This is a genomic window from Streptomyces sp. 11x1, from assembly GCF_032598905.1.
Taxonomy (GTDB): domain Bacteria; phylum Actinomycetota; class Actinomycetes; order Streptomycetales; family Streptomycetaceae; genus Streptomyces.
The window spans coordinates 678,264-793,606 of record NZ_CP122458.1 but is presented as its reverse complement, the minus strand read 5'-3'; the positions used below and the strand labels follow the sequence as shown (position 1 = coordinate 793,606).

At 71.6% G+C, this 115,343-nt stretch carries 91 protein-coding genes and 3 pseudogenes (2 of these 94 cut by a window edge); 61 read left to right on the top strand and 33 right to left on the bottom strand.

Annotated elements, in window-relative coordinates; translation table 11 throughout:
• Positions 1 to 1,755, bottom strand: the 5' portion of a protein-coding gene (locus P8T65_RS03870) for a M4 family metallopeptidase (protein WP_316723995.1). 525 nt of this gene lie to the left of the window's left edge; 1,755 of the gene's 2,280 nt are visible here — the first part of the coding sequence; it begins with the start codon at positions 1,753 to 1,755; its stop codon lies off the left edge, out of view.
• Positions 1,756 to 2,075: 320 nt separating this feature from the next.
• On the opposite strand from P8T65_RS03870, the gene P8T65_RS03865 reads away from it, so the two are divergent.
• The 4 genes from P8T65_RS03865 to P8T65_RS03850 all read left to right on the top strand — a co-directional run bounded on the left by P8T65_RS03865 (position 2,076) and on the right by P8T65_RS03850 (position 5,110).
• Entirely contained in the window at positions 2,076 to 2,294 is a 219-nt protein-coding gene (locus P8T65_RS03865; protein WP_316723994.1) for a hypothetical protein, read from the top strand.
• A 107-nt stretch (positions 2,295 to 2,401) separates the two neighbouring features.
• Positions 2,402 to 3,241 (top strand): class I SAM-dependent methyltransferase, encoded by an 840-nt coding sequence (locus P8T65_RS03860; RefSeq protein ID WP_316723993.1) that lies wholly within the window; start codon positions 2,402 to 2,404, stop codon positions 3,239 to 3,241.
• 126 nt (positions 3,242 to 3,367) lie between these two features.
• Entirely contained in the window at positions 3,368 to 4,441 is a 1,074-nt protein-coding gene (locus tag P8T65_RS03855; protein ID WP_316723992.1) for an enoyl-CoA hydratase/isomerase family protein, read from the top strand.
• A gap of 207 nt (positions 4,442 to 4,648) precedes the next feature.
• The gene (locus P8T65_RS03850; RefSeq protein WP_316731467.1) at positions 4,649 to 5,110 is read left to right on the top strand and encodes a GNAT family N-acetyltransferase; all 462 of its coding nucleotides are present in this window, start codon (positions 4,649 to 4,651) and stop codon (positions 5,108 to 5,110) included.
• A 25-nt stretch (positions 5,111 to 5,135) separates the two neighbouring features.
• On the opposite strand, the gene hemC is transcribed toward P8T65_RS03850, so the two are convergent.
• From hemC to P8T65_RS03830, 4 genes are all read right to left on the bottom strand, one after another.
• Positions 5,136 to 6,068, bottom strand: coding sequence for a hydroxymethylbilane synthase (gene hemC / locus P8T65_RS03845; protein ID WP_316723991.1), 933 nt, complete (start codon positions 6,066 to 6,068; stop codon positions 5,136 to 5,138).
• A gap of 84 nt (positions 6,069 to 6,152) precedes the next feature.
• A complete protein-coding gene (locus P8T65_RS03840; protein WP_316723990.1) occupies positions 6,153 to 8,435 on the bottom strand; it encodes a bifunctional serine/threonine-protein kinase/ABC transporter substrate-binding protein in 2,283 nt (760 codons plus the stop codon).
• Positions 8,435 to 10,810 carry a bifunctional serine/threonine-protein kinase/ABC transporter substrate-binding protein gene (locus tag P8T65_RS03835; protein ID WP_316723989.1) on the bottom strand — a complete coding sequence of 792 codons (2,376 nt, stop codon included), beginning with the start codon at positions 10,808 to 10,810 and terminating at the stop codon, positions 8,435 to 8,437. Before P8T65_RS03835 ends, P8T65_RS03840 begins: the two co-directional genes overlap by 1 nt.
• Positions 10,810 to 11,688: a hypothetical protein gene (locus P8T65_RS03830; RefSeq protein WP_316723988.1), complete on the bottom strand. Its 879-nt coding sequence runs from the start codon at positions 11,686 to 11,688 to the stop codon at positions 10,810 to 10,812. The genes P8T65_RS03835 and P8T65_RS03830 overlap by 1 nt, the downstream gene beginning before the upstream one ends.
• 140 nt (positions 11,689 to 11,828) lie before the next feature.
• On the opposite strand from P8T65_RS03830, the gene P8T65_RS03825 reads away from it, so the two are divergent.
• The 3 genes from P8T65_RS03825 to P8T65_RS03815 are packed head-to-tail and all read left to right on the top strand — an operon-like array spanning position 11,829 to position 14,927.
• A complete protein-coding gene (locus tag P8T65_RS03825) occupies positions 11,829 to 13,385 on the top strand; it encodes an NAD(P)/FAD-dependent oxidoreductase (protein WP_316723987.1) in 1,557 nt (518 codons plus the stop codon).
• A complete protein-coding gene (locus P8T65_RS03820) occupies positions 13,382 to 14,293 on the top strand; it encodes a fatty acid desaturase (RefSeq protein WP_316723986.1) in 912 nt (303 codons plus the stop codon). The genes P8T65_RS03825 and P8T65_RS03820 overlap by 4 nt, the downstream gene beginning before the upstream one ends.
• Positions 14,286 to 14,927, top strand: coding sequence for a TetR/AcrR family transcriptional regulator (locus P8T65_RS03815; protein ID WP_316723985.1), 642 nt, complete (start codon positions 14,286 to 14,288; stop codon positions 14,925 to 14,927). Before P8T65_RS03820 ends, P8T65_RS03815 begins: the two co-directional genes overlap by 8 nt.
• A gap of 89 nt (positions 14,928 to 15,016) precedes the next feature.
• On the opposite strand, the gene P8T65_RS03810 is transcribed toward P8T65_RS03815, so the two are convergent.
• Positions 15,017 to 17,236, bottom strand: coding sequence for a SpoIIE family protein phosphatase (locus P8T65_RS03810; RefSeq protein WP_399098280.1), 2,220 nt, complete (start codon positions 17,234 to 17,236; stop codon positions 15,017 to 15,019).
• A 610-nt stretch (positions 17,237 to 17,846) separates the two neighbouring features.
• Positions 17,847 to 19,046: a PucR family transcriptional regulator gene (locus P8T65_RS03805; protein WP_399098278.1), complete on the bottom strand. Its 1,200-nt coding sequence runs from the start codon at positions 19,044 to 19,046 to the stop codon at positions 17,847 to 17,849.
• Between the two features lie 150 nt (positions 19,047 to 19,196).
• On the opposite strand from P8T65_RS03805, the gene P8T65_RS03800 reads away from it, so the two are divergent.
• Positions 19,197 to 20,684 carry a long-chain fatty acid--CoA ligase gene (locus tag P8T65_RS03800; protein WP_316723983.1) on the top strand — a complete coding sequence of 496 codons (1,488 nt, stop codon included), beginning with the start codon at positions 19,197 to 19,199 and terminating at the stop codon, positions 20,682 to 20,684.
• Positions 20,685 to 20,693: 9 nt separating this feature from the next.
• On the opposite strand, the gene P8T65_RS03795 is transcribed toward P8T65_RS03800, so the two are convergent.
• The 3 genes from P8T65_RS03795 to P8T65_RS03785 all read right to left on the bottom strand — a co-directional run bounded on the left by P8T65_RS03795 (position 20,694) and on the right by P8T65_RS03785 (position 22,257).
• Positions 20,694 to 21,044: a VOC family protein gene (locus P8T65_RS03795; RefSeq protein ID WP_316723982.1), complete on the bottom strand. Its 351-nt coding sequence runs from the start codon at positions 21,042 to 21,044 to the stop codon at positions 20,694 to 20,696.
• Between the two features lie 169 nt (positions 21,045 to 21,213).
• Positions 21,214 to 21,690: a DUF1801 domain-containing protein gene (locus P8T65_RS03790; RefSeq protein ID WP_316723981.1), complete on the bottom strand. Its 477-nt coding sequence runs from the start codon at positions 21,688 to 21,690 to the stop codon at positions 21,214 to 21,216.
• 93 nt (positions 21,691 to 21,783) lie between these two features.
• Positions 21,784 to 22,257: a pyridoxamine 5'-phosphate oxidase family protein gene (locus P8T65_RS03785; protein WP_316723980.1), complete on the bottom strand. Its 474-nt coding sequence runs from the start codon at positions 22,255 to 22,257 to the stop codon at positions 21,784 to 21,786.
• A 182-nt stretch (positions 22,258 to 22,439) separates the two neighbouring features.
• Here P8T65_RS03785 and P8T65_RS03780 point away from each other — a divergent pair, with 182 nt between their 5' ends.
• On the top strand, positions 22,440 to 25,913 hold the full coding sequence (locus P8T65_RS03780) for a LuxR C-terminal-related transcriptional regulator (RefSeq protein ID WP_316723979.1): 3,474 nt from the start codon (positions 22,440 to 22,442) through the stop codon (positions 25,911 to 25,913).
• Positions 25,914 to 25,965: 52 nt separating this feature from the next.
• On the opposite strand, the gene P8T65_RS03775 is transcribed toward P8T65_RS03780, so the two are convergent.
• The 5 genes from P8T65_RS03775 to P8T65_RS03755 all read right to left on the bottom strand — a co-directional run bounded on the left by P8T65_RS03775 (position 25,966) and on the right by P8T65_RS03755 (position 31,381).
• Entirely contained in the window at positions 25,966 to 27,480 is a 1,515-nt protein-coding gene (locus P8T65_RS03775) for a DEAD/DEAH box helicase (RefSeq protein ID WP_316723978.1), read from the bottom strand.
• 66 nt (positions 27,481 to 27,546) lie between these two features.
• Positions 27,547 to 28,467, bottom strand: a complete 921-nt coding sequence (locus tag P8T65_RS03770; protein WP_316723977.1) for an AAA family ATPase — start codon at positions 28,465 to 28,467, stop codon at positions 27,547 to 27,549.
• A gap of 2 nt (positions 28,468 to 28,469) precedes the next feature.
• Positions 28,470 to 29,678 carry an RNA ligase gene (locus P8T65_RS03765; protein WP_316723976.1) on the bottom strand — a complete coding sequence of 403 codons (1,209 nt, stop codon included), beginning with the start codon at positions 29,676 to 29,678 and terminating at the stop codon, positions 28,470 to 28,472.
• A 79-nt stretch (positions 29,679 to 29,757) separates the two neighbouring features.
• Positions 29,758 to 30,342, bottom strand: a complete 585-nt coding sequence (locus P8T65_RS03760; protein ID WP_316723975.1) for a hypothetical protein — start codon at positions 30,340 to 30,342, stop codon at positions 29,758 to 29,760.
• A gap of 376 nt (positions 30,343 to 30,718) precedes the next feature.
• Positions 30,719 to 31,381, bottom strand: a complete 663-nt coding sequence (locus P8T65_RS03755) for a lysophospholipid acyltransferase family protein (RefSeq protein WP_316723974.1) — start codon at positions 31,379 to 31,381, stop codon at positions 30,719 to 30,721.
• Between the two features lie 205 nt (positions 31,382 to 31,586).
• Between P8T65_RS03755 and P8T65_RS03750 the strand changes: the two genes are divergently transcribed.
• Positions 31,587 to 32,456 carry an MBL fold metallo-hydrolase gene (locus P8T65_RS03750; RefSeq protein ID WP_316723973.1) on the top strand — a complete coding sequence of 290 codons (870 nt, stop codon included), beginning with the start codon at positions 31,587 to 31,589 and terminating at the stop codon, positions 32,454 to 32,456.
• A gap of 185 nt (positions 32,457 to 32,641) precedes the next feature.
• Positions 32,642 to 33,115, top strand: a complete 474-nt coding sequence (locus P8T65_RS03745) for a hypothetical protein (RefSeq protein ID WP_316723972.1) — start codon at positions 32,642 to 32,644, stop codon at positions 33,113 to 33,115.
• A gap of 29 nt (positions 33,116 to 33,144) precedes the next feature.
• On the opposite strand, the gene P8T65_RS03740 is transcribed toward P8T65_RS03745, so the two are convergent.
• Positions 33,145 to 33,387 carry a hypothetical protein gene (locus P8T65_RS03740; RefSeq protein WP_316723971.1) on the bottom strand — a complete coding sequence of 81 codons (243 nt, stop codon included), beginning with the start codon at positions 33,385 to 33,387 and terminating at the stop codon, positions 33,145 to 33,147.
• Between the two features lie 412 nt (positions 33,388 to 33,799).
• A pseudogene (locus P8T65_RS03735) lies at positions 33,800 to 34,162 on the bottom strand (transposase); the annotation flags it as partial.
• A 159-nt stretch (positions 34,163 to 34,321) separates the two neighbouring features.
• Here P8T65_RS03735 and P8T65_RS03730 point away from each other — a divergent pair.
• From P8T65_RS03730 to P8T65_RS03715, 4 genes are all read left to right on the top strand, one after another.
• Positions 34,322 to 34,636, top strand: coding sequence for a hypothetical protein (locus P8T65_RS03730; RefSeq protein ID WP_316723970.1), 315 nt, complete (start codon positions 34,322 to 34,324; stop codon positions 34,634 to 34,636).
• Positions 34,633 to 34,929 (top strand): hypothetical protein, encoded by a 297-nt coding sequence (locus P8T65_RS03725; RefSeq protein ID WP_316723969.1) that lies wholly within the window; start codon positions 34,633 to 34,635, stop codon positions 34,927 to 34,929. Before P8T65_RS03730 ends, P8T65_RS03725 begins: the two co-directional genes overlap by 4 nt.
• A gap of 342 nt (positions 34,930 to 35,271) precedes the next feature.
• On the top strand, positions 35,272 to 35,760 hold the full coding sequence (locus P8T65_RS03720; protein ID WP_230223966.1) for a hypothetical protein: 489 nt from the start codon (positions 35,272 to 35,274) through the stop codon (positions 35,758 to 35,760).
• A gap of 73 nt (positions 35,761 to 35,833) precedes the next feature.
• The gene (locus P8T65_RS03715; protein ID WP_316723968.1) at positions 35,834 to 36,238 is read left to right on the top strand and encodes a hypothetical protein; all 405 of its coding nucleotides are present in this window, start codon (positions 35,834 to 35,836) and stop codon (positions 36,236 to 36,238) included.
• 109 nt (positions 36,239 to 36,347) lie between these two features.
• Here P8T65_RS03715 and ltrA read toward each other — a convergent pair whose 3' ends face one another.
• A complete protein-coding gene (gene ltrA, locus P8T65_RS03710; RefSeq protein WP_316723494.1) occupies positions 36,348 to 37,811 on the bottom strand; it encodes a group II intron reverse transcriptase/maturase in 1,464 nt (487 codons plus the stop codon).
• Between the two features lie 461 nt (positions 37,812 to 38,272).
• On the opposite strand from ltrA, the gene P8T65_RS03705 reads away from it, so the two are divergent.
• The 4 genes from P8T65_RS03705 to P8T65_RS03690 all read left to right on the top strand — a co-directional run bounded on the left by P8T65_RS03705 (position 38,273) and on the right by P8T65_RS03690 (position 40,324).
• Complete coding sequence (locus P8T65_RS03705; protein WP_316723967.1) at positions 38,273 to 38,839, top strand: transposase family protein; 567 nt, start codon at positions 38,273 to 38,275, stop codon at positions 38,837 to 38,839.
• Between the two features lie 185 nt (positions 38,840 to 39,024).
• On the top strand, positions 39,025 to 39,522 hold the full coding sequence (locus P8T65_RS03700; RefSeq protein WP_316723966.1) for a DUF2975 domain-containing protein: 498 nt from the start codon (positions 39,025 to 39,027) through the stop codon (positions 39,520 to 39,522).
• Complete coding sequence (locus P8T65_RS03695; protein WP_316723965.1) at positions 39,522 to 39,824, top strand: helix-turn-helix transcriptional regulator; 303 nt, start codon at positions 39,522 to 39,524, stop codon at positions 39,822 to 39,824. The genes P8T65_RS03700 and P8T65_RS03695 overlap by 1 nt, the downstream gene beginning before the upstream one ends.
• Positions 39,821 to 40,324 (top strand): hypothetical protein, encoded by a 504-nt coding sequence (locus tag P8T65_RS03690; protein WP_316723964.1) that lies wholly within the window; start codon positions 39,821 to 39,823, stop codon positions 40,322 to 40,324. The genes P8T65_RS03695 and P8T65_RS03690 overlap by 4 nt, the downstream gene beginning before the upstream one ends.
• A gap of 298 nt (positions 40,325 to 40,622) precedes the next feature.
• On the opposite strand, the gene P8T65_RS03685 is transcribed toward P8T65_RS03690, so the two are convergent.
• Positions 40,623 to 41,195, bottom strand: coding sequence for a substrate-binding domain-containing protein (locus P8T65_RS03685; protein WP_316723963.1), 573 nt, complete (start codon positions 41,193 to 41,195; stop codon positions 40,623 to 40,625).
• Positions 41,196 to 41,310: 115 nt separating this feature from the next.
• On the opposite strand from P8T65_RS03685, the gene P8T65_RS03680 reads away from it, so the two are divergent.
• From P8T65_RS03680 to P8T65_RS03650, 7 genes are all read left to right on the top strand, one after another.
• The gene (locus P8T65_RS03680; protein ID WP_316723962.1) at positions 41,311 to 41,862 is read left to right on the top strand and encodes an RNA polymerase sigma factor; all 552 of its coding nucleotides are present in this window, start codon (positions 41,311 to 41,313) and stop codon (positions 41,860 to 41,862) included.
• Positions 41,859 to 42,707, top strand: a complete 849-nt coding sequence (locus P8T65_RS03675) for a zf-HC2 domain-containing protein (RefSeq protein ID WP_316723961.1) — start codon at positions 41,859 to 41,861, stop codon at positions 42,705 to 42,707. Before P8T65_RS03680 ends, P8T65_RS03675 begins: the two co-directional genes overlap by 4 nt.
• A gap of 20 nt (positions 42,708 to 42,727) precedes the next feature.
• On the top strand, positions 42,728 to 43,594 hold the full coding sequence (locus P8T65_RS03670) for an ABC transporter ATP-binding protein (protein WP_316723960.1): 867 nt from the start codon (positions 42,728 to 42,730) through the stop codon (positions 43,592 to 43,594).
• A complete protein-coding gene (locus P8T65_RS03665) occupies positions 43,591 to 45,141 on the top strand; it encodes an ABC transporter permease (protein ID WP_316723959.1) in 1,551 nt (516 codons plus the stop codon). The genes P8T65_RS03670 and P8T65_RS03665 overlap by 4 nt, the downstream gene beginning before the upstream one ends.
• A gap of 17 nt (positions 45,142 to 45,158) precedes the next feature.
• The gene (locus P8T65_RS03660; protein ID WP_316723958.1) at positions 45,159 to 45,887 is read left to right on the top strand and encodes an ABC transporter; all 729 of its coding nucleotides are present in this window, start codon (positions 45,159 to 45,161) and stop codon (positions 45,885 to 45,887) included.
• A 510-nt stretch (positions 45,888 to 46,397) separates the two neighbouring features.
• Positions 46,398 to 46,694: a VOC family protein gene (locus P8T65_RS03655; protein WP_316723957.1), complete on the top strand. Its 297-nt coding sequence runs from the start codon at positions 46,398 to 46,400 to the stop codon at positions 46,692 to 46,694.
• Positions 46,695 to 46,809: 115 nt separating this feature from the next.
• Positions 46,810 to 47,793, top strand: coding sequence for an alpha/beta hydrolase (locus tag P8T65_RS03650; RefSeq protein WP_316723956.1), 984 nt, complete (start codon positions 46,810 to 46,812; stop codon positions 47,791 to 47,793).
• Between the two features lie 162 nt (positions 47,794 to 47,955).
• Here P8T65_RS03650 and P8T65_RS03645 read toward each other — a convergent pair whose 3' ends face one another.
• Positions 47,956 to 48,882 carry a PfkB family carbohydrate kinase gene (locus P8T65_RS03645; RefSeq protein WP_316723955.1) on the bottom strand — a complete coding sequence of 309 codons (927 nt, stop codon included), beginning with the start codon at positions 48,880 to 48,882 and terminating at the stop codon, positions 47,956 to 47,958.
• A 643-nt stretch (positions 48,883 to 49,525) separates the two neighbouring features.
• Here P8T65_RS03645 and P8T65_RS03640 point away from each other — a divergent pair.
• The 7 genes from P8T65_RS03640 (at position 49,526) to P8T65_RS03610 (ending at position 60,635) form a co-directional block, all read left to right on the top strand.
• Complete coding sequence (locus P8T65_RS03640; protein ID WP_316723954.1) at positions 49,526 to 51,922, top strand: SpoIIE family protein phosphatase; 2,397 nt, start codon at positions 49,526 to 49,528, stop codon at positions 51,920 to 51,922.
• Between the two features lie 135 nt (positions 51,923 to 52,057).
• On the top strand, positions 52,058 to 53,143 hold the full coding sequence (locus tag P8T65_RS03635) for an S-(hydroxymethyl)mycothiol dehydrogenase (RefSeq protein WP_316723953.1): 1,086 nt from the start codon (positions 52,058 to 52,060) through the stop codon (positions 53,141 to 53,143).
• A 338-nt stretch (positions 53,144 to 53,481) separates the two neighbouring features.
• The gene (locus P8T65_RS03630; protein ID WP_316723952.1) at positions 53,482 to 55,791 is read left to right on the top strand and encodes an FdhF/YdeP family oxidoreductase; all 2,310 of its coding nucleotides are present in this window, start codon (positions 53,482 to 53,484) and stop codon (positions 55,789 to 55,791) included.
• An 88-nt stretch (positions 55,792 to 55,879) separates the two neighbouring features.
• Positions 55,880 to 57,634 carry a BCCT family transporter gene (locus tag P8T65_RS03625; RefSeq protein WP_316723951.1) on the top strand — a complete coding sequence of 585 codons (1,755 nt, stop codon included), beginning with the start codon at positions 55,880 to 55,882 and terminating at the stop codon, positions 57,632 to 57,634.
• A 217-nt stretch (positions 57,635 to 57,851) separates the two neighbouring features.
• Positions 57,852 to 58,214, top strand: a complete 363-nt coding sequence (locus P8T65_RS03620) for a bifunctional 3-phenylpropionate/cinnamic acid dioxygenase ferredoxin subunit (RefSeq protein ID WP_316723950.1) — start codon at positions 57,852 to 57,854, stop codon at positions 58,212 to 58,214.
• Positions 58,211 to 59,374: an FAD-dependent oxidoreductase gene (locus P8T65_RS03615; RefSeq protein WP_316723949.1), complete on the top strand. Its 1,164-nt coding sequence runs from the start codon at positions 58,211 to 58,213 to the stop codon at positions 59,372 to 59,374. Before P8T65_RS03620 ends, P8T65_RS03615 begins: the two co-directional genes overlap by 4 nt.
• Positions 59,375 to 59,504: 130 nt before the next feature.
• Positions 59,505 to 60,635, top strand: a complete 1,131-nt coding sequence (locus P8T65_RS03610) for an aromatic ring-hydroxylating dioxygenase subunit alpha (RefSeq protein ID WP_316723948.1) — start codon at positions 59,505 to 59,507, stop codon at positions 60,633 to 60,635.
• Between the two features lies 1 nt (position 60,636).
• On the opposite strand, the gene P8T65_RS03605 is transcribed toward P8T65_RS03610, so the two are convergent.
• The gene (locus tag P8T65_RS03605) at positions 60,637 to 61,383 is read right to left on the bottom strand and encodes an IclR family transcriptional regulator (RefSeq protein WP_316731465.1); all 747 of its coding nucleotides are present in this window, start codon (positions 61,381 to 61,383) and stop codon (positions 60,637 to 60,639) included.
• A gap of 206 nt (positions 61,384 to 61,589) precedes the next feature.
• Here P8T65_RS03605 and betA point away from each other — a divergent pair, with 206 nt between their 5' ends.
• Positions 61,590 to 63,260, top strand: a complete 1,671-nt coding sequence (gene betA / locus P8T65_RS03600) for a choline dehydrogenase (RefSeq protein ID WP_316723947.1) — start codon at positions 61,590 to 61,592, stop codon at positions 63,258 to 63,260.
• Between the two features lie 3 nt (positions 63,261 to 63,263).
• Entirely contained in the window at positions 63,264 to 64,100 is an 837-nt protein-coding gene (locus tag P8T65_RS03595) for a 5,10-methylenetetrahydrofolate reductase (protein ID WP_316723946.1), read from the top strand.
• A gap of 80 nt (positions 64,101 to 64,180) precedes the next feature.
• On the opposite strand, the gene purU is transcribed toward P8T65_RS03595, so the two are convergent.
• Positions 64,181 to 65,056, bottom strand: coding sequence for a formyltetrahydrofolate deformylase (purU, locus tag P8T65_RS03590; protein WP_184902962.1), 876 nt, complete (start codon positions 65,054 to 65,056; stop codon positions 64,181 to 64,183).
• 223 nt (positions 65,057 to 65,279) lie between these two features.
• Between purU and P8T65_RS03585 the strand changes: the two genes are divergently transcribed.
• The 10 genes from P8T65_RS03585 to folP all read left to right on the top strand — a co-directional run bounded on the left by P8T65_RS03585 (position 65,280) and on the right by folP (position 80,645).
• Positions 65,280 to 66,749 (top strand): aldehyde dehydrogenase family protein, encoded by a 1,470-nt coding sequence (locus P8T65_RS03585; protein WP_316723945.1) that lies wholly within the window; start codon positions 65,280 to 65,282, stop codon positions 66,747 to 66,749.
• 20 nt (positions 66,750 to 66,769) lie between these two features.
• Complete coding sequence (locus P8T65_RS03580) at positions 66,770 to 67,858, top strand: glycine betaine/L-proline ABC transporter ATP-binding protein (protein ID WP_316723944.1); 1,089 nt, start codon at positions 66,770 to 66,772, stop codon at positions 67,856 to 67,858.
• Complete coding sequence (locus P8T65_RS03575) at positions 67,855 to 69,873, top strand: ABC transporter permease subunit (RefSeq protein ID WP_316723943.1); 2,019 nt, start codon at positions 67,855 to 67,857, stop codon at positions 69,871 to 69,873. The genes P8T65_RS03580 and P8T65_RS03575 overlap by 4 nt, the downstream gene beginning before the upstream one ends.
• Positions 69,874 to 69,885: 12 nt before the next feature.
• The gene (locus P8T65_RS03570; RefSeq protein ID WP_316723942.1) at positions 69,886 to 70,863 is read left to right on the top strand and encodes an ABC transporter substrate-binding protein; all 978 of its coding nucleotides are present in this window, start codon (positions 69,886 to 69,888) and stop codon (positions 70,861 to 70,863) included.
• A gap of 237 nt (positions 70,864 to 71,100) precedes the next feature.
• Positions 71,101 to 73,539: an FAD-dependent oxidoreductase gene (locus tag P8T65_RS03565; RefSeq protein WP_316723941.1), complete on the top strand. Its 2,439-nt coding sequence runs from the start codon at positions 71,101 to 71,103 to the stop codon at positions 73,537 to 73,539.
• A gap of 37 nt (positions 73,540 to 73,576) precedes the next feature.
• Positions 73,577 to 74,437, top strand: a complete 861-nt coding sequence (locus tag P8T65_RS03560) for a bifunctional methylenetetrahydrofolate dehydrogenase/methenyltetrahydrofolate cyclohydrolase (protein ID WP_316723940.1) — start codon at positions 73,577 to 73,579, stop codon at positions 74,435 to 74,437.
• 58 nt (positions 74,438 to 74,495) lie between these two features.
• Positions 74,496 to 75,728, top strand: a complete 1,233-nt coding sequence (locus tag P8T65_RS03555) for a sarcosine oxidase subunit beta family protein (RefSeq protein WP_316723939.1) — start codon at positions 74,496 to 74,498, stop codon at positions 75,726 to 75,728.
• Positions 75,729 to 75,740: 12 nt separating this feature from the next.
• The gene (locus tag P8T65_RS03550; RefSeq protein ID WP_316723938.1) at positions 75,741 to 79,034 is read left to right on the top strand and encodes a sarcosine oxidase subunit delta family protein; all 3,294 of its coding nucleotides are present in this window, start codon (positions 75,741 to 75,743) and stop codon (positions 79,032 to 79,034) included.
• Positions 79,027 to 79,629, top strand: a complete 603-nt coding sequence (locus P8T65_RS03545; protein ID WP_316723937.1) for a sarcosine oxidase subunit gamma family protein — start codon at positions 79,027 to 79,029, stop codon at positions 79,627 to 79,629. The genes P8T65_RS03550 and P8T65_RS03545 overlap by 8 nt, the downstream gene beginning before the upstream one ends.
• A gap of 167 nt (positions 79,630 to 79,796) precedes the next feature.
• Positions 79,797 to 80,645: a dihydropteroate synthase gene (folP, locus tag P8T65_RS03540; RefSeq protein WP_316731464.1), complete on the top strand. Its 849-nt coding sequence runs from the start codon at positions 79,797 to 79,799 to the stop codon at positions 80,643 to 80,645.
• Here the strand turns inward: folP and P8T65_RS03535 are convergent.
• A complete protein-coding gene (locus P8T65_RS03535; protein WP_316723936.1) occupies positions 80,633 to 81,430 on the bottom strand; it encodes an IclR family transcriptional regulator in 798 nt (265 codons plus the stop codon). The two genes, folP and P8T65_RS03535, sit on opposite strands and share 13 nt — an antisense overlap.
• A 328-nt stretch (positions 81,431 to 81,758) precedes the next feature.
• On the opposite strand from P8T65_RS03535, the gene P8T65_RS03530 reads away from it, so the two are divergent.
• From P8T65_RS03530 to fdhD, 7 genes are all read left to right on the top strand, one after another.
• The gene (locus tag P8T65_RS03530; protein ID WP_316723935.1) at positions 81,759 to 82,844 is read left to right on the top strand and encodes an S-(hydroxymethyl)mycothiol dehydrogenase; all 1,086 of its coding nucleotides are present in this window, start codon (positions 81,759 to 81,761) and stop codon (positions 82,842 to 82,844) included.
• Complete coding sequence (locus tag P8T65_RS03525; protein WP_316723934.1) at positions 82,841 to 83,473, top strand: MBL fold metallo-hydrolase; 633 nt, start codon at positions 82,841 to 82,843, stop codon at positions 83,471 to 83,473. The genes P8T65_RS03530 and P8T65_RS03525 overlap by 4 nt, the downstream gene beginning before the upstream one ends.
• A gap of 39 nt (positions 83,474 to 83,512) precedes the next feature.
• Positions 83,513 to 84,646: an aromatic ring-hydroxylating dioxygenase subunit alpha gene (locus P8T65_RS03520; protein ID WP_316723933.1), complete on the top strand. Its 1,134-nt coding sequence runs from the start codon at positions 83,513 to 83,515 to the stop codon at positions 84,644 to 84,646.
• A 101-nt stretch (positions 84,647 to 84,747) separates the two neighbouring features.
• Positions 84,748 to 85,929 carry an FAD-dependent oxidoreductase gene (locus P8T65_RS03515; protein ID WP_316723932.1) on the top strand — a complete coding sequence of 394 codons (1,182 nt, stop codon included), beginning with the start codon at positions 84,748 to 84,750 and terminating at the stop codon, positions 85,927 to 85,929.
• Positions 85,930 to 85,993: 64 nt separating this feature from the next.
• Positions 85,994 to 87,253, top strand: coding sequence for a serine hydroxymethyltransferase (gene glyA, locus P8T65_RS03510; protein ID WP_316723931.1), 1,260 nt, complete (start codon positions 85,994 to 85,996; stop codon positions 87,251 to 87,253).
• 68 nt (positions 87,254 to 87,321) lie between these two features.
• Complete coding sequence (locus P8T65_RS03505) at positions 87,322 to 88,704, top strand: L-serine ammonia-lyase (protein ID WP_316723930.1); 1,383 nt, start codon at positions 87,322 to 87,324, stop codon at positions 88,702 to 88,704.
• 50 nt (positions 88,705 to 88,754) lie between these two features.
• The gene (gene fdhD, locus P8T65_RS03500; RefSeq protein WP_316723929.1) at positions 88,755 to 89,612 is read left to right on the top strand and encodes a formate dehydrogenase accessory sulfurtransferase FdhD; all 858 of its coding nucleotides are present in this window, start codon (positions 88,755 to 88,757) and stop codon (positions 89,610 to 89,612) included.
• 86 nt (positions 89,613 to 89,698) lie between these two features.
• On the opposite strand, the gene P8T65_RS03495 is transcribed toward fdhD, so the two are convergent.
• Complete coding sequence (locus P8T65_RS03495) at positions 89,699 to 90,550, bottom strand: SAM-dependent methyltransferase (protein ID WP_316723928.1); 852 nt, start codon at positions 90,548 to 90,550, stop codon at positions 89,699 to 89,701.
• Positions 90,551 to 90,770: 220 nt separating this feature from the next.
• Between P8T65_RS03495 and P8T65_RS03490 the strand changes: the two genes are divergently transcribed.
• Positions 90,771 to 93,983, top strand: coding sequence for a glycosyl hydrolase family 95 catalytic domain-containing protein (locus P8T65_RS03490; RefSeq protein ID WP_316723927.1), 3,213 nt, complete (start codon positions 90,771 to 90,773; stop codon positions 93,981 to 93,983).
• A 13-nt stretch (positions 93,984 to 93,996) separates the two neighbouring features.
• Here the strand turns inward: P8T65_RS03490 and P8T65_RS03485 are convergent, their stop codons facing one another.
• Together P8T65_RS03485 and fxsT are read right to left on the bottom strand one after the other, a co-directional pair.
• Complete coding sequence (locus P8T65_RS03485) at positions 93,997 to 94,284, bottom strand: hypothetical protein (RefSeq protein ID WP_230223369.1); 288 nt, start codon at positions 94,282 to 94,284, stop codon at positions 93,997 to 93,999.
• 414 nt (positions 94,285 to 94,698) lie between these two features.
• Positions 94,699 to 96,834: an FxSxx-COOH system tetratricopeptide repeat protein gene (fxsT, locus tag P8T65_RS03475; RefSeq protein WP_316723926.1), complete on the bottom strand. Its 2,136-nt coding sequence runs from the start codon at positions 96,832 to 96,834 to the stop codon at positions 94,699 to 94,701.
• Between the two features lie 402 nt (positions 96,835 to 97,236).
• Here fxsT and P8T65_RS03470 point away from each other — a divergent pair, with 402 nt between their 5' ends.
• Positions 97,237 to 97,515: a hypothetical protein gene (locus tag P8T65_RS03470; protein WP_316723925.1), complete on the top strand. Its 279-nt coding sequence runs from the start codon at positions 97,237 to 97,239 to the stop codon at positions 97,513 to 97,515.
• Here the strand turns inward: P8T65_RS03470 and P8T65_RS03465 are convergent.
• Positions 97,507 to 97,887: pseudogene (locus tag P8T65_RS03465) on the bottom strand (transposase); the annotation flags it as partial. The gene P8T65_RS03470 and the pseudogene P8T65_RS03465 sit on opposite strands and share 9 nt — an antisense overlap.
• Before the next feature lie 885 nt (positions 97,888 to 98,772).
• Between P8T65_RS03465 and P8T65_RS03460 the strand changes: the two are divergent.
• The 3 genes from P8T65_RS03460 (at position 98,773) to P8T65_RS03450 (ending at position 104,705) form a co-directional block, all read left to right on the top strand.
• The gene (locus P8T65_RS03460) at positions 98,773 to 99,834 is read left to right on the top strand and encodes a zinc-binding dehydrogenase (protein ID WP_316723924.1); all 1,062 of its coding nucleotides are present in this window, start codon (positions 98,773 to 98,775) and stop codon (positions 99,832 to 99,834) included.
• A gap of 298 nt (positions 99,835 to 100,132) precedes the next feature.
• A complete protein-coding gene (locus P8T65_RS03455; protein WP_316723923.1) occupies positions 100,133 to 103,354 on the top strand; it encodes a cytochrome P450 in 3,222 nt (1,073 codons plus the stop codon).
• Between the two features lie 157 nt (positions 103,355 to 103,511).
• The gene (locus tag P8T65_RS03450; protein WP_316723922.1) at positions 103,512 to 104,705 is read left to right on the top strand and encodes an MFS transporter; all 1,194 of its coding nucleotides are present in this window, start codon (positions 103,512 to 103,514) and stop codon (positions 104,703 to 104,705) included.
• A gap of 368 nt (positions 104,706 to 105,073) precedes the next feature.
• Here the strand turns inward: P8T65_RS03450 and P8T65_RS03445 are convergent, their stop codons facing one another.
• The 4 genes and pseudogenes from P8T65_RS03445 to P8T65_RS03430 form a co-directional block, all read right to left on the bottom strand.
• Positions 105,074 to 105,724, bottom strand: a complete 651-nt coding sequence (locus tag P8T65_RS03445) for a TetR/AcrR family transcriptional regulator (protein ID WP_316723921.1) — start codon at positions 105,722 to 105,724, stop codon at positions 105,074 to 105,076.
• A gap of 616 nt (positions 105,725 to 106,340) precedes the next feature.
• Positions 106,341 to 107,841 (bottom strand): annotated as a pseudogene (locus P8T65_RS03440) (ISL3 family transposase).
• Between the two features lie 129 nt (positions 107,842 to 107,970).
• Positions 107,971 to 109,065 carry a protein kinase family protein gene (locus tag P8T65_RS03435; RefSeq protein WP_316723920.1) on the bottom strand — a complete coding sequence of 365 codons (1,095 nt, stop codon included), beginning with the start codon at positions 109,063 to 109,065 and terminating at the stop codon, positions 107,971 to 107,973.
• A 2-nt stretch (positions 109,066 to 109,067) separates the two neighbouring features.
• Complete coding sequence (locus P8T65_RS03430; RefSeq protein WP_316723919.1) at positions 109,068 to 109,751, bottom strand: hypothetical protein; 684 nt, start codon at positions 109,749 to 109,751, stop codon at positions 109,068 to 109,070.
• Positions 109,752 to 109,937: 186 nt separating this feature from the next.
• Between P8T65_RS03430 and P8T65_RS03425 the strand changes: the two genes are divergently transcribed.
• Together P8T65_RS03425 and P8T65_RS03420 are read left to right on the top strand one after the other, a co-directional pair.
• On the top strand, positions 109,938 to 110,501 hold the full coding sequence (locus P8T65_RS03425) for a snapalysin family zinc-dependent metalloprotease (protein WP_316723918.1): 564 nt from the start codon (positions 109,938 to 109,940) through the stop codon (positions 110,499 to 110,501).
• A 275-nt stretch (positions 110,502 to 110,776) separates the two neighbouring features.
• A complete protein-coding gene (locus P8T65_RS03420) occupies positions 110,777 to 111,211 on the top strand; it encodes a cupin domain-containing protein (protein ID WP_316723917.1) in 435 nt (144 codons plus the stop codon).
• A 5-nt stretch (positions 111,212 to 111,216) separates the two neighbouring features.
• Here the strand turns inward: P8T65_RS03420 and P8T65_RS03415 are convergent, their stop codons facing one another.
• Positions 111,217 to 112,011, bottom strand: coding sequence for a methyltransferase domain-containing protein (locus P8T65_RS03415; protein WP_316723915.1), 795 nt, complete (start codon positions 112,009 to 112,011; stop codon positions 111,217 to 111,219).
• A 188-nt stretch (positions 112,012 to 112,199) separates the two neighbouring features.
• On the opposite strand from P8T65_RS03415, the gene P8T65_RS03410 reads away from it, so the two are divergent.
• Both P8T65_RS03410 and P8T65_RS03405 read left to right on the top strand, forming a co-directional pair.
• Positions 112,200 to 113,084 (top strand): LLM class flavin-dependent oxidoreductase, encoded by an 885-nt coding sequence (locus tag P8T65_RS03410; protein ID WP_316723914.1) that lies wholly within the window; start codon positions 112,200 to 112,202, stop codon positions 113,082 to 113,084.
• 49 nt (positions 113,085 to 113,133) lie between these two features.
• Complete coding sequence (locus tag P8T65_RS03405) at positions 113,134 to 114,105, top strand: LLM class F420-dependent oxidoreductase (RefSeq protein WP_316723913.1); 972 nt, start codon at positions 113,134 to 113,136, stop codon at positions 114,103 to 114,105.
• 64 nt (positions 114,106 to 114,169) lie between these two features.
• On the opposite strand, the gene P8T65_RS03400 is transcribed toward P8T65_RS03405, so the two are convergent.
• Positions 114,170 to 115,343 carry the 3' portion of a hypothetical protein gene (locus tag P8T65_RS03400; RefSeq protein WP_316723912.1) on the bottom strand. Its footprint extends 20 nt past the window's final position, so only the last 1,174 of its 1,194 coding nucleotides appear in the window; the start codon falls outside the window, past its right edge; its stop codon occupies positions 114,170 to 114,172.

The following is a 115,343-nucleotide window of genomic DNA, read 5'->3' as shown; positions in this document are numbered from 1 at the left end:
GTTGGTGGAGGACGCCTGGACGTCCAGCGTGACCGCCTGACCGACCAGGGAGTACTGGGCGGCCGGCGGGACGACCGTCACACCGTCGAGGATCCGGGAACCGACGTTGATCGCGGCCCAGGCGTTGGCGGTGTTGTTGTAGGTCACCGAGCCGAGCCCGTACAGGTCGGCGGCGGCCTGGAGGGTGGCGGTGCGGGCGGCCGCGTAGTTGGTCGTGGACGTCATGTACGTGGTGAGCGCCCGGAACCAGATCTTCTCGGCCGCGTCCCGGCCTATCGGGGTCACCGGCAGCCCGTCGAAGGTCGGCGAGTCGTAGGAGACGCCGTTGACGACCTTCGCGCCGCTGCCCTCGGAGGCCAGGTAGTACCAGTGGTTGGCCGGGCCCGAGGAGTAGTGGACGTCGATGTTGCCGAGCGTGGAGGACCAGTAGTCGCGCGAGGAGCCGTCCTTGCTGGGCCGGTCCATGTAACGCAGCGGCGTGCCGTCGCCGTTGATGTCGATCTTCTCGCCGACCAGGTAGTCCCCGACATCGTTGGTGTTGCCCGCGGCGAACTCCACGGCGGCGGCGAAGATGTCGGAGGTCGCCTCGTTCAACCCGCCCGACTCACCGCTGTAGACGAGGTTCGCGGTGACCGAGGTCAGACCGTGGGTCATCTCGTGAGCGGCCACGTCGATCGAGGTGAGCGGGTTGGCGTTGCCGGAGCCGTCGCCGTACGTCATGCAGAAGCAGGAGTCCTGCCAGAACGCGTTGACGTAGTTGTTGCCGTAGTGCACCCGGCTGTAGGGCGCGACACCGTCGTTGCGCAGCCCGTTCCTGCCGTGCACGTTCTTGTAGTAGTCCCAGGTCAGCGCGGCGCCGTAGTGGGCGTCCGCGCCCGCCGTCTCCAGGTTGCCGGTGGTCCCGTCGCCCCAGATGTCGTCGGGGCCGCTGAACAGCGTCCCGGTGCCGGAGGAGCCCCTGTTCAGGTTGTACGTGCGGTGGTTGCCCCGGTCCGCGTCGGTCAGCGTGTACGACGAGCCGGACTGGCTGGTGCCGAGCGTGACCGTGCCGCTGTAGCGGGTGTTGCCCGTGCCGGTGTGCACGGCCTCGTACTCGAACAGCTTCTTCCCGGTCTGCGCGTCGGTGATGACGTGCAGTTCGCTGGGCGTGTCGTCGTGCTGGAAGCCGCTGACGACGGTCTCGTATGCGAGGGTCGGCTTGCCCTTCGCGGCCCAGACGACCTTGCGGCTGCTGTCCGGAGCGGTCTTGGTGGACCCCTCCTCCTTCGCCGCCGCGAGCGCCTGCTTCTCCGCGGTGGCCCTGCTGACCTCGGGGCTGAGGTCCGACACCTTCAACTCGGGCTTGTAGGCCCGGGTGACGCTCTCGACCGCGCCGGACTTGGCGGCGTGGACGACCAGGTCGCCGCCGAGCACGGGCAGCCCGGCGTAGGTGCGCTCGTAGCGGGTGTGCGTGGTGCCGTCGGCGTCCTTGACGACGTCGCGGACCCGCAACTCCTCCTGGCTGCCGAGGTCCAGGCGGTCGGCGGTCCGGTCCGTGGCCTTCTCGGCCTGTCGGACGAGGGTCGCGCGCTGTGCGGGGGTGAGCTGCGCGGGCAGTGACCCGCGGTCCGCCTTGGCCGCCGCGGGACGGGCGGTGCCTTCGCCGCCGTCGCCGCGAGCGATCGCGGGGGCGCCCGGGACGGCGACGGCGAGTACCGCCGCCGCCACCACGAGGGCGGCTGTGGCCGTGGTGCGTCTGTGGGGGGTGGATCTCACGCGAACTCCTTTGCTGCGGCCGACGTTGGACGAGCGGCCGTACGAAGGACCCGGTGCACGGGTCGAGGCACCGGGTGGTGCAGGGAGTGCTGCGATGCGGGTGCGCGTGCGCCGTCGTGAGACGGAGTGCGCACAGAGTGACAGATGTGGAGCTGTTGTGTCAGGAGCACAACAAGTGTTTGGCCGGAAAGTGATCGATCATCGACCGCCAACCGGCCATGCGCGGGCATGTCCACCGGCGCCCGGGGAACTTCTCGGCCCCGGTCGCGCGTCTTCGGGGTGAGGCCGGACGTATCCGGTGCGCCACGGAGGGGGTTGCCATGACGACGAACGACCCGGGCACGATCGAGACCACGCTGGCCGACGGCCGGCGCATGACCCTGTCGCTGCCTCGGACGGACGCCTGGTGGGCCGTCGGCGGGATCGAGGCACTGCGTGCCGTCCCACCCACCCACACCGGACGCGGCGAGAATCCCCCCGCCCTCCCCGAGCGCCCCGCCCTCCCGCTGGAGGTCGCGCTGCTGGGCTTCGGGGCCTGAGGTCCTTCCGCGGCCGCTGGTCGGGGCGCGGCGGAGAGGAACTTTTCTACCCCCCACCAGTACTGTTCCGCGAGAGGCGGACGGAGAAGAAGGGAAGCGGAGGCGGCGTGCCGGACGGATGGCAGTGGGATCCCACCCTCTTCCGGGGCAGCGCGGCGTACTACGAGCGGGGCAGGCTCCCCTACGCCACCGGATTCGCCGAGGCCCTCGCCGGGCCCCTCGGCCTGGACGGAGGTGGCCGACTCCTCGACGTCGGCTGCGGACCCGGGATCGTGCTGGTGCCGCTGGCGCGGTACTTCGAGGAGGTCGTCGGCGTCGATCCCGACGAGGACATGCTGACGGAGGCCGAGCGCCGGGCCACGCGCTCGGGGGTGACCAACGCGCGCTGGGTGGCCGCGCGCGCCGAGGATCTACCGGCCGGGCTGGGGACTTTCCGGGCCGTGGTGTTCGCCCAGTCCTTCCACTGGACGGACCGTGACCGGGTCGCGGCCACCGTGCGGGGGATGCTGGAGCCCGGCGGTGCCTTCGTCCACATCAGCGACCTCAAGGACTCGCCATCCGACCCGACACCGCTGCCATCGCCGGCGCCGCCGTACGACCGGATCGGCGACCTGGTACGCCACTTCCTGGGACCGGTGCGCCGCGCGGGGCGGGGACGGCTCGTGCACGGCACGCCCGGCGGTGAGGAACTCGTCATCGCGCGCGCCGGTTTCGAGGGCTACGCACGGCAGGTCGTGCCCGCCGGGGAAGTGGTCACCCGCACCGTCGACGACCTCGTGGCGTGGACGTTCTCCAACTCCTTCTCCGCCCCGCACCTGTTCGGCGACCGGCTGCGGGAGTTCGAGCGGGACCTGCGGGCGCTTCTGGAGCGGGAGGTCCCCGACGGCCGGTTCGCGGAACGGCTTCCGGCCACCGAGATCAGGACCTGGCGGAAGCCACGCGTCTGAGACGCGAGCCGACGCCCCACTGCGCTCCCCTGTGCACGGGGCCGCCCGGTCAGGGTTACCGGAGGCACAGGTACGCTCTCCAGGTCGCCCGGGGCGACGACCGGCAGTCGCGAGGGAGGCGGTTCGATGACCGGCGGGCAGGAACCCGTGCTGCTGCACACCGTCGGGCGGGCCGCCCACATCACCCTCAACCGGCCGAAGGCCCTCAACGCGCTCAACCACGCCATGGTGCGGCGCGTCGACGAGGCGCTCACCGCCTGGGAACACGACCCGGCCGTGGAGACCGTCGTCGTCACCGGCGCGGGGGAGCGGGGACTGTGCGCGGGCGGCGACATCCGGGTCGTCCACGACGACGCCCGCGACGGGGACGGCACCGTCTCGGCGGCGTTCTGGCGCGACGAGTACCACCTCAACGCCCGTATCGCCCACTACCCCAAGCCGTACGTCGCCGTCATGGACGGCATCGTGATGGGCGGCGGCGTCGGCATCTCCGCGCACGGCGGCATCCGCGTCGTCACCGAACGCTCGCGGATCGCCATGCCCGAGACCGGCATCGGCTTCGTCCCCGACGTCGGCGGCACGCATCTCCTGGCCCGCGCCCCGGGCGAACTCGGCACCCTCCTCGCCCTCACCGGCACGGCGATCGGCGCCGGCGACGCCCTGCTGTGCGGGCTCGCCGACCACTACGTACCGTCCGCGTCACTCGGCGCGCTCCTCGACGACCTCGCCGAACTGCCCGCCCGGGACGCCGTCGCCCGGCACGTACGGCAGCCGCCATCGGCCCAGTTGCGGGAGAGGCGGGCATGGATCGACGCCTGCTTCGCCGCCGACACGGCCGAGGAGATCGTCCGGCGACTGCTCGCCTACGGCGACCCGGCCGCGAAGGAGACCGCCGAGACCCTGCTGGCCAAGTCCCCGACCGCCGTCAAGGTCACCCTCACCGCCGTGCGGCGGGCCCGAGGCTTCGGCTCCCTGGAACAGGCACTGGACCAGGAGTACCGCGTCTCCTGCGCCGCCCTGGCCACCGCCGACCTCGTCGAGGGCATCCGCGCCCAGGTCGTCGACAAGGACCGCCGCCCCCGCTGGAACCCGCCGACGCTCACCGACGTCACCGAGGCCGACGTGCACCGCTTCTTCAGCCCGCTCGGCGACCGTGAGCTGGGCCTCGGCTCCGGCCGCACCGATCACGACAACACCTAGAAGCGTCCTGAAGATCTTGAAAATGCGCCCGGCTTGCCCTACTTGATGGCGATTGACATTTACCGGCAATCCAGGGTGAGTCGGGCGGCCAGAGCAAGATCTTCAGCGGTCTCCTAGGCTGCCACCGTGACCCCCCACGTCCCCCACACCACCCAGGCCCTCCGCATCCGACCCGGCGGCCCGGCCGACGTCCCGGCCATCCTCCGTATGCTCGACGCGGCGGTGGCCTGGATGAACGCGCGCGGCAACACCGAGCAGTGGGGCACGATCCCGTACTCGCGGCGACCCGACGGGCCGTCACGCGTCGAGCGCTACACGACCGAGAACACCCCGTACATCGCGGAGTGGGACGGCACACCCGTCGGAGCCATGGTCCTGGACTCCGGCCCCAGCCCGCAGATGCAGATCCCCGCGGCCGACGAGCCCGAGCGGTACGTCCGCCTTCTCGTCTCCGACCGCCACCGAGCCGGCCATGGCATCGGCGCGGCTCTCCTGTCCCACGCCGTCGACGAGACCCGCCGCGCCGGCGTGGGACTCCTGCGCGTCGACTGCTGGGCGGGCGACGGCGGCCGTCTCGTCGCGTTCTACGAACGCAACGGCTTCACCCCGACCACGCCCTTCCGCTCCGGCACCTGGCCGGGCCAGGTACTGGCCCGCAGACTCGACTGACCGCCGGGCCGGGCGCCGGCGCGGATCAGTGCGGGATGCCGTCGATGAGGTCGCGGGCGCCCTGGCGGAGCAGTGCCACCGCTACGGAGGTACCGAGGGTCGCGGGGTCGAGACGGCCCGCCCACTCGTGGGCGTTGAGGACCGTCTTGCCGTCGGGTGTGAACACCGAGGCCCGCAGGGAGAGTTCGCCGTTGCGCTCGGTGCGGGCGAAGCCGGCGATGGGGCTGTTGCAGTGGCCCTGCAGCACGTGCAGGAACATCCGCTCGGCGAGCGTCTCGCGGTGGGCGTCCGGATCGCCGAGCCCGCTGACCGTGTCGATGGTGTCGGTGTCGTCCTCCCGGCACTGCAGCGCCAGGACGCCCGCGCCGATCGGCGGCATCATGGTCTCGACGGAAAGGATCTCGCTGATCACGTCCGCACGGCCGATCCGCTCCAGCCCTGAGACGGCCAGCAGCAGCGCGTCCGCCTCGCCCGCGGCCAGCTTCTCCAGCCGCCGGTTGGCGTTCCCTCGGAAGGGAACACAGTCCAAGTGCGGGTGGGAGGCCGCGAGTTGCGCGGCACGCCGTACGGAGGAGGTGCCGATACGGGTTCCGGCGGGCAGCTCGTCCAGGGTGCGTCCGGCGGGGTCCACGAGCGCGTCCCGGATGTCGTCCCGCTTCAGGAACGCCGCGAACATCGTGCCGGCCGGGAGGGGCCGGTCGGCGGGGATGTCCTTCACACAGTGCACGGCGAGATCGGCCTCGCCCGCGACGAGCGCGGCGTCGACCTCCTTGGTGAAGGCCCCCTTGCCCTCGACCTTGGAGAGATCACCCATCCACTTGTCCCCGGTCGTCTTCACGGGGACCACCTCGGTGCGCAGCGCCGGGTGGAGCACGGCGAGTTCGGCGCGTACGCGCTCCACCTGTGCCAGAGCCATGGGCGAGTCTCGGGAGACGATACGAATCAGGTCCTGCGACATGAAGGCACGATAGCCCCTCGGGACGGGCCCGCATCACCACAACGGCCCCGGGTCCGGCCCGACCGCCGCCGTCGCACATCCGTGTCATACATCCGCCTGCTGGTACTGCCCGCGAAAGTCGAACTTCCCTTCGGTCACGCGGTACAGGAACAGCGCGTCGTGGTTGTATCCGCTGTCCGCGGTGTACGCGACGGTCCGGCTGATGCCGGTGTACGACACCTCCCGCATACGCCGCACGATCGCGCCCCGCTCCCGCAGGGCCGTGCCTCCGCTCGCACACGCCTGGGCCAGGAACAGCACCGCGTCGTACGCCTCCGCCGCGTACGGGCCCGGCCGCTTCCCGTACCGGGCCTCGTACGCCTCGGTGAAGGAGCGGGCCGCCGGGACGGCCGTCGGATCGATGAAGGCGGTGGCGAGGACCCAGCCGTCGGCCGCCCGGCCCGCGCGCTCCAGGAACCGTGTGCCGAAGGCCCGTTGGGTGGCGACCCGGGCCCCGGAGAACCCGGCCTCGCGCAGGGCCGCGGCGAACGCGCCCGCCCGTTCCTGCCCTCCGCTGAACACGACCGCGTCCGACCCGGACGCGACCACCCGCCGGGCGAGCGCGGTGTGGTCGAGCTTCCCGGCGGCGACACTCGTGACGCTGGTGTCCCTGCCGTCGCGGCCGAGCGCCCGCTGGATGTAGTTGCAGAGCGTCCAGGCGAAGTCGCCCTCGGCCCGGTCCTCGACCAGGAACACCTCGCGGGCGTCGGCCTCGCCCGTCAGATACGCGTTGCACGGGGCGGCGAGCAACTCGTCGCTCGGCGAGAGCTGCGCGTGCGAACGAAGCGTGGACAGACCGGTGTCCCTGACCTGGGAGGTCACCCCCACCGACACGGAGACGACGGGCAGCACGGCCTGCGTGTACACGGTCTCCGCGGCGAGGAAACAGGCGTCCGTGGTCGGTCCCAGCACCGCTAGGACCCGCCGCCGGTCCTTCGCCAGCCGCGTCGCCCGGTCCAGGGCCCGGTCGGGCTCGCCGCCGTCGTCGTACGCGCGCAGCGTCAGCCGCAGCGGACGGTCGTCATCGGCGTTCACGTGTGCGACGGCCAGCCGGGCGCCGTCGAGCTGGGCCCGCCCGGTCTCCCCGGTCGCCCCGGACAGGTCGCCCTGGAAGGCCACGACGAGTTCGGCGCGCGGGCCGGACGAGGGGGAGCCTCCCGCGCCGGCCTGCCGTCCGCCCCGGTTGCGCCACCACCACGCCCCGCCGCCGGCCGCGAGGAGCCCGGCAGCCGCCCCCGTGGAGCCGAGCGCCAGGAAACCGCGGCGACTCGTGCCCCGAGCCCGCGCCTGTTCCCGCGTCGGGGCCTCGTCCTCCGGCCCCTTGAGCGACGTGACCGTCACCACGTCCGGGTCCGACGACGCCGGCGTGGATGCCGGTGCCGAACCGGGAGACGCCGAAGAGGGGGACGTCGGCGCGGTCACCCGGGTCGGCTCAATCGCCCCCATCGCCAGCACCGTCGCCGAACGCTCCGCGATCAGCCGGGTCACCGGCTCCGGCAGCCACCGCTCCCGGTCGGCCGGAACGGCCGCGTCGAGCGCCGCGCCGACCTCGGCGGCGGTCGGCCGGCGTGCCGGGTCCTTGTCCAGACACGCCCGGACGACCGGCTCCAGCGCCTGCGGGATCCCGGAGAGTTCCGGCTCGTCGTAGACCGTGCGCAGCAGCACCCCGGCGGCCGCGCCGGTGCCGAACGGCCGGACGCCGGTCGCGGCGAACGCCAGGACGCAGCCCAGCGAGAAGACATCGCTGGGCGGGCCGATCCCGGCGCCGCGCGCCCGCGCCTGTTCGGGCGACAGGAAACCGGGGGAGCCCACGATGACGCCGGTGGACGTGAGCGCCATGCCCTCCGGTGCGCGCGCGATTCCGAAGTCGATCAGTCGCGGACCGTCCGGGGCCAGCAGCACGTTGCCCGGCTTGACGTCGCGGTGCACCAGCCCCGCCCGGTGGACCGCGTCGAGCGCCTCGGCGAGCCGCGACCCCAACACGGACACCGCCCCGGGGGACCACGGCCCGTGCTCCTCCAGCGTCTCGGAGAGCGACGGGCCCGGGACGAACGGAGTCGCGAGCCACGGATCTTCTGCGTCGGCGTCCGCGTCCAGCAGGGGGACCACCCAGGGGCTCTCCACCTGCCGGGCCACCTCGATCTCCCGGCGGAACCGGGCCCGGAATCCCGCGTCGTCGGCGTGGGAGGCCCGCACGACCTTGACCGCGGCGAAAGCCCCGCCGGGGGCACGGGCCAGGAAGACGACGCCCATGCCGCCGGCGCCGAGCCGCCGCAGCAGGCGGTAGTCGCCCAGCCGCGACGGATCGGCGGTGCGCAGCGGCTCCATCAGGCGGTCAGCGGCGCGGGGCCGCCGTACACGAACGCCCCGTCCGCCACGCGCCAGAGGTAGCCGCCGGTGCCGTCGATGACGGGCAGACCGTTCTTCTGGAAGCCGTACGTCCGGGTGACGCCCTGGTACTCGGCGGCCCGCAGCGCGGCGAGCAGTTCCTCGCGGCTACGGCTCTTTGCCGGGAGTTCCGCGAGGGAGGTGAGCACCATCGACGTCACGTCGTAGGCCTCCGCCGCGTACCGGGGCGGCGCCTTCTTCCACCGCTTGCGGTAGGCGGCCACGAACTTCTTCGCCTCGGGGACGTCCGACGGGTCGACGACCGGTGCGACGATCGTCCACCCGTCGGCGGCCTCCTCGGCCGCCGTGAGGAATCGGGGGTCGAGCAGAGCCGGTCCGGCGGCGCGGGCGCCGGTGAATCCGCGCTCGCGCAGCGTCCGGGCGAACGAGGCGGCCCGGTCGGACAGTCCGGCGAAGGCGAACGAGTCGATGTCGGCGGCCAGCAGGTCGTCCACCGTGTCCCCGAAACCGGACCGCATGGTGCTCACCACGCGGGGTACGTACGGCTGACCGGCCAGCCGCAGCTGCTTGCTCAGATTGGCGCTGACCTCCCAGCCGTAGTTGTCGGCCGCCCGGTCGACGACCACACCGACCCTGCGGGGCCGGGTGCTCCGCAGGAAGGCGTCCATGTAGAACGGCAGCAGGGAGTCGGGCAGGCGGGCGTGCAGGAACGAACGGAAGCCCTGCACGGACAGGGAGATGGCGCCGGGGGACACCGCGACGACGGGCAGCAGGGCGGCGTCGTAGGCCGCCAGCGCGGACTGGGCGGCCGCGTCCGTGGTCGGGCCGACCACGGCGAGGACGGCGGGATCGTCGGCGAGCCGCTTCGCCACCCGGGCGGACTCGGCCGGGTCGCCGGCGTCGTCCTCGGCCCGCACCTCCACCCGGAAGGGCGCGTCGCGTCGGGCGTTGAACTCCGCGACGGCGAGCCGCAGTCCGTTCTCCTGGGCTCTTCCGGTGTCCCGCGCGTCGCCGCTGAGGTCGCCGTGCAGGGCGACGGTGTAGGCGGGTCGCTTCGAGGGGGCGGACGCGGACGGCTTCCCGTCCCCCGAACCGTCGTCCCGGCCCAGGGCCCACCAGGTCGCGCCGCCGCCCGCGGTGAGCAGCGCGCCCGCGCCGCCGAGGAGGACACGACGCCTCGCGGGGGCCGCCCGGGTGCCGGTGGCCGCGACGGGCACGGTGTCGGCGGCTCCGGATCCGGCTCCGGGCGTCGCGGGATCGCGGGGGCCGGGGAGGCCGTTGTCCGGCATGGTGGTGGACAACACGGAGGCGGGTGCGGCCTGCGAGGCGGCGTCCGGGCCGGAGGGGGCGGTGGAGATCTCGGTGCGGTCGATGTCCGGCAGCGCGAGCGCCTCGGTCGAGCGCCGGGCGATCAGCCGGACCACCTCGTCGGGCAGCCAGGACCCCAGGGGGGCGCCGCTCGCGTCGGCGGGGGCAGCGGCGGGCTCGGCCGAGGCTTCGTCGGTGTCGGTGTCGGTGTCGGTGTCGGCGACGGTTTCGACGGCCCCCGCGGGCAGCAGCTCCCGTATCAGCACCGTCACCTCGGGGCGGGCGGCCGGATCCTTCTCCAGGCACCGGGACAGCAGTTCGCCGAGCGGTGCCGGTACGCCGTCGAGGTCGGCCGGATCGTGCACGGCCCGGTAGAGGAGGGCGTCGAGCGCCCCCGTGCCGAACGGCGGCCGGCCCGTCGCCGCGAACGCCAGGACACAGCCGAGGGAGAACACGTCGCTGGGAGCGCCGACGGCCAGGCCGCCACGCCCCTCGGCCTGCTCCGGGGAGAGGTAGCCGGGCGTACCGACGACGAGCCCCGTCGCGGTGAGTCCGCTGTCCTCGGGCGCCCTGGCTATGCCGAAGTCGATGAGCCGGGGCCCGTCCGCCGCCAGCAGGACGTTGCCGGGCTTGAGGTCCCGGTGGACCAGCCCCGCCCGGTGCACCTCGCCCAGGGCCTGCGCCAGCCGGCCGCCGAGGACCCGCAGCCCGTGCTCGCCGAGCGGTCCGTACGCGGCCACGGCCTCGGCCAGGGAGGGGCCGGGCACGAACGCCGTCGCCAGCCACGGCGCCTCCGCGTCCGCGTCGGCGTCGATCAGCGGGACCGCCCAGGGACTGCTGACGCGCCGGGCCACCTCCACCTCGCGCCGGAACCGCTCCCGGAAGCCCGTGTCCTCGGCGTACTCCGCCGCCAGCACCTTCAGCGCCACCAGCGAACCGGCCGACGTACGGGCGAGGTACACCACGCCCATGCCGCCGGCGCCGAGCCGGCCGAGCAGCCGGTGGTCGGCGATCCGCGCCGGGTCGGACGAACGCAGCCGTTCCATCAGCCCTCACCCCCGCCCAGTTCGTACCTCACCCGGTCGAGCATGGTGGTGGTGCCGCGCGTCATGAACTGCTCCAGTTCGGCGACGGTGTAGCCCTCGGCGCCCTTGATCGACACCGTCATGGTGACCGGCCCGAGCCGGGTCACCATCCACCGGTAGAACGCCTTGCCGGTGCCGGTGCCGGTGCCGGTGCCGGTGAGATAGACGCCCGTCTCCAGGACCGAGTCGTCGGCGTAGTTGTTGCCGCGCATCCCGAGAGGGGTGCCCACGGACATCAGTTCCGCGATCCGCTCGTCGGCGCGCACCTGCTGCTCGGGGCAGCGCAGCGCCTCCTCCAAGGTCGCGGACACATGGTCGTCGGCATCGAGCACCGCCGTGTGCACCGTCACCGTCGCGGTCACCCGGACCGTGCCGCGCTTTCCGGCGCCGGGCAGTTGGCTGTACAGGGAGAGGGAGGCCAGTACGTCGTCGGGGAGCGCCGTGCGCTGCCACCGGCACTGGTCGTCGAGCAGCGCGATGGTTCCCTCGGCACTGCGGGCGAGCGGCTGGGCCTCGAAGCCCGTGCCCCAGTCCTTCGGCCGCATCGCGACCGCCTCCGCCAGCGCGGCGCCGTCCTGCCTGGCGCGCGGCACGCGATCCGGGGCCGCCTCGAACGGTGTGGCGGACGCCGACGCCGTCGGCTCCGCGCCCTCCGCCGAGACCTCCCCGGACGCGGAAGCGGAAGGCGTCGCCGACCCGGACGCCGTGGGTTCGGACGTGTCCGCCCGCTCCGTCGCCCCCGCGCTGCACCCGCCGAGGAACACCGCCGCGACGGCCCCCGACGCGGCGGCCCTCAGCCGCCAACGACCTCTTCGCCCAGCCCTTTTGTCGTCCAACACCCGCCCCCTCCACCGCAGTACCTCGTGCGTGACCGGTGATCGTACAGAGGTACGCATTCCCGGCGTGAGCGGTTCCCGCGAGTCTCTTCGCACACGCCCGAACCATTGACGCGGAGACTGAACTACCTCACCCTGAACGGATGTTCAGAACAGGTGTTCAGAACGCGCGCCGGACGGTGGTCGATCGTGGCGACGGTCGTCAACGCGCCCACGCCGATGTGGTGGTGATCGGCGGAGGAATGGCGGGCATGGCCACGGCGCTGCGCCTGCAACGGGCCGGTCTGTCCACGATCGTGCTGGAGGCGCACGGCCACGCGGGCGGCTGCGCCGGCTACTACCGCAAACGCGGGTTCTCCTTCGATGTCGGCGCGACGGCGCTGGTCGACTTCGGCTCAGGAGGCGTCGGCGGCGAACTCCTCGCCGCCGTCGGAATACCACCCTTGGACGCCGAGGAACTCCCCGGCTACCGCGCCCATCTGCCGGACCGTCAGGTCGTGCTCCACCGAGACCGGGCCGCCAGGCACGCCGAACGGCTGCGCCGGCTCGGTGACAGTGCACGGCACCGCGCGTTCTGGGACCTGCTCGACGGCCTCGCCGACACGTTCTGGCGGGCCAGCCGGGCCGGCGTACGGCTGCCGATCCGGGGTCCCGCCGACGCCCTCCACGACCTCCGGGCGGTCGGCTGGTCCGGGCTCCCGTACGCCCGTCATCTGAACCGGACGCTGGGTGACGCGCTGCGCGACCATGGCCTGCGCGCGGACGCCGCCCTGGTCGGACTGCTCGCCATGCTGGTCGAGGACACCGTCCACACCGAGGTCGACGACGCGCCCCTCATCAACGCGGCGCTCGGGGTGACCATCCGGGGTGCGGGCCTCAGCAGACACCACGGCGGCATGCACGGGTTCTGGCGGGTGCTGGTGACCCGCTACCGGGAGCTGGGCGGCACACTGCGGACCGCCTGCCGTGTCTCGCGGGTCCGGGGCGCGCCCGGCGCCTTTGAGGTGACGACCCGTCAAGAACGTTTCCACGCAAGGCGGATCGTCTGCGCGGTACCGGCGGCCACCACCGCGACGATCTGCGCGGAGCTGCCGGTGGCCCGCCGGCTCCGTGGCTACCTGGCGCGCGACGCGGACTCCCTCGGCGGCGCGGTCGTCGCCTTCCTCGGGGTCCGCGAATCCGAGTTCGCTGAGCAGGAGTTGACGCATCATCAGCTGCTGGACTCGTACGACCGTCCCCTGGGCGACGGCAACAACATGTTCGTCTCCGTGTCCGCACCCGGGGACACCCTGAGCGCACCGTCCGGCCATCGCGCCGTGATGCTCTCGACCCACACCGACCTCGCCGACTGGCGCGACCTCGACGCGGCGGAGTACGGGCAGCGCAAGAAGGAGGCCGGGGAACGGCTCCTCTCCCTCGCACGGCGCGCGTACCCACGACTCGGCGAGCGCGCCGTCTTCGCCGAGACGGGGACACCCCGCAGCTACGAGCGGTTCGCCTTCCGCCCGGAGGGCGCGGTCGGCGGCGTACGCCAGCGCCTCTCCAACACCAACCAGCACGCCGTACCGCACGACCTCGGGGGCCCCGGCCTGTGGCTGGTCGGCGACACGACCTGGCCCGGCCTCGGCACGGTCGCCTGCGTGCTGGGCAGCCGGATCGTCGCCGAGGGACTGCTGAAGGAGAGGAGACGCGCGGGATGACCACATCCGACAGCCCTGATGTGAGCGGCTCGAACGACTCGAACGACTGCAATGGCGCGAACGGCTCGGCCGGTTCGGCCAGTTCAGCCGGTTCGCGTGGCCGCCTTGAGAACCCCCCGGCCCCGGGCCTCCCCACCCTCGCCGAACTCGGCGACGACCTGCTCGTCACCACGCGGCGGCAGCGGATCGTCGCGCTGGTCCGGCCGGGTCTCGGCGTCCTGCTGTTCGCGGGCGCGGTGTGGCTCGGCTGGTGGTGGCTGACGCCCCTGATCGTGTTCGGGATCTTCGTCGCGGTCGTGACCGTCACCCACGACGTCGTGCACCGCACGATCGGCCTGTCCCCACGGGCGACCGACTGGGCGCTGTTCGCGATGGGGCTGGCCCTGCTGGAGAGCGGGCACGCCTACCGGGCCACGCACACCCAGCACCACCGTCTCTTCCCGCACCCGGACGGCCCGGAAGGTCACCCCGCCGAACTGTCCCTCCTGGGCGCGATCTGCTACGGCCCCGTCTTCCTCGTACGCCTCTGGCTCTGGTCCTACCGGAGGGGCCGTGACCGCCGCTGGCTGCTGGCGGAGGCGACGGCCCCGTTCGCCGCGTTCACCGGGGGTGTGCTGCTCCTGCCGTACACCCCGGGACTCCTGGTCTATACGGTGATGGCGATCGTCGGGAGCTGGGTGTACCCGCTCCTGACGGTGTATCTGCCGCACCACGACTACGGAGACACCCCATTGACGCAGACCCGCACCCTGCGCGGGAGGATCATCCCCGCCGTCTTCCTGGAACTCACGTACCACCTGGAGCACCACCTGTACCCGAGGGTGCCCAGTCACCAGTTGCCGGAGCTGGCCCGCAGGCTCGAAGGCCACTTCGCCGCGCACGGGGTACGGCCGGTGCGCGTTGTCTGATCAGCGAGGTCCCCGGGGAGCGCAGGACGGGCGCGGCACCCGTGACCGTGTCCTGGAGGCCGCCCTGTCCTGTATGGTCCGCCACGGTCACGGCGGGACCACCGCCCGGGCGATCGCCCAGGTCGGCGGCTTCGCGCCCGGGGTGATCTACTACCACTTCGCGGACCTGGACGACCTGTTGGTGGCGGCGCTGGAACGGACCAGCGGGGAGTGCATCGACCGCTACCGTGCCGAACTGTCCGGCCTCGACCGTGCCGTGCCCGTGATCGCGCGGCTGCGCGAGCTGTACGACGAGGACAGCGGCACCGGGCACATCGCCGCCGTCCAGGAGCTGTACGCCGGGGCGCGGCCGGGGACGCGGCTGGCAGCCCAACTGGCCCTGGAGACCCGCAAATGGGAGGACCTGGCCGAGGAACTGCTGACGGTCCTGCTGCGCGGCAAGCCTCTGGCGTCCGTGGTCCGGGTACGGGTCCTGGCCGGCGCGGCCGTGGCCTTCTACCTCGGGATGGAGACCCTCACCCACCTCGACGGCGACCGCTCCCGTCCGGAGACCCTGTTCGCCCAAGGGGCCCGCCTCGCCGCGCTCTTCGACCGCGTGCCCCGTATGAGGCGACGTGCACGAGGGGCGAGATGAGCGGACGGGGCTCCTGCCGCGTGCCCGAGTCGTCGGAGCCCCCGCCGTTCCTGCGGATCAGCACCAATCCCGGCACGGCGGTCCAGTGGTCACCTATGTGAACTCGCTGTGGCGGTGGGGTGGATGAGGAGCAGGGCGATGTCGTCGCTGCGCGGAGCCGAGCGGCGGGCGTGCCGGACGAGGGAATCCGCTACAGCGTCCATGGCGTGCGGGCCGGAGAGGTCGGAGCGCGCGAGGGCGCGGGCCAGGTCGTCGACCGCGTCCTCGATGTCGGTGCCGGGGGCCTCGACGAGCCCGTCCGTGTAGAGGGCCAGGACGGACCCGGGCGGCAGCGGGACCTCGGTGGACGCGTAGTCGGCGTCGGCGTCGATGCCGAGGAGGAGCCCCGGGGGCAGGGGGAGGGGTTGGGTGCGGCCGTCGGGGTGGCGCAGCAGCGGGGGCGGGTGGCCGGCGCTCGCGAGGCAGGCGGTGTGCCCGCCCAGGTCGAGGTGGACGTAGAGGCAGCTGGTGAAGAGGTCGGGGTCGAGGTCGGTCACGAGCCGGTTCGTCCGGGCGAGCACATCGTCGGGGGCCGCGCCGGCGGTCGCGTGGACGGCGGTGCGGACCTGCCCCATCAGCGCGGCGGCGTTGACGTTGTGCCCCTGCACGTCCCCGATGGCCGCGGCGGCCGTGGTGGGGCCGAGCCGGATGAGGTCGTAGAAGTCGCCGCCCACGTCCATGCCGCGGGTGGCCGGGAGATAGCGCGCGGCCACGTCCAGCCCGGCGACCCGGGGCAGGGTGTGCGGCAGCAGCCCCGCCTGGAGGTTGTGGGCGAGCTGGTGCTTGGTGTCGTACAGCCGTGCCCGGTCCAGGGCCTGGGCGATCAGCCCGGCGGTGGAGGTGAGGACGGCGCGCTCCTCCGGTGTGAAGTGATGGGGCTGTTCGTAGGCCAGGACGAGGGAGCCGACCGGCCGCCCCGAGGCGATCAGCGGGAGGAACGCCCAGGCGCCCATCGCGTCCTGGAGGACGGCCGGGGGATAGGCCCGCTTCAGCTCGGCGAACGTGGCGAAGAAGGCGGGGACACCCGTGGTCAGGGCGTACACGGCGGGGGTGTCCGAGGTGAGCGGGGCGGCGTCCAGGCGTTCCATCAGCTCGGTGGTGTAGCCGCGGTAGCCGGTGATCCGCAGCCGGCCGTCCTCCGCCGTCATCAGGGCCAGGGCGGCCGCGCCGAACGCCGGCAGGATCTGGTCGGCGACCTGGTCGACCACGTCGCGCACGCCGACGGCCTCGGTGAGCGTCGCGGCCAGGTGCATCAGGTGGTACAGGTTCGCGGCCCGCCCCGCGGCGGGAACGGCGGGCGGACCCGACCCGGTGGACGGGGAGGGCGGTGCGTGGGCGTGCGCCGAGTGGGTGGGCGCGATGCGCACGCTGATGCCGGAGGCGTCCGGCTCCAGGCGGAAGGACAGCCACCGGTCCGGTGGGCGCAGGGCGATGAACGACACCGTCTCGCGGCTGAACATGGCCGCCCGGTAGCTGTCCTCGGCGATCGGGTCGGCGCCGAGCCAGGGCAGCGCCTCCCACGGTTTGGCGCCGAGCAGCTCGGGGATGCCGACACCGAGCAGCTCGGCGGCCTCGGTGTTGAGAAAGGAGATCCGCCCGTCCACGTCCAGCGAGCCACTGCCACCGGGGAGGCGCTCGGCGAAGTCGACCGCCGCCTGCGCCTCGGCCGGTCCCGCGAGCCTGCGCCGCAGCGGGGGCAGCATCACCGGCTCGGCGGCGGGCCGTACCGGGTGACCGTCGTCCGCCGCCTTCCGCAGGAGCAGTCCCAGCGTGTGACAGGCGCCGGCGATCTCCTTCCGCTCCCGGGGGCTCGGCCGGGGCGGGTGCGAGGCCGGCCAATGCAGCACCAGACCGCCCCAGATGTCGTCCCCCGTGGTGATGGGGGCGGCGGCCAGTGTGAAGCGGTAGGGCACGACCAGCGCCAGCCGTGGATAGCGGCGCGCCAGGTCCTCCTGGCCGCTCACCCACACCAGCCGCCGCTCCCGTACGGCATCGGACACCGGGGAAGAAGTTTTCACCGGCACCCGTGCCCACGGCATGGAGATCTCCCACGGGACACCGCCCAGCACGGCCAGCTGCAGCACGGGCTCGTCCGGCCGCAGCAGATAGACCGCCGCCACCGAGGTGCCGCTCCCCCGGGCGACCTCGATCAGGGCGGACTGCAGCGGCTCCGGACCGACGGTGGTGGGACCAGGCACGACCTCACCCGCCCCGGACCGGCCCGACGGAGCGGACAGGCAGCCGTCGAACGTCACCCATATGCGGACCATACGCCCACGCCGGGGCGACGGCACACGGATGGGGCCCCGCTCGGCCGTGGCTCCGGGGCACGGTTCTGCAGGGCGCCGCGCCACGCAGAACGCCGACGCGCGTTACCGCGCGGCCCGCCGATGCGAGTGGCCGTGCGGCCCGCCGACGTGGCGACCGCCGACCAGTCGGCCCGACCGCCCTGCCCGTCGGCCCGCCGGTGCTGTCCGCCGCCCCGTCGCCCGGTCGGTCCCCGCGCCCTGTCCGCCGGCCCTGTCCTCCGGCGGGTCGTTCCGGTCGGTCGGTCCGGCATCCGGTTGGCCCGCATGCCCGGTGCCCCTGCCCGCCGCCTCTGACCGTCGGCCAGTCGTTCCGCCGGGTCGGTCGTTCCGGCGGCCGGTTGGCCCGTCTGCCCTGTCCGCCGCCCCGCCGCCCTGACCGTCGGCCAGTCGACCAACCAGCCGGTCCGCCTGCCCGGTCCGCCTGCCCGGTGCCCCTGCCCGCCGGCCATGTCCTCCGCCCCGTCGACCCGCCAGCCCTGCCCGCCGACCAGTCGGTGCCGACCAGTCGGTTCGGCAGCCAGTCAGCCCGTCTGCCCCGCTTGCCCGGTGCCCTGGGCGCCCCTTCGCGCGCTCAGCTCACCTCGGTGGGTGGGTGTTCCGTCGGCTCCGTGCCCCGGTCGCGTACGGCCAGCAGGGCCGTGCCGATGTGTGCCACCACGCGTGGGTCGGACAGGGACCGGGACGTCAGCTCCTCGACGCGGCGCAGCCGGTACCGCACGGTGTTGGGGTGCACGAACAGGCTCCGGGCGGCGTCCGTGGCCGAACCCGCGGCGGCGAACCAGTGCTCCAGGGTCCGCAGCAGACGCGCCCGCTCCGCGACCGGGAGGTCGAGCACGGGTCGCAGGACCACCTCCACCAGGTGCGCCGCCTCGGCCGGCGCGGCGGCGACCACCATGGCCAGCGGGTCGTCGTCGAACCGCGCCACACCAGGGCCGCCGTCCCGCAGCCCGGCCAGCGCGAGCCGGGCGAAACGCAGAGCCCGCGGGGTGTCGCGCAGGGAGTGGAAGCTCGGGCTGACACCCACCCGGGCGCGGGTGCGGCGCAGGACGCCCAGGAAGGTGCCCTCGGCCGCCGCTGTGGGCAGGGCGATCAGACCGATCTGCTGGTCGGGCAACAACCGCCAGGCAGAGGGGAGTTGAGCCTGACGCAGCCCGGTCTCGACGCCCGCCAGCGGCTCCTCGCCCGGCGCGCCGGCCGCCGCCGCGGCGACCGCGTAGGGCCCCCGCTCGGGCAGCCCCAGCTCGCGGGCGGCCTCCCACAGCGTGGTCCGATCGGCGATGACACCCGTGAACAGCGCCTCCACCAGAGCCGACCGCCGGGCCTGACCCCGTGCGGTCAGCTCGGCCGCCGTCTCCCGGTAGGCCGCCGCGACCGCCTCCGCGTACAGACCGAACAGCGCCCAGATCTCCGCGGACTTCGCCACCAGCTGGTCGTCGGACACCTCCGGATGGGTACGCGCCTCCGCCACGATCTCCGTCCACAGCAGTTCGAAGCCGACCCGGTACGCGTGCAGGGTGTCCGCCAGCGGCACACCCTGCACGGCACGGACGCGCCCCGTCTCCCGCGCCGGGCTCGGGTCCGCGGTGGCACCCGCGAGGAGGTGGTTGAGGATCAGGTCCGCGTTGGCCGTGCACGAGCGGCGCAGCGAGTCGAAAGGGATCAGCGACTCGTCGTCGTAGGCGTCGACGTCCGACCGGATGCGCCCCGCGATCCGCTCACCCAGTTGCGGCAGTCTGGAATGCAGCGCCGCCGCCACGCCCGAGATGTCCATCTCCGCAGCCTAACCGCCCTGTTTTGTTCCCCCGGACAACATGGGGCGGCAGGCGCTGTCGTACGGCCCATAGGCCGCCGCTGCGCGTGGCAGCACGATGTCGGGCAGGTGAACGGCGGATTTCGACGGCGACTTTCGTGGAGGCGGGGCATGGCCAATCTGGCGGAGTACCTGGTGGAGACGGCACAGCGACAGCCGGGGCGTCCCGCGCTGCGCCTGGGCGACCAGGTGACCGGCTACGCGGAGCTGGACGAGCGCAGTGCCCGCGCCGCCGCGCTGCTGAGGGCCGAGGGCGTACGGCCGGGGGACCGCGTCGCCCTGATGCTGCCGAACGTGCCCGAGTTCGTCGTCCTGTACTACGGCGTGCTGCGCGCCGGAGGCGTCGTCGTCCCCATGAACCCGCTGCTGAAGACGCGGGAGACCGCGTACCACCTGACCGATTCCGGGGCGGTGCTGCTGTTCGAATGGCATCAGGCGCCGGGCGAGGGCGCGCGGGGCGCGGCCGACGCCGGTGTACGGCACTCCGCCGTCGAGCCCGCGGCGTTCGCACGGGCGCTGGCCGGACACGAGCCGCTGCCCGGCGTGGCCGAGACGGCGGACGACGACATGGCCGTGCTGCTGTACACCTCCGGCACCACCGGCCGCCCCAAGGGCGCCACGCTCACCCACGGCGGACTGCGGCACAACACCGAGGTCAACACGGTCCATGTGCAGCGGATGACACCGCGGGACGTGGTGGTGGGCTGTCTGCCGCTGTTCCACATCTTCGGCCAGATCTGCACCATGAGCGTGGCCGTGCGGGCCGGCGCCTCGCTCACCCTCATCCCCCGCTTCGAGCCGCAGGCCGTGCTGGAGGCCATCGCGCGGGACGGGGCCACGGTCTTCGAGGGTGTGCCGACGATGTACGCGGCGCTGCTCCAGCACCCGGCGCGGACCGACGTGTCGACGCTGCGGATGTGCGTCTCCGGTGGAGCCTCGCTGCCGGTGGAGATCCTGCACGGCTTCGAACGGCGCTTCGGTTGCGCGGTGCTGGAGGGCTTCGGCATGTCCGAGACCAGTCCGGTGGTCACGTTCAACCACCCCGACCGCCCCCGCAAGGCCGGCTCCATCGGCACCCCGATCCAGGACGTGGAGGTGCGACTGCTGGACGACAAGGGCCAGGACGTCACGCCCGGCGAGGTCGGTGAACTGGCCGTACGAGGGCCGAACGTGATGAAGGGGTACTGGAACCGGCCCGAGGAGACGGCGGCCGCGATCCCGGACGGCTGGCTGCGCAGCGGCGACCTCGCGCGGCAGGACGAGGACGGCTATCTGTACATCGTCGACCGCAAGAAGGACATGATCATCCGCGGGGGCTACAACGTCTACCCGCGTGAGATCGAGGAGGCCCTGCACGAGCACCCGGCCGTCGCCCTGGCCGCCGTCGTCGGGGTGCCGCACGACCATCTGGGCGAGGAGATCGGTGCCGCGGTCGTCCTGCGGCCCGGCGCCCATGCCACCCCCGACGAGCTGAGGGAGTTCGTCAAGGGCCGGGTCGCCGCGTACAAGTACCCGCGCGAGGTGTGGCTCATGGACACCCTGCCGACCGGCCCCAGCGGCAAGATCCTCAAGCGGGAGATCACCGCACCGATCGGATGACCCGACACCTCATTGCCGCAGGGCCGGACCGCCGCCGAGCCCGATCTCGTTCCCGTCCGGGTCGTGGTAGGTGAACTTGCGGACGCCGTTGGCATAGGTTTCGCGGCTGCTGGGCTCCAGCCCCCGCCCGGTGATCCCGGCGACCCGGGCGTCGAGGTCGTCCACAAAGACGGTGTGCAGCGCGTGGCCGGCCCGTCCGGGCCGGTGCTCGATGTACACATAGCGGTGCTCCGCCAGCTCCCACACCGCCTCCGTGTCGTTCGGGAAGAACGTCGGCGGGGAGCCCAGCAGGCGCTCGTACCAGGAGAGCGCCGCTGTGTAGTTGTTCACCGGGATACCTGCGAAGAGGACGACGGCCATGCAGCCATCGTAGGGGGCGACGGCTCGGACAGGACGTACGTGATCATGCCGCGGCCCCGCCCGGTGGTGTCGACGGCGGGCGCGCCGAGCGGGTCCCGTACCGGTCACGGCCGGTGGAGAGCCCTGCGGTGAAGGAAGTTGGCTGCTTGCGCGCAGGCGCTCCTCGCGCTCAGCCCGCCGCTCTGCGGACGAGCTCGACGATCCGTGCCTCCGTCTCGTCCGTCAGCTCCGTCAGGGCGTATGTGGTCGGCCACAGGGTGCCCTCGTCGAGGTGCGCCTGGTCGCTGAAGCCGAGGGTGGCGTACCGGCTCTTGAACTTCTGCGCACTCTGGAAGAAGCAGACGACCTTGCCGTTCCTGGCGTAAGCGGGCATGCCGTACCAGAGCTTCGGCGCGAGGTCGGGCGCGGCCCCGGCGACGATCCGGTGGATCCCTTCGGCGAGAGCACGGTCCGCGTCGTCCATCGCGGCGATCTTGGCGAGCACGTCGCTCTCCCCGTCCGCCCGGGTGGCACGTGCTCCGCGACGGGCGGTCGTCTTCAGGTCCCGCGCATGCTCCTGCATCGCCTCGCGCTCCTCGGCGGTGAACCCGTCGAACTTCTTCTCGGCCGTGTCCCTGCTCGGGGTGGACTTCCGGGTGTTCGTCATGGCGGTCTGCCTTCCTCGTACCGTCTGCTTGTTGGTTCGTTCTCGGGTGGGCGTGGGTGTGGGTGTGGCTGGGGGAGCGTGGATGGGGGCGGCTCAGCCCAGCCAGCGGCCGTCGCGCATCAGCTCACGTCCCGTCAACTCGTCCGCTTCGCGCCAGGCCTGAACCCGAACCGGGGTGACGCGGAACCAGAGGTAGGACGTGGGGGAGACCCGGGGGTCGAAGCCGGCGCGCGCGGCGAAGCGGTCGGCCCGCTCCGCCGGCAGAGCGTCGACCGGGAGCACCTCCACCGCGCCCTCGATCATGGACACGTCGCGGGTGGGGCCCAGTCCGAGCCGGGTGGTCCGCGTCGCGGCCAGGTTCCTGCCGGTCGGACTGGCGCCCGGCGTCGCCATCAACAGCGTCTCGCCGTCCCAGTCGAAGGACAGCGGAACCAGATACGGCACACCGTCCGCCGAGGCGCTGGCCACCCAGACATCGGCGTCGTGGGCGAGCCGGTGCTCCGTGTCGCCGCGACGCACCGCGCGGGGGCGGGGGCCGGCGGTCGGGGCTGTGGGGGAACCGGTCATGACCACTCCTGTGTCGCTGAGGCTTGCGGGGACGGCGGCCGCGACCGGCCCGAGGTGTCCGCCGGGTGCGATCGCCGTGGTCACAGCCTCCCCCGAGGGGGCCACGGCCCGCCTCCGTGGTGAGCACGGAATCCACCACGGAGAGGCCACGGAGAGACCACGGAGCAGCGGATAATGACTCGGTGTCCACTCCAGTGATTTCGGCCCGGGAAGCCGACGTGCTCGCGCTGCTCGGGGAACACCTGAGCAACGCGGAGATCTCCGCGCGCCTGTTCATCTCCGTGCGCACGGTCGAGTCCCATGTCTCCGCCCTGCTGCGCAAGCTCGACGAACCGGACCGGCGGGCACTCTCGCGGCGCGCGGCCGAGTCGGCCCGTACGGACCGGCCCCGCCCGGTGCCCGTCCTCCCCGTACCGCTGACGGCGTTCGTCGGCCGGGTGCGCGAACGCGCCGAACTGGGCGAGGCGGTGAAGACACGTCGGCAGGTCACGGCGGTCGGTCCGGGCGGGGTGGGCAAGACCCGGCTCGCGCTGGCGGTGGCGGCGGACGCGGCCCGTGACTTCGCCGACGGGGTGTGGTTCGTCGATCTGGCCCCGGTCACCGATCCGGCGCGGGTCGGCGCGGCGGTCGCGGAGGCCGTCGGGCTGGGCGAACAACCCGGGCGCGGTGTCGAGGAGTCGGCGCTCGCCGCCCTGGCGGACCGTGAGGCGCTGCTGGTCCTGGACAACTGCGAGCAGATACGCGACGGGGTCGCGCCCTTCCTGGAACGGCTGTTGGTCGCCTGCCCGGGGCTACGGGTGCTCGCGACGAGCCGGGCCCGGATGATGGTGCCGTTCGAGTGGGTCTTCCCGGTGCCGCCGCTGTCGTCGGCCGGCGGCGGAGACTCGGAGGCCGTGACGCTGTTCCTGGACCGGGCGGCGGCGGTCGGCCGCCCACCCGAACCGGACCTGCACGACCGGATCGCGGCCATCTGCGAACGCCTCGACGGCATGGCGCTCGCGATCGAACTGGCGGCGGCACGCTGGCCCACGCTCGGACCGGACGGTCTGGCGGCCGGCCTTTCCGACCAGTTGCGGATCCTCGCGGGCGGCCCTCGCGCGGACGACCGGCACCGGTCGGTGCGGGCCGCGCTCGACTGGAGCCACGATCTGCTGGAACCGCCGGACCGGGCGCTGCTGCGGCGGGTCTCGGTGTTCGCCATGCCGTTCACCGCCGAGGCGGCTGGCGTCGTCGCCGGGTTCGCGCCGCTGGACCCGGCGGCGGTGGGCGACGGGCTCGGCCGACTCGCCGAACAGAGCCTGCTCACCGCGACACCGACCGCGACCGGCACCCGCTACCAGGCGCTGGAGACCATCCGCCAGTACGGGACCGAGCGGCTCGCCGACGCCGACGAGCTGACGGGGGTACGGTCGCGCCACGTCGCCTGGTGCCTGGCCGGGGCGGCTGCCCTCGCAGGGGCCGATGCCCCCGACTGGCGCGCACGCTTCGACGCCGTCGCCGACGACCTCCGCGCGGCCCTGTCCTGGGCGGCCGCCCGACCGGACCACCGCACCCCCGCCCACCACCTCGCCCTCGCCCTGGCGGGCCTGACCTTCACCCGTAACCTGCTCAGCGAAAGCCAACAACGATACGAACAGGCGGCGACGCTGGCTGGGGCGGCTGGGGCGGCTGGGGCGGCTGGGGCGGCTGGGGCGGCTGGGGCGGCCGGGGGCGCTGGGGGCAGCGGGTCGGCTCGGGATGTCGGGGATGCCGGGGATGCCTGGGGTGCTGGAGACAGCGGGGAAGCTCGGGATGCCGGGGACGGCGGATGGGCCGGGGACGGTGGGGACGCTCGCGAGGCTGGGGATACCGGGGACGTTCAGGATGCCGGGGATGCCTGGGGCGCTGGAGACAGCGGAGAAGCTCCGGGGGCCGGGGGCGGCGGGGACGCTCGGGAGGCCGGGAATGCCGGGGACCCCAGGGGTACCGGAGACGCCGGGCACAGTGGGGACGCTCGGGATGCCAGGGAGACCGGAGACGCCGGAGGCGCCCGGCAGGGCATGCGGACGGGGGACGCGGCCGGTGTCTTCGGCGGTGTGGCCGCGGCCGTAGGCCGGGTCGGCGTCGCCGCGCCGGCCGGTGGCGCCGGTGAGGCCCTGCGCGTTCTTGGGGCGGAGCCGGCCGCCGAGATCGTCGGTGTCGCTGGAGGGGGTGGTGACGGCGTCGGCGCGGACCACGGGGTCGCGGACACTGCCGGCGCCGCGGCGCGCGCGGCCGGTGCCGCCGCCGCTGCCGCAGCCCTGCGCGAGGCCGCCGGGGTCGCCGGATGCCGGCGGCACGGCGATGACATGTACCGCCTGCACCGCGCGGCCGCCGAGGCGGCCTGCCGGGCGGGCGATCGCATCGGCGCGGCCCGCGACCTGGCAGCCGCCGCCACCGTCGCGTACCGCTTCTCCAGCGAGTTCGCCCAGCTCCCCACACCGGACGAGGCGACCGCCCTGCTCACCGCGGCTCGCGAACTCTCCGGCGCCATGAAACTGCCGCCCGGCGCCGCCGGTCATGCGTCGCACGATCCGTCGGCCTCCCCGTCGCCCGGCCCGGCCGCCGAGCCGCCGGTCACGGGTGCGGCCGCTGCCATCGCTCTCGCCGAAGCCGCCGTGGTCGTGGACGCCTTCGGGGCCGTTCAGGGGGACGTGGACAACAGTGCGCGGGAGACCGTCCGTCATGCCGAGCGGGCCGTCCGGCTGGCTCGGTGCGCGGGGGACCCGGTCGCCGAGTCCGCCGCTCTCGACGCGCTTTCCGGGGCCCGGACCTGGGCCGGTGACCCGTTCGGCGCGGCGGAGGCCGCCCGGCGTCGGATCGACGTCCTGGCCCCCGCGCCACCCACCCCGGCCGCCACACAGGAACGGATGGACGCCCTCGCCATGGCCGCCGGCACCGCCCTCGGCGTCGGCGAGCTGGCGCAGGCCCGCCGATGGGGCGGGCAGCTCGCCGGCCACCCGCTGTTCGCCGAGGTGGCCCACCACGCCACGTCCTGGCTGATGGTCGCGGACGCGTTCGCGGGCCACGGCAGGGACGTGCTCAGGGGGAGCGAACGGTTCCTCGACTCCTGGCGCAGGAGCGGCCGTCAGCGGTCGTTCTCGCTCGGCCCCGCCGCCGCGGCCGTCGCGATGATCCACGGACTGCGCGGCGACCACAACGCACGGTCGGCCTGGCTGACGACCGTCGAGGAGGCCGGCACGGCGGCGGAGCACCACCACGGCTACGGCGCGGTCTTCGACGCCATGGTCCTGCTCCACCACGGCGACCCGGACGCGGCCCTGGCCCGGGTGGCACCGGAACCGGACGAGGTGTGGAAGTGGGTCTCCTGGATCTGGCACCACTGGTACGTGGGCCTGCGCGCCGAGGCCTCGGTCCTCTCCGGCCACCCGGAGGCCCGCGCGCGGGTCGCCGCCGCCCGGCGAACGGTCGCCGGCAACCCGGTCGTCACCGCCCAACTGGACCGGGCGCAGGCGCTCCTGGACGGCGACCTGCCCGGCCGGCTCGCCGCCGCGAAGGCGTTCGACGCGGCGGGCTGCCCCTATCAGTCGGCCCGCACCCTCCTCCTCGCCGGAGGCGACCACACCGCCACCGGCAGGGAAGCCCTCACCGCCCTCGGCCTCGCCCCCGGCTCCTGAGCGAGCCGGTCCGTCCACGGCCCGCTCACCTCGGCCGAGCGGTGCGCGGGTGTCAGCGCCCCTTGCGCACCCGGGCGGCCGCGCGGGCCTCCGCCGCCTTCCGGGCCTCGGCGGCCTTGCGCGACTCCTTCGCCGGGCGCCCCGGCCGGGTGCCGAGGCCCCGGAAGGGCGCGTTGCCGCCGTTGGACTTCGTCCCGGCCGGTGGCCGCTTCGCCCCGGTGATGGCGGTCAATCGCGCCTCGCCGGACCGCACTTGGGTGACCGTCGGCCGGATCTTGGCCTCGGACATCATCCGGTTGACGTCGCGCCGCTGGTTGGGGGTGACCAGGGTGACCACCTTCCCGGACTCCCCGGCGCGCGCGGTGCGTCCGCCGCGGTGCAGATAGTCCTTGGCGTCGGCGGGTGGGTCCACGTTGACGACGAGGTCGAGCGCGTCGATGTGAATGCCCCGGGCCGCCACGTTGGTGGCCACCAGCACGGTGACCGCGCCGTCCTTGAACTGCCCGAGCGTGTGCGTGCGTTGGGGCTGCGACTTGCCGCTGTGCAGGGCGGCGGCCCGTACGCCGCTGGCCCGCAGATGGCGGGTGAACTGGTCCACCCCGGCCTTGGTGTCGAGGAACATCAGCACCCGGCCGTCCCGGGCGGCGATCTCGGTCGCCGTCGCGTACTTGTCGGCGGGGTGGATGTTCAGCACATGGTGTTCCATCGTGGTGACCGAGCCGGCGACCCGGTCGACCGAGGCGAGCACCGGATCGTGCAGATGGCCGCGCACCAGCTGGTCGACGTCGCGGTCGAGGGTGGCGGAGAACAGCAGTCGCTGCCCGTCGGGCCGGACCTGGTCCAGGATCTCCGACACCTGCGGCAGGAACCCCAGGTCGCACATCTGGTCCGCCTCGTCCAGCACCGTGATCCGGACCCGGTCGAGGTGGCAGTCCCGACGGGACACCAGGTCGGCCAGCCGCCCCGGTGTCGCGAGGACCACCTCGGCACCGGACCGCAGCATCGCCTGCTGCTTGTTGATCGACAGCCCGCCGACCACCGTCGCCAGTCGCACCCCCAGGGTCCGCGCGTACGGCGTCAGCGCGTCGTCCACCTGCTGTGCGAGTTCCCGGGTCGGGACCAGAACGAGCGCCAGGGGCCGCTTCGACTCCGCCCGCAGCCCCGCCGTCCGGACCAGGAGCGCGAGCCCGAACGCCAGCGTCTTGCCCGAACCGGTGCGGGCCCGGCCGAGGACGTCACGGCCGGCCAGCGCGTTCGGCAGGGTCGCCGCCTGGATCGGGAAGGGCTCGCGCACCCCGAGCTCGGTCATGGTCCGCAGCAGCTCCGGCGGCAGCCCGAGCGTGTCGAAGGACTCGGCCGGCGGCAGGTCCCGGGACGCCGTCTCCGGCGTCGCGGACTCGCCCGCCGACTCGGTGGTGTGCAGGGGGGCGTCGGTGGCGGAGAGCCCGGGGGCCGAGGACGACGGCTGCGCGGTCAAAAGGGAACCCTTCCTGGTGTGGTCGCCCGGAACGCGCCGGGGCCCGTACCCCTCGGTACGGGCCCCGGCGGTGTCGAAGCGTGCTCCCATTTTACCAGCGGACGCCCACGGGCCGACCGGCCCGCTCACCCCCGCCCCGGCGGCCGGCGGCGCGGCCTAGAAGTTGCCGTAGTTGACCTGCCAGGTCGGCAGCCCCATCCGCCGCCACACGGCGACGACCCGGTCCCGGTCGTCGAGCGAAACCCGTACGGCGAAGCGGTGCCGCACATGCCGGTCGAACAGCTCCGCCTTCACCACGTCGTCGCGACGCCGGTCACCGGCCGCCCGCATCCACAGCTCGTCGTACGGCACCTCATGTGCGCGCAGCCACGCCTCCGTCCGGTCCCGGTGCTCCTCCCCGCGCCCGGAGAGCAGGACGATCACATCACCGTCGGCGCCGCGGAACGAACGCAGCGCGCCGCGCACCGACACGTTGAGCAGGTCCTCCTCGCAGCGCGTGAAGTCGTACGCGCCCCGGTCGCCGCGCAGGGCGAGCGTGCCGTCGATGTCGCGCATGACCGCCGAGGGCAGCGCCGGGTCGGCGGTGTACGGCTCGACGGCGGGCTCGTCGTTCAGCCACTCCGCCGTGAGCCGCCAGCCGCCTCTGCGGGACTTCTCGTGCTTGTCGGCGAGGATCCGGATGATCTCCTCACCGACCGGCCGCTCCCGCGCGGCGTCCCGCCGCAGGCACTCCTCCACCGGCACGTCGGTGAAGTCGTGCACGACGAACGTGGCCAGCCCCGCCACGGCCGCCTTCAGCCGCTTCGGGATGTGCGGCGTCATGTGCGTGTTGTCCACGACGACGTCGAAACCGCCGTCGACGGCCGCCCGTACCGCCGCGTCCTGGATCGCCAGCACGGTCTGCTCGTGCGCGTGCGACCGGCGCTCGGCGCCCTCGGGCTGCGGGATGTCGAGCATCTGCCGCAGATCGTCGAGGTTGACGCGGCGCATCCGGCCCCCGGACTCCGCCTGCAGCTCGCGCGCGGCCGTCGTCTTCCCCGAGGCGGGCAGCCCCGTCATGACGTGTACCACGGGCACGGTCAGTTCTCCTCGTCGTTCTTGAAGGGGTCGGACGCCTCCGGTCGGGTGGATCGGTACGTCACGAGGACGGTCGAACGCCCGTCCAGGCGCTGGAACATGGCGGGGCGCACTGCCGTGTCGGGCAGGTCCCGCACCGCGCGGGCGAACGCACCCCGGTCGCCCGCGAGATGCGCGAGCGACCGGAACGCCTCGTCGATCGCCCGCTCACGGTCCTCGACCTGCTTCTCGATGCCCGTGACGACACCGCGCACCCAGGCGTCGAACTCGTCGGGCACCTGCTCCAGCAGCGCGTCCAGGGGCCGGCCGCCGGACGCGACGACGTCCTCGGGGGAGCAGTTCAGCGCCTGCGCCACCTGCTTGGCGGGCAGGCCGGCGAACCGCTGGATGCCGTGACCGCGCCAGATGTCCCGCTCGGTCACCCCGGTCAGCACCTTGTGCAGCCGCACGTACTCCGCGAACTTGGCCTTGGCCCGTACACCCGAGGCGAAGCGCAGTACGAAGCCCTCCGCGTCGGTGCCCCTGGCCGGCAGGCCGCCCGGCAGCCGGTTGCCGTCCGTCATCGCCAGCAGCTCGGCGAGCGGCACGGCGGGGCGCACGGTGACGACCGAGCCGACGCCCCGCCACCCCACGGCGGCCTCCGCCAGGGCGACTTCGGTGCCGTCCTTGGCGAACGCGGCCAGCAGCACCACGTCCCGACGGTCGCCGTAGTCGACGACGATCCGGTTCTCCGGGTACAGGACCTCGGCCAGGTAGGTCACCCCGGGCACGAGGCCGGACGTGTCCTTCGCGTCCAGCAGTCGCTGCGCCCAGGTGGCCTGCACGCTCACGAACGACCCCTTGGACGCGACCCGCCACCGGCCGGCGTAGTGGAACACCACCGCCAGGCTGCCGTCGACCTTGTCGTACACCTCGAACGGCTCGTCCGGGAGGCTCGGGGCGTAGGGCTGACCGGCCTCGTGCTCACCGACGTTGAAGAACTTCGGCAGCGGCAGCGCGACGATCTCCCCGGTGGCGTCGTCGGCCACGAGGCCCCGGCACCGCGTGGTCACCCGGTTCCACACCCGCTCGTACTGGCATGTCCTCGTGTAGGTGTAGATGGACAGCGGCAGTTCCGGGTGCGACTTGCGCGTGACGTGCCCCGCTTCGAGCGCCGCCGCGAGCTCGTCCGGCGGCAGCAGCCCGTGAAGAGTCAGGTGGGCCTGGCTCATGTGTTCCTCCCCTTGATGGCCCCTGATTGTCACGTGGGGACAGGCCCCGGGCCCACCGAATTTCTCGACGCCCCGCAGCTCAGCCACCTGGCGCCACCGCCCGCGACACCCCCGCCAGGAGCGTCTCGACCTCCGCGTCCCAGCGGGAGCTGATCCCCGGTTCGCGCGCCGGGTCGACCCACAGCAGGTGGTTGCCGCCGTTGCCCGGGCACAGCGCCCGGAGGCGGGCGCCGAGGGCCAGACCGTGCGGTCGTCGTTGAGCCACCAGGACAGGCCGTAGTTCGTCTTGACCCGGCAGGGCGTCCACAACTCCTCGATCCACCGCCACGAGACGACCTGCCGCTCGCCCCACACCCCGTCCCGCAGGCAGAGTTGACCCAGGCGGGCCAGATCGAGGGCGCTGGCCGACGGAGAGCGTGGCGAGCGGGCGGGTCCGGTCGTCGACGGCGCCGAGCCCGGCGAGGACGACGTCGACCCGTCGGTCGGCGTCCCAGGCGTCCAGGACCGCGCCGCCTCCAGGGCGTAGGTGTAGGCGTCCTCGGCACCGGGCCGTCCCTCGGCCAACGCCGAGGTGGTCGCCTCCAGTCGCCGCGGCGCGGGCCCGGGCGTCGGCGAGGTGCTCCTCGACCACGTCGCCGACCGTACGCCCGCCCTCGGCCGGCATCTCCTGCTCGGCCGGACACGTTCATCTCCACGTCGTGCAGCACGGGACGCCCGCCGCGGTGGACGTGGACACCGGCGCAGGTCAACTGGGCCCGGTCGCGGGCAGGCAGGGCAGAAACAGTCATGTTCTCTTCCTCCGGCAGGAGGCACACGTCACCTCGGGAACGACCGGGGGAGCGCACCGGCTCTGACGAACGACCCGGCTCGACGGGGAGCGGGGGTCGTGGGCGAACTCGTGGCTTCCGGCTCGTCACATACGTGAGGAGCGGAGCCCGGGGCCCGGTCAGAGGTAGACGACGTGAATCATGCGACGACCGTAACAACGCGCGGAACCGGAGGGCCACCGACTGAACAGCCGTGCAGGCTGGGGTGGGGCGTCACGCGGCGAGCGCGGCCGGTTCGCCGAGGCGGGCCGCGGCCGTGCGCCAGGCGGCGGTCACCGCCGCGTGCGCCTGGCGGGTGTTCGCGGTGTGATCGGCGATGAGGGAGAGCGGCGCTCCGACGTGGACGTGGAGTGCGGGGCGGCGCAGGGGCGCGGTGAACAGCCCCGCCAGCTGCTTGGCCGTACCGCCGGAAGTGACCCGGCGGGCCCCGGCCTGCCCGACCGGGACGACGGGCGCCCCGGTGCGTGCCGCGAGCCGGGTCAGACCGCTGCGGAACTCCCCGGGCGCGGCTTCGGCGACGTCCTTGCGGACCGGGATCCCGCCCTCGGCGTAGATGAGGACCGTCCGGCCCCGCGCCAGAGCGTCGGCGGCGAGGTCGAGCGCGTCGGCGGCGCGCGGGTCCCTCCGGTACACCGGGATGTATCCCTCGCGGGTGAGCGCGCGGCCCAGCAGCGGGATCCGCCACAGACCCGCGGCACCCATGGCGACGGGCTCGACGCCGAGGCGGTGCAGCGCGGCGAGCACGATCGCGGGATCGGCGAGCGAGGTGTGGTTCGCGACGACGATGCTGCCCGGTGCGCAGACGGATCCGGCATCGGTGGTCACCGTGAGACGTCCGACGGCGGGCACCAGGACGTCGGCGAGGCGGCTGAACATGAGGTCTCTCCCGATCTCGACGAGGAAGACTCCCATCGTCGGGGCGGCCGCGGCACCGGATCTTGAGTGCGCGTACTCAACTTCGACGGCGCCGGTACCCATGCGACGGCGCCGCGTCCGAGATCACCTTGTGCACACCGAGATCGTCATGTCACGGCATGCGGCGAACCGCCGCCTGCGTACAGGGCATGGCAGGATCGCGGCCATGCCCATCAGCGTTCCCCGCCTCCGGATCGGTTCGACCGAGATCATCGCTCTGGCCGACGCCGAGGGCCCCTTCTTCTCCCCGCGCACCGAGGCCTTCCCCGGGGCAACGGCCGCTCAGTGGGCCGAGGCCGACCGCTACGACCCGGGCGCGGTCGACGCCGAGGGCCGCTGGTGGCTCCGGTTCCGCGCGTACGCGATCCGCAGCGACAGGGGCCTGACCGTCGTGGACGCCGGGATCGGTCCGGCGGACAGCCCGGCCGGTTCGTGGGCGCCCGTGCCCGGCGTGCTCCCCGAGTCGCTCACCGCCGCGGGCATCGACCCGGCCGACGTCGACACGGTGGTGCTCACGCATCTGCACACCGACCACGTCGGCTGGGCGGTCGTGACGGAAGCGGTCGTCCCCTCGGCGGGCGGCGCCGTGGGCGGCAACGCCTCGACCGGCGGCTCGGCCAGTGGCCGCCGCCCCTATTTCCCGAACGCCGAATACCTGCTTCAGCGGGCTGAGTTCGACGTCCTAGACGTGCTCAACCCGCACCTTCGCGATACCCTCACCGACCCGCTCCTGGCGACCGGTCAGCTCCGGCTCCTCGACGGGGACACGGCGCTGCGCGCCGGGCGCGTGGTCGCCACGCCCGGTCACACGCCCGGGCACCAGAGCGTGCTGGTCGCCGACGGGCGCGAACGGGCGCTCGTCACCGGCGATCTCCTGGTGCACGCACTCCAACTGCTCCATCCCGAGCTCGCCTACTCGCACGAGAGCGACCCTGAGGCGGCCCGGCACGCGAGGGAGCGCATGCTCGACCGTGGAACCGCCACCACGCTGCACCTGGCGACGCCGCATCTGACGGAGCCGTTCATCTCGGTGTGACGGCGTGAGCGGACGTCGGTGGAAGTACGTAGAGGCATACGTAACCCGCTGGACAGGCTCTCTCCGCTCCGCCCCGCTCGGTCAGCCTCACCGCATGCCTCTCACCGTCGATCAGTTGACCGGATATGTGGAGCGTGGGCTGGACGCCGATCTGGCGCGCTGGTTCCCCGGCGAGGAGCGCGTCGATGTTCCCGCGTCGACCCGCCCGATCACGCCGTTCCTCACCCGGCTCTCGCCCGCCGGCGACGGCGCTGGCCGCGTTCGACCGCAGGGTCCGCTCGGGAGCCATGGCGCGGTTCCTCGACATGTACGACTGGTCGTACGCCTTCGAGTTCGAGGAGAACGGCGAGGTGATCCTGGACTCCGACCACGGGACGGAGCTCTCCGACGACGACGTCTGGTCCATCGGCTGCGACGGCGGAGGCAACTACTACGTCGTCCTCACCAGCGGTCGCGTCGCGCTGTGGTTCCACGAGGAGCAGGTCATCGAGCCCGACACGCAGTACGACAACCTTGACGTCTTCCTGTGGTCGCTCGTCCGGTACGGCGCCGGGCGCGCCGGAGTGCTCGACCTGGCCGCTGTCGAGGACGACTTCCGCTCCCTCGGACAGCCCGGAGCCCTGGCCCCGGAGATCGGGCTCCTCGCCCTGATGTCCTGACCCCCGGAGATTTTCGCATCCGACCGGCCCTACGTACCGGCCCGCCGCAGGACGCGGTCGACGACGGCTCCGCCCTGTTCCGGATGGGTCTTCAGCCAGGTGCCCAGGTGCTCACGGACCGCTTGCGCGACGCCGGAACCTACGTCCGCCCTGCCGAGCAGTCCACGGACGGAACCGAGGAACCCGGGCCGGTCCAGCGTCACCGACACCACCGCCGTCTGGCCCTCGGCGATCCGGTCGGCGTCGAGATCGAGGCCCGACGCGGCGGGCATCCGCCCCTCGCGCCACCGCGACGTCGCCCGTCTCGATGTCCACGCCGTCCTGACGGCTCCGGCCGCCCGCGTGCAGCGGATCGAACGGGCCGACGGCAGGCGCTACGCACCGCGCATCGGGGCCGTCGGCTGAGACTGACGGAGAGCAGGAGATCCGCGACGACGGCTGCGGCAGCCTACTTCCTCTGTGGCGCCCTCGTGCGGAGGCGATGCTTCCGCGTGATCACGGAGCGCCGGGGGCGCCATGAGGCGGGGGACCCGTCTGCCGCCCGCTCCGGGCGTCGGGCGTCGGTGAGGCCGATTCCTCGCCCTGGCGCCGTACGGCGGTCCCCGGTTCGCTCTCGTGGGGCGTCGTGTCGCTCTCGACCGTTTCGTGGCTCAGCCCTGCGGGCCCAGCCGGGGGTACCGCGGGTTCGGTGCGCTGGTCACGGGGACGGTAGCCGCGCCGACCGGCCGCGCCCAGAGTGTCGGTCGGGCGGGAGACCGTCGGATCGGAGGCCACCGGCCCGAACACGGCCGGCTCGGCCCGCAGTATCCCGACATCGGTCAGGCAGTCACCGCCCAGCGCGACCGCGAGCGCTACATCCCGCAGGATCTTCCCGGGATCGTGCACCGCCCTCGGCTTCCGCCGCAGTGCCGGCGCCGCCGACATTGCCTGGCCCAGGCCGGTCTTGCGGATCCTCTCCACCAGCAGCACACCACCGGCCTGGGAGACCACCCCGCGACCACTGCCCTCGGTACGGGCACGCGGGGAGGACCCGATACGCTTCTTCACCTGGAGAGTGCTTCTTTCCTGTGACGACCTGGACTCTGGAAAAGTCCCGTCGTTGCAGTTCAGGAGCACTTTTCGCGTTCCTGATCACCCACCGGACACCATATGGGTCGCGAACTCTGCCGTCCCCGAGCGCCGCACCAGCAAGGGAGAATTCCCGCGATGACAGACGAACACGAACCTGACGGCGATCTCTACGTGCTGTGGCACGCGCGCCATCTCGCGGTGGAGCAGGACGAACGGGTCATCCATCTCGATGAGGACGGCACCATCCACCTGGACGAGGAGGAGTGGAGGATCATCGGCATCTACCCGGGCCAGGCAGTCGCGGAGAGGCAGCGGGAGATCTCCAGGAAGCTTCCAGGGTTCCGGGACGAACCTGATTGTTTCAAGATCGCACCCGTGACGGTGGACGAGAGTTTGTGGAACGAGGGGTTCGTCACGGTGCACTCCGACGGGCCCAGGCGTGACTCATGAACCGGACGCTCTACCTCCTGGTGCACAGGCATCACTTCGCGGACGGGCCGGGTGCTCCCACCACCGTCGACTTCATGGAAGACGGCGAACCGCTCTTCTGGGACGACAGCGAGGACAGCTTCACGTTCCTCGGCCTGTACTCGAGCCGGCAGCGGGCGGAACAGCGCATCGCGCAGGCCTGCACCCTGCCCGGATTCAGGGACCATCCCCACGGCTTCCACGTGCACGAGTACACCGTGGGTCAAACCCACTGGGCCGAAGGATTCCTCGTCGGCGAACAAAACGACGGCTGAGCAGGTACCACGCCTCCAGCCGCGATTCTCCTCGACGATCCGCCGACTCCACAGCAGGACCGAACCGGCCTGCGAGGCCATCCGGCGGCCGTCTCCCTGAACACGGACCCTCTCGGCCCTCGCGTCGCCCCGAATCTGCGTCATTTCGGCCGACACCCGCCACAGTGAGACTCCGCCAAGTTCGTTTCCGCAGTTCAGTGGGGCTGGTGTGATGCGCGGTGAGGTCCTCACGCTGACAGGTGGCGTGATCGTTAGCACGAGATCGTCCGGCGCGGGCGTTCTCGCGGGTTCTGGTGTGAGGTTCGGGGCTGCCGCGTAGGTTCCGCGTCGGGAGGGATGTTCATGACAGACGTGCTGACGTGGACGATCGGGCGGCGGCTTGAGCTGGCGAAACGTGCTGAGCTCCTGCGTAAGGAGCTGGGCGAACTCGAGCTGGAGGTGGCCCGGTTGGAGGCCGCCGAGGTGGTGTTCGGGCAGTGGGCCGAGGCCACCGACGGTGGACGGCGGCCGTCGGGCATCGTGTCGCCGGAGCCGGAGCCGGAGCCGGAGCCGGAGCCGGTCGCTGTGACGGTGGGCCCGGGCGCGGGCGGGATGCGGGTGGTCCCCGATCGTGTCGAGGGGATGGGGCTTCAGGCCCTGACCTCGGAATACCGTCGGATCATGGAGATCGTGGCCGGGTCGGACGGTCCGGTGATGGCCAAGGACGTTGCCGTCGGACTGGGCCGGGAGACGACGCCGGGGAAGATCGAGCCGGTCCGGGGTCAGCTGCGCAAACTCTCCGACCGGGGCTGGCTCGTCCGCACCGCATCGGGCCGCTACCGGCCATGCTGACCAGCGGTGTTGGCGGCCGGACGGGCCGATTCCGGCCGTAACGCGAGGGCCCCCGGCGGGAGTTGGTTGATGTGTGACGAAAAACCAGCCCGCCGAGGGCGCTCAGGATGTTGTCTACCAGGTCCGCCTCCCGCTGTCGAAGCGGACCATCGATCTCGTCGCCGGCCTGATACGCCGGCGCCGCAACCGGATGCGCTCTGTCTGGCGCAAGGCCGAACCCGGTAAGCAGGCCGTCATCGTGCTCGCCGTCCTGCGTCACGACCAGCGCCTGGCCGACATGGCCGGCGGCAACGGTGTCGGGGAGTCCACCGTCCGCCGCTGGGTGAAGGAAGTCGTCAAGCTGCTGGCCGCCCGCGCCCCACGCCTGGACCGCGCGCTGAAGAAGATCGCCCGCAGCGGCGGGGTCGTGGTCCTCCTCGACGGCACCCTGATCCGCACCCACCGCCGCACTGGGAAGGACGACAGGAAGAACTGTTGAGTCGGCACGGAGCGCGGTGCTGGTGTTGCCACCGGTCCGTTTCTCCGTGCCGCTCGCCGAACCCGGCGTGCGGCTCTCACCGCACCGGGCTCTCCACGGTCTCTGCCGTTCAAGCGTGGTTGAGTGTCCAGGGGCTGGGGATCGTGTTGCCCCGGTATCGGTAGCGGGTGACCGCAATCGAGACCATGGGGAACAGTTCGATCCCGTCCGCCGAGAGCTTGTGCCACCGGCCGTTGTGGTCGGTGAAGCGCCGACGGACGTCCTTCCACCTCCAGCGATGCAGCACCATCCACCAGCTGGTCACCCGTCGCCATACGAACTGGTCCAGGGCTTTCAGCGTGGTCTTGCATACCGCGTGCTTGAAGTAGTTGACCCAGCCGCGCAGAATCGAGTTGATCCTCTTCAGCACGGTCCCCGGGTCCTGCTGCGACGTTCTGTTCGTCAGGGCACGGATCTTGTCCTTCAGCTGCCGGATGGGCCTCTTGGCGATGAAGGTGTAGACGTACCACTTGTTCGATCCTCGCTTGCGGCGCCACTGGATGTGGAACCCAAGGAAGTCGAACCCGTCCGACATGTGCACGATCCGAGTCTTGGCCGGTGACAGCCTCAGCCCGAGAGGGTGCAGTACGTCGGCGATGTCCTCGCGCAGGCAGGCGACGTCGTCACGGCTGCCGTCGACCAGGACGACGAAGTCGTCCGCGTAGCGGACGATGCGCCAGTTCGCGCGGCCGTGAAGACGATGGTGCGCCCGCCTGCCTCTGGTGGACATCCTCCCGCCCGGCTCCCACGGCTCCATCACGTGCTCGTCGAGCGCGGACAGGGCAATGTTCGCCAGCAGCGGGGAGAGGATGCCGCCCTGCGGGGTGCCGGTGAAGGTCTCCTCGCGGCCGCCGCCCTCCGTGAGGACGCCGGCCTTGAGAAACGCCTTGACCAGCCGCAGCACGCGCTTGTCCTTGACTCTCGCGCGCACCCGGTCCATCAGGGCCGTGTGGTCGATGGAGTCGAAGCACGCCTCGATATCCGCATCCAGCACCCAGCGATAGCCGCTGGTGCCGTAGCGGTGGATCTCGGCGATCGCGTCGTGTGCGCGCCGCATGGGCCGGAAACCGTAGGAGACCGGCAGGAAGTCGGCCTCGAAGATCGGCTCGAACACCAGCTTGAGGGCTGCCTGGACCACCCGGTCGGAGACGGTCGGGATGCCGAGCTTGCGCACCTTCCCGCTTCCGCCGGGCTTGGGGATCTTGCGTTCGCGCACCGGCAGCGGGCGGAATTCACCCGTCTTCAGTACGCGTTGCAGGTCCTCAAGGTAGCCCGGGAGGCCGAGTTCCCGCTCGACGTTGACGACTGTGAGGCCGTCGACGCCCGGGGTGCGGGCTCCCTGGTTGCCCGCGACCCGTTCGAACGCCACGAGCAGCGTCGCCGGGTCGCATACGAGGTTGAACAGATCGTCGAACCTGCGGCCATGGTCAGCCGCCGCCCAACGGTGAAGCTTGGTCTGCATCCCCGATACTCGCTGGTGAGACCCCAACGGGGCCTCGGGAGCACCACTGTTCAGTGGTGCGTCTTTCGGCATTGCAGCCTCCTTCCCTTCTCGAAACCGCTGCCGCCCTTCCCCATGTGCCGGGCTCTCCCCGGCTCGGAGTACTACGGCGGCTCCGCCCCGTCCCGGCCCGATCGGCCGACGATGGACCCAGCCCTCCGCCCGAACTGGACGCGCGGCAGGAGGGCGGAACCGGGACGGTTCCCGTGTTCGCTCGCTGTTCGATCGTCGGAGTAGGAGCCCGGCTATACCCCCGCGGCCTCGCCACGGCTACCCCGCAGCACTTCACCGTGGCCTCCCCGCGCGACCGAAATAGACCACCCAGGAAGTTCCCCGCCAGCCGAATATCCAGCAGGGACGCACCGCATCCAGCCGTCATCCACCAGGTTCGAGCTGGCGTGCCTTAAGGAGGCGTAGACGCCGGTTCCTCGCGTACTCCTCTCCGTCTCGCTTGCCGGACCCGCACCATCTGGCAGTACTGGCACGTCCCGGCTTTGTCGGGGCTGCTTCCCGCCCTCCCCGGCACCTCCCGGTTCAGGCTGCCCCCAGCTTCAACCGCCCTGCTGCGACAGGGCGATGGTGGCGGTCTTTCACCTCCACTCGAACAACGAGCGCCTCACGGCGCACACTCGGGCAAGCACAAGGCCCATGGCCTGCTGTTTCTCGCACTGACCGACGAGAAGGGCAACCTGATCTGGATCTCCGCAGCCAAGCCCGGCCGGTCCAGCGAGATCACCACCGCCCGCCACAACAAGATCACCGAACACCTGCGGGAAGCCGGCCTCGGCGCCCTGGCCGACCTCGGCTTCGTCGGCCTCGACGACAAACCCGACGACGACCCGGTGATCATCACCGGCCGCAAGGCCACCCGCAACCACAAGCTGACCGCCGCCGAGAAGGAAGCGAACCGCCTGGTCAGCCGCGAACGCGCCGCCAACGAACACGGCTTCGCGAACCTCAAGAACTGGCGGATCCTGACCAAGCTCCGCACCGACACCCGGCAGGCCACCACGCTCCTGCGGGCCCTGCTCGTCCTGGCGAACAGCGAAGTACAGCGCTGACGGAGCGGGCGGATGATCTCGCCCCGACGATCATGCCACCTGTCAGCGTGAGGACCTCACCAACGCATCACACCAGCCCCACTGAACTGCGGAAACGAACTTGGCGGAGGCTCAGTGAACCCGGCCTTGTCTACCCTATCGAATCTCGATAGATTTCTATCGCTGGTCGAGTGAAGGGGGCTGTCATGGGGAAGCTGACGGTGCTGGCGTTGCGGGCCGTGATCGTGGGGTTGTTCGTCGGTGCGGTGTTCGTGCAGGCGGTGATGGTGCCGTTGCTGGCCGCCGATCTGAAGGGGCTCGACGCGGACGTGGCGCACATCCGCACGCCGACGCTGGTGATCGTTGTCCTCGGCGTGGTGACCGTCCAGGTCGTCCTCGTCTGTGTGTGGCGGCTGGTGACGATGGTCCGGCGCGACACGGTCTTCTCCCACGCGGCCTTCCGGTACGTGCACGGAGTGATCGGCGCGATGGTGGCGGCGGCGCTCCTGGTGTTCGCACTCGGTGTGGTCCTGGCCCCGGGCGAGGCGGTGGCCCCAGGCGTCGTCCTGTTGCTCGGCGGTGTCGGCCTGGCGGTGCTGGGGATGGCGCTCATCGTCCTCGTCCTGCGCATGCTGCTCGCGCAGGCCGTGAACCGTGACATCGAGGCGACCCGGATGCGGGCCGAGCTGGCCGAGGTGATCTGATGCCGATCGCCGTCGACATCGACGTGATGCTGGCCAGGCGGAAGATGTCCGTGGGCGAACTCGCGGAACGCGTCGGCATCACCCCCGCGAACCTGGCGGTGCTCAAGAACGGCCGCGCCAAGGCCGTCCGCTTCACCACCCTCGCCGCGCTCTGCGAGGTACTCGAATGCCAGCCGGGAGATTTGCTCCGCTGGGAGAGCGACCACCCCGCGGCCACCGGCGAGCCCGCCGACACCGACGGTCCCAGGGCCACGGACGACCGCACGGAGACCGACGGCTCCACGGCCGGGGTGCGGTCATGACCACGGACACGCACCGCCCGCTGCTCTTCCTGGACGTCGACGGCACCCTCCTGCCCTACGGCGGCGCACGGCTTCCCTCGGCCGCCGACGAGTGGGTCGCCTGGCAGCACACATCGAATCCGCAGCTGGCGCGGATCGACCGCGCGCACGGGCCGCGCCTGCTGGGGCTGACCTGCGAGCCGATGTGGGCCACGGCGTGGATGGACGACGCCAACGAGGTGATAGCCCCGCTGCTCGGCCTGCCCCGGTGGCCGGTCGTCGACCTGCCGGAGGCGCCGGAGGAGGACCGGGCGGACCTGCTGCACTGGAAGACCCGGGCCCTCGTCCGCGAGGCCGCCGGGCGCCCGTTCATCTGGGTCGACGACGAGATCACCGGCCTCGACCGCGCCTGGGTGGCGCGTCATCACCCGGGACGGGCCCTCCTGCACCGCGTCGAACCCCAAGTGGGCATGACCGCCGGGGACTTCACTGTGGTCCAGCGGTGGATGGGAGTCGGGTGACGAAGACCGCCGCCGGTGCTCGGCGGCGGCGTCGCGGTCATCGGATCACGCTGACCAGCCTCCGCCGAGACTCCGTCGAGGCTCCGGGGCCAGACTCCGGGCCCCGCCCCGGCGGCCCCTACTGGAGGAGCTTCCAGTCCTGTGAGCCGTCCGTGGACGCGTTCTGCAGGGTGAGCGGCGCTCCGGGTGAACCGCCGGTCAAGTCGTACCGACCGGCGCACGCCGGGGCGGCGGTCGTCGTACGTCGTTCGCTGTGGAACGTTTTACGTTTGAAACGACTCATCGGCGCGTGACGCGGTCAGCGGCGTGGTGGACCGCTGCTCCCGCGTGGTATCAGGTGGGGGGTGGACGCCATGACCACGGCCCGGTCGCGGCGTCCCTCGATGCGTTCCAGGAGCAGGCGGGCCGCGGTCTCGCCCATCATCGTGCCCGCCTGGTCGACGCTGGTCACGCTCACCGGGGCCAGCGCGGCGACCGAGGTGTTGTTGTAGCCGGCCAGCGACAGGTCCTCGGGGACGCGCAGGTCCAGCTCGGCGGCGGCCCGGAAGGCGCCCGTCGCGGCGACGTCCGCGCCCGCGAAGATCGCCGTGGGCGGGCGCGCGGAGGTGAGCAGCGCCATCGCGCCCCGGTAGCCGCCCTCCTCCGAGTAGCCGGAGCGCTCGATCCGGGCCAGGTCCGCCGGCCCGTGCCGGGTCATCGCCGCACGGTACGCGGCCCGGAGGTGGTCTGGGGGTCGTCGGCGCCGCGGAAGGCGGGAGCAGGCCGGGCCTCGGGTCCGATGAGCAAGCCGGTCTGTCCGTCGAGCGAGATATCGGTGGCGGCGAAGACCGACGACCGGGCGGCCGACGAGGCAGCTTGATCGGCGTCGCAATCGAAACGAGCCGCACCCCTCGTGCGGGAGTCGTTCATCATGGTCGACTCCCGTTCCGGGGAACCTCGTTCGTCGCGGTGTGAACCGTTGGGGGCACCTCGTCCGATGAGGGGGTGTGAGCGAATTGAAACGGGGGAGTCCGGGCGACGCCGAGCTGTTGCGGGCGGTCGCGGACGGGGATCGTCGCGCCTTCGAGGAGCTGTACCGCCGGTACGCGCCCTGGCTCGTGCTGCGGCTGCGCGGACGGTGCGCCGACCCGGTGCTGGTCGACGACGTCGTACAGGAGACGTTCCTCGACGTCTGGCGGGGAGCCGCCCGCTACCACCGTGAAGGCGACGTGGCCGGCTGGCTGTGGCGCATCGGGTCGCGGCGGCTGGTGGACGCGCTGCGGGGCGACGGGGCCCGGAGCCGACTGCGCCAGATACTCGCCCGGCTGCGGCAGCGTGATGAGGCGTCGGCCGAGGAACAGGTGCTGGCCCGGGTGCAGCACGGCGACCTCGCCGGCTCACTCGCAGGACTCTCCCCGGAACTGCGGGCGGTCCTCCAGGCCACCGTGATCGACGGCCTGACGACACGTGAGGCGGCGGTCCTGCTCGGCATTCCCCCGGGCACGGTCAAGACCCGGGCCATGCGCGCCCGGAAGCAACTGCGGGAGGGCCTCACATGAGCTGGCACGCCGACGACGAGGACCTGCGGGGCTACGCCCGCGGAACGCTCGCGGCCCCCCGGCTGTGGTCCGTCGAGACGCACCTCGCGGCCTGCGCCGACTGCCGGGCCGCCCTCTCGGCCCACGTCCCGCCCGCCGAGATCAGCGCGGGCTGGGCCCGGCTGGAAGCCGCGCTGGACGCCCCGAGGCCCGGACCCGTCGAGTCGTCGCTGATCCGGCTGGGGGTGGCCGACCACACCGCGCGGCTGCTCGCCGCCACTCCGGTGCTGCGCCGCTCCTGGCTCGGCGCCGTGGTGCTCACGCTGCTGCTCGCGGTCGGCGTGGGCCTGGCCGCGTCACCGCTGATGCTCCTGGCCACGGCGCCGCTGCTGCCACTCGCGGGGGTCGCGGTCTCCTTCGGGCCGGGGCTCGACCCGACGTACGAGACGGCCGTGGTCGCGCCGATGCACACCTTCCGCCTGCTGATGGTGCGGGCGGTCGCCGTGCTGGCGACGACGACGGCGCTCAGCGCGCTGGCGAGTCTGGCCCTGCCGTCGTACGGCCTGGCGGCGCTCGGCTGGCTGCTGCCGGCGCTCGCGCTGACCGCGACGGGCGTCGCGCTGACCGCCCGGCTCGGCCCCGTCCTCGCGCCCGTGCTGGTCGGGGCCGGCTGGACCGCCCTGGTGGTGCTGAGCCGACTGCTGGCGTCCGGGACGCCGCTGCCCTTCACCGCGCAGGGCCAGGGCGCGGCGGCCGGTATCGCGGTGCTGGCGTCGGTGCTGCTGGTGGCGGCACGGGACCGCTTCGACAGCGGCTGCGCCCAGGGCCCTTCCCTCCGCTCCCTCCGACGTTCTCGATCCCTCTGATCCACAGCCTGGAGGCTGTCATGACACGACCCACGGTCTCGGCCGCCGGGCTGACCCTGAGCTATCGCGGTACGAGAGCGGTGGACGACGTGACGCTGCGGTTCACCGAAGGGGTGACGGGACTGCTCGGCCCGAACGGCGCGGGCAAGACGACGCTGCTGCGAATCCTGGCGACGGCGACGCCCCCCGACCACGGCGCGTTCACCGTCCTCGGGCACGATCCGAGCACGGTCCACGGACGGCAGAACGCGCGCAGGACCCTGGGCTACCTGCCGCAGAACCCAGGATTTCACCCGGACTTCACCGCCTTCGAGTTCATCGACTACGTGGCCATCCTCAAGGAACTGACCGACCGTCGCGCCCGGCACACCGAGGCTCGCCGGGTCCTGGACGCGGTCGGACTCGCGAGCGAGCGCGGCAAGCGGATACGGCGGCTCTCCGGCGGCATGCGACAGCGCGTCGCCCTCGCGGCGGCCCTGGTCGGCGACCCCGGCTTCCTCGTCCTGGACGAGCCCACGGTCGGCCTGGACCCCGAACAGCGCATGCGGTTCCGGGAGTTGATCGCGGAGGCCGGCGAGGGCCGGACGGTGCTGCTGTCCACCCACCAGACCGAGGACGTGGCGATGCTGTGCCACCGGGTGGTGGTGATGGACAAGGGCCGCGTCCGGTTCGACGGTACGGCCGCCGAGCTGACGGCGGTGGCGGACGGCCGGGTGTGGCACAGCGGGCAACGGCAGCCGGGCGCCAGAGCCGGATGGCGCACCGGGACGGGCGAGTTCCGCAACGTAGGGGATCCGCCCGAGGGCGCCCGGCTCGTCGAACCGACGCTGGAGGACGGCTATCTGCTGACGCTCGGCGGCGACCCGGTGGCGGAGGTGACGGCATGACGGCCATCACCGGCAGCCGCGCGACCGCCCCGAAGCCGACGCCGCGACCGAAGCCGGATCCGGTACGGGTCCGGGGCGGCCGACGGGCCATGCTCGCGCTCGCCCGGGTCGAGGCACGGCGTCTGCTGCTCCACCCCCTCGTGCTGATCGCCCTGTTGGCGTATCTGACCCTCGTCCTGTGGCCCGGCGCCGAGCCGGAGGACGCCCATCCGGTCCTCCAGGACATCGACCGCGAGACCCAGTTCGGACAGCTGCTGCTCGGGCTGGCGGTGCTGATCGCGGTGAATCTGGCGCTGCTCCGCTCCCACCGGCGCGGCACGGACGCGTCCTTCTCGGTGCTGGTCCTGCAGCCGTGGCGGCGCACGGTCGCCCATGTGCTGTCCGTGCTGCCGACCGTCCTGGTGGGAGCGCTGATCGTGGCCGGACAGTTCACGGCGGCAGCGCTGAAACCCGGGGCGGTCGGCCGCGGTTCGGTGGCCGAGCTGGCGACCGGTCCGCTGCTGATCCTCCTGCCCGGCGCCGTGGGAGTGCTGCTCGCCCGGGTCGCCCGGTCGGCGTTCGTCGCCCCGCTGGCCGTGGTCGCCGTCCTGGCGCTCACCGTGGTCTTCGTCGCCGACTCCAGCAGCCCGGCCTGGCTGCGCGGACTGGCCCCCGTGGTGTTCGACGAGGGTGCCCGGCCGCTGCCGTCCGACCTGCTGGGCAGGCCGGCTGCGGGCCACGCGCTGTATCTGCTGGCGCTCGCGGTCCTGGTGACGGCGGGTGCGGTGCTGCTGAGCGGGGGCCGTACGCGCGCGGTTCGGGCCACCGCCCTGGGCGCACTCGGCGTGACCGTGCTGGCCGTCGTCCTCCAGGGCATGGCGCCCTCGGACGCGGTGCGCGCGGCCCGGGAGTTGGCGACCCGTGACCCGGCGAAGGTGCAGGACTGCGAGCGGCACGGGACCACGACGTACTGCGCCTTCCCCGAGTTCACCCCCTGGATCGACGAGTGGGCCCGGGTCACCGACCGGGTGCGAGCGCTGGCCGGCGCACCGGACGCGGAGCGGGCACTGACCGTACGGCAGCGGGTCGCCGCGCTCGACGGGCCGTCGGGCGTCAGGGAGCTCGCGCCCGCCGCGCCCGGTGAGGTGACGGCCACCACCGCGTGGGGCGGTGAACGGGAACTGGAGTTCGCGGCGGGCGTCGCCCGGGGCCTCGTCGTCGGGCACGAGCGCTACGAGGGAGCGTACTGCGACGCGCGGGGCGTTCTGGTGGTGTGGCTGGCGGTCCAGGCCACCCGGGACGGCGAGGCCGTGTTCGAGAGGACCGGCGACGACCACAACAGTCCCGGAGTGATCCACGCCCCCGCGACCGCCGTCCCCCTGCGGGGCCGCGAACTCGCTGTCGTCCAGGCTCTGTTCGCGCGGCCTCGGGGAGAGGTGGAGCGCGCGGTGAAGGCGTCCTGGGCGGAGCTGGCCGCTCCCGGTACGACCACCGACCGTGCCGCGGCCCTGCTCGGCGTCACCGCACCGGCCGAGACCGCCGACGACCGGGAGTACCAGTGCGCATGACGCGAGATTCCGTGCGCATGGCGAAGCCTCTGGTGCGCGACGGTCGGCGGCTTCCGGTGGTCGTGGCGCTGCTGCGGCCCACGGCGCGGTCGCTGCCGTGGAGGACGGCTGCCGCCGGCTGGGCACTGGGGCTGGTCATCGCCGCCGTACCGGCCCTGCTCTCCCTGGGCCTCCCCGCGGAGGTGCTGGTCGATGTGGTGCGGATGGCGGCGCTGTGCGGGGCGGTGGGGACCGCCTTCGTCCTGGACGATCCGGCCCGGCACACCACCGGCGTCCCGCCCGTGCCGCGTCCGCTGCGCCAGGCGCTGCGTGCGGCCGTCGTGTTCCCGGCGGTCGTGGTGTGGTGGACGGCGGTCCTGGCCGTCGCACGGGCCGGCGCCGATCCCGCGCGCCGGGCCGCGCTGCCGTCGGGTGCGGTGACCGTCGAGGCCGCCGCCCTGTGCGCCGCGGCGCTCGCCCTTGCCGCCGCGGCGGTGCGGTTCAGCCAGGTACGCGCACCGGGGCCCGCCGTGGCCGGCGCCGTACTGGCGCTCCCGATCATGGCGGGTGTCCTCCTGCCGCCCCGCTTCGCCCTCTTCGTGTCCCCGCTCGATCCCCGCTGGGACGACGCGCATGTGCGGTGGGCGGCCGTTCTCGCCACGGCCCTCACCGCCTGGCTGCTGTGCGCGCCGGAGCCCCGCCGCCGACATGGGCGCCCGCGCCGCCGCCGTCCCGGCTCGGGCGGTGGCGCTCAGGCCACCGCGTAGCTGCCGGAGGGCCGGTTCCAGCAGGCCGAACGCATCGGCGGTTTCGCTCGCGACGACTGCGGGGATGTCGTCGTTCGAGCGGCCGGCGAGGGGCAGCTCCTGGACGCGGTGGAATCAGGACGCGGCGCATCGCGGAGAGGAGGGCCGCGGCGGTGCGCGCGGTGATGTCCTCGGGGGAGGAGCCGGTGGCCTCGGCTGGTGCGATGGCGAGTGCGTCCTCGCGCCGGTCGTGCAGGGTGCGCAGGCAGGCCGAGAGGGTCGGACTCTCATGGACCGTCCGGGAGAAGCCCGGGCCGGCGAAACCGATGCCCGGGTCCTGGGTGGCGACCCCGGCCTCGAAGGCGCGGCGCAGCGCGCAGAGGGCGGACTCCCCGGCGGGACGGGCGCGCACGGCCTCGGCCAGGCCCGCGACGAACGCGTCCTGATGGTCGACGGCCATGTCCTCCTTGCGCGGGAAGTAGTTGCGGTGGAGGCATTGATCTGCACGCGGTTCCTTTCGAGGGGGAGCGCATGGCGGCAGACGGCTTCTCCTTCCTGGGCCGTTCCGACGCCGCCGCCGATATCGTCCTGCTGCGTCGCGGCACGGAGGTCCGGCCGGCCGATCAGCGCGACCAGCGCGCCGACGGGCTCGTCCTCGCGTTCACCCTCGACTCGGGCATCGATCTCGAAGAGGACAGGCCCCGGGCCGCGGGCGTCGACATCACCCTGCCGCTGCGGGAAGAGCCCTGGGGCGAGCGCCTCTTCCAGATCACCGACCCCAGCGGTGTGGTCGTCCAGTTCGTGGAATGGGCGGCGCCCGTTTCGTGACGCTCGTTCACCCGCCCGCGGCGGCCCGGGTGCGGGCATCGGCGGGACGGGGGACCCTGACCTCGGCCGGTGGCCGCAGGTACCCGCCGACACTGAGCCACGGAGGAGAACGCCCATGACCGGACCGGCCCACGAGTCCCCGCACGGGGCACGCCGGATCACCCTGGACGCGGCCGGACTGCCGCTCTCCGCGCTGCTCAGCGAGCCGCCCGGCGGCTCCCCGCGCGCCGTCGTGGTCGCGGTGCACGGCGGCGGCATGAACGCGGGCTACTTCGACTGCCGGGCCCATCCCCAGCAGTCGCTGCTCACCCTGGGGGCGAGCCTCGGCCACACCGTCCTGGCCGTCGACCGGCCGGGCTACCGGCACTCCGCCGCCCGGCTGCCCGAGGGCCAGGGCCTGGCGGAACAGGCTCTCTCGCTGCGCGCGGCGCTGCGCGACTTCACCTCCCGCCACGACACGGGCGCCGGCCTGTTCCTGCTCGCCCACTCCTACGGCGGCAAGGTGGCCCTCACCGCGGCCGCCGACCCCGGCTCGCCGCACCTGCTCGGGATCGACATCTCCGGCTGCGGCCATCTGTACGCCGTCGAGCCGCACGAACTGCCCACCGCCCACAACGGCGGGCAACTGCGGCGGAGTTGGGGGCCGCTGCGGCTCTATCCCTCGGGCACCTTCCGGGAGAGCGGCTCGATCGTCGAGCCCGTGCCCGCACTGGAGCGGGCCGAACTGGCCCGCTGGCCGCTGCTGTTCCGCTCCACGGCTCCCCGCGTCCGTGTGCCGGTACGGCTGACCTTCGCCGAGCACGAGAGCTGGTGGCGCCATGACGACGAGGCCCTCGACGATCTGGCCGCGCACTTCACGGCCGCCCCGCGGGTGAGCGTCGAGCGTCAGCCGGGGGCCGGACACAACATCAGCCTCGGACGGGCCGCCCGCGCCTACCATCTGCGCGCACTCGCGTTCCTCGAAGACTGCCTGGCGGCCCGTGAGACGACCCCCGCTTCCCCCGTCGTCCGTGAGACGACCCCCGCTCCTCCCGTCGTCCGTGAGACGGCCCCCGCTCCCCAGGCCGTCCACCCCCTCCCGTCCACCGTGGCCTCCTGACCGGCCTCGTACCTCCCGCGGGCGTAGGCTTCGCGCCCGCGTTGCGGCCGGCCGCCGGGTTCGGAACATGGGTCCGGGCCTCACCGGGTGCGTCGACCGACGCGGGTGAGCGGGAGGTCGGGGCTGACGGCCGGCGCGCCGACCGCCGGCACGGCCGTCGGCTCACCCCTCGCGCAGCCACGCCCGTGTCCCGAACGACGCGCACGCCCGCGAGGCCACCGCCGTCGCTTCGCGCAGGGCCTCGACGAAAGCGTCCGACGTCAACACGGTGTGCCCCGCGAGGCCGTGGACGAGGGCCCCGTGCAGGACGTCACCCGCGCCCAGCGTGTCCGCCACCCGTACCGCGGGGACGGCCACGGTGCCCCCGCCGTCGGGGCCCGCCCACATCAGGGACCGCCCGCCCCGGCTGACCGCCGACCGGGAGACCCCGTGGTCCCGCAGGAACCGCAGGATGTCGACGGGCGTGCTCCTCGGCGTGTCCGTGCCGGGCGGGCGGAAGTCCTCCGAGCAGACGGCCACGTCGATCGACGGCAACAGCCGCTCCGTCCCGGCCTTCCAGCTGCCGCCGTCCAGCACGGTCCGACGGCCGGCGGCCCGCGCCTCCCGGGCGGCGGCCAAGGCCAGTCCCATGTGGTGGCCGTCGAACTCCACGATGTCGCAGGCCGCCACCAGCGCGGCGAGGTCGTCCGGCGGGTCGACCCGGTGTCCCGTCGCATTGGTCGAGACGACGGCCCGGTCGCCGCTCGACGCGGTCACCAGCACGGACGACACGGCGGGCGGCTCGACCGAGTCGGCCGCCAGGTCCACCACGGTCACGCCCAGCCGGGCCAGGTCCGCGGTGACGGCAGCCCCCAGCGCATGGCGGCCGATCGCCGTGAGCAGGGTGGCCGAACCGCCCAGATGGGCGAACGCGACCGCCGCGTTCGCCGCGGGACCGCCCGCCGCCACCAACTGCTCGCGTGCCGTCAGTTTCTCGTTCGCCCCCGGCACCCGGTCGACGAGCTGCACGACGTCCAAGGTGCACAACCCGACGAACAGGCCGCGGCGCCGCCCCCGAGCCTCCGCCGCGCAGCCCTTCGACTCCACCAAGGTGTCCCCACTCTCCGCCGGGCCCGCCGAGCGGACGGCACTCGGGCGCCCGGTCGCGTCGATCCCCTCGATCCCCGCAGAGCGGACGGTACGCCCAGTGCGGAAGTACTGCCGCCGTTCGGCCCCCGGGGGGCCACCTCGCCCAGCAGCTCGGGCGCCTCCCGCCGGTGCTCCCGCCACTCCTCGGTGTCCCCGGCACCGGCACGGCAGCAGGCCGGTGTCACCGCCAGTGTGGGCAGCCGCCGTCCGGACACGGCGGAGGAGAGGGTCGAGATCGAGCAGTGCGCCTGGTCCGCCAGTCCCCGGTACGGCGGATTCCCGGCCTTGCGCCTCGACTGCCGCACGCCTGCGGTGAATTCGACCAACAGATTGTTCGTCGTCGTCCAGCGGTCGGAGCCGCCATGTCTCGAGTACCCGGCTCCACCACCCTCCTCGGCGAGACACGAGGCGAGCGCGGCCGCCGGACGACGTCGCAAGCGGGCATCCGGGAGGCACGGGACGTGGCAGGGTAGGAGCGCGGGTGCTCCGGGTGGTCGCGCGCCACGCCTGGCGCGTCCGGCGCACAATGAAGCTTGGAAGAGTGCCCCGCAGTCGATCTGTGAGCCTAGGGACCACGGCTCCGGTCGTACGGAGAGAAGGAACGATGGGCGAGCACGGTGTCGCCACGGCCGCGGTCGACGCCAGGGGGCTGGTGATCGCGTGGAGTGCCGGCGCGCGACGGGTGCTCGGCTACGAGCACGGCGAGGTGCTCGGCCGCCGCGCGGCCGACCTGCTGGCCCGGGCGCTGCCCGCGGCGGCGCGCAGCCGTCTCAGCGAACCGGCCGACTGGCGCGGCCCCGTGCACGCACGGCACCGGGACGGTCACGACGTGGAGCTGGAGCTTCAGGCGCATCCCCTGCTGGACTCCGCGGGCCGGACGCAGTGGTTCCTGACGGCCACGGTGCCGGAGCCCGCCGCCCGGCTGCGCCGGTGGGCCCTGGACCAGCTCCCCGTCCCGATCGCGCTCTTCGACCAGGACGGGCTCGCGGTGACGGCGAACTCGGCCATGGAGCGGGTGATGGGCAGGCCGCAGCAGGACCTGCTCGGCCGGCGGGTGGGGGTGTCCGTCGACGGGCAGCGCCGGCTGCCGGGCTTCGAAGGCCTCGACGACGTGGTGCGGCGGGTGCTGCGAACGGGTGAGCCGATGCCGTACGAGGCATGGCTGCGCGCACCGGGTGAGGCACACGAACACGCGTGGCTGGTCTCCCTCAGCCCGTTGAAGGACGCCTCCGGCGAAGTAAGGGGCATGTGCCTGGCGGCGATCGACAGCACGGAGCAGTTCCTGGCCCGCCGACGACTGAGCATGCTCAACGAGTCCAGCAACCGGATCGGCTCCACCCTCGACGTGTCCCGAACCGCCGAGGAACTCGCCGAGGTGTGCACGGACCATCTGGCCGACTTCGTCATCGTGGACCTGCTGGACTCCGTGCTCGCCGGTGAGGAGGCCACCCCCTCGCCCGACGCGGACCGGCTGGTCTTCCGCCGCGCCGCCCACCGGTCCGTGCTGGAGGGCTGCCCCGAGGCCGTCGTCCCGGTCGGCACCCGGCACACCTACGACGAGGAGTCGCCGTCGGGCCGCGCGCTGGCCACCGGGCGCGCCCTGCTGTACGAGGCCGACGACGTCACCAGGCTGCGCTGGGCGGGGGGCTCACCGGAGCGGGCCCGCAGCATCGAGGTCCACGGCATCCACTCGATGATGGCCGTGCCCCTGCGCGCCCGCGGCCTCACCCTCGGCCTGTCGATCCTCTCCCGGCATCGCACGGCCGAGCCCTTCGGCGAGGACGACCTGCTGCTGGCCGAGGAGCTCGCCGCCCACGCCGCTGTCTGTGTCGACAACGCGCGCCGCTACACCCGAGAGCGCGCCATCGCCCTCGAACTGCAACGCAGCCTCCTGCCGCACCGCGCGCCCCGGCAGGCCGCCGTCGAGGTCGCCTCCCGTTACCAGCCGGCCAGTACCCGCGCCGGCATCGGGGGCGACTGGTTCGACGTCATCCCGCTGTCCGGAGCCCGGGTGGGGCTGGTCGTGGGCGATGTCGTCGGCCACGGCGTCCAGGCGTCCGCCACCATGGGCCGGCTCCGGACGGCCGTACGCACCCTGGCCGACGTCGACCTCGCCCCCGACGAGCTGCTCACCCAGCTCGACGACATCGTGCTGCGGCTGGACTCGGAGCGGACGGCGGACGAGGCCGAGGAGGCGGACACGGAGAGCCCGGGCGAGATCGGGGCCACCTGCCTGTACGCCGTGTACGACCCCGTCGCGCGCCGCTGCTCCATGGCCCGGGCGGGCCACCCGCCGCCGGCCCTGATCGCCCCGGACGGCGAGGCCGCCTTCCTCGACCTGCCGATCGGGCCGCCGCTGGGCGTGGGCGGGCTGCCCTTCGAGACCGCGGAGTTCGACGTCCCCGAGGGCAGCGTGTTCGCCCTGTACACCGACGGCCTGGTCCAGGCGGCGGGCCGCGATCTGGACGAGGGGCTCGACCGGCTGCGCCAGGCACTCTGTGGCACGGGCCGTCCGCTGGAGGAGACCTGCGACGCAGTCCTGGGGAGCCTGCTGACGGACCGCCCCGTCGACGACGTGGCCCTGCTGCTGGCCCGGACCCGGGCCCTGGACGCCGACCGGGTCGCCGTCTGGGACGTTCCCGCCGATCCCGCTTCCGTGGGGCGGGCCCGCAAACTGGCCTGCGACCAGCTCGCCGCCTGGAGGCTGGAGGAACTCACCTTCGTCACCGAACTCGTCGTCAGCGAACTGGTCACCAACGCCATCCGCTACGGGGGGTCACCGATCCAGCTGCGGTTGATCCGCGAGGCCACCCTCATCTGCGAGGTCTCCGACTCCAGCGCCACCGCTCCGCACATGCGCCGGGCCCGTGCCTTCGACGAGGGCGGCCGGGGCCTCCTGCTCGTCGCACAGCTCACCCAGCGCTGGGGCAGCCGCCACACCCGCACGGGCAAGACCATCTGGGCCGAGCAGGCACTCACCGACGAGGAGCGGGGCGCGTAGCTCCCGCGCGGCGCGGACGACCGTGGAACTTCTTGACCCCCGGTCGGCACTCCACGATGCTGTGTTGCGGTACGCGCTATACGTATCGCGATGAGAAACATCAGACGCAGGTCTCGTACCAGCCGAGGAGTGGCCATGGCTCACCAGGTCCGTGCTGTCGTCGCGCGGGGCAAGGGTGCCCCCGTCAGCCTGGAAACGATCGTCGTGCCGGACCCCGGGCCGGGTGAGGCGCTGGTGAAGGTCGAGGCCTGCGGGGTCTGCCACACCGATCTGCACTACCGCGAGGGCGGGATCAACGACGACTTCCCCTTCCTGCTCGGCCATGAGGCGGCCGGTGTGGTGGAGTCGGTGGGGGAGGGGGTCACGGATGTCGCACCCGGTGATTTCGTCATCCTCAACTGGCGTGCGGTGTGCGGCAGTTGCCGGGCCTGTCGGCGCGGTCGACCCTGGTACTGCTTCGCCACCCACAACGCGACGCAGAAGATGACCCTGCTCGACGGCACCGAGCTCTCCCCGGCGCTGGGCATCGGCGCCTTCGCGGAGAAGACGCTCGTCGCCGCGGGCCAGTGCACCAAGGTCGACCGGGCCGCGTCGCCGGCGGTGGCCGGACTGCTGGGCTGCGGGGTGATGGCGGGCATCGGGGCCGCGATCAACACCGGGAACGTCGGCCGGGGCGACACGGTCGCCGTCATCGGCTGCGGCGGCGTCGGCGCCGCGGCGGTCCTCGGATCCGAGCTGGCGGGCGCCGCGAAGATCATCGCGGTGGACATCGACGACCACAAGCTGGAAACCGCCAGGAAGCTGGGCGCCACCCACGCCGTCAACTCCCGCGAGACCGACGCCGTCGAGGCGATCCGCGAGCTGACCGGTGGTTTCGGCGCCGACGTCGTCATCGAGGCGGTCGGCCGCCCGGAGACCTACAAGCAGGCCTTCTACGCCCGTGACCTGGCCGGCACGGTCGTTCTCGTCGGCGTGCCGACTCCGGAGATGAAGCTCGAACTGCCCCTCCTGGACGTCTTCGGCCGTGGCGGAGCCCTGAAGTCCTCCTGGTACGGCGACTGCCTGCCCGACCGCGACTTCCCCATGCTCATCGACCTCTATCTGCAGAAGCGCCTGGACCTGGACACCTTCGTCACGGAGACCATCGCGCTCGGCGAGGTCGAGAAGGCCTTCGAGCGGATGCACGGCGGCGACGTCCTGCGCTCGGTGGTGGTCCTCTGACGGGCGGGTGACAGAGCGGACCGCGGCCACGTCGGCGTAGCCGCGGAGCGCGACGGACGAGCCGCGGTCGGACGCCCGACCACGGCTCGTCGCCGTGTCCCGGGACCCGAGCCGCGGTCGGCCGGCGGCGCGTCCGGCCGTGGCGCCGCGTGTCGATCCGGTGCCGCGCCGGTCTTGACAGGGATCACGCGTCACGCTTTCTTGTTCTCGTTGCGTATCGCGGCACTGTTGTGCAGTTCGCAACCCCGATGTCCGGCGGCGGCCCGCCCGCCGGGCCGAGAGGCCCGGCGACACGGAACGGCTCCGATTCCCCTACATCCCGGAGTGTGGCGCTTCAGATGACTCGCAACGCACCTGTCGAGGACCCCGGCGACGCCCGGCTGCGGGTCGGCCCCCCGAAGGAGTACGCCGCCGGCATCCCCGCGGTCACCTCCTCCCTCCGGCACGCCGGCGAGCAGATGGGCGCCCGCCGGGGCCTGCTCACCCTCCTCCGGGTCAACCAGAAGGAGGGCTTCGACTGTCCGGGGTGCGCCTGGCCCGAGCCGGAGCACCGCCACCGGGCGGAGTTCTGCGAGAACGGGGCCAAGGCCGTGGCCGAGGAGGCCACCGTCCGCCGGGTCACGCCGGACTTCTTCGCCGAGCACACGCTGGAGGACCTGCTCCCCGGCAGCGACCACTGGCTCGGACAGCAGGGCCGGCTGACCCACCCCATGTACCGCGCGGCCGGCGACGACCGCTACCGGCCGATCTCCTGGGACGACGCGTTCGCCGTGATCGCCCGTGAACTCGCCGCGCTCGACCGGCCCGAGCAGGCCGCCTTCTACACCTCCGGCCGGGCCGCCAACGAGGCCGCGTTCCTCTACCAGCTCTTCGTCCGGATGCTCGGCACCAACAACCTGCCCGACTGCTCCAACATGTGCCACGAATCCAGCGGTTCGGCCCTGACGGAGACCATCGGGATCGGCAAGGGCAGCGTCACCCTGGAGGACCTCCACGACGCGGACCTCATCCTGGTGGTCGGCCAGAACCCCGGCACCAACCACCCCCGGATGCTCTCCTCGCTGGAGACCGCCAAGCGCCGGGGCGCCCGGATCATCGCGGTCAACCCCCTGCCCGAGGCGGGGCTGCTGCGGTTCAAGAACCCCCAGAAGCCGTCCGGCGTCCTCGGTGGCGGCACCCGCCTGGCCGACCTGTTCCTGCAGATCAGGCTGGGCGGGGACCAGGCGCTGTTCCAGGCCTTCAACCGGATGCTGCTGGAGACGGAGGACGAGGCCCCCGGCACCTGCCTCGACACCTCCTTCATCGAACGTCACACGCACGGCTTCCAGGAGTTCGCCGAGCACGCCCGCAAGGCGCCGTGGGACGAGATCCTCTCCGCCACCGGTCTGCCCGAGGAGGAGATCCGGGCCGCCTTCGGCGAGGTGCTGGCCGCCGAGAAGATCGTCGTCTGCTGGGCGATGGGCCTCACCCAGCACAAGCACTCGGTCCCTACCATCCGGGACGTGGTCAACTTCCTCCTGCTGCGCGGCAACATCGGCCGCCCCGGGGCCGGTCTCTGCCCGGTGCGCGGCCACTCCAACGTGCAGGGCGACCGCACCATGGGCATCTACGAGAAACCGGACGACGCGTTCCTCGACGCGCTCGGCGCCGAGTTCGCTTTCACGCCCCCGAGGCGCCACGGCCACGACGCGGTCGAGAGTATCCGCGCCATGCGCGACGGCGACGTACGCGTCTTCGTCGCCCTCGGCGGCAACTTCGTCGCCGCCGCGCCCGACACCGACCAGACCGAGCGGGCCCTGCGCAACTGCCGCCTCACCGTGCAGATCTCCACCAAGCTCAACCGCTCGCACGTCATCGCCGGCGACCAGGCGCTCATCCTCCCGTGCCTCGGCCGGACCGAGGCCGACCTGCGGCCCGGCGGGCCCCAGCTCGTCACGGTCGAGGACTCCATGGGCATGGTGCACCTCTCCCGAGGGCGACTCACCCCCGCCTCCGAACACCTGCTGAGCGAGGTCGCGATCATCTGCCGGATGGCACGGGCCGCGCTCGGGGAAGCGGGCGCGCACATCCCCTGGGAGGACTTCGAGGCGGACTACGACACCGTTCGCGACCGCATCGCCCGCGTGATCCCCGGCTTCCAGGACTTCAACCACCGGGTGCGACGGCCGGGCGGCTTCGCCCTGCCCCACCCGCCCCGCGACGAACGCCGGTTCACCACCGCCACGGGTCTGGCCAACTTCACCGCCAACGCGCTGGAGAGCCCCCACGTGCCACCGGGCCGGCTGCTGCTGCAGACGCTCCGCTCCCACGACCAGTACAACACCACCGTCTACGGCCTGGACGACCGCTATCGCGGCATCCACCAGGGCCGCCGGGTCCTCTTCGTCAATCCCGACGACCTGGCCGACCGCGGCCTGGCCGACGGGGACCTCGTCGACATCGTCAGCGAGTACGACGACGGCGTGGAACGCAGGGCGTCGGGCTTCCGCGTGGTGCCCTACCCGACGCCCCGCGACTGCTGCGCCGCCTATTTCCCCGAGACCAACGTCCTGGTCCCCCTGGACTCCACGGCGGCGATCAGCAACACCCCCACGTCGAAGTCGATCGTCGTCCGTCTGGAGCCGGTCGCCACCTCGGCTCTTCTGTGAAGCGCCCCGCGTTTCCCTGCCTGCTCGGTCGCGCAGCCGTCGTCCGCGACAGAGAACGTCCCCTGCCGTCTGTGGAAAGGACGAGCTGATGAGCACAACCCGCGAACGGAACGGGAGCCCAGGTCTTTCCATCGGGGAGGATCTGCCGGGAGGCGGTGCGGCCACCGCCCGCCCCCGGACCGACCCCGTCGTCTTCGGTGTCGCCGCTGCCCTCACCCTGGCCTTCGTCGTGTGGGGAGCCACGGCGACCGACACCTTGCAGAGTGTGTCCGGGAAGCTGCTGGACGGCACGATCCGCAACGGCGGCTGGGCCTTCGTCCTCGCCGCCTCGGGCTTCGTGGTCTTCGCCCTCTGGCTGGCGATGAGCCGCTACGGGCGGATCACCCTCGGAAAGGAGGGGGAGGAGCCGGAGTTCCGCACGGTGTCGTGGATCGCCATGATGTTCAGCGCGGGCATGGGCATCGGCCTGATGTTCTACGGCGTGAGCGAGCCGCTCTCCCACTTCATCACGCCGCCGCCGGGCACCGACCCGGCCGACGCCAACCAGGCCATGGAGACCGCCATGGCCACCACCCTTTTCCACTGGACGCTCCACCCGTGGGCGATGTACGCGGTCGTGGGTCTCGCCATCGCCTACAGCACCTTCCGGCGCGGTCGTCGCCAGCTGATCAGCGCGGTGTTCACGCCGTTGCTCGGTGAGAAGCGGGTGAACGGATGGCCCGGCCGGGCCATCGACACCCTCGCCATCTTCGCCACCCTCTTCGGCTCGGCGGCGTCCCTGGGGCTCGGCGCCCTCCAGATCGGCAGCGGATTCACCGGGCTGGGCTGGCTGGGTTCGGCCGGTACCGGAGTGCTGGTCGTCGTGATCGCGGTGCTGACCGTGGCGTTCGTCGCCTCGGCGGTGTCCGGGATCGAGAAGGGCATCCAGTGGCTGTCCAACACCAACATGGTGCTGGCGGTGGGGCTCGCCCTCTTCGTCTTCCTGGTCGGCCCGACCATCTTCATCCTCGACCTGCTGCCCACCTCCGTCGGTGCCTTCTTCGGCGACCTGGCCCAGATGGCGGGCCGTACCGAGGCCTCCAGCGGCGAGGGCGTCGCCGACTGGCTGGCCGGCTGGACGGTCTTCTACTGGGCGTGGTGGATCTCCTGGACGCCCTTCGTCGGTATGTTCATCGCCCGCATCAGCCGCGGCCGCACCATCCGGCAGTTCGTCGGCGGAGTCATCCTGGTCCCCAGCAGCGTCAGCCTGCTCTGGTTCGCGGTCTTCGGCGGCTCGGCGATGCACCTGCAGGACTCCGGTCGGCTGAACGACGCCGCGACCGCCCAGGGGCAGCTCTTCGACGTGCTCCAGCAGTACCCGATCGCCACGGTGACGAGCATCGTCGTCATGATCCTCGTCGGCATCTTCTTCGTCTCCGGGGCCGACGCCGCCTCCATCGTGATGGGCACGCTCTCGCAGCGGGGCTGCCTCGAACCGTCCCGTGGCGTCGTGGTGTTCTGGGGCGTGCTGACCGGAGCGGTCGCCGCCGTCATGCTGCTCATCGGCGGCGGCAAGGGCGACGCGCTCACCGGGCTGCAGAACCTCACCATCCTCGCGGCGGCACCCTTCACCCTCGTGATGATCGGGCTGTGCGTCGCGCTCAACCGGGATCTGCGCCACGATCCGCTCATCATCCGCGGACGCATGGGCAAGGAGGCCGTCGAGACGGCCGTCATCGCCGGCCACGAGAAGTACGACGGGGACTTCGAACTCCGTATCGGCCCCGCTACGTCCGCGGACGGCACGGAGCCCGTACCGCCCCAGCGGACCGAGGAGCCCGCGCAGTCCACCACCGCCGTCTGAGACCGGCGTACCCGCCCGCCCGGCGGGGTCGTGGCACCGCCCCGCGCGGCCACGACCCCGCCGGGCTCGCGTTGTTCTATGTGAGGCGAGTTGTGGATGTCGCAACGTGAGAAGTGACTCAGAGGTGCCCTCAGGATGCCTTGACAAGGGTTCGGGGCGACCCCAGACTGATGTTGCGCTTACCGCAATCCGTTTCGCTATATGCACCCGAGGTGTCATGATGATTCCCGCGTGCCGTCTCGCGGATCTCCCGCGAGGTGAGGCCTTCCGGCTCGACATCGACCCGCCGGTCTCGGTGTTCCACACCGACGACGGCGAGGTCTTCGCCATCGACGACACCTGCACCCACCAGGACGCCTCGCTCGCCGACGGCTGGCTGGAGGGCTGCGAGGTGGAGTGCCCGCTGCATGCCTCCAAGTTCGACCTGCGCACCGGCGCGGTCGACTCCCCGCCGGCCAAGCTGCCGGTGCGGACGCACGAGGTCGTCGTCGAGGACGGCATGATCTACGTCCGGCTCTCCACGGACGCCCCGAACCTGCCGCCCTGCATCTCCGCCAGGCTCGCCGGAGGTCCCGCGTGAGAACCGTCGCCGTGGTCGGCGCCTCCCTCGCCGGCCTGTCGGCGGCTCGCTCCCTGCGCAAGCAGGGCTTCGACGGGCGCCTGGTCGTCATCGGCGACGAACTGCACCGCCCCTACGACCGGCCCCCGCTCTCCAAGGAGTTCCTGGCCGGCACCCTGGGCGAGGCCGAACTCGCCCTGGAGACGGACGGCGAGGACCTGGCGGCCGAGTGGCTGCTCGGCACCCGCGCCACCGGACTCGACCACACCGCGCGCACCGTCCGCCTCACCGACGGGCATGAGGTGCGCGCCGACGGCTTCGTCATCGCCACCGGCGCCGTCGCGCGGGCCCTGCCCGGCTCGGAGGGCCTCGCCGGAGTGCACACCCTGCGCACCCTGGACGACGCCCGCGCCCTGCGGGACGAACTGGCCCGCGGCGGACGCCTGGTGGTGATCGGCGGCGGCTTCATCGGCGCCGAGGTCGCCTCCACCGCGTACACCCTCGGCCTGGAGGTGACCGTCGTCGAGGCGGCCTCGACCCCGCTGGCCGGACCGCTCGGCGACACCATGGGCGCCGTCGTCTCCGGCCTCCACGCCGACCACGGCGTACGCCTGTTGTGCGGCGTAGGGGTCAAGGGCCTGAGCGGCGAGCACCGGGTCGACGCCGTCCTGCTGGAGGACGGCCGCAGCATTCCCGCCGACATCGTCGTCGTCGGCGTCGGGGCCCGGCCGTGCGTCGAGTGGCTGGCCGGTTCCGGTATCGCGCTGGACAATGGCGTGAAGTGCGGCGCCGACGGCCGGACCAGCCTCGCCGGTGTGGTCGCGGTCGGCGACTGCGCCAACTGGTACGACCCCCGCGCGGGCCACCATCGCCGCGTGGAGCACTGGACCGGCGCGCGCGAGCGGCCGGAGGCCGCCGTCGCCACCCTGCTGGCGGGGGGCGCCGTTGAGCCCGGCGTGCCCAGGCCGCCGTACTTCTGGTCGGACCAGTACGGCGTCCGTATCCAGTTCGCCGGCCACGCGGCCGAGGCCGACAGTGTCACCGTCGAGGCGGGCTCGGCCGAGGGCCGCGACGTCCTCGCCGTCTATCGGCGCGCAGGCCGGCCCGTCGCCGTGCTCGGGATGAACCAGCCGCGGCTGTTCATGCGGGTGCGCAAGGAGCTGGCCGCCACCACGTCTTGACACCGCCCCGGCGTCACCCCATGCTGCGGTTGCCCACAGCGCGCAGCGTTGCTCCATGCACAACGCCGACCGGAGGCGTTCCTCCCGGCGTCCGCCTCACCCCTCCGCGACGTTCCCCGAGGAGTGCCCCGTGACCTCGACCGGTCTGCCCGACAGCCTGATCGCCACTCTCCCCGGCTCCTCCTACACCGATCCGGTGGTCTTCGCCCAGGAGCAGGAGCACATATTCGAGACCATGTGGTTCTGTGTGGCCCGCGCCTCCGAGCTGGCGAAGCCCGGCGCCTTCCGCACCGTCGACGTGGGCCGCGAGAGCATCCTCGTCACCCGGGCCCGGGACAACTCGATCCGCGCGTACTTCAACGTCTGCCGGCACCGCGGGGCCAGGCTCTGCACCGAGGAGTCGGGCGAGGTCAAGCGGGCCTTCCAGTGTCCGTACCACGCCTGGACGTACGGTCTGGACGGCAAGCTCGTCGCGGCGCCCAATCTCACCAAGATGCCCGACGTGGGCCGTACCGAGTACGGCCTGGTGAGCGTCGCCGTGCGCGAATGGCTCGGTTATGTCTGGATCTGTCTCGCGGAGAACCCGCCGTCCTTCGAGGAGGACGTCATCGGTGAGGTCGTCGAGCGGCTCGGCGACGTCGAGTCGATCGAGCGGTACGACATCGGCAACCTGTCCGTGGGGCGCCGGATCACGTACGACGTGAAGGCGAACTGGAAGCTGATCATCGAGAACTTCATGGAGTGCTATCACTGCGCCACGATCCATCCCGAACTGACCGAGGTGCTGCCGGAGTTCGCGGACGGGTATGCGGCCCAGTACTACGTGGGCCACGGCGCGGAGTTCGGTGCGGAGGTCCAGGGGTTCACCGTCGACGGTTCCGAGGGGCTGGACCGCATCCCGGGGGTGGCCGAGGACCAGGACCGCCGCTATTACGCGATCACCGTCCGGCCGCAGGTGTTCATCAACCTCGTGCCCGACCACGTGATCTTTCACCGGATGTACCCGATGGCGGCCGACCGCACGATCGTCGAGTGCGACTGGCTGTACCTGCCGCACGTCGTCGAGAGCGGCAAGGACGTCAGCCGGTCCGTGGAACTCTTCGACCGGGTCAACCTCCAGGACTTCGAGGCATGTGAGCGGACCCAGCCCGGCATGAGCTCGCGGTTGTACGCCAAGGGCGGTGTGCTGGTGCCCAGCGAGCACCACATCGGGGCGTTCCACGACTGGGTGAACGAGCGCCTCGGGACTTCTCAGGGGTGAATCAGCCCAGGAACCCCATCCGGTGGCTGATCTCGGCGGCGCCGTCGAGCAGCACCGAGGACAGCTCGTGCAGACGCTCCTCGGTGAATCGGTAGGAGGGGCCGGAGGCGCTGAGGGCGGCGATGACCTCGCCGTCCCGGTTGCGAACCGGTGCGGCCATGGCGTGCAGACCGATCTCCAACTCCTCCAGGGTGAAGGCGTAGCCCCGCTCCCGTGCCGCGGCGAGGTTCTTCTCCAGCTTCGTCTTCGCGGTGATCGTGTGCGGGGTGACCTTCTTCAGGCCCGAGTCCGAGAGCAGCGTGGCGCGTTCCTTCGCCGGCAGGTGGGCCAGCAGGATCTTGCCGCTCGACGTGGCGTGCAGGGGGGTCAGCTGGCCCACCCAGTTGTGTGCGGTGATGGCTCCCGGTCCGCGCACCTGGTACAGGTTGATCGCGTAATGCTCCTGCATCACGGCGATGTTGACCGTCTCGCCGATCTCCTCGGCCAGCCGTTCGCAGACGGGACGGCCCTGCTGGGTGATGTCGATACGACCCGTGACCGCGCCGGCCAGCCGCACGATGCCGAAGCCGAGCCGGTACTTGCCGCGTTCGCCTGCCTGTTCCACCAGGCCGCGTGCCTCCAGGGCGCCGAGAAGGCGGAAGGCGGTGGACTTGTGCACCTCGATCTCCGCCGCCACCTCGCTGACGCCTGCTTCGCCGCGCTGGGCGAGGATCTCCAGGACGCTGATGGCGCGGTCCACCGACTGCACACCACCTGCGCCGGCGTGTGAATTCGACGTTTCCGTGTCAAGGCTGTAGTTGCTCACAGTGCAACTATACGCGCAGTAAACAACACACCTGCAAGTAACCGGCGCGAAACGAAGTTCCAGAGGTTGCGCGGTTCGCAACCTGGTGCGTATCGCGCTACCGGTCTAGCATGCCTCGCATATCTACGGCGCGAGCGAGACGAGGCACCATGGCTCCTGTGCAGTACGACTTCGTCATCGTCGGTGGTGGTTCCGCGGGCAGTGCACTGGCGAACAGGCTGTCCGCCGACCCGGCGAACCGAGTCCTGGTCCTGGAAGCGGGCCGGACGGACTTCCCGTGGGACGTCTTCATCCACATGCCCGCGGCGCTGACCTACCCGATCGGCAGCCGCTTCTACGACTGGAAGTACGAGTCCGAGCCCGAGCCCCACATGGGCGGCCGGCGCGTCTACCACGCGCGCGGCAAGGTGCTGGGCGGCTCCAGCAGCATCAACGGCATGATCTTCCAGCGCGGCAACCCCATGGACTACGAGCGCTGGGCGGCCGACCCGGGCATGGAGGCCTGGGACTACGCGCACTGTCTGCCGTACTTCCGGCGCATGGAGAACTGTCTCGCGGCCGACCCGGACGACGAGTTCCGCGGTCACGACGGCCCTCTCGTCCTGGAGCGCGGCCCGGCGGACAACCCGCTCTTCGGTGCCTTCCTCAAGGCGACCGAGGAGGCGGGCTACGCCCCCACCGACGACGTCAACGGCTACCGGCAGGAAGGTTTCGCCAAGTTCGACCGGAATGTCCACCGCGGCCGCCGGCTCTCGGCCTCCAAGGCCTATCTGAAGCCCGTCCGCAAGCGCCCCAACCTGACCGTCACCACCCGCGCCCTCGTCACCCGTGTCCTCTTCGAGGGCAAGAAGGCCGTCGGCGTCGAGTACCAGCGCGGCAAGGGCGCCCCGAAGCAGGTCCGCGCCAAGGAGGTCATCCTCTGCGGCGGCGCGATCAACTCCCCGCAGCTGCTCCAGCTCTCCGGCGTGGGCAACGCGGAGGAACTGCGGGCGCTGGGCATCGACGTCGTACACGATCTCCCGGGCGTCGGCGAGAACATGCAGGACCACCTGGAGGTCTACATCCAGTACGCCTGCAAGCAGCCCGTCTCCATGCAGCCGTACCTGGCGAAGTGGCGTGCGCCCTTCATCGGGCTCCAGTGGCTCTTCCGCAAGGGCCCGGCCGCCACCAACCACTTCGAGGCCGGCGGATTCGCCCGCAGCAACGAGGACGTCGACTACCCCAACCTGATGTTCCACTTCCTGCCGATCGCGGTCCGTTACGACGGCTCGGTGCCGGCGGGCGGTCACGGCTACCAGGTGCACGTCGGGCCCATGTACTCGGACGCCATCGGCTCGGTGAAGATCAAGAGCAAGGATCCGCGACAGCACCCCGCGCTGCGCTTCAACTACCTCTCCACCGAGCAGGACCGCCGCGAGTGGGTCGAGGCGATCCGCGTGGCCCGCAAGCTCCTCAACCAGCCCGCGCTCGCCCCCTACAACGACGGGGAGGTCTCGCCCGGACCGTCCGTCGAGTCGGACGAGGAGATCCTCGCCTGGGTCGCCAAGGACGGCGAGACAGCCCTGCACCCGTCCTGCACCTGCAAGATGGGCACCGACGAGATGTCCGTCGTGGACCCCACCAGCATGCGTGTGCACGGCGTGGAGGGTCTGCGCGTGGTGGACGCCTCCGTCATGCCCTACGTCACCAACGGCAACATCTACGCACCGGTGATGATGATCGCCGAGAAGGCCGCCGACCTGATCCTCGGCAAGGAGCCGCTGGCGCCCTCGAAGGCCGCGTACTACCGCCACCGCGACGCCCACAAGCAGGCGGAGTAGACGTTGGGCGCCGGGGGGCTGCGCACCCTGCTGAAGACGGTGCGCTACGAGGTGCTGCCCGCGAAGGCCACCGAGGAGAAGGTCCTCGCCCATGTCCCGCGCGACGTCGTCGTCACCGTGACGGCCTCGCCGGTCAAGGGCCTGGAACCCACCCTCGACCTCGCGGGCCGGCTCGCCGCGCACGGCTACCGGGTCGTCCCGCACGTCCCCGCCCGGCTCCTGCGGGACGACCTGCACCTGAAGGAGGTCGCGGGCCGGCTGCGCGAGGCGGGCGTGGACGACGTGTTCGTCCCGGCGGGCGACGCGGACCCGCCGGCCGGGCCCTACGACGGGGCGCTGCCGGTGCTGCGCCGGCTGAGCGAGCTGGGCGGGCCGTTCAGCCATGTCGGCGTCACCGGCTACCCCGAGAGCCATCCGCTCATCCACGACGACATCACCGTCCAGGCGATGTGGGACAAGCGCGAGCACGCCACGTACATCGTGAGCAACCTCTGCTTCGACCCGCGGGTGCTCGCCGACTGGCTCGTCCGCGTACGGCGCCGGGAGGTGACCCTGCCGGTCCATGTGGGTGTCGCCGGGCCCGTGCAGCGCGCGAAGCTGATGGCGATGGCGACGAAGATCGGTGTGGGGGAGTCCACCCGCTTCCTCGCCCAGCACGCGTCGTGGTTCGTGCGCTTCGCCGCGCCCGGCGGCTACTCGCCCGAGAAGCTGCTCACGCGCGCGGAGAACGCCCTCACCGACCACGCCTCCGGGGTGGCGGGCCTGCACCTGTTCACCTTCAACCAGATCGCGGAGACGGAGAAGTGGCGGCGGTCCCTGCTCGACCGGCTGGACGCCTGAGCGCGCACCACCGAGGGCGGAACGCCGAACGCCGGACGGGCTCTCAACCCGTCCGGCGTTCGTATACGGAGGCGGACCGCTCAGCGGAAGACGACCGTGCGGTTGCCCTCGACCATCACCCGGCTCTCGCTGTGCCACTTCACCGCGTGCGCGAGCACCTGGGCCTCCACGTCCCGCCCGACCGTGACCAGCGCACCGGGGTCCAGCGAGTGGTCCACCCGGACCACGTCCTGCTCGATGATCTGGCCCTCGTCCAGGTCCGACGTCACATAGTGCGCCGTCGCGCCGACGAGCTTCACACCGCGGTCGTAGGCCTGGTCGTAGGGGCGCGCGCCCTTGAAGCTGGGGAGGAAGGAGTGGTGGATGTTGATGGCTCGGCCCTCCAGCTCCTTGCAGAGGTCGTCGGAGAGGATCTGCATGTAGCGGGCCAGGACGACCAGGTCGATGTCCAGGTCACGGACGAGTTCGAGGAGCCGTGCCTCCGCCTCGGGCTTGGTGTCCCGGGTCACCGGCACGTGGTGGAAGGGGATGTCGTACGTCTCCGCGAGCTTCTCGAACTCCCGGTGGTTGGAGACGATCGCGGGGATCTCGATGTTGAGCGCGCCCGCCCGTTGGCGGAAGAGCAGGTCGTTCAGGCAGTGCCCGAACTTGGACACCATGATCAGGGTCCGGGTCGGCGTGGAGGCGTCGCTGAGGGACCAGGAGATGCCGTAGGCCTGGGCGACGGGACCGAAGCGGTACCGCAGGCCCTCCAGGTCGACGTTCGGGTCGGAGACGTCGAAGTGGACCCGCATGAAGAAGCGGCCCTGAAGTCGGTCGTCGAACTGCTGGCTTTCCAGGATGTTTCCGGAGTTCCTGACGAGATAGCCGCTCACGGCATGGACCAGCCCGGCACTGTCGGGGCAGGAAAGGGTCAGGACGAACTCACGGCCAGGTTGCGGTCGGGGGAACCTCATGGACACGGTGGCCTCCGTCGGTGCGTATTGCACAACATGGTGAGCGATACGCAACATGGTCGGGTCGCCGTGGCTTGCGGTCAAGGGTGGGTGGGTAAGTAGCCGCATGGCCAAATCGTCACCGGTCAACATCTTGACGTCCGTCTGACCAGCGACCAGGGTGTTCCATCACAAGCAATCGGGTGCACGATGCGCAACGAATTTCAGTCGGAAGGCTCGGCGCGTGGCAGACCTGTACGTGAATGGCGAATGGCGGGCTCCGGTGGCCGGCGGGCACCGGGAGATCCGATGTCCCGCTGACGGCACGCTCACGGCGACCGTCTCGGAAGGGACGCGCCCCGACACCGAGGCGGCGATCGCCGCGGCCCGGGAGGCCTTCGACACCGGCCCCTGGCCGGGCATCCCTGAGCGGGAGCGCGGCGCACTGCTGCTGCGCACCGCCGACATCATCGAGCGCGACACCAAGAGCTTCGCCCGCGCCGAGTCGCTCGACACCGGCAAGCGGGTGGTGGAGAGCGAGTACGACATCGCCGATGTCGTCTCCTGCTTCCGCTACTACGGCGGACTCGCCGGCACCGACGCCGGCCGGGTGATCGACACCGGCCGCGACGACGCCGTCAGCCGGGTCGTCTACGAGCCGGTCGGGGTGTGCGCACTGATCACCCCCTGGAACTACCCTCTCCTGCAAGCCAGCTGGAAGGTCGCCCCGGCGCTGCTGGCCGGCAACACGATCGTCCTCAAGCCCAGCGAGCTCACCCCCTCCACCTCCATCCTGCTGATGAGGGCGTTGGAGGAGGCCGGGTTGCCGGCCGGCGCCGCCAACCTGGTGCTGGGCGCCGGACCCGAGGTGGGCGCCCCGCTCTCCGAGGACCCCCGCGTCGACCTGGTCTCCTTCACCGGCGGTCTGGACACCGGCAGGCGGATCATGGCCACCGCCGCCGCGACCGTGAAGAAGGTCGCGCTGGAACTGGGCGGCAAGAACCCCAATGTCGTCTTCGCCGACGCCGACTTCGAGACGGCCGTGGACTTCGCCCTCACGGCCGTCTTCCTGCACTCCGGCCAGGTCTGCTCGGCCGGCGCCCGGCTGATCGTCGAGGACTCGCTGCACGACCGCTTCGTCGACGAGGTGGTCCGCCGCGCCCGGCTCATCCGGCTCGGCGGCCCCTACGACGCCGACGCCGAGAGCGGGGCGCTGATCTCCGCACAGCACCGGGAGAAGGTCGAGGCCTATGTCGCCTCGGGCCTCGCCGAGGGCGCTGTGCTGCGCTGCGGCGGAGCCCGGCCCGAGGACCCCGCGCTGGCGGACGGCCACTACTACCTGCCCACCGTCCTCGACGAGTGCCGGCAGGACATGCGCGTGGTGCACGAGGAGTCCTTCGGACCTGTGCTCACCGTGGAGCGCTTCACCGACGAGGACGACGCCGTACGCATCGCCAACGACACCGAGTACGGGCTGGCCGGAGCCGTGTGGACCGAGGACGCGGGCAAGGCCCAGCGGGTCGCCCGGCGGCTGCGCCACGGGACCGTGTGGATCAACGACTACCACCCCTATGTGCCGCAAGCGGAATGGGGCGGTTTCGGGCATTCGGGTGTGGGCCGGGAGCTGGGACCGACCGGCCTGAACGAGTACCGAGAACCCAAGCACATCTGGCAGAACATCCAACCCCGGCCGCAGCGCTGGTTCAGCGGCTGAACGCCGAAAGAAGGTCGAACATGACCACCCAGACCGAGGTGCCGCAGCGGCGCGGCACGCCCCAGGACTCGGGTCCCACCCCGGTCATCTCCGTGCGCAGGCTGTGGAAGGTGTTCGGGCCGAAGGCCGACCGGGTGCCGGAGTCCGAGGAACTGTGCGGGCTCTCCCGCCGCGAACTGATGGACCGCACCGGCTGCACCGCCGCCGTGCGCGACGTGAACTTCGACGTCTCGCCCGGCGAGGTCTTCGTCGTCATGGGCCTGTCCGGCTCCGGCAAGTCCACCCTGGTGCGATGTCTGACCCGGCTGATCGAACCCACCTCGGGCGAGGTCGTCTTCGAGGGCGAGGACATCCGCCAGGCCGACGACAGGCGGCTGCGTGAGCTGCGCCGCCGCAAGTTCTCCATGGTCTTCCAGCACTTCGGGCTGCTGCCCCACCGCCGGGTCGTCGACAACGTGGCCTTCGGGCTGGAGATCCGCGGCATGGGCAGGGCCGAGCGCGTCAAGCGGGCCCAGGAGGTCGTCGAGCTGGTCGGCCTCGCCGGTTACGAGAAGTCCTACCCCGACCAGCTCTCCGGCGGTATGCAGCAGCGGGTCGGGCTGGCCCGCGCGCTGGCCGGCGACCCGGACGTGCTCTTCTTCGACGAGCCGTTCTCGGCGCTCGACCCGATGATCCGCCGCGACATGCAGAACGAGGTCATCCGGCTGCACCACGAGGTCGGCAAGACGATGGTCTTCATCACCCACGACCTCTCCGAGGCCCTCAAGCTGGGCGACCGCATCCTGATCATGCGGGACGGCAAGATGGTCCAGTGCGGCACCGGCGACGAACTGGTCGGCGCCCCGGCCGACGACTACGTGCGCGAGTTCGTCAAGGACGTACCGCGCGGCGACGTGCTCACCCTGCGCTGGATCATGCGGCCGCCGGCGGACGGCGACGCCCTGGACGGCCCCGAGCTGGGCCCGGACGTCGTGGTCAAGGAGGCCACCCGGGCGGTGCTCGCCGCCGACAAGCCGGTCAAGGTCGTCGAGAACGGCAAGCTGCTCGGCATCGTCGGTGACGAGGAGATCCTCGCCGTGGTCGCCGGGCGGGAAGGCGGCGCGAGATGACCGTCGTCGTGGAGAAGACCGAGCCGCCCGGCGGGCCGGAGAAGACCCGGCCCGCCCAGGAGCCCGCCCCGGCCCCGGAACCCCGCCGCGTCAGCCGGTCCATGGTGATCGGCGCGATCCTGCTCGTCTGGCTGGTGCTCTTCGTCGTCCTGCGCGGCAAGCAGACCCTCGCCCTCGCGGCGGCGGACCTGACCGATCTGCACCGGTGGTTCAACGACGTCAACGACTCCGTCGGCGCGAACCGCAACTCCAACCCCCTGTTCCTGTACTTCTTCAACGAGATCCGCCTGGTCATCGACACCCTGGTGACCTTCGTGCAGGAGCTGATCTCACAGCCCTCCGCCGACCGACCCCTGCCGCAGATCGGCTGGCTCGGCGTCGTCGGTATCGCGGGCTACGTCTCCTGGGCGTTCGGCAACTGGCGGGTCGCGCTGCTGGCGGTGGCCGGCTTCACCTTCCTCGGCCTCCAGGGCCTGTGGCAGGAGAGCATGGACACCCTGGCGCTCACCGTCTCCGCGGTGTGCGTGGCGCTGCTGTTCGCGATCCCGCTCGGTGTGTGGGCGGGGCTGTCCGACCGGGTCAACCGGATCATCACGCCCCTGCTGGACTTCATGCAGACGATGCCGACCTTCGTCTACCTGGCCCCGCTGACCCTCTTCTTCCTGATCGGCGGAGCCTCCGCCACCATCGCCACCGTGATCTACGCGGCACCGCCCGCGATCCGCATCACCGCGCACGCCATCCGGACCGTGCCGGAGACGACCGTGGAGGCCGCCGACTCCCTCGGGGCGACGCGCGGGCAGGCCCTGCTGAAGGTGCTGCTGCCCATGTCCAAGCGGACTGTGGTGATGGGCGTCAACCAGACCATCATGGCCGCCCTGGCCATGGTGACCATCGCGGCCCTGATCGACGCACCCGGCCTCGGCAAGACCGTCGTCCAGGCGCTCACGTCGCTCGACGTGGGCACGGCCTTCAACGCGGGCCTGTCCATCGTCGTCCTGGCGATCGTCCTCGACCGGGTCACGACCGCGGCCAGCACCCGCGAGGAGGAGGCCCGGCGCTCGAAGAACCGGTTCCTCGCCTGGCGGCGGCCGCTGCTCGGCGCGGGCGCGGTGGTCACGGCCGTCCTGGTCTTCATGTCGCACACCTACGTGTGGGCGGCGGAGTTCCCCGGCGAGGGCGGTGTCGGCAGCTCCATCGCGCGCGTGGCCGACACCGCGACGACCTGGGTGCAGGACAACCTCTCGGGCGTCACCAACGCCGTCCGGGACGTCATCACCAACGGACTGCTCAACCCGTTCCAGTCGCTGCTGACCGACTCCCCGTGGTGGCTCGTCGGCGCCGTGCTGATCGCGCTCGGCGTCGTCCTCGGCGGCCGGCGGGCCGGTATCACCACGGCCGTGTGCGTGGGGCTGCTGGTCGCCACCGGGGTGTGGTCCGACAGCATGACGACGCTGGCGTCGACCGTGGTCGCCACCGTCCTGGTGATGCTGCTCGGCGTCGGCTTCGGCGTGTGGATGGGCCGCAGCCGACTGGTGGACCGCATGCTGCGGCCGAGCCTGGACGCGGCACAGGTCATGCCGCCGTTCGTCTATCTGGTGCCGTTCCTCGCGCTCTTCGGCGCGACCCGTTTCACGGCGATCGTCGCCGCGATCGTCTACGCGGCCCCCGTCGCGATGAAGATCATCGCGGACGGGGTGCGGAACGTACCCGCGACGACCGTGGAGGCGGCCACCTCCGCCGGGTGCAACACCTGGCAGATCATCACCAAGGTCCAACTGCCGATGGCACGCGGCGCCCTGACTCTCGCCACGAACCAGGGTCTGATCTACGTGCTGTCGATGGTTGTGGTGGGCGGCCTGGTAGGTGCCGGCGCCCTCGGCTACGACGTCGTGGCCGGTTTCTCGCAGGGCCAACTGTTCGGGAAGGGGCTGGCCGCAGGGCTCGCCATCGTCCTTCTCGGAGTCATGTTCGACCGCATCACTCAGGCCGCGGCGCGGCGAACCAGCGCATAAGGAGCACTGACCATGGCAAGGCAAGCAAGACGATGGAGAGCCGGCGCGGCCGGTGTCGCGGTCCTCGGCCTCACCCTCACCGCCTGCGGCGGTGCGAAGGTCGGTGACGAATCCTCGGAGGCGGGCGGCTCCGGCAGCTCCGCCAAGTGCGGCACCTTCAACCTCGCGGTCAACCCGTGGGTGGGCTATGAGGCCAATGCGGCGGTCATCGCCTACGTGGCGGAGACCGACCTCGGCTGCAAGGTCACCAAGAAGGACCTGAAGGAGGAGATCGCCTGGCAGGGCTTCGGGACCGGTGAGGTGGACGCGGTCGTCGAGAACTGGGGCCACGACGACCTCAAGAAGAAGTACATCACCGACCAGAAGACCGCCGTGGACGCCGGCGCGACCGGCAACGAAGGCCTGATCGGCTGGTACGTGCCGCCGTGGCTGGCCAAGGCGCACCCGGACATCACGAACTGGGAGAACCTCAACAAGTACGCGGCCAAGTTCAAGACGTCCGAGTCCGGCGGCAAGGGCCAGCTCCTCGACGGCGACCCGTCCTTCGTCACCAACGACGAGGCCCTGGTCAAGAACCTGAACCTGGACTACAAGGTCGTGTACGCGGGCAGCGAGACCGCCCTCATCCAGACCTTCCGCAAGGCGGAGAAGAACAAGGAATGGGTGATCGGCTACTTCTACGAGCCCCAGTGGTTCATGTCCGAGGTGCCGCTGGTGAAGGTCAAGCTGCCCGACTACAAGGCGGGTTGTGACGCCGACGCCGAGAAGGTCGACTGCGACTACCCCGTCTACACACTGGACAAGATCGTCAGCAAGAAGTTCGCCGAGTCGGGCAGCCCGGCCTATGGCCTGGTGAAGAACTTCAGCTGGACCAACGACGACCAGAACATCGTGGCCAAGTACATCGCGGTGGACAAGATGACCCCCGAGGCCGCGGCGAAGAAGTGGGTCGAGGACAACCGCGTCAAGGTGGACGCCTGGCTCAAGTAGGGGCGCGGACCGGACGCGGGAATCCGGTCGGACCATGCCCGGTGGGCGGCACGCGCGGAATGCGTGCCGCCCACCGGGCATCGCCGTGTCCGGGCCCTTTCCGCCCCCTGTTTTCCGCGGTCCCGGGACCCTTGACACCCACCTGTGCGGAAGGCACATTGAGTTGCGCAACCTGAATCGCGTTGCGTAAACAGCAACTCGATCGGCTCGACCGGTCAACAAGGCGGAGGTGCGGCGATGGCGGGACCCCGAGTGGTCATCATCGGAGCGGGAGTCGTGGGAGCGGCTCTCGCGGACGAGATCTCCGCGCGAGGCTGGACCGAGGTGACCGTGGTCGACCAGGGCCCGCTCCCCGCCACCGGGGGCTCCACCTCACACGCCCCGGGCCTGGTCTTCCAGACCAACTCCTCCAAGACGATGACCGAGCTGGCCCGGTACACCGTCGAGAAGTTCTGCTCCCTCGACGTGGACGGCAAGCCCTGTTTCCTCCAGGTCGGCGGCCTCGAAGTGGCCACCACCCCCGAGCGCCTGACCGAACTGCGCCGCCGCCACGGCTGGATCACCGCCTGGGGCATCGAGGCCCGCCTGCTCACCGCCGACGAATGCCTCGAACAGCACCCGCTGGTCAACCCCGACAAGGTCCTCGGCGGCCTCCTGGTCCCCACCGACGGCCTGGCCAAGGCGGTCCTCGCGGTCGAGGCGCAGATCCGCCGGGCCACCGAGCGCGGCGTGACCTTCCTGGCCCGCCACGAGGTCCTCGACGTCCTGAAGGCCGACGGCGAGGTCACCGGGGTCCTCACCGACCAGGGCGAGATCCCCGCCGACATCGTCGTGTGCTGTGCCGGCATCTGGGGCCCGAAGATCGCCCGCATGGCCGGGATGAACCTCCCGCTGACCCCGCTCGCCCACCAGCTCGCCTGGACCGGCCCGATCCCGGCACTCGCCGGTCAGACCGAGGAGGCGATCCGGCCGATCCTGCGCCATCAGGACGCCGACCTCTACTACCGCGACCGCTTCGACGGCATCGGCATCGGCTACTACGGCCACCGCCCGATGCCCATCACCGCCGACGAGATCCTCTCCGTGGACGAGGCCGACACCATGCCGTCGGTCCTGAAGTTCACCGAGGACGACTTCGCCGACGCCTGGACCGAGACCCAGTCGCTGCTCCCCTCCACCAAGGAGGCGGACATCGAGGAGGGCATCAACGGTCTGTTCTCCTTCACCACGGACAACTTCCCGCTGCTCGGCGAGTCCCCGGACGTCAAGGGCTTCTGGGTCGCCGAGGCGGTCTGGGTCACCCACTCCGCCGGCGTCGGCCGGGCCATGGCCGAATGGCTGGTCGACGGCTACTGCTCCTCGTTCGACCTGCACGAGTGCGACGTCAACCGCTTCGAGCCGCACCAGCTCTCCCCGGAGTACGTCCTGGCCCGCGACTGCCAGAACTTCGTCGAGGTCTACGACATCCTCCACCCCCTCCAGCCGTCCGGGGACCCGCGCCCGATCCGCACCAGCCCCTTCCACGCCCGGCAGAAGGAGCACGGCGCCTTCTTCCTGGAGGCGAACGGCTGGGAGCGCCCGCAGTGGTACGAGGCCAACGCCGGCCTCGTCGAGGGCCGTTCCATCCCCACCCCGGGCGACTGGGCCGCGCAGTACTGGTCCCCGATCGTCGGCGCCGAGGCCCAGGCCACCCGCGAGACCGTCGCGATGTACGACATGACGGCCCTCAAGCGCCTGGAGGTGAGCGGCCCCGGCGCAGCCGACCTCCTGGAGCGTCTGTGCACCGGCAAGGTCGCCAAGTCCGTGGGCTCGGTCACCTACACCCTCTTCCTCGACCACGACGGCGGCATCCGCAGCGACGTCACCGTCGCCCGGCTCGCCCGCGACACCTTCCAGATCGGCGCCAACGGCAACGTCGACCTGGACTGGATCACCCGCCACCTCCCCGCCGACGGCACGGTCCAGGTCCGTGACATCACCCCCGGCACCTGCTGCGTCGGCCTGTGGGGCCCGCTGGCCCGCAAGGTCCTCCAGCCCCTCACCGACGCCGACTTCTCGGGCGACGGCCTGAAGTACTTCCGCGCCAAGCAGGCGTACATCGGCTCGGTGCCCGTCACCGCGATGCGCCTGAGCTACGTCGGCGAACTCGGCTGGGAGATCTACACCACCGCCGACCAGGGCCAGAAGCTCTGGGACACCCTGTGGGAGGCGGCCAAGCCGCTCGGCGGCGTCATCGCCGGCCGCGGCGCCTTCAACAGCCTCCGTCTGGAGAAGGGCTACCGCTCCTTCGGCACCGACATGACCTACGAGCACGACCCCTACGAGGCCGGCGTCGGCTTCGCCGTCAAGCTCGACAAGGACGACTTCATCGGCAAGGACGCGCTGCTGCGCCGCAAGGAGAACGTCCGGCGCAAGCTGACCTGCCTCGTCATCGACGACCCCCGGTCGGTCGTCATGGGCAAGGAACCGGTCCTCGACGGCGAGCGCGCCGTGGGCTACGTCACCAGCGCCGCCTATGGCTACACCATCGGCAAGGGCATCGCCTACGCCTGGCTCCCCACGGAACTCACGGCACCCGGGACCGCCCTGCACATCGGCTACTTCGACCAGCGCGTCGAGGCCGTCGTCACCGAGGAGCCCCTGTTCGACCCCACCATGTCCCGCCTCCGTGGCTGACACCCGGCCACGACCGCAGAGGGAAGGAACACCGCCGGTGAACGCACAGCTGCTCGACGGCAAGGCGACCGCCGCCGACATCCGCCGCGAACTCACGGAGCGCGCGGCCAAGTTGACCGCCATCGGCGGCCGTCCGCCGGGCCTCGGCACCGTCCTAGTCGGCGAGGACCCCGGCAGCCACGCCTACGTCGCCGGCAAGCACCGTGACTGCGCACAGGTCGGCATCGCCTCCCTCCGCCGCGACCTGCCCGCCGACGCCTCCCAGGAGCAGGTCGAGGACGTCATCGACGAGCTGAACGCCGACCCGGCCTGCACCGGCTACATCGTCCAGCTCCCGCTGCCGCGCCACCTCGACGCGAACGCCGTGCTGGAACGCATGGACCCGGCCAAGGACGCCGACGGCCTGCACCCGGTCAACCTGGGCCGGCTCACCCTCGGCGTCGACGCCCCGCTGCCCTGCACCCCGCGTGGCATCGTCGAACTCCTGCGCCGCCACGACGTCCCGCTCGCCGGCGCCCGCGTCTGCGTGGTCGGCCGGGGCATCACGGTCGGCCGTCCCATCGGCCTGCTGCTCACCCGCCGCTCCGAGAACGCCACCGTCACCCTGTGCCACACCGGCACCAAGGGTCTGGCCTGGCACACCCGCGAGGCCGACATCGTCATCGCGGCGGCCGGTTCACCCGGGCTGATCACCAAGGACATGCTGCGCCCCGGCGCGGCCGTCCTGGACGTCGGCATCACCCGCACCGACCAGGGCCTGGTCGGCGACATCCACCCGGACGCCGCCCAGGTCGCCGGCTGGATCGCGCCGATGCCCGGCGGGGTGGGCCCCATGACCCGCGCGATGTTGCTGGCCAACGTCGTCGAGGCCGCCGAGAGGAACGCCACCGCCGTATGAACGCCCACGTCCCCCCGTACCCGCAGTATCCGCACCTTTCGGAAGACGGAGACGTCCGATGAGCCCCCGTACCCCAGGCGCCGACCTCCCCGAGCACCCCGACTGGCTGTGGCGTGACCCCGAGCCGAAGAAGTCGTACGACGTGGTCATCGTCGGCGGCGGCGGACACGGTCTGGCCACCGCCCACTATCTGGCGAGGAACCACGGCATCACCGATGTCGCGGTGCTGGAGAAGGGCTGGCTCGGCGGCGGCAACATGGCCCGCAACACCACGATCATCCGCTCCAACTACCTGTGGGACGAGAGCGCCGGCATCTACGAGCACGCCCTCAAGCTCTGGGAGGGACTGGAGGAGGAGCTCGACTACCCGATCCTCTTCTCCCAGCGCGGTGTGCTGAACCTCGCGCACAGCCTCCAGGACGTCCGTGACAGCGTGCGCCGGGTGGAGGCCAACCGCCTCAACGGCGTCGACGCGCAGTGGCTCGACGCCGACGGCGTCAAGGACGTCTGCCCGATCGTCAACATCTCGCAGGACGTGCGCTACCCCGTCCTCGGCGCCACCTACCAGCCGCGCGCGGGCATCGCCAAGCACGACCACGTGGCCTGGGGCCTGGCCCGCTCCGCCGACGCGGCCGGTATCGACATCATCCAGAACTGCGAGGTCACCGGCCTGGACGTCGTCGACAACCGGGTCGTCGGTGTGCAGACGACCCGGGGCCGCATCGCGGCCGGCAAGGTCGCGCTCTGCTCGGCGGGCCACACCTCGGTCCTCGCCGCCATGGCCGGTATCCAACTCCCGGTCCAGAGCCACCCGTTGCAGGCCCTGGTCTCCGAACTCCTGGAGCCGGTGCACCCCACGGTCGTGATGTCCAACGCCGTCCATGTCTACGTCAGCCAGGCACACAAGGGCGAGCTGGTGATGGGCGCGGGCATCGACGCGTACAACTCGTACACCCAGCGCGGTGCCTTCCACATCATCGAGGAGCAGATGGCCGCGGCCCTGGAGCTCTTCCCGGTCTTCGCCCGCGCCCACGTGCTGCGCACCTGGGGCGGCATCGTCGACGTCAGCCCCGACGCCTCGCCGATCATCGGGCTCAGCCCCGTCGACAACCTCTACCTCAACTGCGGCTGGGGAACCGGCGGGTTCAAGGCCACCCCGGGCGTCGGCTGGGTCTACGCCCACACCATCGCCCACGACACCCCGCACGCCCTCAACGCCCCCTTCTCGCTCGACCGTTTCACCACCGGCGCGCTCGTCGACGAGCACGGCGCGGCCGCGGTGGCCCACTAGGGAGCCCCACACATGCTGCTCATCACCTGCCCGTGGTGCGGGCCCCGCGACGAGGCCGAGTTCCACTACGGAGGCCAGGCCCACGTGGCCTACCCCGAGACCCCCTCGGCCCTCACCGACGAGGAGTGGGCCCGCTACCTCTTCTTCCGCGACAACACCAAGGGCCCCTTCGCCGAGCGCTGGAGCCACGCGGCGGGCTGCCGCCGCTGGTTCAACGCGGTCCGCGACACCTCGACGAACGAGATCCTGTCGGTGTACCGCCCGGGCGAGGAACGCCCGGAGACCCGGGAGGGAGGCACCTCCCGGCCGAGTTCGGTACCTCCAGCCCGTCCGGCATCCGAGCCGGAGCCGCTTCCGGTCACTTCTGAGCCGAGCCCGGCACACTCAGCCCGTCCGGCGTTTGAGGACGAGGCCGTTCAGGCCGAAGGGGGGTCTGGGGGCGCAGCCCCCAGGGACGGGAAGGGAAGGGGCGGCGGGGGCGAGACAACCCAACCCTTCCGCCACCCCACCCGTGGCCGAATCGACCGCGACACGACCCTCACCTTCACCTTCGACGGCACCGAGTACCAGGGCCACCGGGGCGACACCCTCGCCTCCGCCCTCCTCGCCAACGGCGTCATCCAGGCCGGCACCAGCATCAAACTCGGCCGCCCCCGCGGCATCTTCTCCGCCGGCGTCGAGGAACCCAACGCGGTCATCCAGATCGAGGAACCCTTCCCCGAGCCGATGCTGCCCGCGACCACCGTCGAGCTCTACGACGGCCTGGTCGCCACCAGCCTCCCCGGCCAGGGCCGCCTCGCCACCGAACCCGACCCGGCCCGCTACGACGCCGTACACACGCACTGCGACCTGCTGGTCGTCGGCGCGGGCCCGGCCGGCCTCGCGGCGGCCGCCGCGGCGGCGAACAGCGGCGCCCGTGTCATCCTCGCCGACGACCAGCCGGAACCCGGCGGCAGCCTCCTCGGCACCGCCGAACACCTCGACTGGGTCGGCGAGACCGCCGCACTGCTCGACGCCTCCCCCGAGGTCCGCGTCCTGCGCCGCACCACCGTCTTCGGCTACTACGACGACAACCACCTCCTCGCCGTCGAGCGCCGCACCAACCACCTCGGCGGCGCCGCCCCCGGACACGTCTCCCGGGAACGCGTCTGGCGCATCCGCGCCCGCCGCGTCGTCCTCGCGACCGGCGCCCACGAACGCTCCCTGGCCTTCGCGGACAACGACCGCCCCGGCGTGATGCTGGTCTCCTCGGCCCGCACCCACGTCAACCGGCACGGCGCCCTGCCCGGCCGCCGCGCGGTCGTCCTCACCACCAACGACAGCGCCTACGAGGCGGCCCTGGACCTCGCCTCGGCGGGCCTGGCCGTCACGGCGATCGTCGACACCCGCCCCGAACCGGGGGAGTGGGCCGAGCGCGCCACGGCCGCCGGCATCGAGGTCCTGGCCGGACACGCCGTCACCGGCACCGAGGGCGAGCCCCGCCTCACGGCCGTGACCGTCGCCCCGTACGGCGAGTCCACCGGACAGCGGGAGTTCGCCGCCGACCTGCTGCTGGTCTCCGGCGGCTGGAACCCGGTGGCGCACCTGTTCAGCCAGTCGGGCGGCAAGCTCCGCCACGACGAGACGCTGGGCTCCTTCGTGCCCGACACCGGCCGCCAGACGGTCGAGGTCGTCGGCAGCGCGAGCGGTCTCCTCGACCCGGCCGACGTCCTCGCCCAGGGCGCCGCCGCCGGTGCCCGCGCGATCGAGGCCGAGGGGTACACGGCCGAGGCGCCCCGCCTCCCGGCGGTGACCACCCGGCCCGCCCCGACGCCGCCGATGCACGTGTATGTCGTCCCGGGCGAGTCGGACGCCCCCAAGTTCGTCGACCTCCAGCGCGACGTCACGGTGGCCGACCTGGCCCGCGCGACCGGCGCAGGCCTCCGCTCGGTGGAGCACACCAAGCGGTACACCACGGCCGGCACCGCCAACGACCAGGGCAAGACCTCCGGCGTGCTGGCCAGCGGCGCCGTCGCCGAACTGCTCGGCGTGGACGTCTCGGCCCTCGGCACCACCACCTTCCGCCCGCCGTACACCCCGGTCTCCTTCGCCGCCCTCGCGGGCCGCGACCGGGGCGTGCTCAGCGACCCGGTCCGGACGACCGCCCTGCACGAGTGGCACGTCGGGCACGGCGCGCTGTTCGAGAACGTCGGCCAGTGGAAGCGCCCCTGGTACTACCCCCAGGACGGCGAGGACATGGAGACCGCCGTGCTGCGCGAGTGCGCCGCCACCCGTGAGGGCGTGGGTTTCATGGACGCCTCCACCCTCGGCAAGATCGACGTGCAGGGCCCGGACGCCGGTGTCTTCCTCGACCTGCTCTACACCAACATGATGAGCACCCTGAAGGTCGGCATGATCCGCTACGGCGTCATGTGCCGCCCCGACGGCATGGTCTTCGACGACGGCACGGTCATCCGCGTGGCCCAGGACCGCTTCCTGGTCACCACGACGACCGGCAACGCCGCCACCGTCCTCGACTGGATGGAGGAGTGGCTCCAGACGGAGTGGCCCGATCTCAAGGTCCACTGCACCTCCGTGACCGAACAGTGGGCGACGGTCGCCCTGGTCGGCCCGAAGTCCCGCGAGGTGATCGCTTCGCTCGCACCGCAACTGGCCGTCGGCAACGAGGATTTCCCGTTCATGGCCTGGCGCGAGACGACCGTCGCGGGCATCGAGGCCCGGGTCTGCCGGATCAGCTTCTCCGGTGAACTCGCCTACGAGATCAACGTCTCGCCGTGGGAGGCCCTCACCCTCTGGGAGGCGCTGTACGAGGCCGGCGCCCCGTACGGCATCACCCCCTACGGCACCGAGACCATGCACGTCCTGCGCGCCGAGAAGGGCTACCCCATCATCGGCCAGGACACCGACGGCACCGTGACCCCGCAGGACCTCGGTATGAGCTGGGTGGTCTCGAAGAAGAAGCCGGACTTCGTCGGCAAGAGGTCCTACACCCGCCCCGACACCGTCCGGCCCGACCGCAAGCACCTGGTCGGACTCCTCCCCGAGGACCCGGGCGACCTCCTGCCCGAGGGCACCCACCTGGTCGCCGACAGCGTGCTGCCGGCCCCGCCCGTCCCGATGCTCGGCCATGTCACCTCCAGCTACCGCAGCGCCGCCCTCGGCCGGACCTTCGCGCTCGCCCTGGTCAAGGGCGGCCGGGACCGCATCGGCGAGCGGCTGTACGCCCCCGTGGGCGACCGCCTGGTTCCCGTGACCGTCGCCAGCCCCGTCCTCTACGACCCCGAGGGAGCCCGCCGCGATGGCTGACACCGCCCTGACCTCCCGGCTCCGCAGCCCCCTGTCGGGGGCCGCCGACCGGCTGGCCGCCGCCACCCGCACCTCCGGGGGCACGCTCAGGTTCGCCGAACTGCCCTTCCTGACCCAGCTCGACGTACGTCTCGACGCCAAGGGGGCCGCGGCGGACGCCGTCGGCCTCGCGCTGGGCCTTCCGCTGCCGCTGGAGCCCGACACCGTCGCCCGCGCGGGGGAGTTGACCGCGCTGTGGCTCGGCCCCGACGAGTGGCTGCTCGTGGGACCGCCGGGCGGCGCGCGCGAGCTGGAGAGCCGGATCCGGGAGGCCGCAGGAGAGGAGCACGTCTCCGTCACCGACGTCTCCGCGCAGCGCACCACGGTCCTCGTCGCGGGCGCCGCCGCCCGCGACCTGCTGGCCCACGGCTGCGCGCTGGACCTGCACCCGAGGGCCTTCGGGCCCGGCCGCTGCGCCCAGACCACCCTGGCCCGCGCCCAGGTCGTCCTGGTCGCGCGGGAGGAGCCCGGCGACGGTTTCTGGGTCCTGGTCCGTTCGTCGTTCGCCGGCTATCTGGCGGACTGGCTGCTCGACGCGGCGACGGAGTACGTCTGAGTCATGCGAGTCCCTGTCAGCGCGTCGAGAGCCGGACGATCGCAGGCCGGACCGTCGAAGGCCGGCGGCCGGTGACCGTCGCGGCCCGCGCCCCCGGCACGCCCGCGCACCCGGGCACGCCCGAGCTGCACCCGTACGGGCTGCCGAAGCCCGGACGGACGCTGGTCATGGGCGTCGTGAACGTCACGCCCGACTCGTTCTCCGACGGCGGGCTCGCGTTCGCCGCCGAGGCGGCCCTGGCCCACGGCCGCGCCCTGCTGGAGCAGGGCGCGGACATCGTGGACGTGGGAGGGGAGTCGACCCGGCCCGGCGCGGTGCGTCCACCGGTCGAGGAGGAGTTGCGGCGGGTGCTGCCCATCGTCCGGGGCCTCGCGGCGGCGGGCGCCGTCGTCAGTGTCGACACCATGCGGGCCGAGGTCGCCGCCCGGGCGCTGGACGCGGGCGCCCGGCTGGTCAACGACGTGTCGGGGGGTCTCGCCGATCCCGCGATGCTGCCCCTGATGGCCCGGGCGGGGGTGCCGTACGTGCTGATGCACTGGCGTGGGCACTCCGCCGGGATGCAGGCGAACGCCGTCTACCGCGACGTGGTCGGCGACGTGCTCCACGAACTGCGGCTGAGGATCGACGCGGCTCTGGAGGCGGGCGTGCCGGCCGGTTCGCTCATCGTCGACCCCGGATTGGGCTTCGCCAAGCGGGCCGAGCACAACTGGGAGCTGCTGGGACGGTTCGGGGAGGTCCGCGCGCTGGGCCGTCCCGTCCTGGTGGGCGCGTCCCGCAAGGCGTTCCTGGGGCGGCTGTTGGCGGACCCGGCGACGGGGGAACCGCGCCCGGCGCGGGAGCGTGACGCCGCGACCACCGCCGTGTCCGTGCTCGCCGCCGCACAGGGTGCCTGGTGTCTGCGGGTGCATGATGTCGCCTCGACGCTGGACGCCGTACGGGTGACGGCCCGTTGGGGCACCGAGGCGGCGCGCGCCCCTCTGGGGGCGCCGTCCCTCGTGGGCGGTCAGCCCAGATAGCCCATCCTGCGGCTGATCTCGTCCGCGCCCCGCGTCAGCACGGGCACGAGGTCGCGGATGCGTTCCTCGGTGAAGCGATAGGCCGGGCCGGACGCGCTGAGCGCGGCGACGACCTCGCCCTCGCGGGAGCGGATCGGCGCCGCCATGGCGTGCAGTCCGATCTCCAGCTCCTCCAGCGTCACCGCGTACCCGCGCTCGCGCGCCTCGGTGAGCGCCTCCTCCAGCTTCGGCCTGGCCGTCAGCGTGTGCGGCGTCAGCTTGCGCAGTCCGGACGCCTCCAGCACCTCGGCCCGCTCCCGCTCCGGGAGGTGGGCCAGCAGGATCTTGCCGCTGGACGTGGCGTGCACGGGGGTGAGCTGGCCGACCCAGTTGTGGGTGCCGACCGCCCCCGGGCCGCGTACCTGGTGGAGGTTGACCGCGTAGTGCTCCTGGAGCACGGCGATGTTGACGGTCTCGCCGATCTCCTCGCTGAGCCGCTCGCAGACCTGCCGGCCCTGCTGGGTGATGTCGAGCCGGCCCGTGACGGCGCCGGCGAGCCGCACGATGCCGAAGCCCAGCCGGTACTTGCCCCGCTCGGCCGTCTGCTCGACCAGTCCGCGTGCCTCCAGCGCCCCGAGGAGACGGAACGCGGTCGACTTGTGGACATCGATCTCGGCGGCGACCTCGCTGACCCCGGCCTCGCCGCGCTGGGCGAGGATCTCCAGGACGCTGACGGCACGGTCGACGGACTGCACGCCGTTCACCGCGGGAGCCGTTGTTGCGCCCTCTGCAGCGTAGTTGCTCATGGTGCAACTATACGCAGTCGCCCCGGCGGTTCCGAGGGGTTCGCCGAGTGCGGCGACCTTGGCCGGAACCAGTCGCCCGCATGCTCGCACGGACCCTCCCGGTCAGGGAAGGGGGAGGCGGCGAGGGGGGCGGACAAGTCGGCGCGACCAACCTCTTGACAGGGGGTGTCCCCAAGGAGACAGTTTGGTCGTCGTTGCTCATAGCGAAGATAGTTGCACTATATGAAACGCGACGATCGAAGGTCCGGCCACGGTCTCCGACCGGACCCGGTGAAGTGCCTCCCCCCACCCCCTCCCTCCCCTCCCTTCCTCGACGAGGAGATCGACCGTGACACACGAGGTACGCGCCGTCGTCGCCCGCAAGAAGGGCGCCCCGGTCTCGGTGGAGACCGTGCTGGTGCCGGACCCCGGCCCCGGTGAGGCGCTGGTGCGGGTGCAGGCCTGTGGTGTCTGCCACACCGACCTGCACTACCGGGAGGGCGGGATCAACGACGAGTACCCGTTCCTGCTCGGCCACGAGGCGGCGGGCGTGGTGGAGTCGGTCGGCGAGGGCGTCACCGACGTCGCCCCCGGCGACTTCGTCATCCTCAACTGGCGTGCCGTCTGCGGCACCTGCCGCGCCTGTCGCAGGGGCAGGCCCTGGTACTGCTTCGCCACGCACAACGCCACCCAGCCGATGACCCTGGCCGACGGCACCCCGCTCTCCCCGGCCCTCGGCATCGGCGCCTTCGCCGAGAAGACCCTGGTCGCCGCCGGACAGTGCACCAAGGTGGACTCCATGGCCTCCCCGGCCGCCGCCGGACTCCTCGGCTGCGGGGTGATGGCCGGATTCGGCGCCGCGGTCAACACCGGTGGCGTGGGACGCGGTGACTCCATCGCCGTGATCGGCTGCGGCGGGGTGGGCATGGCCGCGATCGCGGGCGCCAAGGTCGCCGGAGCGGGCCGCATCATCGCCGTCGACGTCGACGAGCGGAAGCTGAAGTGGGCCGAGCGGTTCGGTGCCACCGACACCGTCGACTCCTCCAGGACCGACGCCGTCGAGGCGATCCGGGAGCTCACCGGCGGCTTCGGCGCCGATGTGGTCGTGGACGCGGTGGGCCGCCCCGAGACCTTCAAGCAGGCCTTCTACGCCCGCGACCTGGCCGGCACCGCCGTCCTGGTGGGGGTCCCCACGCCCGAGCTGAAGCTCGAACTGCCCCTCCTCGACGTCTTCGGCCGCGGCGGCGCCCTGAAGTCCTCCTGGTACGGCGACTGCCTGCCCGACCGCGACTTCCCCGCCCTGATCGACCTCTACCTCCAGGGCCGCTTCGACCTCGGCGAGTTCGTCACCGAGACCATCGGCCTGGACGACGTCGAGGCCGCGTTCGCCAAGATGCACCACGGCGACGTCCTGCGTTCGGTGGTGGTCCTGTGACCGCCCGCGTCGAGCGCCTCGTCACCTCCGGCACCTTCGCACTGGACGGCGGCACCTGGGAGGTCGACAACAACGTCTGGCTGATCGGCGACGACGAGGAGGTGCTCGTCGTCGACGCCGCCCACGACGCGGACGTCATCTCCGCCGCCGTCGGCGACCGCCGCCTGGTCGCCATCGTGTGCACCCACGCCCACAACGACCATGTCAACGCCGCCCCGGCCCTGGCCGCCCGGCACGACGCGCCCATCCTGCTCCACCCCGCCGACACCGTCCTGTGGAAGATGGCGCACGGCGAGGGAGCGCCCGAGTTCCGTGAACTGGCCGCGGGCGAGACCCTGGGCGTCGCCGGCGTCGAGCTGACGGTGCTGCACACCCCCGGCCACTCGCCCGGCGCGGTCTGCCTCCACGCGCCCGCGCTGAACGCCCTGTTCTCCGGCGACACGCTCTTCCAGGGCGGCCCCGGCGCGACCGGGCGCTCCTTCTCGGACTTCGGCACCATCATCGTCTCCATCCGGGATCGGCTGCTGGCGCTCCCCGCCGACACCACCGTCCACACCGGTCACGGCGACACCACCACGATCGGGGCCGAGGCGCCCCACCTCGACGAGTGGATCACCCGCGGCCACTGAACCGCCCGCCCCGCTTCCCGAATTTCCGAAGGTGACTCGATGACCCTCACGAATCTGCCGCCCAGCCTGATCCCCACGCTGTCCGGCGAGTACTACACGGACCCCGGAGTCTTCGCCCAGGAGCAGGAGCTGGTCTTCGAGGCCATGTGGTTCTGTGTGGCCCGCGCCTCCGAACTGGCCAAGCCCGGCGCCTTCCGCACCTACCAGGTCGGCCGCGAGAGCGTCCTCGTCTCCCGCTCCCGGGACGGCTCGATCAAGGCCTTCCTCAACATCTGCCGGCACCGCGGGGCCAGGCTCTGCACCGAGGAGTCGGGCGAGGTCAAGCGGGCCTTCCAGTGTCCGTACCACGCCTGGACGTACGGTCTGGACGGCAAGCTGATCGCGGCGCCCAACCTGACCTCGATGCCGGACATCGACCGCACCGAGTACGGCTTGGTCAACGTCCAGGTGCGGGAGTGGCTCGGCTATGTGTGGGTGTGCCTGGCCGACGAGCCGCCGTCCTTCGAGGCGGAGGTGCTGGGCGCGGTCGTCGAGCGGCTCGGCGACCTGGAGTCGATCGAGCGGTACGACATCGGCAACCTGTCCGTGGGGCGCCGGATCACGTACGACGTGAAGGCGAACTGGAAGCTGATCATCGAGAACTTCATGGAGTGCTATCACTGCGCCACGATCCATCCCGAACTGACCGAGGTGCTGCCGGAGTTCGCGGACGGGTATGCGGCCCAGTACTACGTGGGCCACGGCGCGGAGTTCGGTGCGGAGGTCCAGGGGTTCACCGTCGACGGTTCCGAGGGGCTGGACCGCATCCCGGGGGTGGCCGAGGACCAGGACCGCCGCTACTACGCGATCACCGTCAAGCCCCAGGTGTTCATCAACCTCGTGCCCGACCACGTGATCTTCCACCGGATGTACCCGATGGCGGCCGACCGCACGATCGTCGAATGCGACTGGCTGTACCTGCCGCACGTCGTGGAGAGCGGCAAGGACGTGGAGCGCTCGGTGGAGCTCTTCCACCGGGTGAACCAGCAGGACTTCGACGCCTGTGAGCGGACCCAGCCGGCGATGAGCTCGAAGGCCTACGCCAAGGGCGGTGTGCTGGTGCCCAGCGAGCACCACATAGGCGAGTTCCACACCTGGCTGCAGAGCAAGCTCGACATGGGCCCCGCGTACTGACCCCGCCCCGGCCCCTTGACACCTCGGAAATCCACCGAAACCATGTTGCGCATAACGCGCGTCGTTGTGCGATGTGAGACATTCCCTCGTCTGGAGCCCGTATGAGGAGCATCACCGTCGTCGGAGCGTCGCTGGCGGGCCTGAGCACGGTCCGCGCGCTGCGCGCAGAGGGCTACGACGGCGAGATCGTCGTCGTGGGGGAGGAGCGCCACGCTCCCTACGACCGTCCGCCGCTGTCCAAGGACTTCCTCAAGGGCGAACTCGACGCCGACGCGCTCGCCCTCGGCGACCCCGACGAGTACGACGACCTGGACGTGCACTGGCTGCTCGGGGAACGGGCGGTGCGCCTCGACCCGCCCGCCCGCACCGTCACACTGACCGGAGGTCGTCAGGTGCGCACCCACGGGGTGGTCGTCGCCACCGGCGCGAGCCCGCGCACCCTCCCCGGCTCCGACGGGCTGGCCGGCGTCCACACCCTGCGCACCCTGGACGACGCCCTGGCCCTGCGCTCGGAGCTGCTGAACGGCCTGCCCCGGCTGGTCGTCATCGGCGCCGGGTTCATCGGCGCCGAGGTGGCCTCCACCGCCCACCGGCTGGGGTTGCACGTCACCGTCGTCGAGGCGGCCGAGGTACCGCTGGAGCGGCAACTCGGCCGCGAGATGGGCCTGGTCTGCTCCTCCCTGCACACCGACCACGGCGTCGACCTGCTGTGCGGCACCGGCGTGGCCGAACTCCTCGGCGAGGACCGGGTCACCGGTGTCCGGCTGGTCGACGGACGGGTGCTGCCCGCCGACATCGTGGTGGTCGGCGTGGGCGTCCGGCCCAACACCGACTGGCTCGCCGGCTCCGGGGTGCTGGTGGACGACGGCGTGGTGTGCGACACCGGCTGCGCGACCACCGTCCCCCGTGTCGTCGCCGTCGGCGATGTGGCCCGCTGCCCCCACCCGTTCACCGGACGGCACGCCCGTGTCGAGCACTGGAGCAGCGCCACCGAGCAGGCGAGGACCGCCGCCCGCACCCTGCTGACCGGCGTGTCCGCGCCCGCCCCGCTCACCGCCCCCTACTTCTGGTCCGACCAGTACCGCACGCGCATCCAGCTCGCCGGGTACGTGGCCCCGGGCGCCGTCCCCGAGGTCGTCGAAGGCGATCTGGGCAGCCGTACCTTCACCGCCGTCTACCGCCACCAGGGCGATCCGGTGGCCGTGCTCTCCCTGAACCAGCCGAAGTTCTTCAACCGGCTCCGTCGCACCCTCGTCCCCGTCGCCTCGGCCGCCGTGTCCTGAGCGCCCCGCTCGTGAGCGTCCCGCCCTCGCCTCCTCCCTCCGGAAACCGCACAGGAGACCGCCGATGACCTCGTTCAACCAATCCCTGCACGACCTCGACCCCGAGGTCGCGGCCGCCGTCGACGCCGAGCTGCACCGTCAGCAGTCCACCCTGGAGATGATCGCCTCGGAGAACTTCGCTCCGGTGGCGGTCATGGAGGCGCAGGGGTCGGTCCTGACCAACAAGTACGCCGAGGGCTACCCGGGCCGCCGCTACTACGGCGGCTGTGAGCATGTCGACGTCGCCGAGCAGATCGCCATCGACCGGGTGAAGGAGCTGTTCGGCGCCGAGTACGCCAACGTGCAGCCGCACTCGGGCGCCTCCGCCAACCAGGCCGCGCTGTTCGCCCTCGCCCAGCCCGGCGACACCATCCTCGGGCTGGACCTGGCGCACGGCGGCCACCTCACCCACGGCATGCGGCTGAACTTCTCGGGCAAGCAGTTCGAGGTCGTCGCCTACCACGTGGACACCGCGACCGGCCTGGTCGACATGGCGGAGCTGGAGCGCCTGGCCAAGGAGCACCGGCCCAAGGTGATCATCGCGGGCTGGTCGGCGTACCCGCGTCAGCTGGACTTCGCGGAGTTCCGCCGGATCGCCGACGGGGTCGGCGCCCGTCTGTGGGTGGACATGGCGCACTTCGCGGGTCTGGTCGCGGCCGGGCTGCACCCCAACCCGGTGCCCTACGCCGACGTGGTCACCTCCACGACCCACAAGACGCTCGGCGGGCCGCGCGGCGGCATCATCCTGGCGAAGAAGGAGTTCGCGAAGAAGCTGAACTCCTCGGTGTTCCCCGGTTTCCAGGGCGGCCCGCTGGAGCACGTCATCGCGGCGAAGGCGGTGTCCTTCAAGGTCGCCGCGTCGGAGGAGTTCAAGGAGCGCCAGCGGCGCACGGTCGAGGGCGCGCGGATCCTGGCGGAGCGGCTGACGGCCCCGGACGCCCGTGAGGCCGGTGTCGACGTGCTCTCCGGCGGCACCGACGTGCATCTGATCCTGGTCGACCTGCGCCATTCCGAGCTGGACGGGCAGCAGGCCGAGGACCGCCTCCACGAGGTCGGCATCACCGTCAACCGCAACGCGGTCCCCAACGACCCGCGTCCGCCGATGGTCACCTCCGGCCTGCGCATCGGCACGCCCGCGCTGGCCACCCGCGGCTTCACCGCCGAGGACTTCACCGAGGTCGCCGACGTCATCGCCGAGGCGCTCAAGCCGGCCTACGACGCCGAGGCGCTCAAGACCCGGGTCAAGGCACTCGCCGACAAGCACCCGCTCTACCCCGGCCCGTAAGAGACAACCTCCCGCAGCGGGCGTGCCGGCACCGATCGGCACGCCCCCTCCAACCCACGGAGCGTGGCGTGGCAATCAGCGTCTTCGACCTGTTCTCCATAGGCATCGGCCCGTCCAGCTCGCACACCGTGGGCCCGATGCGCGCCGCCGGGATGTTCGTCAGGCGGCTGAAGCAGGATGGAGCGCTGGCCCAGACCGCCGCCGTGCGGGCGGAGTTGTTCGGTTCTCTCGGGGCCACCGGCCACGGCCACGGCACCCCCAAGGCGGTGCTGCTCGGCCTGGAGGGCAACGAGCCGCACACGGTCGACGTCGCCGGGGCCGACCTGGACGTCGAACGGATCCGCGCCACCGGGCGCCTGCGTCTCCTCGGCGCCGAGATCGGCCCCGCGCACGAGATCGGCTTCGACACCTCGGCGGACCTGGTCCTGCACCGTCGGCGGTCACTGCCGTACCACGCCAACGGCATGATCCTCTTCGCGTACGATGCCGACGGCGCACCCCTGCTGGAGAAGACGTACTACTCCGTCGGCGGTGGCTTCGTGGTCGACGAGGAAGCCGCGGGCGCGGACCGGATCAAACTCGACGACACCGTGCTGCCCCACCCGTTCAGCACCGGCGACGAACTGCTCCGGCTCACCCGGGAGACGGGCCTGTCGATCTCCGCGCTGATGCTGGAGAACGAGAAGGCCTGGCGCACCGAGGAGGAGATCCGCGCGGGCCTGCTGGAGATCTGGCAGGTCATGGAGGCCTGCATCGCACGCGGCCTGGGCCGCGAGGGCATCCTCCCCGGCGGTCTGAAGGTGCGCCGCAGGGCCGCCGCGGCCGCGCGCGCCCTGCGCAGCGAGGGCGACCCGCTGGCCCGCGCCATGGAGTGGATCACGCTCTACGCGATGGCCGTGAACGAGGAGAACGCCGCCGGCGGCCGGGTCGTCACCGCGCCGACGAACGGCGCGGCCGGCATCATCCCCGCTGTCCTCCACTACTTCCTGGAGTTCGTGCCAGGCGCCGACGACGACGGCATCGTCCGCTTCCTGCTCGCCGCCGGCGCCATCGGCCTCCTCTTCAAGGAGAACGCCTCCATCTCCGGCGCCGAGGTCGGCTGCCAGGGCGAGGTCGGCTCCGCCTGCTCCATGGCGGCCGGAGGACTCGCCGAAGTCCTCGGCGGCAGCCCCGAACAGGTCGAGAACGCCGCCGAGATCGGCATGGAACACAACCTCGGCCTCACCTGCGACCCCGTCGGCGGCCTCGTCCAGATCCCCTGCATCGAACGCAACGGCATGGCGGCGGTGAAGGCCGTCACCGCCGCCCGTATGGCGATGCGCGGCGACGGACGTCATCACGTTTCCCTCGACAAGGTCATCAAGACCATGAAGGAGACCGGCGCCGACATGAAGGTCAAGTACAAGGAGACCGCCCGCGGCGGCCTCGCCGTCAACGTCATCGAGTGCTGAGCGCGGCGGCGCAGCGGCCGCGGCCCGACGGCAGAACTGGGAGTGAGACCATGGGACGGGTCACCGAACGGCGGCGCGTGCTGCGGATCCGGGACGGGGTACCGAGCACCCGCCCCGACACCCTGGTCGCCGAGGAGCCGATGGAGATCCGCCTGAACGGCAGACCTCTGGCCATCACCATGCGCACACCTGGCGACGACTTCGCCCTCGCCGCCGGATTCCTGGTGAGTGAGGGCGTGGTGAGCCGGGCCTCGGACGTGGCGAACATCGTGTACTGCGCGGGCGCCACCCAGGACGGCCGGAACAGCTACAACGTCGTCGACGTCCGGCTCGCCCCCGGCGTGCTGCTGCCCGACATCACGCTGGAACGCAACGTGTACACCACGTCCTCGTGCGGCCTGTGCGGCAAGGCCAGTCTCGACGCCGTACGGACCATCGCGGCCTGGCCCCTCACCGACACGCCGCCGGTCCGCGTCACCCCCGAACTGCTGGCCCTCCTGCCCGACCGACTGCGGGCCGCGCAACGGGTGTTCGACCGGACCGGCGGTCTGCACGCCGCCGGGCTGTTCTCGTTCGACGGCGAGCTGCTTGACCTGCGGGAGGACGTCGGCCGGCACAACGCCGTCGACAAGCTGGTCGGCCGCGCCCTCCGGTACGGTCGACTGCCGCTGTCCGGGAGCATCCTGCTGGTTTCCGGTCGGGCGTCCTTCGAACTCGCCCAGAAGGCCGTCATGGCGGGCATCCCCATGTTGGCGTCCGTCTCCGCGCCGTCCTCCCTCGCGGTGGACCTCGCCACGGAAACCGGGCTGACGCTCGTCGGCTTCCTCCGCGGCGGCTCCATGAACGTGTACGCGGGCGAGCACCGCCTCGACCTGCGAGCCGGCGTCAGGGCAGAAGTCGGCACATGAGCGGGCTGGATGAACGTCCACGTCGTCGAACTCGCCCCTGGCGTCCTGGTCGGCTCGCCCGGCCCTGACACCTCGGGCGGCGGGGGTCACGGCTTGCGCGCCACCGCACCCAACTGCGGTACCACCGTGGGCTCGTCACCAGGGTCGGGGCGCCACAGCGAACAGGGGACGAGGCCCGGCTCCAGCAGGGTGAGAGCGTCGAAGTACCGGGCGATCTCCGCGCTGCCGCGGGCGGTGACCGGTGGCTCGGCGTGGGCGTTCCAGAACTCCATGGCCTCCAGCTGCAGGTCGCCGTCGAGTTCGGGCTCGGTCGTGGGGTGCGTCAGCGCGAGGAAGCTGCCGGGGGCGAGTGGTTCGAGGAGCCGCCGGGCGATGGCGCGGGCCTCGGCGTCGTCGAGGACGAAGTTGAGGATGCCGAGCAGCATCAGCGCGACGGGCTCGCCGAAGTCGAGTGTCTCCCCGGCGATGCGCAAAATCGTGTCGGGGTCATGGGCGTCGGCGTCGATGTAGACCGCGGCACCTTCCTCGGTGCTGGTCAGCCGGGTGCGGGCGTGGGCGAGAACCAGCGGGTCGTTGTCGACGTACACGATCCTCGACGAGGGGGCGACTCGCTGCGCGATCTCGTGGGTGTTCTCCAGCGCGGGCAGTCCGGTGCCGACGTCCAGGAACTGGCGTATCCCGTGCTCCTGGGTCAGCCGACGCACCGCGCGGACCAGGAACCGCCGGTCGGCGAAGGCGATGTCCCGGATGACAGGGATCATCCCGGCGACGTGATCCCCGACCTGCCGGTCGACCTCGTAGTGGTCCGTGCCGCCCTGCCAGTAGTTCCAGACGCGGGCGTTGTGCGCCGTCGTGGTGTCCGGGGTTCCTGGGGTGTCCGGGGTGCCTGGGGTGTCCCGGCGCTCACGCGCGACGTCGGCGGCCTGATCCTCGCTCACGTGGTCCTCTCCTGGCACGCCCAAGGATCCGATGACGGCGGGCAGTTGGGCCCATCTGGCGTGACATGGCGTCATTGTGCCGCTGCCCTCTCCCTGGTGTTGGCGCATACCCCTAGACATCCGATGTATGTTCCGGCAACGATGATCGAGCCCCGACCGAGGTCGATGCGGCGCCGAAGCTTCCATGAAAGAGCCGATGAATGGGCCGGGAGATCTCACCGTGATCGATGCATCCCCACCGCAGCGACGAAGCCTTCTCAAGTTCGGCGGTGCCCTCGCGTTCGCACCTCTGGCCACCGGACTGACGGGCACCACCGCCACGGCACAGCCCGCCACCGTGACACGCGACACGCAGTCCGTCCGCCGACCGGCTCTCGCCCGGGACGCCCTGAGCTACACCGTCCCCGCCGTGAACTGGGAGGCGCAGGCCCTGCCGATCGGCAACGGCCGGCTCGGCGCCATGCTCTTCGCCGACCCCCACGAGGAGCGCGTCCAGTTCAACGAACAGAGCCTGTGGGGCGGGGTGAACGACTACGACAACGCCCTCGCCGGCAGACCGGACAGCGACTTCGACACCGGCATGAACGGCTTCGGCTCGTACCGGGACTTCGGCGACCTAGTGATCACCTTCGCCGGCGCGCCCCGGGCCGAGGTCACGGCTCCGGGCGGACCGTACAGAAGCTCCCCGTCCGAGGGCGTCGACAAGACGTACGACGGCGAGACGGCCACCAAGTGGTGCGTCGAGAGTCCCGGGGCGAAGGTGCTGTGGCAGGTCGAGCTCCCCGCCCCCGTGGAGGTGCCCTCGTACCGGCTGACGAGTGCCCACGACGTACCGCAGCGCGACCCGCAGGAGTGGACGCTCTCCGGTTCCGCTGACGGCGACGCCTGGACCGTGCTGGACAGCCGCACACTCGCGGCGCCCTTCGAGAGCCGCTTCCAGACGAAGTGGTTCACCTGCGCGAACCCGGTGGCCTACCGCTTCTACCGGTTCGACTTCGTCCCCAAGGCCGGCGTCAGCCACTTCCAGGTCGGCGAGATCGGCCTGACCGGTGTCGACCTCGGCGCGTCCGGGGCGGTGTACCTGTCGTCCCCGAGCGGGGAGACCGAGGGGTCCTCCCACGGGTCCGGCTCCGGCGCCCGGTCCGCGGACATCTCACGTTCCGTGGACGGCGACCCGGCCACGGTCTGGCGGGTCGCGGGTAGCTCACCCGCGCTGGTCTGGCAGGCCGACCTGCCCCGCGCGGTCGTCGTCACCTCGTACACCCTCATGGCGGCCCCGGACCGCCCCCAGGAGGACCCGCGGCACTGGACGCTGGAGGCGTCGAAGGACGGGAGCACCTGGGCCACCCTCGACACGCGGCGGCCCGGCGGGCCGTTCGCCGACCGGGGCGAGACGCGCACCTACCGGTTCACCAACACCACGGCCTACCGCGTCTACCGGCTCACCCTGACCCCCGACGCATCCGCCGGCGCCTGCCGGATCGCCGAGATCGCCCTTGCGGGCGAGGACTTCGACACCCGCACCCGGCGCACGGTCGTCGACTACCGGCGCGCCCTCGACCTCGTCGACGGCGTCCACGTCACCGGCTTCGGCGCACCGGGGCGGCGCGTCGTCCGGGAGGCCTTCGCCGGCCGCGCCGCCGACGTCTTGGTCTTCCGCTACACGACGGAGGCGCCCGAGGGACTCTCCGGAGCGCTCTCGCTGACCTCCGGTCAGGAGCAGACCCCGACGACCGTGGACGCCGGCGCCCGCCGGATCGCCTTCAAGGGCGTCATGGGCAACGGCCTCAAGCACGCGTGCACCGTCCGGGCCGTGCACACCGACGGAGACTTCAGCGCCGACGGGTCGGTCCTCCGGTTCAGCGGTTGCACGACGCTGACCCTGCTCCTTGACGCCCGCACCGACTACCGGCTCGACGCCGCTGCCGGGTGGCGCGGAGCTGATCCACAGGCAGCCGTCGACCGGGCGCTCGACAAGGCCGCCGCCCGTTCCTACGCCGCACTGCGCAAGCGGCACACCACCGACACCCGCGCCCTCATGAAGCGCGTCTCGGTCGACTGGGGCACCTCCGAGGAGGCCGTCCTGGCCCTGCCGACCGACGCCAGGCTGGCGCGCTACGCCGCGGGCGAGGAGGACCCGAGCCTCGAACAGACGATGTTCGACTACGGCCGCTACCTGCTGATCAGTTCCTCCCGCCCGAAGGGCCTGCCCGCCAACCTCCAGGGCCTGTGGAACGACAGCAACCAGCCGGCGTGGGCCGCCGACTACCACACCAACATCAATGTCCAGATGAACTACTGGGGAGCGGAGACGACGAACCTGCCGGAGTGCCACGAGGCGCTCGTCGGGTTCATCGAGCAGGTGGCCGTGCCCAGCCGGGTGGCCACCCGCAACGCCTTCGGTGCCGACACCCGGGGCTGGACCGCCCGCACCAGCCAGAGCGTCTTCGGTGGCAACGCCTGGGAGTGGAACACCGTCGCGAGTGCCTGGTACGCCCAACACCTCTACGAACACTGGGCGTTCACCCAGGACCTCACCTACCTCCGTACTCTCGCACATCCGATGATCAAGGAGATCTGCGAGTTCTGGGAGGACCACCTCAAGGAGCGCGCGGACGGACTCCTCGTCGCGCCGAACGGCTGGTCCCCGGAGCACGGGCCCCGCGAGGACGGCGTCATGTACGACCAGCAGATCATCTGGGACCTGTTCCAGAACTACCTGGACTGCGAGGCGGTCCTCGACGCGGACCCCGAGTACCGGGCCGAGGTCGCGGACATGCAGGCCCGTCTGGCGCCCAACAAGGTCGGCGGATGGGGGCAGTTGCAGGAGTGGCAGGAGGACATCGACAGCCCCACCGACATCCACCGCCACACCTCTCACCTCTTCGCGGTCTACCCGGGCCGCCAGATCACCCCGAGCACGCCCGCCTTCGCGGCCGCGGCACTCGTCTCCCTCAAGGCGCGCTGCGGAGAGAAGGACGGGGTCCCGTTCACGGCCGCGACCGTGTCGGGCGACAGCCGCCGCTCATGGACCTGGCCGTGGCGCGCGGCCCTCTTCGCCCGCCTCGGCGACGGGCACCGCGCCGGGATCATGCTGCGCGGCCTGCTGAGCTACAACACGCTGCCCAACCTGTTCTGCAACCACCCGCCGTTCCAGATGGACGGCAACTTCGGCATCTCGGGGGCCGTCGCGGAGATGCTCCTGCAGAGCCACGACGGAAGCATTCACCTGCTGCCCGCCCTGCCGGACGCGTGGAAGGCCGAGGGGTCCTTCACCGGTCTGCGCGCCCGGGGCGGTTACGAGGTCGGCTGCGAGTGGCGCGACGGCAAGGTCACGTCCTACGAGATCGTGGCCGACCGGGCGCGGAGCCGGGGCAGGGTCACCGTCCGGGTGAACGGCACCGACGTCAGGGTGCGCCCGCGCAGGCCCTGACGGCGACGCGGGCTCAGGATTTGGCGGCCTCGGCCGGGGTGTCGGCGTCGTCCGCCTCGCTGCGGGCCATGTGCAGAAAACGCCGGATCGCCTCGACCGACATGTCGAGCGCGTCGGACGCCGACTGCTCGTCCCCGAACACCTGCACCGCCTCGGTGACGGCCACGGCGAGTTCGGCCTCCGCCTTGCGGACCTTGCCCTCCGCCTTGTCCACGGTGTCGACGACCGACAGCTGGCGGCGCTGCTTCTCCTGGAGCCGCTGTTTACGGGAGAGGGTTCTGTCAACGTTCTGCACAGTCATGCCGAAGATCATAAGGGTCCGGGCACGCCCCCACCGAACCGTCAACTCATGCTACTCGCAGCTGTGTTCGACTCACACTGCGGTGTCGGCGTGACCCTCGTGAAATGACGTCCAACGAGTTGGTGCGTGATAGCGGGTGGGACGTGTTTGGCCTGGTCGTCGCCTGCTCTCAGATGCTGATCGTGCGGTCGGAGACGAGGCCGGCGATGGCGCGCGGTAGGTGTCGGGCAGGCGGTCGCGGCGGTGGGTGAAGCGCATCAGTTGCTGCCAGCGTTTGTGGTCTGCCAGAGCGGCCTCACTCGCTATCACGCACCAGCTCGTAAGGCGACCTCAGTGCCGACGGGTGTGCGCCGGCCCGGCATACTTCTGCGGACACCATCCGGCGACCGCGGAAGTATGCCGGGTCCACACCGTTCAGGGGGAGCCGTCGGGACCCGGCGCACGGTGCTGCTGTTCCCGTGCGGCTTCGAGTCGCTCACGCGACCGGCGGGTGTCCGGTTCTTCCGGTCCGAGCGCCCGCTCCCGCTGGGCGAGCGTGCGCTCGTGCAGTGCGACGGCTTCGGACACCCGGCCCGCGGCGAGATACGAGTCGGCCAGATTGGACTGGGACCGGAGAGTGTCACGGTGCTCCGGCCCCAGGACACGTATGCGGTCCGCGACGCTCTGCTCCTGGGCAGCGATGGCTTCCTCGTAGCGTCGCGCATCGTGGTGGGTGTTGGCGATGTTGTGCAGGCACCGCAAGGTGTCTGGGTGGTCCGGCCCCAGCACGGCCGTGCGGCGTTCGAGGACCCGTTGGTGCAGATCCAGCGCCTCGTCGAGCCGGCCCGCATGCTTGTAGGTGAGTGCGAGGTTGTGCATCGACCACAGCACGTCGGTGTGATCGTTGCCGAGGGCCGTGGCGCGATCACGCAGGATGGCCTCGTGCTGGACGATGCCTTCGTCGGTGCGCCCCATGGCCTTGTAGGTGATGGCCAGCGCCTCCCGTGTCTGCAGGGTGAGCCGGTGCTGCGCGCCGTGCAGCCTCGATCGGGCGTCCAGCGTGGCGGAGTGGACGGCGAGCGCCTCCTCGAGGCTGCCGAGAGCCCGGAGCGCCTCTCCCAGACGATGGCGGGAGGCGAGGGTGTCGGCGTGCCCTTCTCCCAGTGCCGTCGTCCGCCGTTCGGCGGCACGCGTCAGAGACTCACGGGCCTGGCCGGTCCACCCCTGGGCCAGCATGAAGGTCCCCACTCCGTGCAGTGCTCCCGCGAGGTCGGCGACCGCTTGCTCCGGCACACCACCGATCGAGTCGACGAAGGCGTCCAGGGCCTCGGTGTGCGAGATCAGGCGGAACCAGTGCGGCCAGTCGGCGACCGTCGAGAACGGATCCTCGGGGAGGGCGGACCTGAGCAGCTCGCAGGCCACGGCCGCTTCCCCGCTGTCCACCGTCATGCCCGACCGGAGCAGCCGTCGCAGGAGTTGGTGGATGCTCACGCTTCCGCAGTCCGCCGTGATCAACGAATAGGAGCGCAGGAGTTCGATGTCGGAGCGTTGGCGTATCGACGTCAGAGGTTCGGACGTCAGCAAGCCGAGCGGTATGGTCTCGGGCGCGTAGCAGCAGGCCGTCTTGAGGAGGCGGACGGCGCTCGGCCGTAGCGCAGCAACGGCGTCGACACTCAGGCGAAGGCTTCGCGCCGTGTTACGGCGGTACACGTCCGTCCATGCTGGTGAGTCGAGGAGTTCGCCAGGCTCGGCGTCGAGCAGCCGCTGATAGCTTTCGTAGGACAGCCCCTGTGCGCGCAGGTAGGCCGAGGCTTGTTGGAGAGCGAGCGGGAGCCCTCCCAGGTCTGCCGCCAGCCGGTGGGCGCTGTCGTCGGCGTCCAGGCCCGTGTGCCCGGAGAGCCATGCTGCCCCGACGGGGGTGGGCAGGGGCTCGACGGTCGTTGCGGCCAGCCTGCACTCCGTCCAGTCCACGTGCCACCGCGTGGTCACGACCACCGGCCCGCGATCGATCCGGGCCAGCAGGACGGTCACGTCACTCGGCGTCTCGACACCGTCGAGGACGAGCAGCCAGCCGTCGTGGTGATGCAGCCAGTCCATGGCCCAGGCGGCCGCATCCGCCGGTGTGTGCCAGTGCCGGTGTCCTGGCAGCAGATGATGGGCCAGGGCTGCGAGGCCCCGGGTCACGGCCACACCGTCCTGCGCGCTGACCCACCAGGTGATCGGATACTGCTCTCGCAGCGCGCGGGCGGCGTGTAGGGCGAGTTCGGTCTTGCCCACACCAGGCATACCGACGAGCGCCACGCCGAAGCCGTCGTCCGGGCGCGCCTCAAGCAGCCGGACGACTTCGTCCAGATCGGCGTCGCGGCCCCACAGCCGACCGGAGGGAGGCCGTGGTGGGTTCGCCACCGGAGTGAACGCGTGGACGTCGGATGCCAGCGGCAGGCCCGACTCGTGGATGTGCGTGTGTACGCCGCCTTCGACCGTGCCGGCTTGGACAACCGGCCCGTGGACGGTCCCCGACAGGTCGTTACTGGTGATTTTCCGCTCCGGGTCGGACGCGTCCCTCGCCATGCCTGCCCCCGTTCGTCCCGGATTACAGCGTGGCACAGGTCGACCCTGGACCAGGCAGTGTCTTCGAATGATCTTGTTTGGTGGGCCATGGTGTCGTGACACACCGCCATGAACTGTCGGATGCCGAGCGGGAGTTCGTCAGGCCGCTACGCGAGTCGTCGCGGGGTGGAAGCGGCTGAAACGGTGCTTCAAACTGCTTGAAAACGGTGCTTCAAACTGCTTGAAGCAGTCGCGAGGCAGCGCCACCCGCTACTCCGCTCCCCTTCGTGTCGGCCGAGGAGAGGAGAGGGCGCATGCGAGCACGTGACCTGGCTGAGCCGTATCCGGCGGTCTCGGCGGACGACGACGCGGTGACGGCGGCCCGCTTGTTCGTGGAACGGCGGCTCCCGGCCCTGCTGGTCCTTGACGCCGATCGACAACCCCGATGCCCCGATCCTCCAGCACTACCCGCAGGTCGCGCAGGGCGAGCGAACGGCGGTCGTCGGGCACTATGTCCCCGGCGATTTCCGACTCTGCACCCTCACCCGCCACCACGAGGGGCAGATAGTGGAGGAGGGGACGGGCCTGGCTCGGGTGGAGACGAGACTGGAGTTGGGACACCACCTGTGGGTGCTCACAGAGGAGAGCCGGCAAGGAAGCCAAGCTGCTGCTGCCGAAGAGCGTGCTGATCTTTCAGAATGAACTTCCAAGGCGGCGAAGGCAGATGAGGCTGCAGGTCAGTTCAAGCAGGCCTTGGTGTAGATCGGCGCGTCGTAAGTCGTAGCCCCGGCCGGCATACGGCGGATTCCAGGGGGTCGTTGCAACACGTGGTCGCCTTGATCAGGCACCGAATCGCTGGGACGGCGTCCAGCAGGGGCAGCAACTGGGTGACGTCAGTTCCCACCGGTGGGCGTGACTGCGAGCGGTGTGCCGTGGCGGTCGACGGCCAGATGGCGTTTGGAGCCGGGACGGGCACGGTCGACGGGCGAGGGGCCGACGACATCCCCCTTTCAGGACCCGGACATGCGACCCGTCCACGGCGCAGTCGTCCAGGCCCAGAAGCGCGGCGCGGCGCGGCGCAGTTCGGCACCCCAGCCGCGTCTCCGCTGCCAGCTGTTCTTCCGACTCACCGGACCGACCAGGCCGTGCACGCAGGCTTCATCCTCCGCCGCAGATCCCCCCGACCGACTGGTGGCCGACCCGCACGAGTACCAGTTCCGCGGACCAGGCGTCGAGCTGCACATCGTCTTGCACGACAAGAACAACGGCCCGCCGCATCCGAGTTCACGAACGTCCACAACCTGACGCGACATCAGTCGCCGGGCCCTCGATACCTCAGCTGTCGATGCTGTCGTTACCTCCGTCGCCAGAGGCGCTCCATGCTTCCAGCCTCGCGGCCCTCACGCCGGGCGGGCGCCGTTCCGGAAGAGTCGATCCCCGGAACGTCGTACCTGCCGGACCAGCCGTCGTCGGTCCATGGGGTGCCAACGCCCTATGCATAGCGCAGACATGGCGCTCGGTATGACCGCAGCCCGGAGCGGTGCTCACTGTGCCGTCAACCACGGGCGCCTGGTCGTCGCTGGCTCACCGCCTCGATCGAACGACCTTGTCGTTAGGTTAAATCGCTCGACATTGTCGAGCGACTAAGTTCTGTGTATCTTGGTTCTCGAGCCCCTGTGCAGCAGGCGAAACAAGGCGGCATGTGGGCGCGGCGATACGTAGGGAGGGCTATGCGCGACACCGGAGCGGGGCTCTCGAGGGCCCCTGCGGGAGCCGTCTTGCCGAGGCGTCGTCACTCGGCCGTCCTTCGGGACTCCGGAGTCGGCCGCGGCGCCGTGACCCGCTCCCCGGTGGCCGATCACCGTTCTCCGGTGCCGGACCGACGGGCCATCGGGTCGGCTCTCCTGCCGCCTCCGCAGGTTTGTTCCGTTCACTCGTTCACAGAACCGAGGTAGATCAATGAGCACCATGCTTGCCGGGCGTCTTCGGCTGGACAGCAAGTCCTTCGCCGTGGAAGAGGTTCCCGTTCCGGTTCCCGGCCCGGGGGAGGTGCTGATCGAGGTCAAGGCCGCCGGAGTGTGCCTGTCCGACGTGCACCTGATCGACGGCAGCCTCAAGAGCGACTTCCCCGTCGAGGAAGTGGTGCGTGCCGGGGCGGTCACCCTCGGGCACGAGGTCGCCGGCGTCATCCACTCCCTCGGCCCGGGCCTCCGGGGAGAGTGGGTTCCCGGGACGCGGGTCGCGCTGCAGGCCGGCCAGTCGTGCGGGGTGTGCGGCTCCTGTGCACGGGGCCGGTCGTGCGCACAGCCCAGCACCCGGGGCGTGGACTACCACGGCGGCTGGGCGCAGTACGCGGTGGCACGCGAGGACACCCTCGTCCCCATCCCCGACAGCCTGCCCTTCGACCAGGCGGCGATCATTCCGGACGCCGTCTCCACGCCCTATGCCGCCATCGTGGGCGTGGGAGCGGTCCGCCCTGCGCAGTCCGTGGGCATCTGGGGTGCGGGTGGGCTGGGGGCGCACGGCATCCGCATCGCCCGGCTGGCCGGCGGGACGCCGATCGTCGCCGTGGACCCGCTGCCCGCCGCTCGCGAACGCGCCCTGTCCTTCGGGGCAGATGTCGCCCTCGACCCTTCCGACCCGGGATTCGCCGAGGCCGTGGCGGAGGCCACCGGAGGCCAGGGGATCGAGGTCGCCTTCGACTTCGCGGGGCACCCCGCGGTGCGTGAGCAGGCTGCCACCGTCCTCGGCCCCGGCGGTGTCATGGTGCTCGCGGGGCTCACGCCCGCACCGCTGACGGTGCAGGACAGCATCGGGTTCTGCTACTTCGGCCAGCAGGTCCGGGGGCACTACGGCTCGCGGCCCGAGGACGTCGATGCCCTCGTCCGACTGGCCTCCACCGGCCGCCTCGACCTGGCTCCGTCCATCACCGACCACGTCCCCCTGGCCGACGCGGCGGATGCCGTCGCCCGACTGGAGAAGAAGGTGGGAGACCCCATCCGGCTGGTCCTGGTCCCCTGACCCTCTGAGACCTCCCCTGTCCGGCAGGCCTCGGCCGATGGTGAGCGGCCGTCGCCGAGGCCTGCCTCCCTCCGTCTTCGGATCGCTGCTCGCGGGGCCCCTTCGGCCGAACCCTATTCATCGACACGTCTATCGAACACGTCTATCGAGCACGTCCATTGAACACGTCCATTGAACACGTCCATTGAACACGTCTGTTGAACACGTCTGTTGAGAAAGTCGCCCGACGTCATCGAGTGACATGAATGCGGAGCGGTGGACCACCGCACCGCTCCCCATGGGAACAGAAAGGTATGACATGACCAACCAGTCCGCGCCCATGACCGAACCGATCCCTGAGCGTCCCTCACTTCCCCTGGTCGGGCACGCGCTCGACATACCCTCCGGGTTCGACGGCCTCCTGTACCTGATGAAGGAGGCGAAGGACTTCGGGCCGTTGTTCAAGCTCAAGGCCTTCGGGAACGAGATCATCATGGCCCACGGCCTGGACCTGGTCACCGAACTGGCCGACGAGACCCGGTTCCAGAAGGCCGTCCATCAGGAGCTGGAGAGTGCTCGGGTGCTCGGCCGCGACGGTCTGATCACGGCGTACACCCAGGAACCGAACTGGCGCAAGGCCCATGACATCCTGATGCCGGCGTTCTCGCTCGGCGGGATGCGTGACTACCACGGCACGATGCTCAAGGTCGCCCGCCATCTGATCGACAAGTGGGACCGGGCGGCAGGCGAAACCGCCGTCGACGTCTCCGACGACACGACACGGATGACGTTCGACACGATCGGGCTCTGCGGGTTCGGCTACGACTTCGAGTCGTTCCGCAGTGACGAACTGCACCCCTTCGTCGAGGCGATGACACGATCGCTGAAGTACATCCAGGTCAAGGGCGAGTCGATTCCGGGCACCGAGATCTTCCGCTGGAAGCAGACGGATCAGCTCGACAATGACGTCGCCCTGATGAACAGCCTGGTCGACGAAGTGATCGCCCAGCGCAAGGCGTCGGGTGACACATCCACGACCGATCTGCTCGGGCGGATGCTGCACACCCCTGACCCGAAGACGGGTGAGCCCCTCGACGACACCAATATCCGGTACCAGGCGATCACCTTCCTGATCGCGGGGCACGAGACGACGAGCGGACTGCTGTCCTTCGCCCTGTACTACCTGACGAAGCACCCGGAGGTGCTGGCGCGGGCCCAGGCCGAGGTGGACGCCCTGTGGGGGGACACCGACGAAATCGACCCCGAGTACGCCGACATCGGCAAGTTCGCCTACGTCCGCCAGATCCTCAACGAGACCCTCCGGCTGTGGCCGACCGCTCCCGCGTACGCGGTGGAGCCCCTCGAGGACACGGTCATCGGCGGCAAGTACGCCGTCCGCAAGGGCGACATGGTGATGGTCACCACCCCCGCCCTGCACCGGGACCCCGCATGGGGTGACAACGTCGAGCTGTTCGACCCCGAGCGCTTCGCCCCCGAGCGGGAGGCCGCGCGGCCGGTGCACCTGTTCAAGCCGTTCGGCAACGGTGAAAGGGCTTGTATCGGACGCCAGTTCGCGCTGCACGAGGCGACTCTGGTCCTGGCCATGCTGGTGCACCGCTACCGCCTCATCGACCACACCGACTACGAGCTGAAGGTCAACCAGGGACTGACGATCAAGCCGACGGACTTCGCCCTCCGGCTCGTGCGGCGCGGCACCGGCGACCGTCGTATACCGGCGGCCGTGGCCGGGCCCGTCGAGCAGAGCGGGCCTCGTGCCGACGCGGCGAGGGTGCCGGGCACCGGACTGCGGGTGCTGCACGGTTCGAACCTGGGCACGTGCGTGGGAATCGCACGGGATCTCGCCGGTGAGGCTGAGGAGTACGGCTTCGCCGCCTCCGCCGCCCCGCTGAACGATGCCGTGGGCCGACTGGCCGACCAGGAAGGCCCGGTGGTGATCGTGGCCGCTTCCTACAACGGCCGGCCCACCGACGACGCGGACCGGTTCGTCTCCTGGCTGGAGGAGCTGGAGCCGGGATCCCTGGAGGGTCTGTCCTACACGGTGCTCGGTGTGGGTGACCGCAACTGGGCGGCCACCTACCAGCGCATCCCCACCCTGATCGACGAGCGCCTGGCCGCGGCCGGCGCCACCCGCCTGATGGAGCGGGCCGCCGCGGACGCCGCCGGGGACTTCGGCGGTGCCGTCGACCGCTTCACCGGCGCGCTGTGGACGACACTGCTCGCCGAGTACGGCACCTCCGGCGGCTCCGATGCGGCACAGCGGCCGGCAGCCGAGGGGGCCGACAGTGACCAGGGGCTGTACGAGCTCCAGGAGACGACGGACTCCGTCACCGGGGAGCTGGCCGCCCGCCACGGCGTACAGCCCATGGAGGTGCTCGACGCCTACGAACTCGTCGACATGGACAACCCACTGGGCCGCTCCAAGCGCTTCCTGAAGCTCCGTCTTCCCGACGGGGTCACGTACCGCACCGGCGATCACCTCGCCGTTCTGCCCCGCAACCCCGTCTCCCTCGTCCAGCGCGTCGCCGACCGCTTCGCACTCGACCTCGACCGCACCGTCAGCCTCCGGGCCCGTCGGCGCAGCCGCAACGCCCTCCCGGTCGACCGCCCCCTGACCCTGCGCCGTCTGCTCACCGACTTCGTCGAGCTCCAGGACCCCGCCACCCAGGAGCAGGTCGCCGTCCTGGCCGAACACACCGCGTGCCCGCCCGAGAAGCGGCCCCTGGCCGAACTCGCCGGCGCGGACCCGGAGACCTTCCAGGAGGGGATCACCGGCCGTAGCGTCCTGGACCTCGTCGAGCGGTACGCGGCGTGTGAACTGCCCTTCGAACGCTTCCTGGAACTCCTCCCGGTCCAGCGTCCCCGGCCCTACTCGATCTCCTCCTCCGCCGAGGCCACCCCGGGCGAGGTCGACCTCATGGTCTCCCTGCTGGCCCAGCCCCACCGCGGCGGCGAGGGGACCTTCCACGGCATCGCCTCCCACTACGTGCAGACGGTCGACGCCGGTGACGTCGTCCAGGCCCGAGTCCTGCCCTGCAACGACGCCTTCCGGCTTCCCCAGGACTCCGCCGACCCGGTCATCCTGATCAGCGCCGGAACCGGTCTCGCACCCTTCCGCGGTGCCGTCCTCGACCGGGCCCACCGAAAGATCAGCACCGGCACCGCCCTGTGCTACTTCGGCTGCGACCACCCCGATGTCGACTTCCTGCACCGCGACGAGCTGGAGGACGCCGAACGCGCCGGTGCCGTACGGCTCCGCCGCGCCTTCACGCACGCCCCCGAGGACGGTCGGCGCTTCGTCCAGGACCGCATCCTGCACGACGCGGAGGAGGTCTGGGACGCCGTCGAAGTGGGAGGCCGCGTCTACGTATGCGGCGACGGACGGCGCATGGCTCCCGCCGTCCGCGAGGCCTTCATGACCATCAACCGCGACAGGACGGGCTCCTCACACGAGGAAGCCACCGCATGGCTCGATGCCCTGGCGGAGTCCGGCTACTACAACGAGGACGTCTGGACCGGCTGACGCCCTCTCCGTCTCCTGCCGTGTGGGTCATGGTCCCGTCCATGACCCACACGGATCCCTTTCCTCCCTGTGTCTGAGAGGTCCCCATGACTGTTGAGCCTGTGCGTTTCGGAGAACGAGTCCAGCCTCCGCGAAAGAACCCGGATCGGAGTGGCAGATGACGAAGCGCGAAGGTTCGTCCCTGACGTTCGGTCTGCTGGTAGCCCTGGTGGCAGGGGTGACGCTGGGCAATGCCGGCTCGAATGTGATGCCCGTCTTCGTGGAGGACATGGCAGCACGATTCAGGATGTCCGACTTCGAGTCCGGCCTCGTCGCCGCCTCACAGTTGCTGGCGACCGCGGTGATGACCTTGACCATGTCGGGGCGGGCCACCCGGCCGGGCCGGGTGAGGTCGGCCCGCCTCGGTCTCGTGGTGGCGGTGGCCGGCTTCCTGGGAGCCGCCTTCTCCTCCGGCTCGGTGACCCTCGTCCTGTCCAATCTGGTCATCGGAGTCGGACTGGGCCTGGTCTACGCCATGGCGACGGCCGCCCTCGCCTCGACCGACGACCCCGACAAGGCATCCACCGTCACCGTCGTCGGAACGGTCTGCGCCTCGGCCCTGCTGCTCATGGCCGTGCCCGCCGCGAACCACAGCCTGAGCGAGGGGTTCGGCTTCCTGGTGATGGTGGCGGCCTGCCTCATGGGCTGGCCGTCGGTGGGACGACTGCCCGACGCCTCACCGACCTCGCGAGCAGGAGTGGTCCAAGGGGAGAAGGCCAAGACGGCCTCCAGGCCGTCCGCGGTTCTGCTCACCGGGGTGGCGCTGTTGTGGGCGGTGACCCAGGGGGCATGGTCCTACGCCGCCGTTCTCGGACACGAGAACACCGGCATGTCGCCCTCGAACCTCTCGATCGTCCTCGCGGTCTCCAGTGTGGTGGCGCTGGCCGGTGCCGTCGCGGGTCCCTACGTCGCCGGGCGGCTCGGGCGCATGCGGTCGTTGGCCGGATTCGTCGTCGTCCAGGCCGTGTGCATGGCGCTCCTGGTCCTCACCCACTCGCCCCTGCTGTTCACCGCCATGGCCGTCGTCTGGCAGGCTGCTCAGCTCGCCGTGCTCGTACAGACACTCGGTGCCGCGGCGGCCCTCGATTCCACCGGACGGCTGGTGGCCTCGCTCAGCGGGGCCAGTGCGATGGGAGTCGGCTTCGGGCCACTCCTCGTGGGAACACTCCTGGACACCGCGGGAGTCACGGCGCTCGGCATCCTGCTGGGAGTGGGCACCTTCGTGGCGTCACTGCCCATTCTGAGGATGACGGTCTCGGCGAGCGAGAGCGTGCCGACCGTACGGAAGCACGACGTGGCGCCGGTCCGGTGATGTGTGCTCGATGACCCCCTCCAGTGACTCACCCCTCGTGCGACCCCCGGCAGCGGCTCGGCGGGCGCAGTGTGGGACCGCGGTGCGAACGCACGGCGTCCCGACTGCCCCTGCCGAACCGCTCGGGCGTTCCCGGCCGTACGGCGGACGCCGTTCTGGTGACGGACATCGTCCCGCCTCCGCACGAGCGTCGCCAGGTTCCGCCGCCGCGCTTCGCACACCGCGCCGCAGAGCTCCGATCGTCCACGGGCCTCACCGCAGGCCCCGCCACACCTGCGCGGCCCGCGCCGGGCAGGGCGGCCGCCGAGCACAGCCCCAGCACCCGTCATGGCACCCCGAGCGCGGCCCAGCGACTCTGCCGGGCCGGGTCAAGTGCGCGACAGATCTCCTTCGATCAGGTCATGAGGTACGGCGACCAGCTCCAGACGACCGGCGGCGAGGGCCAGCGTCGAGGAGATCAAGGCCTGCAGGCAGGAGAGTTCCGCCTCGTCGTCGGGGTGTGTCAGGTGCTGCAGCACGAGTCCGTCGAATCCGGCGAGGAAGAACCGCGCGACCGTACTCGCCGGCTGTGCGAGCTGCCGGCCCGCACGCTCGGCCGCGTCCGTCACCAGCTCCGACGTCACGCTGAGGACGCCGAGATTGTGCGTTTCGAGTGCCTCGCGGAGATGGGGCGACCGGAGCGCGAACATGGTCAGTTCGGTGAGCAGCTGATAGCTGCTCGACTGGTGACGTACCGTGCGCCACAGGGCGGAGGCGAGCACCCCCATGGTTTCCTCGAAGCCGGCGTCGTCAGGTGCGGCCTGCCGCACCTGGCTCACCATCTCCTGGGTCAGGTGCTGGATGACGGCCCGGTAGAGATCCTCCTTCGTGCCGAACGTGTAGTGCACCGTGGCCTGTGCGACACCGAGCTCGGCGGCGATCGCACGGGTACTGCCGGCAGCGACTCCCTCCCTCGCCATGAGTTCGATGGCCGCTTTGATCAACTGAGGACGGCGCTCGGCCGCTGAGACATGAGCCATGCACCTACCATACCGACTTAATTAATCGATGGAGTCACTCGAACAACTTGAGTTCTCGCAGGTCGAGACCGGGTGATCGGCATCGGCGGGCCCCCTGGGACACCCAACTCACACAGGGAGGGCCCAAGGGGCAGGCTCGGGTGACGATCCGGCAGGGAAGCCTGCTCAGTCCATGCAGGGGGCTGTTCACGAGGAACTCGGGCTCGCCGATCTCGAACCGGCGCACCTTGGCCGGGAGCGCCGTGAGAAGGGCGTGCGCCCCAGCTGGCCAGGTTCTGGCCGACGCAAGAGTGGATGCCACACCGAAGCAGGTGATCGGCAGGCTTCCGGGTGACGACGAATCGCTCGGGATCGACCCACTGGCGTTCGTCACGGTTGGGGGAGGCGTACATGACGGCCACACGTTCGCCCGCCGGGATGGTGATGCCCCCGCACCCGGTGTCTTCCGCGCCGACGCGCGGCCGGCGGCCCGCGTCGCCGGCCGCACACGGTGGGCCGCGTCGCCGGCCGCACACGGTGTGCGGTCGCGGCCGCATCTTCACCGTCAGGTCCACAGTCGGCCTGACCGGTGCGCTCACCGACCCTGTCTCACATTCGGTGGTGACGGAGCGTGCCGCTATCCGAGGAGGATGCGGTGGCGAAGCAGGGTGAAGCCTGCTCGTCCGTGCATCTGGCGTGCGATCCGCTTGGTCTTGGTGTTGACGCCCTCGGTGGGGCCGTTGCTGTATGGAAGCGTGAGTCCGGCGATCACGGCGTCGACGTCCCGGTCCAGGCCGCGGGTGAAGGCATGTAGATGGGGCAGGTCGGCTGCTCGGACTTGGGCGATCCAGCGCGTGAGCGAGTCGGCGTTGTCGGCGTGTGGCGTATGGAGCGGGGCGAAGTCCCTGATACCGGCGGCCAGTTGGGTCATCTCGCGGCAGGCGGTGGTGAGCTTGGCCAGGAGCTCGTGTTGCTCGGCCTTGAGGTTGTCGGGCCTGGTCAGCGGCATCCGGGCGAACCTGCGCGGGGAGATATGGCTGCGGTCGGCGTCCGCGCGGCCCTGGTTGATGTACTTGTGCAGGATGTTCAGGCAGCCCGTGAAGCCGAGGGCTTTGATCTCTTCGAAGAGGTGGTTGACGGGGACGCCGGGGTCATCGGCTCGGCGTTTGCGCAGGTGCTCGCGGTAGGGGTCGACGAGGCTGGCGCGGTACTTGGGGACGCGGAGCATGCGCTCGGGCCGGTCGGCTCGCGCGTAGCGTTTGACGGTGTTCAGGGCGAGCTGGAGACGGCGGGCGCACTCGAGCAAGCCGATGCCCTGGTCGAGCAGCCCGTGGACCTGGTGCCAGCGTTCCAGGGTCGTCTGGGCGCGGGGCCCGTCGTGGATGGGCGCGTCCAGCACGGTGGCCCAACAGGTGCTGTGCGCCTTGACCTCGCTCAGAGCGGCTTCGCACAGGTTGTGCCACACATGCCACCGGTCCGCGACCTGCACCGCGTCAGGCAGGGCGCGCCGGATCGCCTCAGCATAGGTCGCTGAGCCGTCACGGCACACGATCTCAATGCCCGGATGCTCGCGCAGCCACGCCTCCAGGGTGTCGGCCGTGCGGCCGGGCAGCACGTCGATCCGTTCATGAGTCTCGGCATCGGTGGTCACGGTGGCGTAGCGGTGCCGCCGGCGCAGGGCGAAGTCGTCGACGCCGATCACACGGGGCACCCGCCCGGTGGGCAGCGAGATCCGCAGCAGGGTGCGCAGGGCCGTGTGACGCGACAGGCTCACCGCCAATATCGCCAGCAGACGTGCCCCGGCCCGCTAACTCCTTGACCACGGCCTTCACCTGCCTGGTCGGACGAGCGGTGCGTCGCTGGTACCGGTCCAGGACGCCGGGCATCTGTTCGCGGAAGGTGTGGCGGCAGCCGCGCGTGGGACACACCAGACGCCGCACCCGCACACGGACCACCACCCGTCGCTCATCGACCGGCACGTCCGCGACTGTCCGCCAGTGATAGCCGTGCACGCGTTCCGACGGGGCCTCGCACACCGGGCAGACCGCAGTGTCCCGCGGAGTCCGTGCCCGCACCACGATCCGCTCACCTTCATCGACCACATCCTCGACGACCAGCGGGGAAAGACCCGAGAACACCGTCTGCACAAGCTCGTTGACATCCTTCACGCGAATGTCAACGACCCTTACGACTCTCCGTCACCACCGAATGTGAGACAGGGCCGTTAGATTTACACTCCCGCACCACGGACGCGGGCGACACCCGCCTCAGCTGCCCCTGACCCGCCCACCCGACCTCGGGCCCCGCGCGTCGCCGTGCGGGGTTCGGCTCAGTTCCTCCAGCGGATACGGGGTGGTCCTGCTCTGGTGGCGGAAGCGGTGGTGGAAGTCGCCCATCACCACGGCGACCGGCGCGTGACGACGGAGGACCGCCGCGATCGCCGGAGGCATGCCCGCCGGGAACTCGCCCCGGGCGCAGGCGCGCACGAACTCCTGACGCTCCTCCGGGGCGCACCCGTACAGGGCGACGACCAGCCAGTTCACCAGATGGGTGACGGTGTAGTGGCGGTCGTAGGTGCGGTGCGCGTCGTAGAAGTCCGCCTCGGCCCGGGTGAGTTCGAAGCTCGACGCGAGGGAGAGACCGTAGTCGGCGAAGTAGAGCCGTCGGCCGTCGGTGAGGATGTTCTGGAAGTGCGCGTCGAAGTGCAGGAGCCCGTGGTCGTTCATGAACGACACGCCCGCTTCCAGCTCCCCCTCCACCATGGCGCAGGCCCGCTCGGCCGCCCCGTCGCCGGCCCCGATCCGAACGCCCAGCCAGTCGTGCAGGTTGTGCGGGATGTACTCCAGGAACAACGTGAGGCTCGCCGAGGAGTGCCGCAGTTCGTCGATCCGGCGGCGTATGCCCGGACCGCCTCCCCAGTAGGCCACGGCCCGTTCCACGTCCGCCAGTTCCTCGGGGAGCGGGCGACCGGCGTCGGGGAGGACGCGCCAGTGATGCATCAGGGGGAAGCCCTCGTGATCTCCCGCGATCACCCAGTTCGTCGTCATGGCGTGTACGGCCAGCTCGCGCCAGGCCCCGAACCCCGGTCCGCCGACGCTGCCGACACCGTACTGGCAGTGGACCGGCAGCCCGAAGAGGTTCGCCGTGGACCGGGCGTGCTCCGGGCGCCGTTCCAGATCGGTCAGGCGCACCTGCTTGACGAAGACCGGTGTCGCGTCGACATCCAGCAGTACCGACGTTCCGCCGATGCCGGAGCCCAGCGGGGTGGCGGCGTCGACCAGCTCCCGCAGTTCGCGGTCGCCGCACCGCGCCAGCGACGCGGCGACGGCGGCGTGCGTGGCCAACCGGGCTTCACGGGACATGTCTACGTCCGGTCCAGTCCCGCCAGACGCAGGGCTCTGGTCATCGCGGGCCGGTCCAGCTCGCGCCAGTCGGGTTCGTCGACGAGCGACATCAGCAGGTCCGGCGTCAGCCGGTAGTTCTCGGCGTGCTCCAACAGTGTCTCGGCGTCCTGCGTGGGCATGGTGCCGTGGTCCTCGTCGGCGATCGTCCTGAGCACGTCCTTCCGGTCGACGAAGCGGCTCATGCCGCAGTCGAGCCCGTCGTCGCCGAGACTCGCCGGATAGGGGGCGCGGGCCCAGCCGCCGTTCTCGAACCAGTAGACACAGCCCAGTTGATTACCCGACAGCAGATCCCGCAGGTGCTCGCGGGGGAGCCAGCCCGGTGCGCCGACGAACATGTCGACCGGCGGCTCGTGCCACTTGACCCCGCTCGACTCGTCCTCGCCGTAGAGCACGTACCGGCCCTCACCGCGCGGCTCGAGGCCCCACCACGTGCAGCCGCCGTCGTCCAGATGGAGTCCCTCGTCGTCCACCCAGGTCCCCGAGCGGTGGATCCCCGCTTCCTCGTCCGCGGTGGTCGCCTCCAGCACGGCGATCAGGGCCCACCGCGCCCACAGCACCTCCGCTGACGGCAGATCCTCGCCCAGCCCCGGCCGGTTGATGGCCATGTCCCGTCCTCCGGCCTCGACACCGATCGATCCATCCATGATCGGAGCAAGGCTCTCACGGACCGGGTGACCCCGGTGCACCGCCCGCCCTCTCCCGTCCGGCTGTCATGCCGCGCGACAACTCCACGCGTGGGCGGGCGGATTGACGGATTCATCGCCACCCCGGGCGGGCAGCTCCGATAGTGTCATGAGCACGACTAACCTTCCCCCACAAGGAGGTCGATCATGCACGTCCGTACGCTGACCGGCGGCCTGACAGCAGCCCTGTTGGTGTCCCTGTCCCTCGTCGGCGGCCCAGCGGTCGCCGCCGCCCCCGACGCGGCCCCCGCCCCCTCGGCCGCCCGGGTCCTCACCTACGACGCGAGTGGCTCCGCGGAGTTCAGGAGCGCCGTCGACCGGGGCGCCGCGATCTGGAACGAGAGCGTCGACGCCGTCGAGCTGAGGCCGGCCGCGGCAGGCCAACGCGCCAACATCCGGGTCCTCGCGGACAACGGCTGGCCGCGCGCCCTGCCCACGACCCTGGGCAACGGCACCGTCTACATCGGACGCCAGGCCGTCGACCAGGGCTACGACACGATCCGAATCTCCGCCCACGAACTCGGCCACATCCTGGGCCTGCCCGACCGCAAGCCGGGACCGTGCTCCAGCCTGATGTCCGGCTCCACCGCCGGCACCGCGTGCAAGAACCCGTATCCGAACGCGGCGGAGAAGGCCGAGGTCGAGGGCGACTTCGGCGGCCTGCTCGTCGGACGGACCCCGCAGGCGCTCCCCGACGTGATCGTGGACTGACGCGCACACTCGCCGCCCGGCCGTGTCCGCTCGGCCGAGTCCGCCCGGCCGGACGGCGAGTTGCTCACCGCTCGGCGTCAGTCGACCCGGCGACCCCGCATGGCCGACGCCCGTCGACGAGAACGCGCCGACTTTCGCCAGGACGTGTGCGGATTCACCGGAGGCAGGCCCAACAGCCCCTGAAACGGCCTATGTTCACGGCGACGACCATGTCCTCACTGTCTTCACCGTCTTCATTGCCCTCACCGTGCTCACTCGCTTTGCAGGAGGCCCGCATGCGCCGCACGTTCCGTACCGCCGTCGCCGGGGCTGTGACGGCCGCAGCCCTCGTATGGGGCGGCACCGCGCATGCCACCCCGGCGGGACCGGGAGTCAGCGGCCGGGTCCTCAGCCGGACCACCGTGAACGGCACCGACTACATCCTGCGGGAGGTCACGATCCCGCCCGGCCAGGCCACCGGCTGGCACTACCACGACGGACCGCTGTATGGCGTCGTCAAGCAGGGCACCCTCAGCCACTACGACTCCACCTGCGAGACCGACGGCGTCTACCGCACTGGGGACCGCATCCAGGAACCGGCCGGCCCCGGCTACGTCCACATCGGCCGCAACCTGGGCGACACCCCGCTCGTCCTGGTCGTCCTGTACGTCCTGCCCCACGGCTCCCCGTTCTCCGAGGACGCCCCGAACCCGGGCTGCTCCTTCGAGTGACCCCCTCAGGTGCGGCGGCCGACGGCGACATAGGTGTTGCCGAAGAACCGCAGGCCGCTCAGGTCCTGTCCGATGTCGGCGAACGCGTCGTCCCAGCGGGCGATGTCGTCGGCAGTGACCAGACCCTCGGAGAGCAGGGCGTCACGTGCCGCCCAGGCGGGACCGCGCATGCCGGGCGGGGGAGTCATGACATTGATGTGGCCCTCGTAGGCGATGACGTCGAGGCCCGCCGAGGCGAGGAGTTCGTCCAGCCGGGTCCCGACCGCGAGATCGTTGCCCCGGCGCCGGTGCAGTTCCCGGTAGCGCTCGTGCATCTCGTCGTACGCGGCGGGCGCGCCCCGCAGCCGGAAACCGGTCGCGTCGACGTCGACGAGGTACACCACGCCGCCGCCGGGCCTGGCCAGCTCGGCGAGATGGTCCACGATCGCCTGCTCCCGGCCGCCGTTGTGGGCCAGCACATGACGGAGCATCACCACGTCGAAGGTGCCCTCGGCCAGGCCGGTGGCGTCGGCGGATCCGGTGCCGGTGTGCACGCGGACGCCCGTGCGCTCGGCGAGCGCGGAGGCGACGGCCAGCGCGTCGGCGTCGCGGTCCACCGCCCACACGCCGCCCTCGGGCCCGACGATGTCCGCCAGCCGCACGGACAGCGCACCCGGCCCGCATCCCACGTCCGCGATCCGCGCCCCGGGCGCCACCCCGGCGGCCGCCCACAACTCGCGTTCGCGCCGCTCGGCGATGTCGGCCATGAGCCGGTAGCGCGCGATCTCCGAGTCGTCGAGGGTCAGTGAGTAGTCGGCCACTGCGGTTCCTCCCAGGTTCGTCGGTGGCTCATTGTGTGCGGTGGGACGCCTCCGCGGACCCAGTAGGACGCACACGGCGTTTCTCCGGTTGTCGGTGTCGGTGTGGGGTGTCGGTTGCCGTCCACGGTCCGGGCGCGGGGCGGATACGCCGTTGATCCGCTCGCCTGACGCCACGTAGGTTCGCCCGTATGACGAACGTACGGATCGGTGTGATGTACGACCGCGACTGGGCCCCGGAAGGGTTGCCGGAGTTCGCGCGGCGGGCCGAGGCGCTCGGGGTGGACGACCTGTGGGTGGTGGAGGACCTCGGCTGGAACGGCGGCGTCACGGCGGCGGCCGTGGCTCTGGGCGCGACACAGCGTCTGCGGGTGGGCATCGGCATCACTCCGGCCCCGCTGCGCAGCCCGGCGCTGCTGGCGATGGAACTGGCCACGCTGGCCCGGGTGTTCCCCGGCCGGCTGGTGGCCGGCATCGGGCACGGCGTACGGGAATGGATGGCCCAGGTCGGTGTCGCGCCCCGCTCCCCGCTGGCGCTCCTGGAGGAGACGATCACCTCCGTGCGCGCGCTGCTGCGCGGTGAGCGTGTAGCACTGGCGGGGCGTGAAGTACGGCTGGACGGAGTCGAGTTGGTGCACGCGCCGACCGAGGTCCCGCCGGTCGTCGCGGGCGTGGTGCGTCCCCGTTCCCTCGAACTGTCCGGCCGCGTCGCCGACGGCACACTGATCGCCGAGGGCCACGGGCCGCGCGACCTGGAGCACACCCGCGAGCTCGTCGCCAAGGGGGGCGCGACAGCCGACCACACACTCACCGTCTTCGCCTTCGCGTGCGTCGGTGACGACCCCGGCGAGGTCGCCCGTACCCTCCACCCCCACACCGAGGGGCACGGCGCCTGGCTGGGCCGTCCCCAGGAGGAGGTCTTCACTGTCTCCGGCGACGCCGCCGGGGCCTCCGGCGCCGTCCGGGCGCTCGCGGATGCCGGCGCCGACACGGTCGTCCTGCGCTTCGTGGGCGAGGACCCGCTGCGGCAGCTGGGGGCCGTGCTCGAAGCGTGGCGCGTGGCACCCACCACCTGACCTTCCTGTCGGCTGTTTCTGATCCGCTCAGGCGGGGACCCGGCCGATTATGGTGCAAATCGGCTACACGATGATGACCGAGCAGGCAGGCCCCCGTGACCTCGTCGACCACGTGGTGCGGGCGGAGGCCGCGGGGTTCGACTTCTCGGTGACCTCCGACCACTACTTCCCGTGGCTGCGCTCGCAGGGCCGCTCACCGTACGCGTGGAGTGTCCTCGGCGCGGCCGCCCAGGCCACGTCACGCATACCGCTGATGACCTATGTGACCTGTCCCTCGTTCCGCTACCACCCGGCGGTGGTGGCGCAGAAGGCGGCGACGATGCAGTTGCTGTCCGAGGGGCGTTTCCGGCTGGGGCTCGGCTCCGGGGAGAACCTCAACGAACACGTGGTGGGCGGCGGTTGGCCGTCCGTGAACGTCCGGCACGAGATGCTCGAAGAGGCGGTGGAGATCATCCGGGCGCTCTTCGGTGGCGGCCATGTGAACCACCACGGCACGCACTACGACGTGGAGTCCGCCCGGCTCTGGGACCTGCCGGACGACCCGCCGCCCCTCGGTATCGCCGTCTCCGGCGAGCAGTCGTGCTCCCTCGCGGGCAGGCTCGGCGACCTGGTCATCGCCACGGAGCCCGAGGCCGGGCTGCTCCAGGCGTTCGACCGGCACGGCGGCACGGGCAAGCCGCGCGTGGGTCAACTTCCCGTCTGCTACGACACCGACCGCGACACGGCCGTACGGCGCGCGCACGAGCAGTTCCGCTGGTTCGGTGGCGGCTGGAAGGTCAACTCGGAACTGCCGCACCCGGATTCCTTCGATGCGGCCACGCAGTACGTCACGCCCGACGACGTCGCCGCGTCCATCCCGTGCGGCGACGACCCCGACGCGTTCGTCGAGGCCGTACGCCCGTACGCCGAGGCCGGGTTCACCGAGATCGCCCTCGTCCAGATCGGCGGCGAGTCCCAGCCCGCGTACCTGGACTGGTCGGAGAAGACCCTGCTGCCCGCCCTGTGCGAAGCCTTCGCCTGACACCCGTCACCGGGGCCTCGCCCCGAGACCCGAGACCGTAGACCCGAGACCGTAGACCCGGGGGCTACGCCCCGTCGCTGCCCCGCCGCTCCGCGCCCAGTTCCGAGCCGAGTTCCGTGCCGGTGGACGGGGCGCCCTCCGCGGATTCCTCTCCGTGATCGGTGGCGGCGGGACGCGAGGAGGCCTTGGGGCCGCCCTTGAAGCGCTCCAGCGTGCGCGCCAGCTGTTGGAACGGGGACACCGCCGGCTTCCCGGACGGCGGCTGCGCGGCGGGGGCGGCCTCGGCGGACTCACGGTAGGCGGCGAGCGCCTCATGGGCGCGCTCGGTCGCCTCCCGGTACAGGTCCCGGGAAGCGGTCATGGCCTCCAGCGCCTCCGCGTACATCGCCACCCGCTTCCGCTCCCGCGCGAGTTCCTCCTCGAGAGTGAGCAGGTGCCAGTCGTCCCGCAGCGCCGTGAGGGCCTCGTCGGCGCCGTCGGGCAGCGGGCGCGACAGCGCGGCGAACCGCGTGACCGCCGCGACGAGGGCGACCGGCTCCGAACCGTCCAGGAACACCGTGCGTACGGTGAAGTCCTCGGTGTCGTAGCCGGAGGGGGCCGGAGTGCCGGGCAGCACCACGGCACCGCCGCGCGGTACCTCGGCGTCGAACTCACGCAGCGCCCAGTTCACGACCCGTACCTGGTGCGGGGCGGCACGGTGCTCGACCACGCGGTGGCGCAGACTCGGCGACAGCCAGCGCGCCAGGGGCAACTGACCGCGCTCGTCCGTGGTCATCGCCTCATGGACGACGACGTGCACGCACCACCCTCCGCGCCCCGCGTCCCGAAGCACGCGCCGTACGTCCTTGTCGTCCTCGGGGAGGGCGTTGATCCTGCTCAGCGACAGGCCGGTGACGGCGTCGTGGTCCCAGTCGCCGTACTCCGGCCAGAACCGGGTGACGGGGGAGGGCCACGCCGGATCCCACGGCTGTTCCGCCTCCGCGAGGAGGGTCCATTCCCGGCCCCCGCCCTGGTCGGGCGCGAGGGCGAGTCGGGCACGCACGGTCACGTCGTCGGCGACCCGCCAACGGGCCTCGAAGACCCGCTCCGGGGACTCGCCCCCCGGGTCGGGCACTTCGAGGAAGTCGTCGATGACCTGACTGTCCTTGAGCTGCCGCAGAGTACGACGGAGGACGTCCTCCGCGTCGGGTCCGATGTGGCGGCCGCGTGCCGGCCACACCGTCGGGGGAGTGGGACGA

Excerpts from the sequence above, each read along its gene's own strand:
- P8T65_RS03865 (WP_316723994.1), top strand. The coding sequence starts at position 2,076 with ATGACGACGAACGACCCGGGCACGATCGAGACCACGCTGGCCGACGGC.
- P8T65_RS03855 (WP_316723992.1), top strand. The coding sequence starts at position 3,368 with ATGACCGGCGGGCAGGAACCCGTGCTGCTGCACACCGTCGGGCGGGCC.
- P8T65_RS03850 (WP_316731467.1), top strand. The coding sequence starts at position 4,649 with ATGCTCGACGCGGCGGTGGCCTGGATGAACGCGCGCGGCAACACCGAG.
- hemC (WP_316723991.1), bottom strand. The coding sequence starts at position 6,068 with ATGTCGCAGGACCTGATTCGTATCGTCTCCCGAGACTCGCCCATGGCT.
- P8T65_RS03840 (WP_316723990.1), bottom strand. The coding sequence starts at position 8,435 with ATGGAGCCGCTGCGCACCGCCGATCCGTCGCGGCTGGGCGACTACCGC.
- P8T65_RS03835 (WP_316723989.1), bottom strand. The coding sequence starts at position 10,810 with ATGGAACGGCTGCGTTCGTCCGACCCGGCGCGGATCGCCGACCACCGG.
- P8T65_RS03825 (WP_316723987.1), top strand. The coding sequence starts at position 11,829 with ATGTTCAGAACAGGTGTTCAGAACGCGCGCCGGACGGTGGTCGATCGT.
- P8T65_RS03820 (WP_316723986.1), top strand. The coding sequence starts at position 13,382 with ATGACCACATCCGACAGCCCTGATGTGAGCGGCTCGAACGACTCGAAC.
- P8T65_RS03810 (WP_399098280.1), bottom strand. The coding sequence starts at position 17,236 with ATGGTCCGCATATGGGTGACGTTCGACGGCTGCCTGTCCGCTCCGTCG.
- P8T65_RS03805 (WP_399098278.1), bottom strand. The coding sequence starts at position 19,046 with ATGGACATCTCGGGCGTGGCGGCGGCGCTGCATTCCAGACTGCCGCAA.
- P8T65_RS03800 (WP_316723983.1), top strand. The coding sequence starts at position 19,197 with ATGGCCAATCTGGCGGAGTACCTGGTGGAGACGGCACAGCGACAGCCG.
- P8T65_RS03795 (WP_316723982.1), bottom strand. The coding sequence starts at position 21,044 with ATGGCCGTCGTCCTCTTCGCAGGTATCCCGGTGAACAACTACACAGCG.
- P8T65_RS03790 (WP_316723981.1), bottom strand. The coding sequence starts at position 21,690 with ATGACGAACACCCGGAAGTCCACCCCGAGCAGGGACACGGCCGAGAAG.
- P8T65_RS03785 (WP_316723980.1), bottom strand. The coding sequence starts at position 22,257 with ATGACCGGTTCCCCCACAGCCCCGACCGCCGGCCCCCGCCCCCGCGCG.
- P8T65_RS03775 (WP_316723978.1), bottom strand. The coding sequence starts at position 27,480 with ATGGGAGCACGCTTCGACACCGCCGGGGCCCGTACCGAGGGGTACGGG.
- P8T65_RS03765 (WP_316723976.1), bottom strand. The coding sequence starts at position 29,678 with ATGAGCCAGGCCCACCTGACTCTTCACGGGCTGCTGCCGCCGGACGAG.
- P8T65_RS03760 (WP_316723975.1), bottom strand. The coding sequence starts at position 30,342 with ATGCCGGCCGAGGGCGGGCGTACGGTCGGCGACGTGGTCGAGGAGCAC.
- P8T65_RS03755 (WP_316723974.1), bottom strand. The coding sequence starts at position 31,381 with ATGTTCAGCCGCCTCGCCGACGTCCTGGTGCCCGCCGTCGGACGTCTC.
- P8T65_RS03750 (WP_316723973.1), top strand. The coding sequence starts at position 31,587 with ATGCCCATCAGCGTTCCCCGCCTCCGGATCGGTTCGACCGAGATCATC.
- P8T65_RS03745 (WP_316723972.1), top strand. The coding sequence starts at position 32,642 with ATGTTCCCGCGTCGACCCGCCCGATCACGCCGTTCCTCACCCGGCTCT.
- P8T65_RS03740 (WP_316723971.1), bottom strand. The coding sequence starts at position 33,387 with ATGCCCGCCGCGTCGGGCCTCGATCTCGACGCCGACCGGATCGCCGAG.
- P8T65_RS03730 (WP_316723970.1), top strand. The coding sequence starts at position 34,322 with ATGACAGACGAACACGAACCTGACGGCGATCTCTACGTGCTGTGGCAC.
- P8T65_RS03725 (WP_316723969.1), top strand. The coding sequence starts at position 34,633 with ATGAACCGGACGCTCTACCTCCTGGTGCACAGGCATCACTTCGCGGAC.
- P8T65_RS03720 (WP_230223966.1), top strand. The coding sequence starts at position 35,272 with ATGACAGACGTGCTGACGTGGACGATCGGGCGGCGGCTTGAGCTGGCG.
- ltrA (WP_316723494.1), bottom strand. The coding sequence starts at position 37,811 with ATGCCGAAAGACGCACCACTGAACAGTGGTGCTCCCGAGGCCCCGTTG.
- P8T65_RS03700 (WP_316723966.1), top strand. The coding sequence starts at position 39,025 with ATGGGGAAGCTGACGGTGCTGGCGTTGCGGGCCGTGATCGTGGGGTTG.
- P8T65_RS03695 (WP_316723965.1), top strand. The coding sequence starts at position 39,522 with ATGCCGATCGCCGTCGACATCGACGTGATGCTGGCCAGGCGGAAGATG.
- P8T65_RS03690 (WP_316723964.1), top strand. The coding sequence starts at position 39,821 with ATGACCACGGACACGCACCGCCCGCTGCTCTTCCTGGACGTCGACGGC.
- P8T65_RS03675 (WP_316723961.1), top strand. The coding sequence starts at position 41,859 with ATGAGCTGGCACGCCGACGACGAGGACCTGCGGGGCTACGCCCGCGGA.
- P8T65_RS03670 (WP_316723960.1), top strand. The coding sequence starts at position 42,728 with ATGACACGACCCACGGTCTCGGCCGCCGGGCTGACCCTGAGCTATCGC.
- P8T65_RS03665 (WP_316723959.1), top strand. The coding sequence starts at position 43,591 with ATGACGGCCATCACCGGCAGCCGCGCGACCGCCCCGAAGCCGACGCCG.
- P8T65_RS03660 (WP_316723958.1), top strand. The coding sequence starts at position 45,159 with ATGGCGAAGCCTCTGGTGCGCGACGGTCGGCGGCTTCCGGTGGTCGTG.
- P8T65_RS03655 (WP_316723957.1), top strand. The coding sequence starts at position 46,398 with ATGGCGGCAGACGGCTTCTCCTTCCTGGGCCGTTCCGACGCCGCCGCC.
- P8T65_RS03650 (WP_316723956.1), top strand. The coding sequence starts at position 46,810 with ATGACCGGACCGGCCCACGAGTCCCCGCACGGGGCACGCCGGATCACC.
- P8T65_RS03640 (WP_316723954.1), top strand. The coding sequence starts at position 49,526 with ATGGGCGAGCACGGTGTCGCCACGGCCGCGGTCGACGCCAGGGGGCTG.
- P8T65_RS03635 (WP_316723953.1), top strand. The coding sequence starts at position 52,058 with ATGGCTCACCAGGTCCGTGCTGTCGTCGCGCGGGGCAAGGGTGCCCCC.
- P8T65_RS03630 (WP_316723952.1), top strand. The coding sequence starts at position 53,482 with ATGACTCGCAACGCACCTGTCGAGGACCCCGGCGACGCCCGGCTGCGG.
- P8T65_RS03625 (WP_316723951.1), top strand. The coding sequence starts at position 55,880 with ATGAGCACAACCCGCGAACGGAACGGGAGCCCAGGTCTTTCCATCGGG.
- P8T65_RS03620 (WP_316723950.1), top strand. The coding sequence starts at position 57,852 with ATGATGATTCCCGCGTGCCGTCTCGCGGATCTCCCGCGAGGTGAGGCC.
- betA (WP_316723947.1), top strand. The coding sequence starts at position 61,590 with ATGGCTCCTGTGCAGTACGACTTCGTCATCGTCGGTGGTGGTTCCGCG.
- purU (WP_184902962.1), bottom strand. The coding sequence starts at position 65,056 with ATGAGGTTCCCCCGACCGCAACCTGGCCGTGAGTTCGTCCTGACCCTT.
- P8T65_RS03580 (WP_316723944.1), top strand. The coding sequence starts at position 66,770 with ATGACCACCCAGACCGAGGTGCCGCAGCGGCGCGGCACGCCCCAGGAC.
- P8T65_RS03575 (WP_316723943.1), top strand. The coding sequence starts at position 67,855 with ATGACCGTCGTCGTGGAGAAGACCGAGCCGCCCGGCGGGCCGGAGAAG.
- P8T65_RS03570 (WP_316723942.1), top strand. The coding sequence starts at position 69,886 with ATGGCAAGGCAAGCAAGACGATGGAGAGCCGGCGCGGCCGGTGTCGCG.
- P8T65_RS03565 (WP_316723941.1), top strand. The coding sequence starts at position 71,101 with ATGGCGGGACCCCGAGTGGTCATCATCGGAGCGGGAGTCGTGGGAGCG.
- P8T65_RS03555 (WP_316723939.1), top strand. The coding sequence starts at position 74,496 with ATGAGCCCCCGTACCCCAGGCGCCGACCTCCCCGAGCACCCCGACTGG.
- P8T65_RS03550 (WP_316723938.1), top strand. The coding sequence starts at position 75,741 with ATGCTGCTCATCACCTGCCCGTGGTGCGGGCCCCGCGACGAGGCCGAG.
- P8T65_RS03545 (WP_316723937.1), top strand. The coding sequence starts at position 79,027 with ATGGCTGACACCGCCCTGACCTCCCGGCTCCGCAGCCCCCTGTCGGGG.
- folP (WP_316731464.1), top strand. The coding sequence starts at position 79,797 with ATGGGCGTCGTGAACGTCACGCCCGACTCGTTCTCCGACGGCGGGCTC.
- P8T65_RS03535 (WP_316723936.1), bottom strand. The coding sequence starts at position 81,430 with ATGAGCAACTACGCTGCAGAGGGCGCAACAACGGCTCCCGCGGTGAAC.
- P8T65_RS03520 (WP_316723933.1), top strand. The coding sequence starts at position 83,513 with ATGACCCTCACGAATCTGCCGCCCAGCCTGATCCCCACGCTGTCCGGC.
- P8T65_RS03515 (WP_316723932.1), top strand. The coding sequence starts at position 84,748 with ATGAGGAGCATCACCGTCGTCGGAGCGTCGCTGGCGGGCCTGAGCACG.
- glyA (WP_316723931.1), top strand. The coding sequence starts at position 85,994 with ATGACCTCGTTCAACCAATCCCTGCACGACCTCGACCCCGAGGTCGCG.
- fdhD (WP_316723929.1), top strand. The coding sequence starts at position 88,755 with ATGGGACGGGTCACCGAACGGCGGCGCGTGCTGCGGATCCGGGACGGG.
- P8T65_RS03485 (WP_230223369.1), bottom strand. The coding sequence starts at position 94,284 with ATGACTGTGCAGAACGTTGACAGAACCCTCTCCCGTAAACAGCGGCTC.
- fxsT (WP_316723926.1), bottom strand. The coding sequence starts at position 96,834 with ATGGCGAGGGACGCGTCCGACCCGGAGCGGAAAATCACCAGTAACGAC.
- P8T65_RS03460 (WP_316723924.1), top strand. The coding sequence starts at position 98,773 with ATGAGCACCATGCTTGCCGGGCGTCTTCGGCTGGACAGCAAGTCCTTC.
- P8T65_RS03455 (WP_316723923.1), top strand. The coding sequence starts at position 100,133 with ATGACCAACCAGTCCGCGCCCATGACCGAACCGATCCCTGAGCGTCCC.
- P8T65_RS03450 (WP_316723922.1), top strand. The coding sequence starts at position 103,512 with ATGACGAAGCGCGAAGGTTCGTCCCTGACGTTCGGTCTGCTGGTAGCC.
- P8T65_RS03445 (WP_316723921.1), bottom strand. The coding sequence starts at position 105,724 with ATGGCTCATGTCTCAGCGGCCGAGCGCCGTCCTCAGTTGATCAAAGCG.
- P8T65_RS03435 (WP_316723920.1), bottom strand. The coding sequence starts at position 109,065 with ATGTCCCGTGAAGCCCGGTTGGCCACGCACGCCGCCGTCGCCGCGTCG.
- P8T65_RS03430 (WP_316723919.1), bottom strand. The coding sequence starts at position 109,751 with ATGGATGGATCGATCGGTGTCGAGGCCGGAGGACGGGACATGGCCATC.
- P8T65_RS03425 (WP_316723918.1), top strand. The coding sequence starts at position 109,938 with ATGCACGTCCGTACGCTGACCGGCGGCCTGACAGCAGCCCTGTTGGTG.
- P8T65_RS03420 (WP_316723917.1), top strand. The coding sequence starts at position 110,777 with ATGCGCCGCACGTTCCGTACCGCCGTCGCCGGGGCTGTGACGGCCGCA.
- P8T65_RS03410 (WP_316723914.1), top strand. The coding sequence starts at position 112,200 with ATGACGAACGTACGGATCGGTGTGATGTACGACCGCGACTGGGCCCCG.
- P8T65_RS03405 (WP_316723913.1), top strand. The coding sequence starts at position 113,134 with ATGGTGCAAATCGGCTACACGATGATGACCGAGCAGGCAGGCCCCCGT.